At 44.0% G+C, this 115,343-nt stretch carries 93 protein-coding genes (1 of these 93 running past the window's edge); 18 read left to right on the top strand and 75 right to left on the bottom strand.

The genetic code is table 11. The annotated features are described in order from the left end of the window. The 4 genes from FFM77_RS01195 to FFM77_RS01180 form a co-directional block, all read right to left on the bottom strand. Positions 1-520 carry the start of an RNA-guided endonuclease InsQ/TnpB family protein gene (locus FFM77_RS01195; protein ID WP_137633925.1) on the bottom strand. It extends 632 nt beyond the left edge of the window, so the window shows 520 of its 1,152 coding nt (coding positions 1-520); the start codon lies at positions 518-520; its stop codon lies off the left edge, out of view. Between the two features lie 245 nt (positions 521-765). After that, positions 766-1,455 carry a DUF969 domain-containing protein gene (locus tag FFM77_RS01190; RefSeq protein ID WP_137633924.1) on the bottom strand — a complete coding sequence of 230 codons (690 nt, stop codon included), beginning with the start codon at positions 1,453-1,455 and terminating at the stop codon, positions 766-768. Positions 1,456-1,692: 237 nt separating this feature from the next. Beyond that, positions 1,693-3,645 carry a sugar MFS transporter gene (locus FFM77_RS01185; RefSeq protein ID WP_137633923.1) on the bottom strand — a complete coding sequence of 651 codons (1,953 nt, stop codon included), beginning with the start codon at positions 3,643-3,645 and terminating at the stop codon, positions 1,693-1,695. Positions 3,646-3,668: 23 nt separating this feature from the next. After that, positions 3,669-5,723, bottom strand: a complete 2,055-nt coding sequence (locus tag FFM77_RS01180) for a beta-galactosidase (RefSeq protein ID WP_137633922.1) — start codon at positions 5,721-5,723, stop codon at positions 3,669-3,671. A 276-nt stretch (positions 5,724-5,999) separates the two neighbouring features. Here FFM77_RS01180 and FFM77_RS01175 point away from each other — a divergent pair, with 276 nt between their 5' ends. Next, the gene (locus tag FFM77_RS01175; RefSeq protein ID WP_137633921.1) at positions 6,000-7,004 is read left to right on the top strand and encodes a LacI family DNA-binding transcriptional regulator; all 1,005 of its coding nucleotides are present in this window, start codon (positions 6,000-6,002) and stop codon (positions 7,002-7,004) included. A 126-nt stretch (positions 7,005-7,130) separates the two neighbouring features. Here the strand turns inward: FFM77_RS01175 and FFM77_RS01170 are convergent, their stop codons facing one another. From FFM77_RS01170 to FFM77_RS01120, 11 genes are all read right to left on the bottom strand, one after another. Continuing rightward, positions 7,131-10,592 (bottom strand): LamG-like jellyroll fold domain-containing protein, encoded by a 3,462-nt coding sequence (locus FFM77_RS01170; RefSeq protein ID WP_137633920.1) that lies wholly within the window; start codon positions 10,590-10,592, stop codon positions 7,131-7,133. Positions 10,593-10,825: 233 nt separating this feature from the next. Continuing rightward, positions 10,826-14,110: a LamG-like jellyroll fold domain-containing protein gene (locus FFM77_RS01165; RefSeq protein WP_137633919.1), complete on the bottom strand. Its 3,285-nt coding sequence runs from the start codon at positions 14,108-14,110 to the stop codon at positions 10,826-10,828. Between the two features lie 285 nt (positions 14,111-14,395). After that, complete coding sequence (locus FFM77_RS01160; protein ID WP_137633918.1) at positions 14,396-17,689, bottom strand: LamG-like jellyroll fold domain-containing protein; 3,294 nt, start codon at positions 17,687-17,689, stop codon at positions 14,396-14,398. 338 nt (positions 17,690-18,027) lie between these two features. Next, positions 18,028-19,797: an ABC transporter ATP-binding protein gene (locus tag FFM77_RS01155; protein ID WP_379893553.1), complete on the bottom strand. Its 1,770-nt coding sequence runs from the start codon at positions 19,795-19,797 to the stop codon at positions 18,028-18,030. Between the two features lie 27 nt (positions 19,798-19,824). Beyond that, positions 19,825-20,364: a MarR family winged helix-turn-helix transcriptional regulator gene (locus tag FFM77_RS01150; RefSeq protein WP_137633917.1), complete on the bottom strand. Its 540-nt coding sequence runs from the start codon at positions 20,362-20,364 to the stop codon at positions 19,825-19,827. A 139-nt stretch (positions 20,365-20,503) separates the two neighbouring features. Then, positions 20,504-21,445: a LacI family DNA-binding transcriptional regulator gene (locus FFM77_RS01145; RefSeq protein ID WP_137633916.1), complete on the bottom strand. Its 942-nt coding sequence runs from the start codon at positions 21,443-21,445 to the stop codon at positions 20,504-20,506. Between the two features lie 564 nt (positions 21,446-22,009). After that, complete coding sequence (locus FFM77_RS01140) at positions 22,010-23,185, bottom strand: pyridoxal phosphate-dependent aminotransferase (protein ID WP_137633915.1); 1,176 nt, start codon at positions 23,183-23,185, stop codon at positions 22,010-22,012. A 145-nt stretch (positions 23,186-23,330) separates the two neighbouring features. Further along, a complete protein-coding gene (locus FFM77_RS01135; RefSeq protein WP_137633914.1) occupies positions 23,331-23,987 on the bottom strand; it encodes a nitroreductase family protein in 657 nt (218 codons plus the stop codon). An 81-nt stretch (positions 23,988-24,068) separates the two neighbouring features. Continuing rightward, a complete protein-coding gene (locus tag FFM77_RS01130) occupies positions 24,069-24,425 on the bottom strand; it encodes a VOC family protein (protein WP_137633913.1) in 357 nt (118 codons plus the stop codon). Between the two features lie 137 nt (positions 24,426-24,562). After that, positions 24,563-24,889, bottom strand: coding sequence for a thioredoxin family protein (locus tag FFM77_RS01125; RefSeq protein ID WP_137633912.1), 327 nt, complete (start codon positions 24,887-24,889; stop codon positions 24,563-24,565). A gap of 19 nt (positions 24,890-24,908) precedes the next feature. Beyond that, positions 24,909-26,531, bottom strand: coding sequence for a peptide ABC transporter substrate-binding protein (locus FFM77_RS01120; protein WP_137633911.1), 1,623 nt, complete (start codon positions 26,529-26,531; stop codon positions 24,909-24,911). Positions 26,532-27,295: 764 nt separating this feature from the next. Between FFM77_RS01120 and FFM77_RS01115 the strand changes: the two genes are divergently transcribed. Genes FFM77_RS01115 through FFM77_RS01090 form a run of 6 tightly spaced genes read left to right on the top strand, consistent with a single transcriptional unit; the run spans position 27,296 to position 32,463 of the window. Then, positions 27,296-28,489, top strand: a complete 1,194-nt coding sequence (locus tag FFM77_RS01115) for an ABC transporter substrate-binding protein (RefSeq protein WP_137633910.1) — start codon at positions 27,296-27,298, stop codon at positions 28,487-28,489. Between the two features lie 22 nt (positions 28,490-28,511). After that, positions 28,512-29,390: a branched-chain amino acid ABC transporter permease gene (locus tag FFM77_RS01110; protein WP_137633909.1), complete on the top strand. Its 879-nt coding sequence runs from the start codon at positions 28,512-28,514 to the stop codon at positions 29,388-29,390. Between the two features lie 10 nt (positions 29,391-29,400). After that, on the top strand, positions 29,401-30,354 hold the full coding sequence (locus FFM77_RS01105) for a branched-chain amino acid ABC transporter permease (RefSeq protein WP_137633908.1): 954 nt from the start codon (positions 29,401-29,403) through the stop codon (positions 30,352-30,354). After that, entirely contained in the window at positions 30,347-31,135 is a 789-nt protein-coding gene (locus tag FFM77_RS01100) for an ABC transporter ATP-binding protein (protein WP_137633907.1), read from the top strand. Before FFM77_RS01105 ends, FFM77_RS01100 begins: the two co-directional genes overlap by 8 nt. Beyond that, positions 31,129-31,833, top strand: coding sequence for an ABC transporter ATP-binding protein (locus FFM77_RS01095; RefSeq protein ID WP_137633906.1), 705 nt, complete (start codon positions 31,129-31,131; stop codon positions 31,831-31,833). Before FFM77_RS01100 ends, FFM77_RS01095 begins: the two co-directional genes overlap by 7 nt. Before the next feature lie 3 nt (positions 31,834-31,836). Next, complete coding sequence (locus tag FFM77_RS01090) at positions 31,837-32,463, top strand: CBS and ACT domain-containing protein (protein WP_137633905.1); 627 nt, start codon at positions 31,837-31,839, stop codon at positions 32,461-32,463. A 451-nt stretch (positions 32,464-32,914) separates the two neighbouring features. Here FFM77_RS01090 and FFM77_RS01085 read toward each other — a convergent pair whose 3' ends face one another. After that, positions 32,915-33,565, bottom strand: coding sequence for an endonuclease III domain-containing protein (locus tag FFM77_RS01085; protein ID WP_137633904.1), 651 nt, complete (start codon positions 33,563-33,565; stop codon positions 32,915-32,917). 238 nt (positions 33,566-33,803) lie between these two features. Here FFM77_RS01085 and FFM77_RS01080 point away from each other — a divergent pair, with 238 nt between their 5' ends. Continuing rightward, a complete protein-coding gene (locus FFM77_RS01080; RefSeq protein WP_137633903.1) occupies positions 33,804-34,076 on the top strand; it encodes a hypothetical protein in 273 nt (90 codons plus the stop codon). A gap of 47 nt (positions 34,077-34,123) precedes the next feature. Here the strand turns inward: FFM77_RS01080 and FFM77_RS01075 are convergent, their stop codons facing one another. The 5 genes from FFM77_RS01075 to FFM77_RS01055 all read right to left on the bottom strand — a co-directional run bounded on the left by FFM77_RS01075 (position 34,124) and on the right by FFM77_RS01055 (position 40,959). Further along, positions 34,124-35,617: a hypothetical protein gene (locus FFM77_RS01075; protein ID WP_137633902.1), complete on the bottom strand. Its 1,494-nt coding sequence runs from the start codon at positions 35,615-35,617 to the stop codon at positions 34,124-34,126. Between the two features lie 3 nt (positions 35,618-35,620). Then, positions 35,621-36,019 (bottom strand): LPXTG cell wall anchor domain-containing protein, encoded by a 399-nt coding sequence (locus tag FFM77_RS01070; RefSeq protein ID WP_137633901.1) that lies wholly within the window; start codon positions 36,017-36,019, stop codon positions 35,621-35,623. Positions 36,020-36,034: 15 nt separating this feature from the next. Further along, positions 36,035-37,072: a WxLIP family cell surface protein gene (locus FFM77_RS01065; protein ID WP_137633931.1), complete on the bottom strand. Its 1,038-nt coding sequence runs from the start codon at positions 37,070-37,072 to the stop codon at positions 36,035-36,037. A gap of 426 nt (positions 37,073-37,498) precedes the next feature. Continuing rightward, the gene (locus FFM77_RS01060) at positions 37,499-38,233 is read right to left on the bottom strand and encodes a WxL domain-containing protein (protein WP_137633900.1); all 735 of its coding nucleotides are present in this window, start codon (positions 38,231-38,233) and stop codon (positions 37,499-37,501) included. 398 nt (positions 38,234-38,631) lie between these two features. After that, entirely contained in the window at positions 38,632-40,959 is a 2,328-nt protein-coding gene (locus FFM77_RS01055) for an ABC transporter ATP-binding protein/permease (protein ID WP_137633899.1), read from the bottom strand. A gap of 192 nt (positions 40,960-41,151) precedes the next feature. Here FFM77_RS01055 and FFM77_RS01050 point away from each other — a divergent pair, with 192 nt between their 5' ends. Then, positions 41,152-41,679: a TetR/AcrR family transcriptional regulator gene (locus FFM77_RS01050; protein WP_137633898.1), complete on the top strand. Its 528-nt coding sequence runs from the start codon at positions 41,152-41,154 to the stop codon at positions 41,677-41,679. A 260-nt stretch (positions 41,680-41,939) separates the two neighbouring features. Here the strand turns inward: FFM77_RS01050 and FFM77_RS01045 are convergent, their stop codons facing one another. From FFM77_RS01045 to FFM77_RS01010, 8 genes are all read right to left on the bottom strand, one after another. Further along, positions 41,940-42,467 (bottom strand): GtrA family protein, encoded by a 528-nt coding sequence (locus FFM77_RS01045; protein WP_223876740.1) that lies wholly within the window; start codon positions 42,465-42,467, stop codon positions 41,940-41,942. 169 nt (positions 42,468-42,636) lie between these two features. Further along, entirely contained in the window at positions 42,637-42,852 is a 216-nt protein-coding gene (locus FFM77_RS01040) for a P8 family protein (protein WP_137633897.1), read from the bottom strand. An 86-nt stretch (positions 42,853-42,938) separates the two neighbouring features. Further along, entirely contained in the window at positions 42,939-43,856 is a 918-nt protein-coding gene (locus FFM77_RS01035; protein WP_137633896.1) for a type II TA system antitoxin MqsA family protein, read from the bottom strand. Between the two features lie 12 nt (positions 43,857-43,868). Further along, a complete protein-coding gene (locus FFM77_RS01030) occupies positions 43,869-44,153 on the bottom strand; it encodes a type II toxin-antitoxin system MqsR family toxin (protein WP_137633895.1) in 285 nt (94 codons plus the stop codon). A gap of 138 nt (positions 44,154-44,291) precedes the next feature. After that, entirely contained in the window at positions 44,292-45,080 is a 789-nt protein-coding gene (locus tag FFM77_RS01025; protein WP_171001530.1) for a matrixin family metalloprotease, read from the bottom strand. 213 nt (positions 45,081-45,293) lie between these two features. Further along, positions 45,294-46,208 carry a metal ABC transporter solute-binding protein gene (locus FFM77_RS01020; RefSeq protein WP_171001529.1) on the bottom strand — a complete coding sequence of 305 codons (915 nt, stop codon included), beginning with the start codon at positions 46,206-46,208 and terminating at the stop codon, positions 45,294-45,296. Positions 46,209-46,367: 159 nt separating this feature from the next. Then, entirely contained in the window at positions 46,368-51,383 is a 5,016-nt protein-coding gene (locus FFM77_RS01015) for a BspA family leucine-rich repeat surface protein (RefSeq protein WP_171001528.1), read from the bottom strand. 470 nt (positions 51,384-51,853) lie between these two features. Further along, positions 51,854-52,228 (bottom strand): hypothetical protein, encoded by a 375-nt coding sequence (locus FFM77_RS01010; RefSeq protein WP_137633893.1) that lies wholly within the window; start codon positions 52,226-52,228, stop codon positions 51,854-51,856. Between the two features lie 321 nt (positions 52,229-52,549). Here FFM77_RS01010 and FFM77_RS01005 point away from each other — a divergent pair, with 321 nt between their 5' ends. After that, positions 52,550-53,077, top strand: coding sequence for a LysM peptidoglycan-binding domain-containing protein (locus FFM77_RS01005; RefSeq protein ID WP_137633892.1), 528 nt, complete (start codon positions 52,550-52,552; stop codon positions 53,075-53,077). Between the two features lie 88 nt (positions 53,078-53,165). Here FFM77_RS01005 and FFM77_RS01000 read toward each other — a convergent pair whose 3' ends face one another. From FFM77_RS01000 to FFM77_RS00970, 6 genes are all read right to left on the bottom strand, one after another. Then, positions 53,166-55,091 carry a copper-translocating P-type ATPase gene (locus FFM77_RS01000; protein WP_137633891.1) on the bottom strand — a complete coding sequence of 642 codons (1,926 nt, stop codon included), beginning with the start codon at positions 55,089-55,091 and terminating at the stop codon, positions 53,166-53,168. Then, positions 55,091-55,363: a cupredoxin domain-containing protein gene (locus tag FFM77_RS00995; protein WP_137633890.1), complete on the bottom strand. Its 273-nt coding sequence runs from the start codon at positions 55,361-55,363 to the stop codon at positions 55,091-55,093. The genes FFM77_RS01000 and FFM77_RS00995 overlap by 1 nt, the downstream gene beginning before the upstream one ends. A gap of 16 nt (positions 55,364-55,379) precedes the next feature. After that, on the bottom strand, positions 55,380-55,751 hold the full coding sequence (locus tag FFM77_RS00990) for a cupredoxin domain-containing protein (protein ID WP_137633889.1): 372 nt from the start codon (positions 55,749-55,751) through the stop codon (positions 55,380-55,382). 209 nt (positions 55,752-55,960) lie between these two features. Next, on the bottom strand, positions 55,961-56,269 hold the full coding sequence (locus tag FFM77_RS00980; RefSeq protein WP_171001527.1) for a hypothetical protein: 309 nt from the start codon (positions 56,267-56,269) through the stop codon (positions 55,961-55,963). 181 nt (positions 56,270-56,450) lie between these two features. Further along, a complete protein-coding gene (locus FFM77_RS00975) occupies positions 56,451-57,023 on the bottom strand; it encodes an NADPH-dependent F420 reductase (protein WP_137633886.1) in 573 nt (190 codons plus the stop codon). A gap of 83 nt (positions 57,024-57,106) precedes the next feature. Continuing rightward, positions 57,107-58,102, bottom strand: a complete 996-nt coding sequence (locus tag FFM77_RS00970) for a hypothetical protein (protein ID WP_137633885.1) — start codon at positions 58,100-58,102, stop codon at positions 57,107-57,109. A gap of 365 nt (positions 58,103-58,467) precedes the next feature. On the opposite strand from FFM77_RS00970, the gene FFM77_RS00965 reads away from it, so the two are divergent. Next, the gene (locus tag FFM77_RS00965; protein WP_137633884.1) at positions 58,468-58,956 is read left to right on the top strand and encodes a transglycosylase SLT domain-containing protein; all 489 of its coding nucleotides are present in this window, start codon (positions 58,468-58,470) and stop codon (positions 58,954-58,956) included. Between the two features lie 169 nt (positions 58,957-59,125). Here FFM77_RS00965 and FFM77_RS00960 read toward each other — a convergent pair whose 3' ends face one another. From FFM77_RS00960 to FFM77_RS00925, 8 genes are all read right to left on the bottom strand, one after another. Then, positions 59,126-59,668, bottom strand: a complete 543-nt coding sequence (locus FFM77_RS00960) for a WxL domain-containing protein (RefSeq protein ID WP_137633883.1) — start codon at positions 59,666-59,668, stop codon at positions 59,126-59,128. A 130-nt stretch (positions 59,669-59,798) separates the two neighbouring features. Further along, on the bottom strand, positions 59,799-60,827 hold the full coding sequence (locus tag FFM77_RS00955; RefSeq protein ID WP_137633882.1) for a WxLIP family cell surface protein: 1,029 nt from the start codon (positions 60,825-60,827) through the stop codon (positions 59,799-59,801). A 58-nt stretch (positions 60,828-60,885) separates the two neighbouring features. Further along, positions 60,886-61,470 (bottom strand): WxL domain-containing protein, encoded by a 585-nt coding sequence (locus tag FFM77_RS00950; RefSeq protein ID WP_137633881.1) that lies wholly within the window; start codon positions 61,468-61,470, stop codon positions 60,886-60,888. A 96-nt stretch (positions 61,471-61,566) separates the two neighbouring features. Then, positions 61,567-62,094: a WxL domain-containing protein gene (locus FFM77_RS00945; protein WP_137633880.1), complete on the bottom strand. Its 528-nt coding sequence runs from the start codon at positions 62,092-62,094 to the stop codon at positions 61,567-61,569. A gap of 17 nt (positions 62,095-62,111) precedes the next feature. Continuing rightward, on the bottom strand, positions 62,112-63,038 hold the full coding sequence (locus FFM77_RS00940) for a WxL domain-containing protein (protein ID WP_137633879.1): 927 nt from the start codon (positions 63,036-63,038) through the stop codon (positions 62,112-62,114). A gap of 850 nt (positions 63,039-63,888) precedes the next feature. Continuing rightward, positions 63,889-64,710, bottom strand: a complete 822-nt coding sequence (locus FFM77_RS00935) for a zinc ribbon domain-containing protein (protein WP_137633878.1) — start codon at positions 64,708-64,710, stop codon at positions 63,889-63,891. A gap of 239 nt (positions 64,711-64,949) precedes the next feature. Beyond that, complete coding sequence (locus FFM77_RS00930) at positions 64,950-66,281, bottom strand: dihydrolipoyl dehydrogenase family protein (RefSeq protein WP_137633877.1); 1,332 nt, start codon at positions 66,279-66,281, stop codon at positions 64,950-64,952. After that, complete coding sequence (locus tag FFM77_RS00925; RefSeq protein WP_137633876.1) at positions 66,282-67,487, bottom strand: cupin domain-containing protein; 1,206 nt, start codon at positions 67,485-67,487, stop codon at positions 66,282-66,284. Between the two features lie 738 nt (positions 67,488-68,225). Here FFM77_RS00925 and FFM77_RS00920 point away from each other — a divergent pair. Beyond that, a complete protein-coding gene (locus FFM77_RS00920; RefSeq protein ID WP_137633875.1) occupies positions 68,226-71,297 on the top strand; it encodes a hypothetical protein in 3,072 nt (1,023 codons plus the stop codon). 117 nt (positions 71,298-71,414) lie between these two features. On the opposite strand, the gene FFM77_RS00915 is transcribed toward FFM77_RS00920, so the two are convergent. From FFM77_RS00915 to FFM77_RS00850, 14 genes are all read right to left on the bottom strand, one after another. Further along, positions 71,415-72,989 carry a hypothetical protein gene (locus FFM77_RS00915; RefSeq protein WP_137633874.1) on the bottom strand — a complete coding sequence of 525 codons (1,575 nt, stop codon included), beginning with the start codon at positions 72,987-72,989 and terminating at the stop codon, positions 71,415-71,417. After that, the gene (locus FFM77_RS00910; protein ID WP_137633873.1) at positions 72,986-73,405 is read right to left on the bottom strand and encodes a hypothetical protein; all 420 of its coding nucleotides are present in this window, start codon (positions 73,403-73,405) and stop codon (positions 72,986-72,988) included. Before FFM77_RS00910 ends, FFM77_RS00915 begins: the two co-directional genes overlap by 4 nt. Positions 73,406-73,431: 26 nt before the next feature. Further along, positions 73,432-74,487 (bottom strand): WxLIP family cell surface protein, encoded by a 1,056-nt coding sequence (locus tag FFM77_RS00905; RefSeq protein ID WP_137633872.1) that lies wholly within the window; start codon positions 74,485-74,487, stop codon positions 73,432-73,434. A 90-nt stretch (positions 74,488-74,577) separates the two neighbouring features. Beyond that, a complete protein-coding gene (locus FFM77_RS00900; RefSeq protein ID WP_137633871.1) occupies positions 74,578-75,342 on the bottom strand; it encodes a WxL domain-containing protein in 765 nt (254 codons plus the stop codon). A gap of 724 nt (positions 75,343-76,066) precedes the next feature. After that, positions 76,067-78,469: a phosphoenolpyruvate synthase gene (gene ppsA, locus FFM77_RS00895; protein ID WP_137633870.1), complete on the bottom strand. Its 2,403-nt coding sequence runs from the start codon at positions 78,467-78,469 to the stop codon at positions 76,067-76,069. Between the two features lie 380 nt (positions 78,470-78,849). Continuing rightward, positions 78,850-79,182: a hypothetical protein gene (locus FFM77_RS00890; RefSeq protein WP_137633869.1), complete on the bottom strand. Its 333-nt coding sequence runs from the start codon at positions 79,180-79,182 to the stop codon at positions 78,850-78,852. Between the two features lie 686 nt (positions 79,183-79,868). Next, complete coding sequence (locus FFM77_RS00885; RefSeq protein ID WP_137633868.1) at positions 79,869-82,406, bottom strand: AAA family ATPase; 2,538 nt, start codon at positions 82,404-82,406, stop codon at positions 79,869-79,871. A 911-nt stretch (positions 82,407-83,317) separates the two neighbouring features. After that, entirely contained in the window at positions 83,318-84,778 is a 1,461-nt protein-coding gene (locus FFM77_RS00880) for an MDR family MFS transporter (RefSeq protein ID WP_137633867.1), read from the bottom strand. A gap of 270 nt (positions 84,779-85,048) precedes the next feature. Further along, positions 85,049-85,294 (bottom strand): hypothetical protein, encoded by a 246-nt coding sequence (locus FFM77_RS00875; protein WP_137633866.1) that lies wholly within the window; start codon positions 85,292-85,294, stop codon positions 85,049-85,051. Positions 85,295-85,423: 129 nt separating this feature from the next. Beyond that, positions 85,424-85,639, bottom strand: a complete 216-nt coding sequence (locus FFM77_RS00870; RefSeq protein WP_137633865.1) for a hypothetical protein — start codon at positions 85,637-85,639, stop codon at positions 85,424-85,426. A 201-nt stretch (positions 85,640-85,840) separates the two neighbouring features. Next, the gene (locus tag FFM77_RS00865; protein WP_137607661.1) at positions 85,841-86,533 is read right to left on the bottom strand and encodes a 2,3-diphosphoglycerate-dependent phosphoglycerate mutase; all 693 of its coding nucleotides are present in this window, start codon (positions 86,531-86,533) and stop codon (positions 85,841-85,843) included. A 75-nt stretch (positions 86,534-86,608) separates the two neighbouring features. Further along, positions 86,609-87,682: an AI-2E family transporter gene (locus tag FFM77_RS00860; protein ID WP_171001526.1), complete on the bottom strand. Its 1,074-nt coding sequence runs from the start codon at positions 87,680-87,682 to the stop codon at positions 86,609-86,611. Positions 87,683-88,316: 634 nt separating this feature from the next. Beyond that, a complete protein-coding gene (locus tag FFM77_RS00855) occupies positions 88,317-89,471 on the bottom strand; it encodes an ROK family protein (protein ID WP_137633863.1) in 1,155 nt (384 codons plus the stop codon). Between the two features lie 402 nt (positions 89,472-89,873). Beyond that, entirely contained in the window at positions 89,874-90,830 is a 957-nt protein-coding gene (locus tag FFM77_RS00850) for a cell surface protein (protein ID WP_137633862.1), read from the bottom strand. 268 nt (positions 90,831-91,098) lie between these two features. Here FFM77_RS00850 and FFM77_RS00845 point away from each other — a divergent pair, with 268 nt between their 5' ends. Further along, positions 91,099-92,292 carry an SAM-dependent methyltransferase gene (locus FFM77_RS00845; protein ID WP_137633861.1) on the top strand — a complete coding sequence of 398 codons (1,194 nt, stop codon included), beginning with the start codon at positions 91,099-91,101 and terminating at the stop codon, positions 92,290-92,292. A 265-nt stretch (positions 92,293-92,557) separates the two neighbouring features. Here FFM77_RS00845 and FFM77_RS00840 read toward each other — a convergent pair whose 3' ends face one another. The 16 genes from FFM77_RS00840 to FFM77_RS00765 form a co-directional block, all read right to left on the bottom strand. Then, positions 92,558-93,274 carry a sulfite exporter TauE/SafE family protein gene (locus tag FFM77_RS00840; protein WP_137633860.1) on the bottom strand — a complete coding sequence of 239 codons (717 nt, stop codon included), beginning with the start codon at positions 93,272-93,274 and terminating at the stop codon, positions 92,558-92,560. A 92-nt stretch (positions 93,275-93,366) separates the two neighbouring features. After that, the gene (locus FFM77_RS00835) at positions 93,367-93,717 is read right to left on the bottom strand and encodes an AzlD domain-containing protein (protein ID WP_137633859.1); all 351 of its coding nucleotides are present in this window, start codon (positions 93,715-93,717) and stop codon (positions 93,367-93,369) included. 20 nt (positions 93,718-93,737) lie between these two features. Beyond that, positions 93,738-94,523 carry an AzlC family ABC transporter permease gene (locus tag FFM77_RS00830; RefSeq protein ID WP_137633858.1) on the bottom strand — a complete coding sequence of 262 codons (786 nt, stop codon included), beginning with the start codon at positions 94,521-94,523 and terminating at the stop codon, positions 93,738-93,740. Positions 94,524-94,673: 150 nt separating this feature from the next. Beyond that, entirely contained in the window at positions 94,674-95,168 is a 495-nt protein-coding gene (locus FFM77_RS00825; RefSeq protein WP_137633857.1) for a GNAT family N-acetyltransferase, read from the bottom strand. 742 nt (positions 95,169-95,910) lie between these two features. Further along, complete coding sequence (locus tag FFM77_RS00820; protein WP_137633856.1) at positions 95,911-97,242, bottom strand: D-alanyl-D-alanine carboxypeptidase family protein; 1,332 nt, start codon at positions 97,240-97,242, stop codon at positions 95,911-95,913. Between the two features lie 64 nt (positions 97,243-97,306). After that, positions 97,307-98,467 carry a sensor histidine kinase gene (locus FFM77_RS00815; protein WP_137633855.1) on the bottom strand — a complete coding sequence of 387 codons (1,161 nt, stop codon included), beginning with the start codon at positions 98,465-98,467 and terminating at the stop codon, positions 97,307-97,309. 15 nt (positions 98,468-98,482) lie between these two features. Then, complete coding sequence (gene croR / locus FFM77_RS00810) at positions 98,483-99,172, bottom strand: response regulator transcription factor CroR (RefSeq protein ID WP_137607648.1); 690 nt, start codon at positions 99,170-99,172, stop codon at positions 98,483-98,485. Between the two features lie 192 nt (positions 99,173-99,364). Further along, entirely contained in the window at positions 99,365-100,516 is a 1,152-nt protein-coding gene (gene guaB, locus FFM77_RS00805; protein WP_137633854.1) for an IMP dehydrogenase, read from the bottom strand. 677 nt (positions 100,517-101,193) lie between these two features. Further along, positions 101,194-101,922 carry a DUF1129 domain-containing protein gene (locus FFM77_RS00800; RefSeq protein ID WP_223876739.1) on the bottom strand — a complete coding sequence of 243 codons (729 nt, stop codon included), beginning with the start codon at positions 101,920-101,922 and terminating at the stop codon, positions 101,194-101,196. Positions 101,923-101,942: 20 nt separating this feature from the next. Beyond that, a complete protein-coding gene (gene ychF / locus FFM77_RS00795) occupies positions 101,943-103,043 on the bottom strand; it encodes a redox-regulated ATPase YchF (RefSeq protein WP_137633852.1) in 1,101 nt (366 codons plus the stop codon). A 28-nt stretch (positions 103,044-103,071) separates the two neighbouring features. After that, the gene (locus FFM77_RS00790) at positions 103,072-103,260 is read right to left on the bottom strand and encodes a DUF951 domain-containing protein (protein WP_137633851.1); all 189 of its coding nucleotides are present in this window, start codon (positions 103,258-103,260) and stop codon (positions 103,072-103,074) included. 140 nt (positions 103,261-103,400) lie between these two features. After that, positions 103,401-104,288, bottom strand: coding sequence for a ParB/RepB/Spo0J family partition protein (locus FFM77_RS00785; protein WP_137633850.1), 888 nt, complete (start codon positions 104,286-104,288; stop codon positions 103,401-103,403). Then, positions 104,278-105,045: a ParA family protein gene (locus FFM77_RS00780; RefSeq protein ID WP_137633849.1), complete on the bottom strand. Its 768-nt coding sequence runs from the start codon at positions 105,043-105,045 to the stop codon at positions 104,278-104,280. The genes FFM77_RS00785 and FFM77_RS00780 overlap by 11 nt, the downstream gene beginning before the upstream one ends. A 2-nt stretch (positions 105,046-105,047) precedes the next feature. After that, the gene (gene noc / locus FFM77_RS00775; protein WP_137633848.1) at positions 105,048-105,899 is read right to left on the bottom strand and encodes a nucleoid occlusion protein; all 852 of its coding nucleotides are present in this window, start codon (positions 105,897-105,899) and stop codon (positions 105,048-105,050) included. A gap of 18 nt (positions 105,900-105,917) precedes the next feature. Then, positions 105,918-106,652, bottom strand: a complete 735-nt coding sequence (gene rsmG / locus FFM77_RS00770; RefSeq protein ID WP_137633847.1) for a 16S rRNA (guanine(527)-N(7))-methyltransferase RsmG — start codon at positions 106,650-106,652, stop codon at positions 105,918-105,920. 325 nt (positions 106,653-106,977) lie between these two features. Beyond that, positions 106,978-108,261 (bottom strand): NupC/NupG family nucleoside CNT transporter, encoded by a 1,284-nt coding sequence (locus FFM77_RS00765; protein ID WP_137633846.1) that lies wholly within the window; start codon positions 108,259-108,261, stop codon positions 106,978-106,980. 911 nt (positions 108,262-109,172) lie between these two features. Between FFM77_RS00765 and FFM77_RS00760 the strand changes: the two genes are divergently transcribed. Further along, positions 109,173-110,015, top strand: a complete 843-nt coding sequence (locus FFM77_RS00760) for an alpha/beta hydrolase (RefSeq protein WP_137633845.1) — start codon at positions 109,173-109,175, stop codon at positions 110,013-110,015. Between the two features lie 97 nt (positions 110,016-110,112). On the opposite strand, the gene FFM77_RS00755 is transcribed toward FFM77_RS00760, so the two are convergent. Next, positions 110,113-111,012, bottom strand: coding sequence for a LysR family transcriptional regulator (locus FFM77_RS00755; protein WP_137633844.1), 900 nt, complete (start codon positions 111,010-111,012; stop codon positions 110,113-110,115). A 135-nt stretch (positions 111,013-111,147) separates the two neighbouring features. Between FFM77_RS00755 and FFM77_RS00750 the strand changes: the two genes are divergently transcribed. From FFM77_RS00750 to FFM77_RS00735, 4 genes are all read left to right on the top strand, one after another. Next, complete coding sequence (locus tag FFM77_RS00750; protein WP_137633843.1) at positions 111,148-112,380, top strand: aminotransferase-like domain-containing protein; 1,233 nt, start codon at positions 111,148-111,150, stop codon at positions 112,378-112,380. Between the two features lie 341 nt (positions 112,381-112,721). Then, complete coding sequence (locus FFM77_RS00745; RefSeq protein WP_137633842.1) at positions 112,722-113,534, top strand: transporter substrate-binding domain-containing protein; 813 nt, start codon at positions 112,722-112,724, stop codon at positions 113,532-113,534. A 78-nt stretch (positions 113,535-113,612) separates the two neighbouring features. After that, positions 113,613-114,311, top strand: coding sequence for an amino acid ABC transporter permease (locus FFM77_RS00740; protein WP_171001532.1), 699 nt, complete (start codon positions 113,613-113,615; stop codon positions 114,309-114,311). Between the two features lie 11 nt (positions 114,312-114,322). Next, the gene (locus FFM77_RS00735; RefSeq protein ID WP_137633840.1) at positions 114,323-115,084 is read left to right on the top strand and encodes an amino acid ABC transporter ATP-binding protein; all 762 of its coding nucleotides are present in this window, start codon (positions 114,323-114,325) and stop codon (positions 115,082-115,084) included. Between the two features lie 76 nt (positions 115,085-115,160). Here FFM77_RS00735 and FFM77_RS14115 read toward each other — a convergent pair. Beyond that, positions 115,161-115,343: hypothetical protein (locus tag FFM77_RS14115; RefSeq protein ID WP_223876738.1), on the bottom strand; the 183-nt coding region annotated here is incomplete at its 5' end.

Below are 115,343 nucleotides of genomic sequence, written 5' to 3'. Positions count from 1 at the left end.
CTTCAAAATTCAAGCAAGCCCAATAAATACCATTCTCACAATAAATACTAACGGACTTTAAGATTCCACTTAAATCGACCTGCTTATTGAAGCGAATGTCGTACCAATCTTTGACACCATATGGCTTATCTAACCGTAACTTACCTGCGACTAACTTAGCACGGTCAGTTTTGAAGCCTTGGCGTGGTGCTCGCTTGGATTTGAGCTTTGGCCGTCCCCAATTAGGTTGAGCTTGATCAAAAAAGTTCTGCCAAGCAATTCCTAAATCAGCAACGGTTAATTGTAAGGTCCGAGCTGACAAGCCATATTGCCAGTCAGCTTTGTTTGCCACTAATTCATTGCGAACTAGCCATTGACTAGGTCTAGGATTATCGTCAGCGCTTAAGCAATGGGCTTCGTATAAATCGTTCCAGGTTGCTAGTGCGTTGTTCCAGCAATAGCGTCGATAATTACATAAATTACTGAGAGCTATCTGCATATGACTGTTAGGAGATAATCTGACCTTCTGGGTTCTAATCATGCTAATAAGCACCTCGACAGCGATAAAAGTTAGCGTAAACAATCATTCATTACGTTACTTAATCAATATAGCATAATAACTCAAAACTAATCCTGAATTTACACAATCAATACTTACTTTACAAGATTAATACAAAGGCGGTTTACCATTGTGGTAATAATTTTCATACTATCCAACTCCATGTTTGCTTTCTTTAGATAATATGATCATTTTTCTATAAGACACCATGTTTTACTACATTTTAGCTAACAGTTATCGTCCGCCTGCTTCTTATTGCGCTTAACATTAAATTGCCGGTCAAAACGTATATTGTAGATGGCCGTGATGATAAACGTGATCACCGCCATTGGAATCGAGTACAGGACAATACTGGTTGGCTCAACCGCATGGCCTAGCGACTTCATCGTACTGGCCATTAATAACACGCCCCCAGACGCCACGAATAGGTTCTGAGCGTAGAAGTTACCGAAATTATCGGTCGCTGCTGACCGCGCTTTGATCAAGTCAATCTGCTTCGGCGTTAACTTTTCCCGGGCCCCAGCCGCGGCTTGGACCATTGGACTAATTAGTGGCCGGACGAATTGAACTTGCCCGGATAACGTAATCCCAAAGGCACAAGCGACCTCACGGATCAGTAAATATAAATTCAAAATACGACCCGGTGTTAAATTCTTCAATTTTTTGATGGCGTTGACGGCGGCTTGTTTTAAACCGTGCCGTTCAATAACCCCAATCATCGGTAAGGTTAAGAAGAACAACGAGACGACGCGATTCTCCACAAAACTTTTACCTAGTAACGTTAATAAGTCCGGTACCGAGATACCAGCCACTAAGGCGGTCGCCACCGCCGAAATAATCACGACCGCGATTGTATCAAACTTGAATGCGAAGCCCAAGATGATAATGACGATCCCAATTAGCTTTAGATATTCCATATTACTGCCCCCATTTTAGCCGTCTAATTCATGATAATGATTACTTTTTTATCATTGTAAACGTTTTTAACAGATTAGCATGGCTTCGGACTGACCGTCAAATCCGGTTAAGGGCTGGTTGGTGACCTTAAGCGGTTTGAAAGTCGTTCGGTGACTGGCTTTACGAACATATTTGCGACATAAATAAAAATTATTTCAATATAAAAAAGCTAATCATTACGATTAGCTTTTTTAGTACTATTTAAGTGTGACTGACATCACCGCATCCCCATGTTTAACGGCATGTGGCACGATTGGCTGAACAGTCGTTAATCGACCAGGTTGCGTATAAAATGTAATCACGGCATCGTTGTACCCATGTTGCCGGATCAGATCCCGGTCGAAGGTCAATAACAAATCACCAGCATGGACCGTTTGTCCATCCTGATAATAAGTCGTAAAACCTTCCCCACGGAGATTAACCGTATCAATCCCAGCATGAATAATGGTTTCAAGGCCATTTTCAGAAATAATCCCAAATGTATGCTTCGTCGAGAAGGTGAACTTGATGGTCCCATCAAATGGCGCATAGATGCGGCCGTCGCTCGGTTGAATCGCAAAGCCAGTTCCTGGTAAGCCCGCTTGATCAACCCCATTGTTCACATCCGTTAACGCTAAGACGTCACCATCGACTGGTGCTAAGACCGTTGTCGTAGCTGCATCGGTAGCTGGCATTGCGTCCGTATCACTGATACTCATATCACCATCTGCCAACTTTGCTTGGAGTTCATCAACAATTTCAGCATGACTGGTTTCCGTAATCTTAACTTTGAACATGAAAACCAACAAGGACAGAATCGAGCAAGCTAATGGCAAGTAAAAAGCCAAGCCATTGAACACATTAATGTCATGCGTCGTCATATCTGCGGCGGTCGCACTCCCCGTCATCCCGGCAACTAAGGCAATCGCACCGACAATCCCGTTGGAGAACGCCCCGGTAATCTTGTCTAACATTGGGCGAACCGCTAAGACGACGGCTTCATTACGGTTACCATTCTTTAATTGCCCATATTCGATTGAATCGGTTAATGATAGCACCACAACTAATTGGGCAAAGGTAAAGTTAAATAAAATCAAGCCGATAATCAACAACGTCATATTCGTATGTGCCGTAATAAAGATTAAGTAAGATAAAATCATCGATACTTGACCGACCGCATATAAAACCTTCCGCGGAATGAACCGATTTAAGATTGGGTATAATGGGGCGGTCCCAAAACCAATAATCGTTGCCACGGCTCCGGCAATCCAGAACTCGCCCGGTTGCCCAACTACGAATTTGAAGAGGTAATATAAGACCCCATTTGTGACCACGTACGCCAAAGAATATAACAAGTACGCTAAACTAATCCATAAGATCTGATCATTCTTCGCAATCCCGACGAACACATCTTTAATAGAAGTCTTTTGCTTAGCGGCTTGGCGAATGACGTTGTTCTTTTCTTTCGTCCCAAAGGCCACACATAAAGCGGAAAAGATAGCGACAATCCCAACGATTATCGCAAAGGCTAACCAGCCTTGCGGACCTTGAGTGTGTTTACCAGTCGCCATAAACGTGAAATAAGTGGTGATTGGGACAACGACCATCGTCAAACCATTCCAACCGATTGACCCCGTGAAACTGCCTAACGAGGTGAAGATTCCCCGCGCATGACTATCTTCACTAATCGCCGGTACCATGCCCCAATATGAGACATCGGCTAGGGAGTAGAAAATATCCAACGTGATAAATAAAATGACGAATGCTACCGCGAACAGGACCCAGTTCACTTTCGCAAGTCCAAAGATTCCGGTAAAAATAATGACTAATAAAATCGAACTAACCACACTCCCGATGACTTGCCACGGTTTAAACTTGCCCCAGCGTGTTTCGGTATTATCAACGATATTCCCTAGAATCGGATCAACGACGACTTCTGCTAAACGAATGACGACGACTAACCCAGTAATTAACCCAATCAGCTTGTTGGCAATGCTAACAGGCAAGCCACTAAACATCCCACTCGTCACATACACAATAAAATACGTACTTAAAGCGCCATAAAACGCCGAATGTCCCAAATTACCTAACGCAAAGGCCACGCCCTCATTCACTTGATGCCAAGACAGTTTCTTTTTGGTCACAACTTGTTGATTTGCATTTTCTTCCATCAATTTCACCCCATTAAACTTGACTATTTCGTTGCTACAAAGACCCGCACACCATATGCACCAAGTGTCTGTTCGCCACTAACCGGCTGATTGGCGTTCAACGCATCGGCTAATGGCGCTGTAACGGTTACAGTCGCTGGTTCATGACTAAAGTTAATCACAAAGTAGTACTTGGCATGGTCATTCTCACGACTCTGAATACTAACCGCCGCCGTCGACTTTTGAATTGGCATCGCTGGTACTAAGTTTAAGTCCGCCACAACCCGTTGATAAAAGTCGGCTAAACCAGCATTATCCATCCGTGCCGCCAAATAATACGCGGTGCCTTTTCCTAACTGATGCTTGGTTAAAGCAGCCGTGCCAGCATAGAAATCTTGTTGATACGTGCCCAAGACTTCTGCTGTCTTGACCGTTACCAAGTCACTGTAATCATTGATCTGATACGTCTGTCCAAAAGCTTTGAGTTGGTTATGCTGTTCGGGGTAATACGTGTCCGTTTCCGTCACCGTAACGCCATATACCGCTTGTAAATCTGGTAACCAACCGCCTTGATAAGTTAAGAAATCTCGGTCAACGACACCGGTAATATACGTGCCGACCAGATGACCGCCTTGCGCCACATAAGCTTTTAACTTTGCAGCAAAAACCGTGGTCATCATGAAATGCATCGGATCAATCACGAGGTCAAACGCCGTTAAGTCCGCATCCGTGCCCACTAACTCAACCGGAATATCATGCTGCCAAAAATACTGATACTGGTTTTGAATCGTTTCCCAATAGTGTTTCGTCGCCCCGGCATAATTGCGAGCATCATTTAACGCCCACATATTGTCATAATCAAAGACAATCGCAACTTTAGCAGCCGTTCGGTGAGTATCATGCGCTGCCTGCAACCGTTGTAAGTCATTGCCAACCTGCGTCACATCTTTAAAAGCCCGCGTCTGATCACTCAAATTATTCGTAATCACTGCCCCATGGAACATCTCCGAAGCCCCACGCGATTGATGTAATTGGAAATACATCACTGAATCCGCACCATGCGCGATTTCCTGTAAACTGGCCATTTCATGCATGCCCGGTCGTTTGGCCCGATTGACTGGATGCCAATTGACTTGCGAGGGTGTGTTTTCCATAATTAAATAGTTATCATGCTTCAAACTACGCATCATGTCGTTCATCAAGGCCGTCTTCATCGCAAGATGCGCGGTACTTTCATAGCCGTTACTCCAGTTCGGGTAAGAGTCCCAGCTGACGATATCGACATGCTTAGCAAACTTTTGATAATCTAAATCGGTGAAAACTTCTGATTCTGGCGGATTACCGCCCATAAAGTTCGTGGTAATTGGGATGTTCGGTGTCAACTCGCGTAATGGCTTAATCTCAGCTTCATAAAAATCAATCGTCCGATCCGTGACAAACCGTTTCCAATCTAGGTTTAAGCCCATCACATCGACATCACTGTGTGGGGTTGGCGCCACGATCTGGTTCCAGTCCGTATAGGTATGCGCCCAAAAGCCACTCCAATAAGCGTGATTCAGCCGATCTAGGGTCTGATACTTAGCTTGTAGCCACCGCCGAAATTCGGTTTGGCAAAGGTCACAATAACATTGCCCACCATATTCATTGGAAATATGCCAGAGCACCAGGTTATCGCGATCACCATAACGTTCGGCTAACTTCCGGTTGATCTGTTGGACCTTTTCCCGATAAACTGGCGAAGTGTAACAATGATTATGGCGTTCACCATATTGGTTGCGTTGGCCATTCTCATCGACCCGTAAGACTTCCGGATATTTTTGCGCTAACCATTGAGGCCGTGACCCACTCGGGGTTGCTAAAACGACTTTGGTGTTTTGCGCCGCAGCTCGATCAAAAATATCATCTAACCAGCTAAAGTCGTAATGCCCTTCACTGGGTTCCAACTTGGCCCAAGAAAAAATGCCAAGTGTCACTGCGTTTAATTTAGCTTCTTTGAAGTAGTTAAAATCTTGATCAATAATTTCTGGATGATCAAGCCATTGGTCGGGATTGTAATCACCGCCATGGAGAAAACCATCAATCTTTAAAGGATTCGTCATTAGTAAAATCACTCGCTTTCGTTTTAGTCGCTTGTTTAACTTATTCGATGGCTTAATCATAATGGATTTACAGGCTTTATGAAAGCGGTTTAATAAATTAATTACTAAAAGGTGGTAAACAAGATTTAAACTTGTTTACCACCATTACATCGCTTTACATTCGCAAATGTAAGCGTATTATTTAATTAGGAAAACAATTCAATTTAGTGAATAACCATTTAACTGGCTAAAAAATCAGGATAATTTTAGTAAAACCATTAACTAGGAGGTGGTCGTATGGCAACCATTCGTGAAATTGCCGCTAAAGCTGGCTATTCACCGGCAACAGTCTCAAGATTGTTGAATAACGATCCAACCTTTTCCATTTCAGATACCGCCCGTAAACGAATTCTCAAAACCGCGCAAAGCCTTAATTATCAACAACCAAATGCGACTCGTGGCTTAGCCTATCAAGTCGCCGTCATCTTTGCCGTCCAACCGCAAAAAGAACTGGAAGACGTCTACTATAGTAATTTGCGCCAAAGTATTGTGACGCATGGTGACCAATCAAACCTGAAACTCAGCTTCTATCATAATATCGAAGCCGTCCCACCAGACATCGATGGCTTTATTGCCGTTGGTGAGTTTTCAAAAACAAGCTTACTCGCATTACGGCAATTATCTCCGCATCGGATCTTTGTGGATGCTAATCCTGATCCGCACCACTTCAGTTCGGTACAGCCTAACCTGGAAGCAATCACGGAACGTGCGATTGATTTGTTTAGACAAGGTGACATCGCTCCGATTGGCTTTATCGGTGGTGGCTTTTGGTCTGATAATCAGGCCGGCAGTGTTCATAAGGATGCCCGTCAGAAATACTTTGAAAGTTATTTGCGTGAACTAAATGGTTACGATGACCGTTTTGTCTTTATCGGCAAAGACTTCTCGGTTGCTAGCGGCAAAGCATTGGGTGAACAGATCGTCGCCTCTTTGCAAACTCAGCCATTACCTAAAGGCTTTTTAGTCGCCTCGGATCCATTGGCCGTTGGCGTGTTGCAGGCCTTTAATGAACATAAGATTACCGTACCGTTAGACACGACCATTATCAGTATCAACGATATCGATATTGCTCAATATGTGTCACCGCCACTAACAACCTTCCATATTGATACCGACGAGCTGGGACAGTTAGCGATTAACGCGCTGAAAGAATCCTTGATTTTTGATACTCGGGGCAAACGTAAGATTCTGTTAGATGCTGATTTAGTCTATCGGCAGAGTTTTCCTAAACCTACTGAATAAAACAAGGCGGCCATGCTAAACCGATTTTTCGATTTAGCATGGCCGCCTTTGTTGGACTCTAATCGAAAACGCCGACCAATTGGCCGACGTTTTCCAGAGGTTTATTCAATTAAAGTGGTTAAAAGCTTATTTATGGGCGAAGTAAGCGTGGATCATATGTTTATCAACAGTGATATATTTACCATTCTTCAATTGTAAACGTAACTTACCTTTACTCTTCACGAGTTTCCTAATCTTAAGCATCGTCCCACGTTTGTAGGTTGTGTGCTTACCTTTAAGCGTCTTGCTGTTGTAAGCTGACAAGCCTTTCGCATTGATTACTTTAACCTTGATTGGCTTCTTCGTGTAATCAGCGGAAGTAATATATTTACTGTTTGTGGTAATATACCCAGTCTTACCATACGTCTTAGACCCCTTGTTGATGTCCTTGACTTGGTAACGATTGCCCTTCTTCGTCACAATCTTGAACTGTGCCCACTTGCTTTGTGATTTTGCTGCAAAGAACTTGTAGCGATTCTTCTTGGTAAATTTGGCTTTCTTGTAGAAGCCAAGTTTCTTTTGAGCGTAGACAATCTTGCCTTTTAACTTGTTCTTTTTGGCTGGCTTTTCTTTGTGGGATTCAGATGTTGAGTTTGCAGAAATTGAATCACCAGCACTTGAAGATGTTTGTGCATTACCATTAGCAGATACACTGGGTGTGTTGGTTGAACTATTTGTATCTGGTTTTAGTGTTACTGTATTACCTGTACTTGGTTTATCTGGTTTTGGCGTTGCTGTATTACCTGTTCCTGGTTTATCTGGTTTTGGCGTTGCTGTACTACCTGTACCTGGTTTATCTGGTTTTGGCGTTGCTGTACTACCTGTACCTGGTTTATCTGGTTTTGGCGTTGCTGTACTACCTGTTCCCGGTTTATCTGGTTTTGGCGTTGCTGTACTACCTGTTCCCGGTTTGCTTGGTGCTGGCACTGTCGCATTACCAGTCTTAACATCATTAATTAAATCAGGTAAGATCTCCGTACCCTTATCTGTACCTAACATCGCTTGTTTAATAATTGTTTTAGCTACAGCTCTAGTTTTCCCTGCTTTAAGCATAACAGTTGCCACATTGGCAGTCGGTTGCCCATCGAAACTAAGCGTTAATTTCAAGATGCCGTTATCAACTGACTTTCGTAATACCTTAGTCCCTTCAGGAATCTTAATATCATCAAGACTTTGACCGGCCAAATCAATTTGTGCATCAAAAGTCCGAATTTGGCGATTTCCATTAGCTTTAAACTGTAAATCAAATCTATTTTGACCATTCTTTAAATTAATAGATTCAACTTGACGTTGCTTTTTAGCTAACTCGGTTTGACTGAGAAATGCTGACGGATCAAATACTTTACCAGTCATTGAAACAGGTTGTTGAACCTGTAACGCATTTAGAATCAATGAACTAATATCTGCGTTACTACCACCTTTAATCCGCCTACCTGCATCAACAGTCTCACCGCCAAGCGCTAGAAAGATATTATAATTTGATGGGTCATTTGAATATGGGCCACCATGGCGATGTAGCGCGCCACCATGATCAGCATTAGCAATCACTAGCGTGTCATGAATATGCCCAGTCGCTTCAAGTTTGTCCATCACAGTTTTAAATAACGAATCATACCTTGCATAATGGTTCCAATAGTTATCATTGTACCAACCATGAGCATGTGCTTCGATATCCATTTGATCACTTTGCATATAAACTACGGATGTATCTTTATACTGGTCACTACCAATATAGTCAGCAACATCATCAAAAGATTTGAAAGCACCTGAATGTTGTTTTTCAATAGCTGCATCTGGTTCCATAATACCGTTTAAAAACGGTGCCCATTCCGAAAATGCAGCCATATTCTGAGTAGGCGCAGCTTTTTGTAATACTTTAAATACTGATGGATACTTAGCTTGCTCTTTCCCAAAATCATTAAAGTACTCTAACCCTGCAGATGTATTTGTCATTTTATAATTTTCATCCATATCACCCCACGGGATTCCATGAATCATTGAAGAATAGTTCTGAGCAGAAATGGTTGGTCTAACCGCCTCTGCATCGGTACTCATCGCAAATTTATTTTTGAATAAGTCGATTGTATAAGTGTTCTTTCGCTTAGCTAAAATATCTTTGTCTTCAGTCCAAGTTGGGATTGTCTTATCATCCTTGGCATAATACATCCCTTTAGGATCCCATGGATTACCACCACCATCAGTGGTTAAAACAATCACATGTTTATATGGTTGGATTTTAGCTTCTGCCGCTACTGCCTGCTTGCGTTCTGTCGGTGCCAAGGCGATATCACCAGCCCCGACAATGCCATCACCATTGTAATCATTAATATTTTTAGCATGAATGGTCACATTTTGTTGACCGGCAATAGTCATTTTCGGATTACTAACATCTTTACCATCAACACTTGCTGACACATTTTTTACAGTTAATTTAGTCGTCTCATTCTGGTGACCATTTATTTTAGCCCGCAAATTAATACGTGCTAGCTTCGTTTGACTATATTTCCGCATCTCACTCTTAGAGAGAACCGCACTAGTTTTAACATGTAACACGCCGGCACTCGTCTGCGTCACGGTTGTATTGTTAGATCCTAATAACTGGTCAGCTGAAATAAAATCAAATTTATCTTGATCATATAAAACATCATACTCGAGGTTATTAATATCACCGGCTGTTTGCTGCCGAGTATGCACGTTTAAACTATACTTATGCCCAGCGACAACATCATCTGCCCCAACCAATTGAGTGTCAAATGCTTGAATGACTTCCTTTTCACTCGTTATATCTGCACGAGCAGCTGTACTTAGCTGCTGAACTTCAGCATCTGATAAAACATGATTATAAATTCGAGCAGTCTTAACCTCTCCAATCATGGCTGACTGAACATAGCTAGTATCTTTTCCACTATCCCCACCAATCATAAAATGATTAGCTGAATTGGCTCGTTTGAAGTTCCCACTATTAGTCACACTGCCTACTAACTTACCATTTAAATATAATTTAGTTTTATGATTCTTAAAATCAATAATCCCAACTGCGTGATTCCATTTACCCTGTTTAAAAGTTGAATTAGGCGTCTTGTAACCTTTACCATCATGAGCAAAAAATGTTAACTTACCGTTTTGAATCCCAAGTCCTAGACCACCGCCTTCTTGGTTTGAAAAAATATCTTTTTCACCACTAGTTGGTCCTTCATATTTGAAAAAAGCTTCGAGCGTGACACCATTTTTTATCTCCGTATAATTACTTTCTGTAAATGGTACTACATAACCAGAGTTACCATCAAAACTTGTAACTTTGCCCTTGATGGTTGGATCCGTCACGACTTGCGGTGTTCCTAGCGCAATAACCTCTGGGATTGTCTTTACCCCATCAATCGGATTAGCTTGCGATAAATCAATATCTACAAAAGGTTTTATCGTAGTTTTAGGGTTCGCTACCGAATGACTCTGATACTGTATTGCTGCTGCAAAAGCGGGTGTGGCAGTTGTTAGCAACGATAATGTTGCTGAACATAATGCGATGGTTGTCAACACTCGGGTCTTCAAAATATAATCACTCCGATTTAGTTTTTTATAGACTTACATCTATTGCAATTATTTTACTAAATCAATGTAAATTTTATGAAAAATCAATGTAAACATAAGATGTTATTTACAGCTATAAATATAAAGCTTATGTAAATAAATTACTAAGTGCCCCATCAACCCTATGATTGCACACTAAAAGGAGCCGACTAATTTTGTCGACTCCCTCAATTACAAATTAAAACTGTTATTCTTTACTTTGCAAAATAAGCGTGGATCATGTGTTTATCAACAGTAATATACTTACCGTTCTTCAATTGTAAACGTAGCTCGCCTTTGCTCTTCACAAGTTTCTTAATCTTAAGCATCGTCCCACGTTTATAGGTCTTATGCTTGCCCTTAAGTGTCTTATGACTGTAAGCTGACAGACCTTTGGTATTGATTACTTTAACTTTAATTGGCTTCTCGGTGTAATCTGCTGACGTGACATACTTACGGCTTGCAGTAATATAACCGGTCTTACCATACGTCTTAGACCCCTTGTTGATGTCCTTGACTTGGTAACGATTGCCCTTCTTCGTCACAATCTTGAACTGAGCCCACTTGTTTTGTAACTTAGCTGCGAAGAACTTGTATCGGTTTTTCTTGGTAAATTTGGCTTTCTTGTAGAAACCAACCTTTTTTTGAGCATAAACAATCTTGCCCTTAAGCTTGTTCTTTTTAGCTGGTTTCTTTTTATGAGATTCAGCTGCCACAGTATCTGTATTTGGCTTAGCAGGCTTTGCTGGTTTAATCGTTGCGCTATTACCAGGTGTTGCCGGCGCAGTTATGGCACCACCATTACCAGGAGTGCTTGGAGCTGGCTTGCCTGGTTCCGGTTTTGGTGCTGGCTTATTTGGTTCTGGTTGCTTGGCAGTGGCATCGGTTGTGACATCGGGCAATACTTCCGCCCCTTTATCAGTCCCAATCATTGCTTGCTTGATGGTAACCTTAGCAGCAGATCTAGCCTTACCAGCTTTGAGCGTGACAGTTGCCATATCAGTAGCTGGTTGCTTATCAAAGCTAAGCGTTAGTTTCAAAATGCCATTTTCAACATCTTGGCGTAAGACTTTAGCACCCGCTGGAACGGTTACTTTATCAACTGTCTGACCAGCTAAGTCAATCCGTGTCTCGATCGTTCGAATTTGGCGATTACCATTAGCCTTAAACTGTAAATCAAACTTATTTTGACTATTCTTCAAATTAATTGATTCAACTTGACGATGCTTTTTAACCAATTCAGTTTGGTCAAGGAAGGCTGAGGAGTCAAATACTTTTCCGACCATTGAAGCTGGCTGTTTGATTTGAAGAGCATTCAAAATCAGAGAGCTAATATCAGTATTACTACCACCCTTAAGTCGTCTCCCGGCATCAACCGTTTCACCGCCTAAAGCTAAAAAGATATTATAATTAGATGGGTCTTTTGTGTAAGGCCCACCATGACGTCGTAAAGCCCCACCATGATCCGCATTAGCAATGACTAACGTATCATGAATATGTCCAGTAGCCTCCAACTTGTCCATCAGGGTCTTAAACAATGAGTCATAACGTGCATAGTGGTCCCAATAGTTGTCATTATACCAACCACGAGCATGTCCCTCTATATCCATCTGGTCACTCTGCATGTAAACAAGTGATGTATCCTTAAATTGATCACTACCTACATAATCTGCAACATCATCAAATGACTTAAACGCTCCTGGATTTTCCTTTTCAATTGCAGCATCTGGTTCCATAATACCGTTTAAGAATGGTGCCCATTCAGAAAAAGCAGCTAAGTTTCGCATCGGCGCTTCTTTTTGAAGGACTTTAAATACCGAAGGATACTTAGCTTGTGCTTTACCAAAATCATCGAAGTAATACTGTTTAGCACTCGTATTCGTCATTTTATAACTTTCATCCATAGTTCCCCAAGGAATGCCATGAATCATTGATGAATAGTTTTGTGCAGAAATAGTTGGTTGAACAGCTTGAGCCGTGGTACTCATAGCAAACTGCTTATTAAATAAATCAATCGTATACTTATTTTTTCGCTTAGCTAAAATTTCTGGACTAGTTTCCCAAGTTGGTACTGTCTTTTCATCTTTTGCATAGTACATTCCTTTTGGATCCCATGGATTACCACCACCATCCGTTGTCAGTACAATCACGTGTTTATACGGATGAATCTCAGATTTTTTAGCAATTGCTGCTTTCTTATCAGCTGAAGCTAACGAAATATCGCCAACACCGATAAGTCCATCACGATTTAAATCAGCCGTATCTTTGGCTCTGATAGTTACATTCTGTTCTTGCTTGATATCAAAATCACTTTTAACAGGTTGATTTGCGAAAGTAGCTAACGCATTAGTTATAGCTATCTTTGCCTTAGTATCTTGACCATCGACGGCTTTTGCCCTTAACTTAATTCGCGCTAGTCGTGTTGCCCGATAATCACGCATTTCTTTAGTTGAAAATCTTGCCTTAGAGGTAACTCGCAACGTTGTCTTGCCTTTATCCTGAGCATTACTCATTTTTTGAACAGTTGTCGCATTACCACCTAATGTCTGATCAGCAGCTACAAAATCAAACTTGTTAGCATCAAAAGTGACATCATATTGAATTTGTTCAATATCGCCGGTTTTATCCTGATGCGTGTGTAGATTCAAGTTATAGATATGACCATCAACGGCATCCGTCGCCCCAACTAATTGAGTTGTGAATTTCTGTAACGTCAACTGCATACCCTTGTGTGCTAATATGCTGAGATTTTGTGCCTGTTCACTGGTAATAGCACTATCATAGAGACGGGCTGATTTAATTCTACCAACCATCCCTTTTTCCATGCTCTCATTCTTGGCACTATTTCCCCCAACAATAAAACGATCGTTGGTACCATTATCGCTAAACTTCAACTGACCATCATTCTTCTGCTCATCAACTAGTTGGCCATTAACATATAGACTAGTCGTCTTTTTGTCGGTATCTACCACACCGACGACATGCATCCATTTCCTACCACCCATGACACCTTTAGCAGTCACATTCTTAGTACCATCATGTGCCGTAAAAACAATATTAGCACCATTAAGGCTTAGCCCTAAGCCACCAGCCTCTGTAAGATTAGAAAAAATGGCGTGTTCACCAACAGCTGAGCCCTCATATTTGAACATTGCTTCAATTGAAATCTGCTTTTTGACCTTATTTTGAACTGACTTATCGAAGTTAAAACTATAGCCAGAAGTTCCATTTAATAATGCTTCTTTTCCATCAAAAACTGTTGAATCAACAATGCTAGGGCTGCCTACTGTGGTTAAACCTTTCGAACCATTATTAAAATCAAAACCTACCATAGATTTAGGTACTTCTGCTTTAAAAGTCTGATTAGTCACACTACGGTTACCATCACCCTTAACCTGAATACCAACATGAGGAGTCGCTGCAAGTGCAGGCGTAGCTGTCGTCAGTATAGTTAAAGCCACCGAACATAATGCGACTGTTGTTAATGCTTTAGAATTCAAAATATTTTCACTCCGTTTTCTGATTATCTATATTTACTCAACATTGATAAGTTTACTGAACCAATGTAAAAGCAATGAAAGTATTACGTAAAGGTTGTCTTTACTTTCAGAAAATGATTATATTTTTTGTGTAAAATTTTTAACATTCCATAAGTCTATTGATGGAATGCAAAGCCTTTTACGTCACCACATTAGTAATGCATAATAAAAAAGCCGCCTCTATTTCCTTTTTAAAAGGATTGAGGCGACTTCAATAAACTTTTCAGATGATACCTTTAGTGCTTATTACTTTGCAAAGTAAGCATGGATCATGTGCTTATCAACAGTAATATACTTACCATTCTTCAATTGTAACCTTAACTTGCCTTTGCTCTTAACAAGTTTCTTAATCTTAAGCATCGTCCCACGTTTGTAGGTCATATGCTTGCCTTTAAGTGTCTTACTGTTGTAAGCTGACAAGCCCTTAGCATTGATTACCTTAACCTTGATTGGTTTCTTAGTATAATCAGCAGATGTTACATACTTGCTACTTGAGGTGATATAACCAGTCTTACCATACGTCTTAGAACCTTTGTTGATGTCCTTAACTTGGTAACGATTACCCTTCTTTGTCAAAATCTTGAACTGAGCCCACTTATTTTGTGGCTTAGCTGCAAAGAACTTGTAGCGGTTCTTCTTAGTAAACTTAGCCTTCTTGTAGAAGCCAACCTTCTTTTGAGCACAAACAATCTTGCCCTTAAGTTTATTCTTTTTAGCTGGTTTTTCTTTATGTGATTCAGATACTGTTACATTAGTATCTGTATTTGGCTTAGTAGACTCTGTTGGTTTAGTCGTTGCACTACCATTATTACCAGAAGTGCTTGGAGCGGGCTTGTTTGGTTCTGGCTTTGGTGCTGGAGCTGGTTTGTTTGGCTCTGGTTTTGGTGCAGGCTGACCATTAGTTAAATCCGTAACTTTGTCAACTTGCTTAGTACTTAAGTCAGATAAGATTTCTTTCCCCTTATCAGTACCTAACATAGCTTCTTTAATGGCTACTTCAGTAGCTGCTTTAGCCTTAGCAGGCTTCATAGTGACAACTACCATCGTATCATCAGGCTGCTTATCAAAGCTTAAAGTTAATTTCAAGATGCCATTTTGAACTTCTTGACGGATAACTTTTGCACCAGCTGGCACATTGATTTTATCAATACTCCGACCGCCTAAATCAACTCGTGCATCAACTGTTCGAATCTGACGATTACCATTTGCTTTGAATTTCAAAGCAAACTTATTTTGATCCTTTTCTAAATTAACAGATTCAACTTGACGATTCTTTTTCGCCAATTCAGTTTGAGAAAGGAATGCTGAAGAATCAAAAACTTTTGCCGTCATTGACTTAGGCTGTTCAACTTGTAACGCCTTTAAAATCAATGCCGAAACGTCAGCGTTACTCCCACCTGAAAGACGACGACCAGCATCAATCGTTTCCCCGCCTAAAGCAAGATACGTATTGTAATTTGACGGATCTTTAGTACCAGGACCACCATGACCATAGCCACTACCACCATGATCAGAGTTAGCAATAACTAACGTATCATGAATATGGCCTGTTGCTTCCAACTTATCCATAACTTCCTTGAACAACGCATCATACTTAGAATACGTTGCCCAATAATCATCATTATACCAACCATGACCATGGCCTTGACCATCCATTTGGTCACTTTGCATATAAACTAATGACGTATCATTAAACTTGTCACTTCCAATATAGTTTGCGACATCATCAAATGATTTCCAAGAATTTGACCGTTGTTTTTCAACTGCGGCATCTGGTTCAGTGATACCACTAATAATTTGATGCCATTCAGCGAAGGCAGCAAGTCCTTGAGTTGGATTATTCTTTTGTAAAACTTTAAATACTGATGGATACTTCGGATCTTTCTTCCCAAAATCAGCAAAGTATTTCTGACCAGCTGTACTATTAGTCATCTGATATTCTTTATCCATTTGACCCCATGGTAACCCATGTAGCATGGACGAATAGTTTTGTGCCGAAATTGTTGGCTGTACCGCTTGAGCCGTTGTGCTCATTGCAAATTGTTTATTAAACAAGTTCATAGCATAGCTATTCTTACGTTTAGCTAACAGTGTTGGGCTGCTCGTCCATTGTGGGAGTTTACTATTATCATTTGTATAGTACATCCCGGTTGGGTCCCATGGGTTACCACCACCATCAGTCGTCAACACAATAACATGCTTATATGGTCGAATTTCAGCAGCTTTAGCAACTTCAGCTTTACGAGCTTCCGGTGCTAAGGCAACATCACCAGCACCAACAATGCCGTCACCGTTATAGTCATTAATATTTTTTGCATGAATAGTGATGTTTTGTTGCCCCACAATATCCATCTTCATATCAGTAACATTTTTGCCATCAACACTAGCTTTAGCGTTTTTTACAGATACAGTTGTTGTCGCATTTTGCTTACCTACCGGCTTGGCCTTCAATTGAACCCGTGCCAGACGCGTTACACCGTATTGATTAAAGTCAGCCTTAGATAAAGTTGCAGTCGATGAAATGTGTAAGGTATGATCATCAACCTTAGTAACAGCTGTTTGCTTGTCACCACCAAGTAAGAAGTCAGCACCTGTGAATTCAAACTTAGCTGGATCAAAGGTAACATCATATTCTACTTTATCAATATCGCCATAATCGGCTTGATTTGTATGCACATTTAAATTGTAAGTATGTCCCGAGACAACATCTGAAGGGCCCACTAATTCGGTCTTTAATTGTTGGCTGACATTTTTTTCATCATGAATATCATTTCTAGCGGCAACACTCAATTTTTGTACATCAGCATCAGTTAAAGCTTTATTATAGACTCGCGCTGTTTTAACTTTACCTTGCATGCCAAATTGTAAAGCATCATTTGAGCCACTATCGCCGCCAATAACAAAGTTTTGGGCACTAGAACTAGCAAACTTAATATTACCGCTATTATCAAGTTGACTAACCATTTTACCATTGACATATAGTTTGGTCTTTTTAGCTACCGTGTCAATAACACCAACCGCATGTACCCATTTACCAATCTTTACATCAGATTTCGGTTGCTTGTAACCATTACCATCATTTGCAAAGAAGTTTAGCTTTCCATCCACCATCCCTAATCCAAGGCCACCACTTTCTTGGTTAGAAAAAATGTCATGCTCACCGCTTGTACTACCTTCATACTTAAAGAGCGCTTCAACTGCAACACCATTTTTCATTGCATCATAGTTTTTTTGTGCCATTGGCAATAAATAAGCACTCGTACCGTCAAAAGAAGCAACCTTACCGTTCATATTTTCATCGGTTGTAACTTGAGGGGTTCCAACTGTTTTAATATTACTAATAGTTCCAGTAAGATCAGTTGGTGTTCCCTTTGAAAAGTCCATATCCACGTCAGACTTAGGCAGATTTGCCACAGCTTCAGCCCGGCTAATTCTTGGTTGATTGGCATTAGTAACTGCCGCGGCTGCTGGAGCCGCCGTTGTAATTAAAGTTAAAGTCGCTGAACACAACGCAATCGTCGTCAATACTCGAGGATTCAAATTATCTTCACTCCATTTTCTTTTGTCATATGTGTCTTCTCAACATAATTAGTTTACTGAACTAATGTAAATAAGCTGAAAGCACCGGGTAAAGGTTGTGTTTATTTTCAGAAAATAAATATATTATTTATGTAAATATTGCGTTTTTGCATGATTTTATTAACGGAAATAAAATTCTTTTACGTCAAAAGCTTCTCTCTCAAATACAAAAAATGCCTCAAACCAAGAATTGGCTTAAGACACTTTTCATAACTAACTATGATTTCTCATCATAGATTATCTTCAATCAATAACACCTGACAATTAATCCGCAAGAAGCTTTCTACTATTATAAGCAACTAAGCTTTAAACTGAATCTTCACATAATCCCGATACAACGGCAAACTCTCCATCAATTCTTGATGTGTCCCATGCCCACTAACATGACCCTGTTCGATGAAGTAAATCTGGTCAGCATCGACAATCGTACTCAAGCGATGCGCAATCACTAAGGTCGTCCGACCCTTCATCAATTCACCTAAAGCTTTTTGAACCATGGCTTCTGATTCAGAATCCAAGCTCGCCGTGGCTTCATCCAACATCAAGATTTTCGGATCACGCAAGAAGGCTCGCGCAATCGCTAAGCGTTGACGTTGACCGCCACTAACTTTAACACCGCGTTCACCCACTTGGGTATCCAAACCAGCTGACATCTCATGAACAAAGCCATCCGCTGACGCCAACTTCAAGGCCTGCCACAACTCATCATCGGTGAAGTTACGGGCAAACCCATACGTTAAATTATGCCGAATCGTGCCGGCCATAATGGCAGAGTCTTGACTCACATAACCAATTTGAGAACGCCAATCACTTAAATTCAAATCAGCCGCATTCTCATCACCAATCATCACTTGACCCGCAGTTGGTTGATAGTAACGTTCCAACAAACCAAAAATCGTTGATTTACCGCCACCGGATGGTCCGGCAAACGCCACGACCGTATTCGGTTTAGCTTCAAAGTTCACGTCATGTAACACGGGTTGGTCGTCATCGTCATACGCAAAGTCCACGTGTTGCATCGCTAACGTCTTAGCCGTCACTGATTTGGCAACACCCGTTTCCAATGCTTCTTCGGGTTCTTTAAGTAAGTCGCGTACCCGTTCCGTGGACCCGTTTGCTTTCGATAATTTATTAAAAAACTGAGCTAGTGTTCCAGCTGGTCCAATAATTTGGAACAGGTACATTAAGAATGACACTAATGTCCCCATCGTCATGGTACCATCCGCTACCCGAGCTGCCGCATAAACTAGCACGCCGACAAACAATGCCATCATGCCGGCCGTCATAATTGGGCCAGCGACTGAATCATAAATAGCTTCTTTTAAACCAATCTGATACAAGTCTTTGATTTGACCAAAGCCGGTCTTCGTTTCATAAGCTTCGGCATTGGACGACTTTACCAAGCGAATCTCACTCAACGTTTCATCCGTAGCTCCACTAAAAGTCGCTAAGGCATCTTGGCGTTGCCGACCGACTTTACTCGACAAATTCATAATTGGCATCATGATCAATAACAGTAACGGTACCGCTACAAACATGATCGCCGTCATCTTCCAATCCATTAATGACATAATCACTAAGGCCCCGAAAAGTTGCAACAACGACGTGACCATCTGTGGGAATGAATTAGCTAACAAATCCTTGATTTGGGTCGTATCGTTGACCAAACGCGAGGTCATCTCACCCGTCTTCACATCATCAAAATAACTGACGCGGAGCCGCACCAGTTTCTGCCATAACGTTGACCGTAAGTTAGCGACAACGTTTTCGCCAAAAATCCCCAGTAACGTTCCCGAAACCGCACTAATCACCGCACTGGCCACGAACAGGCCAATCACCCCTAATAAAAGCGGCCGGCTAATACCGTGACTAAAGCCATTAATCAACGTTTGGGCGAACTTCGGCACAATTAATTGCGCGCCAGTCGCCAACATACCGAGCAACAACCCAACCCATAACTGCCAATAACGCGGTTTCGTCTGCCGAATTAACTGCAAGAATCCGCGAAAATCAAACTTACCACTTGCTTTTTTGTGCGCCGTACGCGGCGCGGCCATTCTACGATCCATCTCAATGCCCCATGCTCTCTTAAAAGTTTAGAACCAGCGTCGACCCCAGCCCGGTTGATGGGGGAAGTTCATCCCATGACCGTGACCGCGCGGCATAAAGTCCCGTAAATCTAAATCTGTCATACTAGTACTTAATTTGGTTAACAGCTTTTCCAAAGTCGTCTTTTCATCATCGCTTAACCCGCTGAATAACTTCGTGGTTAAGTCATCAACCCGGTCAGCATGTTGATCAAACATCGCCCGACCGTCTGCGCTTAACCGCACAATGACGACCCGTTTATCAGTCTCGCTAGGGAGTCGTTCAACCAAACCGGCATCAACTAAGCGACTAATGGTGGCGCTGACGGAACTGGGACGGATATCCAGTAACTCCGCGATTTCGGCGTTCGTCAGGCCAGCCGGGGATTGTGATAACAATTGTAGGAGTCGCATCTGGCCGCGACCGCCCCCCATCATTCCGCCGTGCATGTCGCCGAGATCGCGCTGATGCATGACGGCCATCATAAAAGCCCGATTTTGCATTAATTTACCAAAACTATCGAATAACTCATGATTAAGATCTGTCATTTTAAATTTCCTCCTGTAGTTTGAATGTTTATTATATTAGTCTATTAGTTAGATTAATGCAACAAAAACTAACTAATTTGCTAACTATTTTCAACAAAAAAGCAGCAATCCCTTGATACCATTGAGATTACTGTCCTAATTATTGTTCGGTAATTAACCTTGAATTAATCGCAATCGTCTTTTTTTCACCACTAATCGCTAATTGTAGTGCGCGTTCACCAACCGTTTTAAAATAATGATCGATCGTTGGCAAATGAACCAATTCCCCCGACAACTGATGTTCCTGACCGATTAGAAACGGTACCGCCTCGCCAGCCGCCTGGTAACCGCGACTAACGCCAATCGCAATATCATCGCTATTAGCAAGAATCGCATCGAAATGTTGCCCACGCTTTAGATACGTTTTAGCGGCTCGCTCGCCATCCGCTAAAGTAATCACATCCGTCACACAAATTTCCGGGGCCGGTCGCTGACCAAAGACCATCTGATACGCATCCGCCGTCGCCTGACTCGTGGCACTAACCGCAATTGGTCGACTCATTAAGAGTCCAATCCGCTGATAACCATGCGTTTTCAAATATATTAAGGCATCGCGATAGGTTGTCCGGCGATGGGCATAGGCAGCGGGAATCCCACTGTCACGTGGATGTTCGCAAATCACAATTGACCCATATTGTCGATAATGAGCTAATTGGCTTAATGGCAGACCGTGCGACGTAAAGATCAAGGCATCATAGGCCTTGCGCCGCAACCCTTCTAAATATTGCAGCTCTAAGTCAGCATCGTAACGCGAGGATAACAAAACCACATGATATTTAGCCGCAAACGCCGCGGTAGTAATCCCATGAATGAGTTGTGTAAAGTACGGATGGTCCTCGTGGGGCAACACCACGCCCACATTAAACGTCTTGCCACGGCTTAAATCACGTGCCACATCGTTAGGCGCATAATCCAACTCATCAACAACTTTTTGAATCGCCGCGCGTGTTGCTGTGGAAACGTAATTCTGCTGATTAATCACGCGCGAGACCGTCGACACTGAGTAACCCGCAATTTTCGCCACATCCCGAATATTCGTCATCCTAACGCCTCCTGCAAAACTGTCGGTATAACTTGAGTATACCAGCTTGGCCGTCACTATCGAACATGTTCGATAACTTAAGTTTACGGTCTCGAACGCGTTCGAGGTCAAGAAAAAATAATCAAGGCTCATAAATACCCTGTATTTATAAAACATGCTATGATTAAGATACAAAAAAGAGTGCCAGCAAATGAGGCTGACACTCCACCTAAGTTGTTACTGTAATGGCTTAGTTTTAAATGTTGGAATAACCACCCGTAACTCTGCCAAAAGTTACATCGGGTGGTTATTTTTTGTTTTCGTTATCTTTGATGACTTCGTACGTGAAGCGGATGACCGCGAACACGAACCAGCACCAAGCTAACATGGCTGAAATTCTTTCCTAGTATGGGTACCCTATTTGGCATAAGCACCATCCCCAGTTTTCTAAACAGCCACCACCGTCACAACTTAGTGAATTAAGTATCCGGTAAAGGTTGGGTAATCGCCAATATTATGAAAACAAATTAATCAATTTTCAGTAACTAAAAAGTCCGACCACAACAGCCGAACTCGTCAAAACAATTAGTTATCAAATAAATGCAACTTCGCAATCCGTTCACAAGCTTCACTAAAGCGTGGTTCATCGATCAGCAAGCCCACCCGGACATAGCCTTCGCCACCTTCACCAAAACCATTCCCAGGCGCTACCGCAACGGCCGCTTTATCTAGCAACAAGTCGGCAAAGCTTTCACTGGTATACCCAGCTGGAACGGGCATCCAAGCATAAAATGACCCACCCGATTGATAAGGTTTCCAACCGATTTTGCGGGCAGCCGACCAGAATTGATTGCGCCGTTTTTCGTATAAAGCCACTAACGCCTGCACCGAACTTTGATCACTATTCAAGGCCGCAATCGCCGCATCTTGAATCGCGGGGAAGACACTCACGAATAAGTGATCTTGAATCAAATTCAACGCTTCAATCATATCGGCATTACCGGCCGCAAATCCCACGCGCCACCCAGCCATATTAAAGGATTTCGACAAAGTATACATTTCAATCCCAACGTCTTTGGCACCTGGCGTTTGCAAGAAGCTAACCGGCCGTTTGCCATCAAAACCAATCGCGCCGTATGCAAAGTCATGAACAATGCCAATCTGCTTTTCGTTCGCAAAATCAACCGTCTTTTGGAAGAACTCCGGCGTCGCAACTGCCCCAGTCGGGTTATTCGGATAGTTGAGATACAACAACTTGGCCGCCTCGGCTACTTGCGGATCAAGGTCGGCATAATCCGGTAAGAAGTCGTTCTTCGCCTTTAAACGCAACAGCTCCAGCTTAACTTGCGCTAGCGTAATCCCCGATAAATAATCTGGATAACCAGGATCTGGCAAGATCATCGTATCGCCAGGATTCAACAACGCAAAGGGTAACTCTACCAACCCGATCTTACTGCCGCCTAAAACGGCAATTTCGGTCTCAGGGTCTAGCTTCACACCATATTCTCGTTCATAAAAATCAGCGGCGGCTTGTTTAAACCGTGGTAATCCCCGAAACAACGAGTATTTATGGTCAGCGGGATCGGCGGTCGCTTGTTGCATCGCCTTCACAACAAAATCCGGCGTCGGCTGATCTGGATTACCTTGGCCTAAGTTAATAACATCAGCCCCAGTCGCAATCTTTGCGTTGACCTTTTTCACTAAATTAGCAAAGAACTGCTTTGGCAGCTGTTGTAAAATTTTCGATTCTTCAAATCTCACAGAATTAGTCCTCCTCTTGCGCAACGAGTACCCACGCACACGACTTTTCTCATAAGTTTAATTATGAGTTTTTGATTAGAAAATGTCAATAAAACTTAATAAAAAGACGCCAACGCAAGTCAACGTTGACGCCATCATAATGAACTTAAATAAATTCGGTTAAACTCGTCGCATCATAGCGATTAGAGTCAATCGGGGTCTCTTCAGCTTTACCAATAGCAACCGCCATCACTGGCACGAAGCGCTGCGGATCTAACCCAAAGGTCGTGGCCACTTTGTCGGCAGCATAACCAGCAATTGGGTTGGCTTCATAGCCATGTGCCCGCGCAACCAATAAGAGTTGCATCGCAGCCATACTACTGTCAATCGTGGCATCGCCGATTAAGAATTCACGGGTAGCGCTTTCATACATTGGCAGGAAAGTCTTGAAAATCTCATCCCGTTTTTCAGGGGTAATCTTGCCTTCATCACAAGCTTTGTTCCAAACATCGCGATAAACTTTATGGGATTGCGTGTCACCGAGGACAAAGACCATCGCTGAACACGAATCGATTTGTGGATAGTTGAATGGCATTAAGACCGACTTCGCCTTAGCTTTACCGGCGTCACTAGTCGCTACTACAAAGTGCCATGATTGTAAATTGCAAGCTGATGGTGCGCTAGTGGCTTCACTAATCATCGCTTGTAGTTCTTCAGCCGAGATCTTAACGTTGGCATCAAACTTCCGGACTGATTTCCGGCCAAACATAATGTCCTTAAAATCGTTATTCACTAATGCTTTATCTAAAGTTGCTTCACTCATAAAAAATACGCCCCTTTATATTGTAATCGTTTACAATACAATTATAACGCATTTTTATTGACTTGTATTTAGGGCCCAAAATTATTTTGCTTCCGCAACTACAAAATAATTACCTTCGGGATCAGCAAAGTTAAACGTTAAGGTGCCATTGTTATCAACAATCTCGCCAGCCGTTGTCAGCTGTTCATGTAGCGCCTTAAAATCCGAGCTAAAAAGCATTAATGATGGCGTGTTACCTAAGACTTCTGGTGAGTATTCTGCAATAAATGACTTCGGAAAGAATGATAACTCCACTTCTGGTGAGAGCGTTAAAACGATATTTTGCCAGTCTTTGGGTAATGAATTAATTTCACTGATCTTGGCATTGAAATTATCCTGCCAAAATTTGACTTGGGTCGTGACATTGTCGACATACAACATAATCCGGGTTTTCTGCATTGGTTTCACCTACCATAATTTAATTGAGTTAAGCTTAGCATGCCGACCAATTAACAGACAATTCAAAACACCGCTGGATTTTAAATTTCAAAAATCCCCACCGACAGGCACATCGGTAGGGATCTATTAAAAAACAGCTATTTAATTGGCAAACGACGAATCCAGTTTTCAATTTCTGGTTGCGTCTTCAAGTCGCCATTCACAAAGCGGCCACTTTCCTCGCCGTTATGAAAACCCACAAAGCTTGGTAATCCACGAACTTCCAAATCTAAACACAATTGTGTATTCTCATCACGATCGATTTTCAAGAATTTGTACGCTGGAAAATTGTGTTCAATCGTGGGTAACTTTGGCCGAATATATTGACATTCACGGCACCAGTCCGCCCCAAAATACAAAATATAGTTGCCTTGTGCTAACCTTGCCATTAAATCGGCCTTACTGGTCGCTGGTAATCGTTCCAAAATAACACCCTCCTCAATTTTATTCAAAGCTAGCCCGCGTATAATCGGCTTGCCCACCACTATGGTACTGGACGCCAGTCAACTTAGGGTTCACTAAATGTGATTCATTAACATAGTATAACGGAATAATCCCGGTTTGGGTCTGTAACCGCTCCTCAGCTTGACGCAAATAACGCCAATACGTCGTCTGATTATTCGACTGCTTGGCGGCATTGACCAACTTGTCAAAAGTGGCATCGCTGAAATGACCACTATTCATGGCATTACCGGTCTGCAAGACCCCCAGATAATTAACTGGATCAGCGAAATCGGCTAACCAGTACCACTGGCTTAACGAAAACTCACCCGCCGTTTTCAGTGATTGTAACCCCTTATCCGGGACATTCTTAATAGTCACGTTAACCCGTGGCAAATTTTGTTCAACTTGTTTTTGTACAAATTGTGCGACATTTTTCGTCACATCTTGGTCATCACCGACTAGTTGCAAATTGACCGTTCCCTTAATATTCGCCGCTTTTAAGCCGGCTGCCCACAACTTTTTAGCTTTCGCCAGATTAACGTTAGTGGCATAACTCGTTTCAGCACTAAAATCTTTACCGGTGGTTGGGTCAGTCGCCGTTCCTGGACTAACAAAACTTGAGGCTGGTTTTGACCCGTCCGCCAATACATTCTTAGTTAGCTGTTGGCGATTAATGACCAACGACAACGCTTGGCGTAACTTTTTATTTTTTAACGGCTGCCCCGAACGTTGGTTAACTTGTAAATAGTACGTCCAAGCCTTGCGAACATGTTTGATATCCTTATTGGTCTGCAAGCTCTTCGCTGTCACCCCAGAAATCGTCGCGTCATCTAGCTTTTTATCGGCAAATAAATTATGCGCCGTATTCGAATCTTTAACCGTTACATAGTTAATTTTATTCAATTTAATTGATTTTTGGTCATAATAATATTTATTACGTACCAAGGTATACGTGTCGTTAGTCCCACTCCACTTGGTTATCTTGAAAGCCCCGTTAGATACCGTATTGGTCGCATTAGTCCCATAGCGCTTAGTGCCGACTTTCGTCACGAATTTTTGATCTTGGGGCAAGAATACTGGCACCGTCACTAACTTATTGAAGTACGTCATTGGATGGTCCAAGGTAATCTTAAGCGTCCGTTTACCAGTCGCCGCAATGCCTAAACTTTGATAGGCCTTTTTCCCAGCATTAATCTGATCAGCATTTTTAATGCCGCTAAAAATATAAGTATAAACCGGTTTATTTGCCGGATTCATCGCGCGCTTCCAAGCATATTCGAAATCACTGGCCAACACTGGATCACCATTACTCCACTTGGCATCTTTCCGAATATGGAAGACATACTGCGTACCATTTCTAGTCGGTTTAACAACCTTAGTTGCCATCGCCGCAACTGGCTGATCTTTAGCATTTAACCGATACAACCCTTCAGTTGTATTCACTAAAGTGCTAAATTCTGGTAACGTGGCTTGATTGGTGCTATCCAACGTGGTTAAGTCTGACGTCTGCATCAGCTTTAACGTTTCTCTGGTACTTGTCTGCTGACGCGGTTGCGAACCACAACTGGCCAATACTGGTAATATGATTAAACTTACTGCCCCTAACTGCCAACCCTTTTTCATCGTCTAACTTCCTCTCTAAACAAAAAGCACCCGTCCTTAATTGAAAGGACGAGTGCCACCCGTGTTACCACCTTACTAACTAGCCCAGCTAGTCACTTGTGTAGCCAAATAACGTGGCTAACCGCAGATTCAGCTTGCACCAAATCTGACGCTCCGAGCTCATCTTCATCAACTGGCAACTGCCATGCTTACACTAGACCACGGTCGCTATTCTGTGCCAAGTCGACTACTCTTCTCATCAAAGCTTAATATCTATAATCAACATCATAAACGACTAGTTCATTTGACGCAACCAATTTATTCTAGTTTCAGTAGGATCTAGCACATTCAAAAAAATTTAGTCAGCGTCAAAGTCGCATTAATTCAGCTTTCTAATTAATTATTTTCATTCAAAAATTAAAAAAGCCCTTGACATCTAATCAATTTTTAATTATTCTGAGACACATCAACTAAACCAAACCAAATTTTGAAAGCGAGGGACCATTATGATGAAACTAACCACTAACCTAACCAACATTTTGGCACCCCTTGCTGTTCAAAATTTAGCCTTATTATTACTTAAGAAGGACCCGGTCACTTGACCATGAGCTAACAACTCAAAATTCAAGTGCTGAGCCCTTCTTTCCCATTGTGGTAATGAGGCTTCAGCACCTATTTTTTAGGGCCTCATTCACTACGGTGGATGAGGCCTTTTTGTTAGTCCAAAGGAGGATCGAGAATACCGTCACAGCCGTCACCTCAAAACAAGAAAGTGGGAATTACATATGAAAAAATGGGAACAAACAACGATCAAACTAACTGCCCTCGCTACTATCGCTATGACGCTAGCTGGTTGCAGCACCGCTAAGTCCAGCACCAGTCAGGGTAACAATCCGGGTAAGACGATTAAAATCGGGGTCAATATGGAACTCTCTGGCTCTGCCGCCGGATATGGCAACCAAGAAAAACAAGGTATTCAATTGGCCGTTAATCAAATTAACAAAAATGGCGGTATTAAAGTCGGTAGTACTAAGAAAAAAATTCAACTCGTCATTCGTGACAACAAGACCGCTAATACGACTGCCGCCTCGGTTGCCGCCCAACTCGTCAATAACGATAAAGTGGTGGCTGTCGTCGGTCCCGCGGCCACCAATGCTGGGACTGCCTCAATTCCCAATATGACTAAAGCCGCGGTCCCGTCAGTCAGTCCCTCCGCGACCGATCCCGGTTATACGTTGCAAAAGGGCGGCACCGTCCAGCCTTATATTTTTCGTGCTTGTTATCAGAACAACTTCCAAGGCTCATCAGCGGCCAAGTTCGTGACCAAGACGCTCAAAGCCAAACGGGTGGCCATCTTGACCGATAATTCCAGTGACTACGGTACTGGCTTGACGAAAGCCTTTAAGCAAGCCTACACCGGCACGGTTGCCAGCAGTCAAACGTTCCAAGAAGGCGACAAAGATTTCAACGCGATCTTGACGTCCTTGAAGCATAAAAAGGTTGATGCCATTTATGCGCCTGGCTACTATTCCGAACTTGGCTTGATTATCAAGCAAGCCCGCCAAGCTGGCATTAATGTGCCAATCATCGGTAGCGACGGCATGGCCGATGCTAAGTTGGCTAAGATCGCTGGTAACCACAATGCAACGAACGTGTATTACACAACACCATTTTCCACGAAGTCTGGTGCTACTAATCCTACTGCGGCCAACTTCTTGAAAGCCTTCCAAGCCAAGTATCAGACCACCGCACCGACCTTCTCAGCGTTGGCTTATGACTCGGTCTACATGATCAAGGCAGCGATTGAAAACGAAAAATCGGCGAACTCGGTTAAAATCGCTGACGGTCTCGCCAAGCTTAAGAACTTCAAGGGCGTCACTGGGACCATCACGATGAACAAAAAGCACAATCCTGAAAAGTCAATCGTGGTTGAAAAGTTGACCCAAGGGATCGTTAAACAAACTTACAACGTGCAATAGCCGTTAGAAAGGTGACCATCATATGCAGACAATCGGACAACAATTAATTAATGGCCTTTCATTAGGCAGTATCTACGCCTTATTAGCACTTGGCTATACGATGGTTTACGGCATTATCAAGCTGATTAACTTCGCGCATGGCGACATTTATATGCTCGGCGCCTTTTGGGGTTATTACGTGATCAATGTGTTGCATGTCAACTTCATTGTCGCGCTACTTTCAGCCATGGTATTTTGTGCCTTAGTTGGCGTGGTAATTGAAGCCATCGCCTATCGTCCCCTACGCCACTCGCCGCGGATCACCGCCTTGATTACCGCCATCGGGGTCTCCTTCTTGTTGGAAAATGGGATGTCTTACTTATTTACCGCTAACACCCGCAACTTTCCCCAAGTTATTAAGACCGTCACTTGGCACTTTGCCGGGATGCGGATTTCTAACATTCAAGTCTTGATTTTAGTAACAGCTTGCCTGTTGATGTTAATCCTGGAACTGATTATTAAAAAAACTAAAATGGGCAAAGCCATGCGGGCCGTCTCCGTTGACCCGACCGCCGCCCAACTTGTTGGCATTAATTTGAATCACACGATTTCATTTACCTTTGCTTTAGGCTCGGCGATGGCGGGCGCCGCGGGGGTGTTAATCGGCTTGTACTACAACTCGATTGATCCACTAATGGGGATGACACCGGGGATCAAAGCCTTCGTCGCCGCCGTCATTGGTGGGATTGGTTCCGTTCCGGGGGCTTCCTTAGGCGGGTTCATCATTGGCCTCTTGGAGACTGCCGTTCAAGCAATTGGCCTTTCTGCTTATAAAGACGCCGTCGTGTATGTCGTCTTAATCGTGATTTTACTCGTCTTGCCAGCCGGGATTTTTGGTAAAAATGTCAAAGAGAAAGTGTAGGTGATCAGTCATGAAAACAACGCTAAAAGCTAACGCCGTCTGGTTAGGGGTGATGATTTTAGGCTTTGTCGTCATCGATGCCGCTGAATTCGCCGGGTTAGTGAATACCTTTATTGAAAACATGTTGGTCACCATCGGGATTAACGTCATCTTAGCGACGGGCTTGAATCTGATTATCGGCTTTTCTGGTCAATTCTCACTGGGTCACGCGGGCTTTATGGCGATTGGGGCTTATGCGACTGGCATTATCACCCAGAGTATCGCCACACCGTTGGGCTTTTATCTTTCGATGATTGTTGGTATCTTCGTCGCCATTATCGCCGCTCTAATCGTTGGCATTCCTACCCTGAGATTACGTGGGGACTACCTCGCTATCGCCACTATGGGTGCCGCCGAAATCATTCGGATTCTGATCAATAATTTAAAAATTACCAACGGCGCGGCCGGCTTGTTCAATATCCCAGCCTTAGCATCTTGGGCGACCGTCTACACCATAATGTGTGTCACCACAATTGTGACCGTCAACTTCATCCACAGTCGCGGCGGTCGCGCGGTCATGTCCGTTCGCGAAGATGAAATTGCCGCCGAAGCAATGGGGATCAACACCACTCGTTGGAAACTCGCCGCTTTCGTCTTTGGTGCCGCCACGGCCGCAATTGGCGGTTCGTTGCACGCAGCTTATATCCAAACGATTGCCCCCAGTGACTTCAACATTATGGCCTCCATCGCTATTCTGATTATCGTTGTCTTGGGCGGGGTTGGCAGTATCACTGGTACATTTGTCGCCGCCATTGTCCTAGGGGCACTCGATACGATTTTGCAAAACTTCGGGACGCTACGGATGATTATTTATTCACTCGCCCTAATTCTGATTATGATTTTCAAACCCACTGGTCTCCTCGGCAACTGGGAACTCTCATTCAAACGGCTCAATCATCACAAGGAGGTGTCGGCCCATGAGTAATCGTTTATTAGATGCACAACACCTCGTTAAAAATTTCGGTGGCTTAACGGCGGTTTCGGACGTGTCCGTTCACTTTGATCAAAATGAATTGGTTGGCCTGATTGGCCCCAATGGTGCTGGTAAGACAACATTGTTCAACTTACTGACCGGGGTCACCCCGATTAGTTCCGGCGCCATTACCTTAGCGACCGACCAAGGCGTCCAAACACTTAACGGCCAGCGCCCCGCCCAAATTGCCCAAGCTGGGTTATCTCGGACATTTCAAAATATTCGGTTGTTCAAAGACTTGACGGTCTTGGATAACGTTCGGATTGCCATGACTAACCATTATCACGAAACCTTTTTTGGCAGTATCTTTCGCACCCCAGCCTTTTATCGAACTGAAGCGGCGATGACTACGGCTGCCCAAAATTTATTAGGCATTTTCGATTTAACCACCGTGGCGGATCAGCCAGCTAAGAACCTCCCCTATGGGATTCAACGTCGCTTGGAAATCGTCCGGGCCTTAGCAACTAAGCCCAAATTACTCTTTCTAGATGAACCCGCCGCTGGGATGAATCCCGAGGAAACTGCCGATTTAACGCGACTCATTCGCCAGATTCAACATGACTTCCACATTACCATCGTCTTAATTGAACATGATATGTCGCTAGTTATGACGGTCGTTGAACGGCTCTACGTTCTAGAACACGGGGCCTTGCTCGCAGCAGGGACCCCCGCTGAAATCCAAAAAAATCCGGCCGTTATTAAGGCCTACCTGGGAGATGAAACGACATGTTAAACGTAACCGATCTAGTCGTCAATTACGGCGCCATTCAAGCGGTTAAAAAAGTCAGCTTTGAGATTCATACTGGCGAGATTGTCACCCTGATTGGCGCTAATGGGGCTGGTAAATCAACGATTCTCCAAACGATTTCAGGGATCATGCGACCTAAAAGCGGCCAAATGACCTATTTGGGCCAACCAATTCAAAAAACGTCAGCGCCGAAAATTGTCCAAGCCGGTATCTCCCAAGTTCCAGAAGGCCGCCATATTTTCCCAGGCTTATCCGTACAAGAAAACTTACAGATGGGGGCCTTTCTCCGTAAGGATCGGTCAGCCATTAAGCAAGCTTACGCTGATGTTTACCAGTACTTTCCCGTCCTCAAACAGCGCCGTCACCAAGACGCCGCCACCCTATCCGGCGGGGAGCAACAAATGTTGGCAATGGGCCGGGCTTTAATGGCTGCGCCTAAATTAATGCTATTAGATGAACCCTCGATGGGGCTAGCGCCAATCTTTATCAATGAAATTTTCGAGATTATCAAGGCCATCAACGCTGCCGGAACCACGGTTTTATTAATTGAACAAAATGCTAAAAAAGCCTTGTCCATCGCAGATCGCGGCTATGTGTTAGCTAGTGGTCACATCAAGCTCAGCGGTACCGGTCAAGACCTATTAGCCAATCAAGCCGTTCAACAAGCTTACCTAGGAGGATAATTTATGAGTGTAGCAGATTATATGACCCCAAAATTAATTGTCGCCAATCCCACGACGACGGTCAGCGCCGCCATTGAATTGATGAAACAAGCCAATATTCATCGACTGCCAGTTATGGATGGCAATACCTTGGTCGGCTTAGTGACCCAAGGTATTATCGCCCGTAACTTGCCCTCGCAAGCGACTAGCTTATCCGTTTATGAAACCAACTATTTACTCACAAAAACCACTGTCGCCAGCATCATGGCTAAAACGGTGCAGACGATTACGGCCAAAGCCCAATTAGAGGACGCCATTTACCAAATGCGACGCCACAAAATTGGCGTACTGCCCGTCACTGAAGATGATCAAGTCGTTGGTATTATCACTAATAACGATATTTTGGATGCCTTCTTAAATATCACCGGTTATGGTGAACCGGGCGTGGTTTGTCGGGTGGTCATTCACCACGATCAGACTGGCGTGATTTTCAAAATCGGCCAAGTCCTCGCCGAACATGATTTGAGTATTCAAACACTCATGGTCGTGCGCCGGCAAGCCGATCGCATTATTGAGTTACATGTTAATAGCGAAACTCGTAAGGCAGTCAATCAAGTCTTAACTACTGCTGGTTTTGAGGTTGAAGCTTAGTCAAAAAGTTCAGGGTCAATGTCGTTTAATGACATTGACCCTGAACTTTTTTAGGTTGTGATTGCGTGAAACCACACAGTTATTAACCATCACCATTTTTTAATCCCCGTTAGTTAACGGCGGGCGGGCCAGAATTGGCTCAGTGGTGTCGTTTATCTTAGTCGGTGCTTTTCCGACTTAGATAAAGCCCGGCTTTCGAGACCGTTCTGTGGCTCGAAAACGCGGCCACCACGTTCCAGCCGATTCTGGACCAACCAGAGTGGCAATTTAAACCAACTAGCACCAAGCGTAATTGGTCAAATAAAAGTAACATTTAAAAACAGCCGATTTTTGAATGTTACTTCAATATAGTTGTCGCAACATTCAAAAAATAGCCATTTTTTGAATGTTCAATTCCCTAAATCTAGGCAACATCTAAAAAACGTCACTTTTTTGACTATTTCCCAACAACCTATAGTCCCGATTCGTTTTCCTCATTCAACTTATCGCAATCAATAATCAGCTGACAAACCTCTTTCTCCGGCGCCAACTTCATTGAATATTTACGTCCATATTCAATCATCGTATGATGCGCCTGATGTAACTCTTCTGGCTGCAAGGCGCCAACAATCTTCGTTTCCACCTGCAAAGGCGTCGCTGATTGTGGCACGAAATGCAGCCGTTTGGAAATGGCCGAGACATGTGTATCAACCGCAAATGTAGGTTGTTCAAAGACATCACTTAAGACAACATTCGCTGTCTTGCGACCTGCCCCTGGTAATGCCATAATCCCTTTGCGATCCGTTGGCACCACATCATGCAAGTCTTCATGGACAATGCGCGCGGTTTTAATAATGTTCTTTGCTTTGTTATGAAATAAGCCCACACTTTTGATGATTTGCTCTACATCAGTCACATCCGCGATCATTAAATCTTTCGGCTCCGGATAGCGGTCAAACAGGATTGGGGTGACCTTATTGACTGACACATCAGTCGCTTGGGCACTTAAAATAACGGAGACTAAATATTGAAATGGCGTCCGCGAATCTAGTGATGGCCCCACTGGCCCAATATCTGCTTCCATTTGATGAATCGCCCAGACAATCTGTTCGTCTTTTAACATTGATTTCCAACTCACTTTCAACTAACTATGATTCAGTTTTAACTTAAAAAGCTTCTATAAAATATTGCTAATCTTCCTAAAATTATTATACTAGTTACGCCCAGCTTTAGGGGATCAGACTGCTTATCTATTATTACCCTTTTTAGCATTCGGATTTTAGGCAGTCCTAAATATTTTGAATCACACTACAAAAGAACTATAATGGACGCGGTTCAGCAAGTGAAGGGAGTCATTTTTAATGAGCCCAAATATGTTAGTACACTATTTACAAACCATCAACGTTTTACCACAACAAGCCTTTCATTGGGAAATCTTTGAAAGCACCGCGCTGTGTGTCGATGTCGATGGTCAGCGGACCGTCTATCAATTAGACCTCGCTGACCACGCCATCAAAGTCTATCAAGCCTCCACGCAGACAGAAATGTCCGGCGACTTTCACTTTGACAAGACCATTCCATTAACCAACCAACAGCTGGCGGCGTTACCAAAACAAACGCCACTCGCTAGTTAGACACAAAAAAGTTCCAAGTCGATTTGACTTAGAACTTTTTTAATGAGCTATTCAGTTGGCGTCGATTGTAAGCTCCAGTTCACTTTACCTTGATAGCTATCGGCGTACACACTCGGTTGGACATCTAAGAAGATACCCTTTGTACTCGACCAATCACTTGTCACGGCGGTCGTATTAGTGGTGCCCCGCGACCCACTCGCCACCAGCGTTGATTGATTCGTCAACACTGATTGATTAGAACCATCTTGGTAGATCAAATTTCCTTTTAATTTATGACTGTCTGATTCTAATTCCGTCGCACTCGCATAAACATACCATTTTGATCCCGTCGCGCGGGTATCACTGATATTAACATCCCATTTGCTGCTCGGTTGATAAATCGCTTCCTTCGTTGGAATCGCTAACGTCCCAAAACCGATACTGCCACTGATGGTGCCAAAACTTAACGTCCCAGCGGTCTTTTTAATCGTAATCGTTTGCGAACTAGACTTGGTGCTTCCATCCTGTGCATAGACATCGACCGTCATGCTGTCACCGCTAGCTAAAGCCGCAATTTTAGCAGCCAGCCCAGTCGCATCACTCGTATAAGTCACATCAGCAGTACTACTGCCATCCGAATATGTTGCACTCAAACCCGCTTGCTTCGTTATCCAAGCTAAAACGTCACTGTTACTCATGCTACTGGTAATATCATTAGGCCCAGTCGCTAATGAGGTTTCTTTATTATCAAGGGTTAGGGTCTTTTGCGCCACATCCTTAGAGACTGTCCCAGAATCACCAGCATCATTACTTTCGGTGACAACCACCGTTTTTTGACCAGCTAAACTCTTACTTAACTTGAGGGAATAGCTTAAATCAGCACCGACCGTGGTGGAGACAGAGGGATCAGCATCGACTGTAATCTTGTCGCCGACAATCGTCCCTTTACCCTCAATGACCGTTGTACTTTGCGTTAAATCAGTGGTGATCGTTGGCGTTAAGACTTTGGGCTCGACAATGCTGTCTTTGGAAATATAGGCAAGAGCCCGGCCTGATTCATCACCTAACTGATTCGTATAGCGAAGTCCAATCGATAAAGCCGTCCCATTCCAAACCGACCAATCCAAACCAACTGTTTGTGTCGCATTCGAGGAACTAAACGTAAACGTTTTGACTAATGATCCTGGAATTAGATTAGTACTATTTATCAACCCAGCAACATTACTATCAGCATTAAAGGCCGAAGCGTATAAGTTTTTAACCGTATCCCTAGAGTTCTTGGTCGTTAATGTTCCTGAATACGTAATCGACAATACAGTCGTTCGATTGGTTAATTTGCCGTTTTCAACGTTATTAGCCAATATTTGCGTAACTGCTGGTGCGGAACTAAGTGAGGTATCCCCACCATAAAGTGAATCCCCCGTAATACTGGTAGCTTTTGTGAATGACACGGCTGTCATGGTATCCGCGGCCTGACTGACTAGCGACTGACTCCAGCCCATCGCGATCAAGCTGCCTAATAATAAACCGATTGGCGCTAATAATCGTCTGAATCGTCGCATCATCTACACCCGCTTTCGTAATTGCCGCCATTGCCGCCAGATAATCAACAATAACCCGCTAATCACTAACAACAAACATCCGATGAACCCCAGATAAACCCCTTGGTACTCACTCGTTTGTGGCAATTGGCCATGCCGAACCGCCTGAATCCAAGCGCCAAAATGACCCGTACTAGTCGCAGTCTTAGAATGCCGCGCAATCGTCGTTGGTTGCGCCGTTATGCGATAGGCAGTCCGTCCATCTGGAATGCCAGGATTTAGCTTGGCGCCACTAACGGTAGTTGGATCATCATAAAACGACACTGACAGTTCAGTCTGCGAGGATTGTGCCGCCCAGACAGAAGGGCTTAAGCCTAGCACTAATAACAATCCGATTAGACCAATTAAACTCATTCTGCGCATGAACGGACCCTCCTTTTATTGTGCTTTTGACTGACGCCGTTTCCGTAACCAGAAGAATAACCATAATCCTAGCAACATCAAGACAAACATTCCTAAGGCGCCAAGAATGACAAACCAAATAACATTAATCCCACTGTTATCAACTGAACGTTGATTGTATTTCTTCGCATCAGCGTTATTAATCTTAAAGTCACGGTCAAAGACCCAACGATGACTCGCATTCTTAACGACCATGTGTAAATGATAATTGCCTGCTTGTAGCTTAGTCTTCCCTAATAACATCGGATAATCAAAAGTTGAATTAGGGGCCATCTGAACATTCGCCTTTTTAGCTGAAGTCACAACTCTCCCACTATTCTTACTTGTAATGATCGTCTTCATCGTTAAGTTGGGAATAATGACAGCGGCGGTATTACGCAGCTCAGGGAAAATGCCACGGTGATAGTTCCGCATTCCAGCGGTCACTTTAGTCAACTTCAAGCTGGGTTCAGGGATGGTCCCTTCTGTGTATTTCAAGCCAATCACATACGAATATTGATTACTAATATTCATCGACCCTTTAACTGTCCCGGTGACTTTTTGATCAACACGTTTAAAGTACCAGCCACCTAAAATGACCCCGTTAACTTTGGCACTTGGCATTTTGACGGTGGCTGTCACAACTTTTGAGCCGTTCGCCGGTACCGTGACCGTTTTGACGCCATTAAGCTTCGTCAACTGACTCATTTGATAATCAAGCGAGGCATCTAATTTTTTGGTTGGCGTGACATATTCAATAACACCGTTACTGTTGGTATAGGCCGTATGAATCGCCGTCTTCACCTTAATATCTCGATTCGTGACGTTATAAATAACCGTCTTTAACGTCTGGGTCTTCCCCGGCGTCATCTTCAAGTCAAAAAATGAATTTTTCGCATGTATTTGATTCTTAGGAATCTTAGCGGCCACGCTAAACCCAATCTCATTGCTTTGAGTCGTCTTCGCCGCTTGGGCCGTCATACTAAAGCTCATGAAAGCCACAAACAACGCGCCTCCCCAAGCCAACTTCTTCATCCACTGCATCAAATTATTTACTCCTCTCAAAATTAGGTTTTATATTTTTACGCCGATTGGGCTAGAACTGGCATTAATGAACAGGTCTTTATAACTTAATAAAATCTGCTTTCATCCTAGCCAATAGATTACTTGGAACCAAAAGGTCTTTTATATGTTGATTAACGCCGGGCGGACCAGAATTGGCTCAGTGGTGTCGTTTATCTTAGTCGTGGGTTTCGACTTAGATAAAGCCCGGCTTTCGAGACCGCCCTGCGGCTCGAAAACGCGGCCACCACGTTCCAGCCGATTCCGGGCCAACCAAAGTGGCAAGCCAAGCCAACTAAGCATATGTTGATTGCTACTGCAGATTAGTTACATTGGTTCCTCTATGTAAGTAAAAGGTCGCCCCGTTTACACAGTGCCACCCTTTACGTTTATTAATGTTTAGCTTGCTGGGGTATCGCTTAAGTTCCAAGTTAATTTAGTGGTGTAACCTTGTGCCTTCGCTTGGTTAGCCGGAACTGTCAACTTGATATCACTAGGATTCAATTGGTCAGTCGTGATCCCGGCACCGTTATCTTTACCAGCAGTTAGGACTTGGGCCGCGGCGGTATCCAACGCGTTGGTAACCGCAACACTCTGCGTCCCATTACTACTGCTACCAGTATTAGCTAACGTCCCAGTTGGTAAAACCAAGGTTGCGCCTTTCAAGGTCGTGCCATCAGTACCAGTTAAAGCTGTCCCAGAAACCGTTAAGTTCCAGCCAGCGTTCGTCCCACGCACATCGGAAACTTCAACAACGGCTTTGTTATTCCAAAGACTGCTGACATCGGCACTCTTGGTCGTATCAGAATCAGTGTAATTAGCGGCGTAAGTCTGGTCGTTCGAAACGTCAATTTCGTGTGACCCGAAATCTAATTTGTTCGTGACGTAAATTAACGAAAGATCGCCACCAGCTGCGGCACCGTTACCCTTGTCACCACTATTATCAGACGTCCCAGGATTGTCAGGGTTAACTGGATTTACGGTTTGTGTACTCTTTTCAAAAGTCGCACTAACGTCAGTTGACCCACTACCATTCCCAATATCACTTGATGTATCCGCGCTAGCTGCCAATGGTGCGGCAACTGCTAACAATAATGCACTGCTCATTAATAACGTCTTAAGACTTTTTTTCATAATTAGTTATCCCCTTTTCAATTGACCTGCTAGCATAGTTTACCACGTTAATTTTTAATATCAATATTTTTATCACTATTAATTCATAAAACAGTCGTACATTTAATAGTTATAATATAATAAGTGGTAAAATATTCAGTACTATCAATGGTTTTGCCGCTGATCTAGGCCAATTGTGGGTGAAAAAGTTTTTTTAGCCCTTTTATTAGCCGCGTTTTCCCTGATGCCATCAGTTAATGGCTGATATTCTTTCATATTCAAAATTAATGTCTTTTATTCAGCTGATTTTTGCCGTAGCTTAACTAATTTTATCCCAGCGTACTACTGGAATGAATTGGTTGTTAAGGTAAAAAAAAACGCCCAACCAATTAAGGTTAGACGTTTTTTAAATCATCCTGTTATTCTGAACGCAAAGCAGTCGCAGCATCTTTCTTTGCGGCCATCCGTGCGGGAATGTGACCACCTAAGACCGTCAAGACGGTACTAATGATGACCAACACAATCGCATGGACTGGATTTAACTGGGCGACATTACCCAAGCCCGTAATGTTACTTAAAATGGCATTGGTTGGGAACGTAATGGCCCACGCAATCAGCACGCCGAGCACCCCAGAAGCAACCCCGAGAATCACAGTTTCGGCATCGAACACCCGGGTGATATCCTTCTTCCGTGCCCCCAAAGCCTTTAGAATCCCGATTTCTTTGGTCCGTTCCAAGACGGAAGTGTATGTGATAATCGCAATCATAATCATACTCGTGACTAACGAAATCCCAGCAAAGGCAATCAAGACGTACGTAATCGCGTCCATCAAGCCACCCGTTAAGGTCGAAACCGTCCCAGCTAAGTCGGTATAAATGACCTTGTTGGCTTTCGATTTACCCTTATTATACTTATCCAAGTATTTCAAGACTTTATCCTTGTTCTTGAAGCTATTCGGATAGATTAGGATGCTAGCTGGCGTTGATGACCCACCAAGATAACTGATCAAGCTCGTCTTGGTATCACTATCAACTTTAGCCCCGGTCATGACGTTAGTATCACTCTTCTTTTGTGCTTTAACAATCTTAGAATCCTTGTTGGCTTGAATAATGTTCTTCGATAATTGGTCACTGTAAGCAATCCCAGTTGCCAACACATTTTCGGAATCCTTATTCTTCGCCTTTAAGATACCAACCACTTTAATTGTCTGATTAGCTGACTTATTGTACATCGACTTGGTCAACTTATTCGGCAAGTAGTTGCCAGTTGGTAATTCTTGATAGTAATCATTGTTGGTAACAACTTTGATCGTCGTTCCGACTAACTTGCTGTAACTCAAGTTTTGATTTGATTTCACATCGTAACCTAAGTTCTTTAGCGCATTGATGTTGGTTGTCTTCTTGCGATCCGTAATCAAGACGACTTCATTAGCTTTCGTTGGATACTTACCGGCTAAGACACTGTAATGCTTCTTGAGTAAGCTATTCTTACCTTGGTTCGCACTCGGGTAAACGGAGGTCCCAACCCCGGTCGCACTAGCCATCGCAGCAGACGCACTGCCCGCGGAGCCATTCTTACTATTTTGATTAGAGAATGAGACAGACTTGGTCTTACCGTCAACTTGGCGAATCAAGTTCATCCCCGTCGAATACGTATACGTGACGTTTTTGCTTAAATCTGGATTCAAATCCTTAATATACGTTAAGTAACGCTTCGTTAACTTATTTGTATGGGTCGCTTGGTCAGCTTGACTTGTCTTAGCTTTGACTGCGCCTGACTTGGCGGCTTTGGTCGTAGCTTTAGGCGTCCCCGTTTGACTAGAAACGACTTGTGAGATCGTAATCGGCATTTGTGCCAGTGTGTTACTCTGTGTTTTATCAATCTGCTTCTGGAACCCATTAGATAGCGCTAAGACAATCGCAATCCCAATAATCCCGATACTGGAGGCAAATGCAGTTAAGGCGGTCCGTCCTTTTTTCGTCTTAATATTGGTGAACGATAACTTTAAGGCCGTCCAGAACGTCATCTTAGTCTTCTTCAGAGCAAACGTCTCATCGGCTTCGGTCTCGTTAAAGGGATTAGAATCATGCTGAATCTTTCCATCAGCGAATTCGATAATCCGGTTCGCGTACTCTTTCGCTAATTCCGGATTATGGGTAACCATGATCACGAGGCGTTCCGCTGAAAGTTCTTTGATTAAGTCCATAATCTGAACACTGGTCTCAGTATCCAAGGCCCCAGTTGGTTCATCACAAAGTAAGATTTCGGGGTCATTGGCAATCGCCCGCGCAATCGCAACTCGCTGCATCTGACCACCAGAGAGTTGGTTCGGCCGTTTGTTCATGTGTGGCCCTAAGCCAACCCGTTCTAGAGCCTTTTTAGCTTTAGCCTTCTTTTCAGCGTTACCAACACCACTTAGGGTCATCCCCATCTCAACGTTATCGAGAATACTTAAATGACCAATAATGTTGTAACTCTGGAAGATAAAGCCCACGGAATTATTCCGGTAAGCATCCCAATCACTATCTTTGAAATCCTTCGTTGATTTGCCTTTAATGACTAAATCCCCGGAATCATAGACATCCAACCCGCCAATACCGTTCAGCATGGTGGTCTTCCCGGAACCACTTGGGCCTAAGATGGCGACGAATTCTCGCTTACGAAACGCGACCGACACATCATCGAGCGCTTTGGTGACCGAATCACCAACGTGGTAATACTTCTTAATGTGAGTTAATTCAAGCATTTAAGTTAAGTCCTTCCCAATCTTTAATGACGATATTTATCCCAAACAATTGACTTTCTGTTACTATATCATTAATGCAACATCGTGTCTCAAATAATAAATTAAATGTTTTAAACTGACAACCGTCAATTAGCAGCAGTTTGTTGTGAACACTACAGTTTACCCTAATCTGTTGCAGTCATGGAGGATTTTATGGTCGCAACGCCCAATAATCGCCGGGCTCAATACACCCAGCAAGTCATTGAAGATACCGTGTTACAGTTATTAGAAACCAAACCAGTTGAAAGTATCTCAGTCACTGAAGTCTGCCAACTAGCCGACGTCAACCGGACGACCTTTTATCGCCATTATACTGATATCTTCCAATGCTTAGATCAGATTGAACAAACCTTTTTAGCCTCATATTCTTTCGATAAAAGCGCTCGGCCAACGGTTAATGTTGAGCGCATGTTAGATGCCTTTTATCAGCAGCGGCGCCTAAGTAATCTGGTCTTTGTGGGGAGTAAGACGAAACTGCTAGACCGGATGCAAGCAACAATCCCGGCTGATGTGCCGTTCGCCAATACTTACCAAATGACTTATATTTGGAGTGGCGTCAAAGCCATTATCCAGCAATGGGTTAAAGCCGAGATGCCTGAGACCCCACATGAGCTGACCAAGATTATCTTTCGCAGTGTCTTGGCTCAAGATTTACCGCCGATTGATCCTGAAAAGCTCTAAACTTGCCGCTTCGGTTGGTCTGGACTGATGCTGGAACGTGGTGGCCACGTTTGTGAGCCAAAGAACGTCTCACAAGCCGGGCTTTATCTAAGCCGAAAAACCATCGGCAAAGATAAACGACACCACTGAGCATCATCCAGCCCGTCCTACGCTAACAAACAGGAAATATTTTAAACTGATACCATTTATTAAATGATTTGTTGGCTTAAACGTAAAAAGGTGATGGTCAGTGTTCAATAGCTGATCATCACCTTTACTAATTATTCTTTAGTTGCTTTTCGAAAAACGACTAGCTTCGAAAAGAAGAAGTTCCCCACAATTGCCAATCCTTGACCAATGATTTTTGTCCACGTCCCAGGAATTCCTAATAATGAAATACCGACCCAGAGGACCAAACTTTCGACTAAATAGGTCGCAATCCGGGTGACGTAAAACTTTCCCATCTCGTGAAATGGACGGGCAGATTTATGTTTGAAGACCAAGACACGATCAACCCAAAACGCGCACTGTACCCCGAGTGCCCAGGCAATTAGATTGGCAACTTGATATTCAATTCCTAGTAGCCGATACCCGACGTAAAAAGCACCTAAGTTCACAAATACACTAATTAAGCCCCACAGTAAATACCGCACTGCTTGTTGGCGCGCTAACTTGGCGCCCGCCGAATGTTCCCCGGCTTCAGTCACGATCGGCTCAATCACCTCAATAGGCGTGACGACTTCTTCAACTTCAGCGGTCGCTAGTTCTTCTGACGACTGCTGCGACGATGGTTCATTTTTCATACTCATTTATCTGCGACCTCTCTATGTAATTTGACGTCATCCATTAATAACGGTCCAGTTTCCCATGTTAACAATTTAATTATATTGGGTTCGCTTACATTTTGCCAAGAAAAAGCACCTACCAGTTAACTGATAGGTGCTGGAATTGTTTAATTAGTTGAAATTAAGCTGTTCTTTAGGCCTTTAAGAGCTTTTCGGCGTTAGTCTTAACGTCGTCATCACTCATGTCCATGTATTTTGCGACTTCTGCGGAAGTTTTGTCCGTATCATGATTGTTACCATCCATGAAATGATCCCATAATGCATCCCGAACAGGCATCTTGGAATCGCTCCATTCGAACACATCACACATCTTCTCGTCCAATACTTTAGTCTTTTCAACAGTAGCCATACTAAAACAACTTCCTTTCTTAAGGTTCAACACCTATTATAGTCGTTATTTTGAAAGTAGTTCAGATTTTGCTTATGACTTTTCATTTAACGTTCAACGTGTTTTTTAAACGTCGCTTGAATTAACGCTGGTTCAATCACTTGATTCGTTGACGTCAAGGACCACGGTGAACCAGGCTGATGTGTAATCCGACTCAAACTAGCCGCCGTCTGATCACCATAATCACATTGAATACTGCTTAAAAGATCAGTGATTTCTTGATCCGCTTGGACATGATTATAGTCATCAAATGCCACATCATTCAGCTGACCACTCACAATACCCCGGTGACCGTTGTATTGTTGATGAACGGTTTGAATAACGGGCCCATACGGCATGGCAATAATTGGTGACTTAAACAATCGCTGACCCGTCAGTGCCAAATATCGACCATAAGCAAAATAAAGCAATTTGACGACTTTCATTTGGGTCAATTCCTCAACATTAGGATCTAACTCAGCATCAAAATAATTACGCACTCGATACCAGTTCGTTAATTGGATTGCCGTATACGCCGATGCAATTGATGGGGTCGACTCCTGATGCAAATAAGCGGTTATCTTTTTCGTGACCGTGGTTGCCAGAACGGCCTCATCTTGAATACTAAACGCTGCCAGAAAATGTGCATCACTAATCAAAGCTTTTAACAATTTGTTATTCGCTTTCGACGGCAACGCACCAGTTTCATATAAAGCCACTGTATTGGGACTCCAACCAAGTAATTCTGCAAATTCACGTTGCGATAACCCAATTTTGGTCCGATATTTTTTAATTTCCGCTGGCGTAACCACTTGAAATTCTTGCCGATACTGATCATTAGCTATTTCAACCGCAGCATCGTCCAACTCAGCATCTGGCACTAATTGATTAGTAACAGCATCAAAACGGGCTGGCGCTGTCACCGAATATTCATGCCCACGAATCAAAAAGGTATTCGTATAATCTTTAACAACTGTCTTCGTCATATTAGCACCCCGCTAGTTTGATAGATGAAAACTAATAAATTTAACTGATTTATCAAGAAACTTGAACTTAAGATAATAAGTATCCCCATATTCTGTTTTAAACACCCAAAGATATGTTCCTGGACGATCACGATCTAACTCATATTTTTTGAAATCTTCTACCTGCAATTGTTGCACGATGATTTTCGCCATAGACCTCGTAACGGCAGTAGCTTGCATGGATCGACGCGTAACCATTGTAAATTGATTTACCGACACTAAATATTTTAGTCGAGCTAGTGCTTCATATTTGTTCACACTATCGATCCTCAGATGTCTTTTAATTTGTTAACCTATTATAACTGATTATCGGTTCTCTTGATACTGATTAGTATCGTCAAAGTTAAAATACAGATACTAAAAAAGAGCCAACTACACATTAGCTCTTCCATAACTCTATGACTGTTGATAAATTAACTTCAAACTCGCTAAGTCGGCAGTTGATAACGCCGTTTTACCTTGACTAATCGGATACATCACCGAGCTCTTCTTTGAACTGTGATCCATCCCTAGCGCATGGCCTAACTCATGAACAGCCACCGCATCACTGTATGACCGTGAGTACGAGCCATTCAGGCTAGCAGTCGCTTGGTTCTGGTACTCAGTCCCGTACCAGCTAATCCGCTCGATAATTTTTGGACCACCATGTCCCAATTCAATGCTCGTTGAAAAGTGCTGCATCTTTTTATGGTACACATTAAACGTAATCTGGTTGCCACCCGTGGGCGCCTGGCCCGCAACCAACTTCACAATTCCGGTCTGATTGTATGTTGCCACAGCGTCTTTAAAGACTTGGCGTCCAGATGGTGATAGATCATCATCAAATTGATAATAATACTTATTTGATAACTTAATCCCTTGCACGATTGATTCTACCGGTGTGGCAGCTTTTGTACTGACCCTAGCAGCTTGCTGACTTGTCTTTTTACTGGTACTTGTCGCGGTTCTGCTGGAACTATTTTTAGTAGTTGTCGATGACCCACTGCTACTTTCAGTCTCCGATGCTTGATCATCAGCATCTAGCAGACTGCTGCCCAGATTACCTGATAAGGCATCGGTAAGTTTTGTCTGATAAAATGCTACGGCAGACGTGATCTTTGGCCCGACCGTGGCGCGATTTTGATAACCCCAAATAATGCCGATGATCAGTATGACTGACCATAGTAACCGACCAATTTTTCTCACTTGTGATTTGCCCCTTTGTCAATTGACAATGTTCAAACGGACACTGACTTAACAACTTTTTTTGCTTGGAATCTATTTATACCATATCTCCAGTTAGCACGCGGGTTTAACGCTCAAATGTAACAAATCTTTACAACTTTAATTACGTTAAAGCACCTCTTAGCCTGTTAAATTGAAGTCAATCGCAGTTATTTCAATTGAAACTAAAGCCGCTTAGTCTAAAATTCGCCCCAATGTCCGATACCGTGACAGCATCCATTGGCGATAATTCTGCTTGGCCGGCATCGTTTCCGTCACTTGCAAGACCGGCACACGGTGTTGCTTAGCTAATTTGACCATATTCGTCACTAGTGCATCACTGACTTGTTTGTTCTGCACAAAGAAAGCGACACGCTGGTGTTTCAACCCGCTTTGCATCGTTTTAATTACTTTCGGTGACGGATCCGTCCCTTTTTCAACCGCCTTTTCAAAATTAACATTTCCAACGTTAAACCCCATCGCCGTCAACGCATAGTCAAAGACCGGTTCGCTGACAAAGACTTGCTTGGTTTTGCTAGTCTGCGCTTTCTTTTTCAAGGCCGTTAACTCAGTTTGAATCGGCTTTAACGACGCTACATACTTTTTCGCATTAGCTTTAAAGTAAGCTCGGGATTGCGGTTGTTGCTTACCCAATTGAGTCGCTAAATACGTTGCTAACTTTGGCATAGTCTGTGGATCATACCACAGATGAGCATTCGCCCCAGTCTGCTTACCCATCACGTCTTCCCCAACTTGAATCATCTGCGCTTGTGGCGCATTTTTCGCTAACTTTGATAGCCAGCTATCGTAACCCAAACCATTCGCCACCACAACATCCGCTTTAGCAACGGTCGCCGCAACTTTGCTCGTTGGGTCAAAGTCATGCGGATCAACAGACGGCTGATTAATGATCGATGTCACGTGTACCCGTTTGCCACCCACCGCACGCGCTAGTTCACCATAAAAATTCGTCGAGGTAACGACTGTTAACTTGTGCGATTTGACCGGTTGAACAGTTGACTTCCGACATCCTGCTAGTAAGCTCCCGCCAATCAATAAACTTAACCCTAACATACCAATAACTTTCAGATAGTGCACTTTAAACATCATGAACCCTCCACTTTTCAAATCGTAATAATTACGCTTTATAGATTAGCAATAATCATTACTCTTGTAAATAGTAATGATTACGCTTTACTGCAATTTAAAAAGAATGGCTCAAAGCAGTGACACCTGCTTCAAACCATTCTTATTTAGAGGGTTAGTCCTTTATTTATCTTCTCGCCGTGCTTTTCCAAGACTAGCAACTACACTGCTCAACCCTAACAACATCAAGCCCATCAAGGTCGTTGGCGTTGTCGTGGCTTCTTCTGTCTGTGGCAACCTCGTAGTTGGTTTAACAGCTGGTTGCGATGGCGTTCCGGCTTTCACAGTTGCGTCAGTCGTTGCAACTGTGGTCGTCGTCTGCACATGTGCCTTAGCCATTGCCAAGTTAGTTGGTTGAACCGTTGACTTAGCTGGTTGCGCATTGATATGATCGCCATCCCAATCGGCACTAGCTACGGCTTTTGTCGTTTTAGCAGTCGCTGGTTTGACCGGATTAGTCGTGTTCCCGGGGTCAATCGTATCAGCTTGCCCAGCATCCGTTGGGGTTGAAACTGTTGGGACATCTGGAGTTGGCGCAACATCATTCGTATTAGTATCGGGATCAATTGTCGCACCCGCACTTGCATCCGTATCTGGACTAGTTGGCGTCGTAATGGTGCCCGTACCAGTGCCACCATTATTATCCGTATCAGGCGTTGTGACCGTACCAGTCGTCCCACCGTTGTGATCATCTGGTTTCGTAACCGCGGCTTTAGCTTTGACGGTCACCGTAATCGTCTTGGTAATAACATTGCCATACCCATCCGTATAACTGTAAGTGACGGCATAAGTCCCTGGTACCGCGACATTAACTTTGTCAGCATCGGTCACGGTCATCGCATCCAAACCTAGCGCTTGACCAGCCGCATCCGTGGCACTGACAAAATTATCCGCGGCGGTCCATTGATCACCTTGCGTTAACGTACTGTCTTTGACGTTAACACTCGCCGCCGTAGCAGCCACTGTCACCGTAATCGTGGTCGTAGCGGTATTTTGATAAGCATCGGTCATGGTATACGTCACTTGATACTGACCTGGTGTCTTCGTATCGACATCGCCAGTCACTGTGACATCATCAAGCGCGACCACATTCCCATCAGCATCAGTTGCGTCATCTAAACCAAGCATGGCATCCCAGGCTTGACCTTGTGTTAAATTGACATCGTGGGCTTTAACACTCACTTGACTAGCCGCAATTGTGACCGTCACTGTTTTGCTCAAAGGATTGCCATTAGCATCAGTGTAACTGTAAGTGACTTGATAAACTTTGCCCGCTTGACGCGTATCCACTTTATCAGCACCAGTTACCGTAACATCACTCAAGGTCACTGGTTTGCCAGTAGCATCGGCTGCACTGACAAAGTTGTCAGCTGCCGTCCACTTGGCACCTTTAGTAACCGTTACCCCTTGTACGTCTAACGTCATCTGACTTGGCACAACCGTAACCGTCGCGGTCGCTGTTGTCCCATTGGCTGCCTTGTAAGTGACAGTTTGCTTACCTGGTTTGGTTAAATCCACATCACTAACAACAGTGACATCCGCCACCGTAATTGCTTGACCCATCTCATCAGTCGCACTAGTGAAGTTATCCGCCGCTGTCCAAGTTGCGTTGTGGGTCTGGTCAACCGTCGTGTCATGAACCGCCAACGTGGTCTTGTCGACTTGCCATGTATAAGTATCCGCCACTGCCGTATCGGTACCGTTGTATAACGCCATCAATTCAGCAGAAGTGAATAATTGGCCTTCCGTATTGATCCAGTGACCGAGGTAGCCATCAGTGGTTGGGACGTCAGGAATTTCAGCGGTCACGCCATCTTTAGACAACACGTTCTTGGTACCCAAAGTTAAGGTTTTAACACCGGAACCTTTAAGCAACGTATCAAAAGGATTCAAGGCCGTCATATCAAGATTCGATAAATCTAAATCCGTTAAACTAGTCGTATCAAAGAACATATTCCGCATCGCCGTAATATTGCTCGTATCAATTTTGCCCAAATTAACGGCAGCTAAGTCGTAATCGCGATTAAACATCCCAACTAACGAGGTCATCTTGCTAGTATCCCAGTTAGATAGGTTAATCGACTTTAAGGTCAACATTTGATTAAAGGCACCGTGCGCATCAGTCATATTTTGAGTATTCCAGTTATCAACCGCAATCGCCGTTAAAGCAGCATCTTGATAAAACATGCAGGCCGCGTTCTGCACATTACCCATATCCCACTTGGAAACATCTAATTCCGCTAACGCTTTATCACCGTAGAACATATTTTGAGTACTCGTCACCTGACTCATATTCCAGTTAGCAACATCTAAGGCAGTTAATGCTGAATCGCCAAAGAACATTTGCGTGGTGTCATTCAAACTACTCAAATTCCACTTACCAGTATCAAGACTGGTGAGGCTGCTCATCCCATAAAACATACTGTAAGCAGATTGAAGGTTGCTTAAATTCCAGTTACCCACTGGCAATGATGCCAAGTTAGTCGCGCCATAAAACATTTGCGTCGCATCTCTTAAATTGCCTAAATTCCAATTAGTTGTATCCAGGCTGGTCAACCCACTAGTACCTTCAAACATACTAAAGGCAGACTGGAGTTGACTCAAATTCCAGTTACCCACCGGTAATGACTTCAAACCCGTATCGTCACAAAACATCTGCGTAGCATACTTCAAACTACTTAAATCCCAATTAGTCGTATCTAAACTAGTCAGTCCGCTCGCACCATAAAACATGCTATAAGCATTAACTAAGTTACCAAGTTGCCAATTAGCAACCGCCAAGTTGGTTAACCCGCTAGCGCCATAAAACATTTGATAAGCTGTTGTTAAACTATTCAAGCCCCAATTGCTCGTATCTAACTTAGTCAACCCACTATCATTGTAAAACATGCTATAACCAGTTTGAAGTTTGCTTAAATCCCAGTTAGTCGTGTCTAGGCCATCTAATTGACTATCGCCAGCAAACATTTGTTGGGCATTGGTTAAACTACTCAAACCCCAGTTGCTCGTATCTAGAGTCGTTAGGGCATGATTATCACAGAACATCCCAAAAGCATTAGTGACATTATTCAAATTCCAGTTACTCGTATCAAGGCCGTTCAATGCATTGTCGCCCCAGAACATATAACTGGCATTAACCAAGTTGCTTAAACCCCAGTTACTTGTATCCAAAGTTGTCAACTTGGCATCATCCGAAAACATATCGTCGGCCATTGATAAATTATCTAAGTGCCAAGATGGTGAGTCAATTGTCGTTAAGTTCGGATTGTTCGCAAACATGGTCGTTGCAGTTTCTAGTACTGGGAAATCCATATCTGGCATCTTAATCGTCTCAAGATTGGCATTATCAATAAACATGTTCCAAGCTTGCTTATCGTTAGTCAGTGTCCAGCCCGTTAGATCTAAGCTGGTTAATTTAGGATCGTCACTAAAAGTTGAGAAAGTAGTCGTGACGTTGCCAACATTCCAGCCAGCGACTTTTAATGACGTTAAATTCTTATTACCAGAAAATGCCAAGCCCATATCCGTAACTTTACTCGTGTCCCAACCGGTCAAATCAAGGCTAGCTAAACCGGTGCCATTAAACATACTATCCATATCAGTTAAATTTTCAGTATGCCAGTTACTGGGATCAAAGGTCGTTAACTGATTGTCACCCGCGAACATGGAGGACATCGAGGTAACCTTGCTCGTATCCCAACTGCTAGTATTGAACGTTGTTAAGCCATGGTCGCTCATAAAGGCCGCCGTCATATCAGTAACATGACTCGTATCCCAACCATTTAAATCCAGGCTAGTTAACTTTTCAGCTTGAGCAAACGCATAGCACATGTTCGTCAGGCTACTAGTATTCCAATTACTGATTTCCAAGTCTTGCAAATGACTTTGATAGCCATTTTCAGTAGCAAATGTTTCATAAAGTGACTTCAAGTTGTGCGTATCCCATTTATTCAAATCAAGACTCGTTAAGTTATTCGCTACAAAAAAGGTATATTTCATTGATTCGATTTTACCAGTGTTCCAGTCACCGATTTGTAAATCGACTAGACTCGTATCCCATGCAAACATTGAACCAATATCCGTGACATTGCTCATATCCCAACTATTCAAGTTCAAGCTGGTCAGACTAGAATCACTAGCAAACGCGCTAACCATCCGTGTCGCAGAACTCGTATCAAACATTTCTGGGTTGGTAATCGTCGTTAGATTCTTTAACCCACTAAAGACTAGGCTTGAATCTGATGCGGCCGTGACTTTACCATCGAACGTAATCGTTTTGATTAATGTCCCGTACTTCGACCAGGTGCCACCAAGATTAACAAACGTCCCAGCGCCGATATGTAACACACCATCTGCATCAATCCGCCAGTCACTGGTCCCAAACGTTCCGCTGCCAAGATCCGTACTTGTAGCTGTCGGCGCAACGGCCATCCGCATTAAGTTAGCCCGGTTAAGATTAGCCCCGGTCGCAACTTTTGAGTCAGCTAATGAAAACGTCTTAGTATCAACCGTCGAATCATCGGCTGGCAGGTCATTAGTGTCTGAATCGGTCTTATCCGGTGCAGTCACTGTGGTTGATTGAACTGTCGTGGTTGGCTCAGTTGACGTGTCCTTATTCGTAGTAACGGTTTGTTGCTTAGTATCCCTTGTCGATGTTACTGGGTCAGTCGTTGGTGTTTTCACATCAGTGGTTGACGCCGGTGTTTTGCTAGTAGGATCCGTTGTTGCTGAATCGCTTGTATCAGCAGTCGTTGAACTGTCAGTTTTAGTGACTGGTGTTGGATCAGTCGTTGATTTTTTAGTCGTATCAGTAGGTGTTGAATCGGTGGTTTTGGTTGCGTCAGCCGTCGTTGTGGCCGTGCTGGTCTGCTTCGTTTGGTCATTAGACTTAGTATCAGTGCTATTACTGCTGCTAGACAACGTCACCGTCTTATCCGTTGAGCTGCTAGTTGCTGTGGTTACCGAACTGTTGTCTGAACTAGTTGCTGATTCCGCAGTTGTATCGGCTTGTGCCAAGGTACTCCCCTGCCAGACGGTCATCGCGAGGACGCCAGCAAAGAGCCAAACCCGGCCCTTTTTATACATCTTATAATGTTCTTTTTCGTTCATTACGGTTGTCGTGTTCATCTTCGTACTCATCTGTGCCGTCCCCTTTATTGATGTCCTTAACTCGATATGCATTATTTATTTTTATCCGCTTAAATCTTCATCTACACTGATAGTGTACCCCCTCAACGTGTACAATTCAACCAGCTACTGCACTTATAAACGTTGATATATCGCCATTTACATTCTTTCATCCGTGTTTGTCAGCTGGTAAAGGTTGGTTCCGGATAAGTTGGACGCCAATATTTCATTAATCACACTATAACTATTACTTATTACCCATTGTTAGCTTGAAACCACCCGACACCTTTTCTTTAACTAACCAACGATTTTTATCATTAACTTTACTTATATTGCTATTTTCCCCAAAGCTGAATTAATTCTTCCTATATTAGTTGAACTGCTAAATTAATTTAAACTGATAAATAAATCAAAAAAATTTCATAAAAACAAAAAAATCAACTTAACTAACATCACCAAAAGACGCTAGTTAAGCTGATTTTTCAATTTTCAGGATCTTTAACGAGTTGATACCCATTCGCAATTAATTGATTACGGAACCAAGTTTCAAACATCAACCCATACCAAACATCACCGATTAAGCTCACAATCAACGCAACGTTCTCGACAAAGAATAGGCGCATGATCATATTGACAAGTAGCATTGCCAGAAACGGAACCGCTGACTTAATTGCGAAAAATTTGGTTTGACAACGAGGGCTTAAGACGGCGTAAAACCAGGTGAACAATAGCGCCCACCAATTGAACGACCCATAGACTTTTTTCGTCTGGCGTTCGCCGTTAACTTCTTTTTCGAATACTTGATCGTGTTTAACCCGTTGTTTCAAGTTAAACCATTCTGCGAACGTAAAGTTCATGTTGGGTCCTCCTACTTTTAGGCTTTAGCTGCATTATAGCGGGCATCACCCACTACCGTCAAACGGTGCTGTAATATACCGTTACCCTAACGAACTCGGTCACGTCCCCGATATCAGTCTATTTTCAGCCACTGACTCATACTGGCCAAGATTACAAGTATGACAAGTCGCCTTCAATCAGCCGTTTTTGCCTTAGTTTCTTAACGCGACTGACATTTACCCGTAACATTCCCGGCGTACACTCTGGTCATCAGCTTGAGCAACACGCTTGTTCAAGTCTTTGTCCGCAACTAATCGATCGACACGAGAAGGAGAACTAACTTGAAAAAACTAATTCGTACCATCTTATCTACCACTGCTGTTGTCGCTGGCTTCATCATGGCCGGCGCCGTTTCCGCTAATGCGGCCACCACTTACACCGTAAAAGCTGGCGATTCAGCTTGGGCGATTGCCAAAGATCATCAAACCACGGTCGCTAAGTTAGAAGCCACTAACCACATTCAAAACCACTTAATCTTACCTGGCCAAGAATTAACGATTCCTGGGACTAGTCAAGCAACGGCCACGACACCTGCCAAAACAACCGAAACTAGTGCCACGACTTACACCGGTAGCAACTTACGCGACTATGTGTTAAGTCAAATGGCTAGCCGGACGGGTGTTTCCGCGGCCACTTGGAATATGATTATCACGCGTGAATCCAACTGGCAACCATACGTCCGCAACAGTTCTAGCGGCGCTTACGGCTTATTCCAGAACATGCATATCCACAGCGGTTCCGTTGAAGCCCAAGTTGACGCGGCTGTCGCCTTGTATCACGCCCAAGGTATGGCTGCTTGGGCCCTTTAAACCTCGATCCCTCAATACCTAACTAATTGAAATGGCACTCAACCTGTTATCGGTTTGAGTGCCATTTTTGTCTATCTAACTAGATTGGTTATGCTGCCTGAACTTTCGACGTAATCTTCGCTTTATTCAACAAGACTGAACTTGTGACGACAGACAATGAGCTAAAAGCCATGGCCAAACCAGCCAATTCAGGACTAAGCGTCAAGCCAATGGCGAAGAAAATTCCGGCGGCAACTGGAATACCTAAGATATTGTAGATAAAGGCCCAGAACAAGTTCAACTTGATACGGTTGAAGGTCTTCTTACTCAACGCTAGGGCCCGATCAACATCCCGCAAGTCATTCTTAACGAGCACAATCCCACCAGCATCGATGGCGATATCTGTCCCAGAACCCATCGCGATGCCAACATCAGCGGTTGTCAAAGCTGGCGCATCGTTAATTCCATCACCAACAAAGGCTACTTTGCCAGTTGCTTGCAGAGCTTGCACCTGTTCGGCTTTATCACCTGGCAAGACATCCGCAATCACATCGTCAATGCCGACTTGATCCGCTACCGCTTGGGCAACGCGTTGGTTATCACCGGTCAACATCACTGTCTTTAAGCCTCGTGACTTCAAGGCCGCAATCGCTGCCTTGGACGTGGACTTCGGCATATCTTGAATCGCAATCAAACCGATAATCTCATCGGCGACGCCGACAACGACCACCGTTTTAGCTTCATTTTGCAGCTTAACTGCCTGTTGTTCGAGGTCATCGCTGAGCTTGGCCGTCGTTAATAACTTCGTGTTACCAACAAAGCCAGTCTGACCATCAATCGTGGCGGAGACGCCTTTACCTTCGATTGCTTTAAAGTCATCGACCGGCAAAGCCGTAATCGCTGCCGCTTTGGCCCGGGCCAAAATCGCGGTGGCTAACGGGTGTTCAGACGACTCTTCTAAGCTAGCGGCAATCTGTAAGACTTGTTGCTGATCACCCACGATATCCGTGACTTGGGGCTTGCCAACCGTAATCGTCCCAGTCTTATCAAAGACCACTGTCTTCACATCGTTCACGGCTTCTAAGACTTCACCGTTTTTAATCAAGATCCCCATCTTAGCGCCCCGGCCAGTGCCGACCATTAGCGCGGTTGGGGTAGCCAAACCGAGCGCACATGGACAAGCAATCACAACGACTGAAACTGCGAAGATCAAGGCGCGGGCGATACTGGCATCGAGAAAGACATACCAAGTTAAGAACGTTAAAATCGCTAAAATCAACACAACGGGCACGAAAACATCTGAAACTTTATCAGTCAACTTTTGAATTGGCGCATGACTATTTTGCGCCTTCTTTACGAGATCCACGATTTGGGACAGCATCGTCTGGTCACCAACCTTGTTGGCTTTAAACAGGAAAGTCCCGGTACTGTTCATCGTCGACCCAATCACGGCGTCATCAACACTTTTTTCGACGGGCATACTTTCACCAGTCACCATCGACTCGTCTAAGGTCGAACTGCCTTTTACAATTACCCCATCAACCGGAACTTTTTGCCCGGGTTTAACCCGAACGACATCGTTTAGCTCGACTTCGGCTAAGGGAATCTTAACAAACTCGTCACCCCGTAACACTTCGGCGTCTTTCGCTTGCAAATTAACTAACTTTTCAACCGCGTTAGACGCGTTATTGCGCATCCGTTCTTCGAAGACTTGGCCTAATAGGACGAACGTCGTCACAAAAGCGGCACTTTCAAAGAAAACCGGCTGCTGCGTTGCCATTGCGTAAATACTATAAAGATACGCAGTTGCCGTCCCAATCGCCACTAATGTATCCATATTCGCATGGTGCTTCTTAAATGACGCCCACGCACTCTGCACAAACGGTCCCGTAGCGACTAACATGATAACGGTCGTTAACGCTAGCTGTGTCCAGTCACCACCGGGCAACATCCAGCCAAATGGCATGAGGATCATATTCGCCAACATCGGCAACGAGAAGATCAGCGAGATCCAAAACCGTTTCGTAATCGTCATCACTTAATCACCACTTTTCCTTGAAACATATCCATCCCGCAACTATAGGTGAATTCACCGGCAACGTCGGTGGGGATTGTCATCGTCTGGGGCTGATTCAATGGTAAGTCACGGTTGAATTTCAAATCCGTCGACTGTACCACATCCAAACAACCTTGCGAACTAGTGCGGGTAAACGTTAACTGAGCAGGAACCCCTTGTTTTAAAGTCACAACAGCCGGATCGTAACCACCAGCGACCATAATCGTTTGATTTTGTTGTTTATTTGTCATGATGACAACCTCCGTTTTATTTAATGATTAACTTGCCATGAAACATGTCCATCCCACAAGCCCATTCGTATTCGCCCGGCTTGCTGGTATCAATCTGAATCGGCTCCGCTTGATTTTGTGGTAACGCCTGGTTAATCCCAAAATCACTGAAGACTACGTGATCCAAACAACTGGAGGCATCCTTACGCGTAAAGTTCAATACCGCGGGCACCCCTTGCTTCAAGACAATATTTTCTGGTGAATACCCTCCGCTGACTTCAATATCCACACTTTGTTGATGATCGGTTACGGTCGCGTCGGCACTAGCCACAGCATGCTTGCCGAAAAACCACCAAAGAATGAACCCGATAATCGCTAACCCAACAATCAGCACTAAAATTTTTGTCATTTGAAACCAACCTCTCTCTTAACTCTGCTTATTTATTTTATGATTACACTCGTAAACCTCAAAAACTAGTTTAGTCTCATCGTTTACATTTGTCAACGATAAAATTCAAGCCAAATTAAAAGTGCCCACCCGCAGATGGACACTCATGAGTTATTAATGACGCCGGCGATACACGAAGCCACCGACTAATGCGGATAACCACAGCCCAATTACCGGTAACCAATGACTCGGTTGTAACTGGTCACCTTGTCCCACCATTGCCGTTTCAATTGGTACGGTAGCAGTTGGCTTGATGGTAGCACTTGACTCGCTTCATTCGCGAACATCGACGTGGCTTCAGCCGGCTTTGCTGTTTCCGCCACTACCGCCACGGATTCGTCAGTCATCGTCGCCGCTTCCGCTTGAAACGTTAAGCCACCAAACACTAACGCCGATGACAGCAAGCCTAATGTTAACTGTTTCTTTTCAGTATTATACATACAACAATAATTTTTAAAACGATTAACTTTTAACACCATTTTCTCCCCCAAAGTACTTTTTGCTTAAATAGCTTTCCCCAAGACTAATTTACGTAATTAACGTCTTCATTATAAAATTACCGTGCAAAAATCACTAGCCCCCAAACGACATTATTTGTCGTCAAAAAATACCGATCGACATGAGTCTCCCCATGGCAATCGGTATTGATTCAGTCCTAATTTACTTCATCACGCCAAAGCCACCAGTCCAACCAATCTTTTCTTTGGTAGCTAATGTCATCTGTAAGAAGCCTAAGCTTTCCAATTCACGTGCCCGCTTCAATGAGCCAGCATCAACAAAGGCAACGCCACTATCAGTTAAAGCATCGGCCAAAACAGCTTTAGCATCGTCCGCATCACTAGCAGCCATCACTGTTGTTTGGGCATCACCGACCTTACGACTTTGTAAGGTGGCGGCAAAAGTCGTGTTGAATGCCTTAACCACTTTTGATTCTGGTAATAAAGCGGCAATTTCAGCGGCGGCTGAGCTATCAGCTGGCACCACTAAGGCATCCCAAGTGTCAAAGTTTAATGGATTGGTAATATCCACGACGACCTTGTGGGCTAATGCGGCTTGGTTGGCTTTGGCAATGCTGATTGCAGCGGGATAAGGGACCGCTAGCACGACAATATCACCGAGATCAGCGACCGGATCGCCATGGCCTAGATAAGTGACTTGGTTACCGCCCTGCTTGAAGACATCACCAATTGCTTGACCCATGTTACCTTTACCGAAAATCGTTACTGCTGCCATCTGACAGACCCCCTGATTAATAAATTTATTTATAGTGTTACTTTCAACATACGGGTTTTAGTTAAAAAGGTCAACTAATTAGCTTAGAAGGACCAAACTTTTCCTGGATGCATCTTTTTAATGACATATTGATAGTTCTTCTGCGTCATAAAAGCGGTCGTCAACTGACCGAGCTTCACTTTAGTCTGATAGTACGGTGTATAGGCTGGCACCAAGCCATGCAAAGCGGTCTTGTCGCCAGTCGGATCGTTGAACCGATAGAGTTGAATCTGATGGGACGTACTTTCTCTGACTAAGTAATAAAAGCTAACGCCGTCATCCTCAGAATCCTGCATCAACACGTACCACGTCGCCGCTTGATCGTGAATCACATGATACGTGTAAGTACTATCCGTATCTAAGTCATAGTTGGTGATATCGTTATAATACATTGAAAAAAGCGTCATCTTCGCCCGTGACGAAAGCCGTTGCGACCCCACCGCCAAGCGTTGAATCTGCCGCACATTTTGATTGGCCGCAGAAACTTTGGTAACAACCTTCGTCTGTTGGATCGCCTCGTTATCCTGAACCAGACCAAACATTAAGACGGCCCCAAGAATCGCCGCAACCAAAAACAAGCCATTCAAGACTTTAAAGTACCGCAACTCTTGATCCGCAAAATGTTTCGGTGTAACAGATAAAGATGTGGTCGCCGGTCGGTCTGGGACCACGGTCGTTGCCAAAAGTTGTCGATTCAGCAACATGTTGCAACTGACAAAAATGATACTCCCCACTAACAATCCAACCATGCCCACAATCACCACCGGCGTTGGGGCAGGCGTCACGATCCACGGTAACCCGACACTAATCACGACCGCGATTAAACCGATTTGTTCTAACCGCATCAGCCAGCGTAACCGCGGCGACTGCTTAATTTCAGTCCGATAAAAGAAACGCCGACTAGCCCGAATTTGTTGTGGCGACATTGTACGGTGATAGTGTTGTCGATCACTAATAATTTGTTGCTTCAATCGCGCGAACCGCCACACTAAACCCAATCCAACCAGCACGACGAGGATTAATCCAATCTTTATACCCACGATTTGACCTCCCATAACTTGCTTAATAGCCTAAGTTTACGGCTTTTACGACTAACACACAAACGACCTTTACTCTTTCTTAACCCCACTTTCAAATGTACAGCTAAGCTAGTTTTGTCATATTTCCATCACCCAACGCTTTCATCGACACCGCTCTCCAGCAACGCATTTCAGCGATTCTCCCATTACCGCCAACAATGATGATAACCCCCCACTCGTCATCAAGCTGCCATCTAGGCCAGAACTTTTTAACGAGTTTGACACACGGTTGTAACCTAGCCGCGCTAAACTCAGTTCCAATCGATTAACCAAAAACTCGAGTGAATTTAACTCAGACACAGAATCATAGAATAGGAGTTCTTCCATTGAAAAAATTATTACGCAATCTCTTAACCACCTCCGCTATCGCCACCGGCTTAGTTGTCGTCAGTGGGCTATCCGCTAACGCTGATACCACGACCGCCCCTAGCCAACCGACTTATGCGACACATCAATCTCAGCGGTATGGTTATCGTCAAGCACCAACAACTAGCTATGCGGCAACGTCATCAACAACCGCCACGACTAATACAAGTTCAACTAGCAATACCAGTTCATCATCAAGTTACACCGGTACAAACCTAAAGAGCTACGTCTTAAGTCAGATGGCGTCACGGACTGGTGTTTCAGAAGCAACTTGGAATACCATTATTACCCGTGAATCTAACTGGGAACCTTACGTTGTAAATAGTTCTAGTGGTGCTTATGGCTTGTTCCAGAATATGCATATTAGTAGTGGCTCCGTGGAAGCACAAGTTGATGCCGCCGTTAGTTTGTATGAGGCGCAAGGGATGAGTGCTTGGGCGACTAATTAAATTGTTCACTTACTCTGCTTAACACTTTTATGTAGTTACTACCCAAAATTTAAAATGGTTACTAGTGATTTGAACATCTTTCATAATCACTAGTAACCATTTTCGTATGTAAATTAATCAATGGTCCCAGACGCAAAAAAAGCGACTACATCGCCTTTTTTGCGTTCCATTACTTAACACTAGAACGTAACGCCCATGTTAAGTTAGCCGTGTATTGATCTGCCGGTCCCCATTCTGGAATCTTTAATTCAAAATGTTCCTTTCCATAATGGTGGCGGAAGTGACCAACATTACCAGCTTTCGATGACATTACCACGCTATTTTTAGGAGATTTAGCTTCACTTATTTCGGGTAATTCCGCATAGTTACTAGACTTAGATGAAGTCCCTTCCAAAGCATTCAACTTCGCGTCTCTTAAGATAACGCCATGGTTGGAGCCCACCAAGTCTCCAGCGGTCAACTGAACCTCCCAATTAGCAGGTGTTCGCGTATTCAATACTTCTAATTTACCTTTAACAGTTTTCGCCGTCAATTCTTGCTTTTTATGGTTTGCCGTTGTGCCAAAGTCAACATGTGGGGCTTCGGTAATCATGGTTACTCGGGGAAAAGGATCCCTTAACTGAACAGTCGCTTTGGTTTTAGCAGCTTGACCAGCAACCGGTAGTAATAACAAGGTCAATCCAAACATGGATAATCCTAATCGTGCTTTCATGTTGTCCCCTCCTCATTGTAGGGTTGGGTGGCAGCAGTTACTTATCAGATAATTCACTTTCAGAGTCAATGACTACTAATCGTCTAGACCTAATTTACTTTAAAACAACCCAATGATCACTTTTATGACTTTAATTAGCTGAACGCCGTTTTTGATAGATGACCCATGCTAATGCGCTTGTTAAGGCTACAATTACCGCAACTAGGCTACCAATCAACCACCAGTTAGTCGTCTTAATCGTATCTGGCTTGTAAATCGTACTTTCACTCAACGCTTTAACTCGAGCCGGACTGACCGTGAAGTCTTTAGTGAAATTCCACTTATACTTGCCCTTTTCAGAGTCAGCTTTTAAATGGACGGTGTACTTACCAGCTTCCAACGTTTTAGTACCATCACCTAAAGCAAAGTTGAAGTTACTATTAGGTGCCATCCGCATCTCTTTTTTAGTAGTTTGTAATAATCGTTTATCACTCCCTTTTTTAGTCACATAACCTGTAACTTTCAGTTCATTCATAATCACAGCCCGTGGATTCTGTAATTGTGCAATAACATAATTTTGGTAATTCACTTGCTCTGCACCAACTTTTAGCAAGTTCATTTTCGGTTTGACCGTTATCTTATTTTGTTCCCGTAATTTAATCGCAATAGTATAGGCGAATTGATTTTGAATCGCGATGCCACTGCTTTTCTTACGGTTAGCTAGCGGTCGTTGAACAACGTTGATACCACCGAGAGCAAGTCCTTCCAGATGATGATCCGGCATTTTTAACTTAATCGGTACCCGTTTAGTGGTCTTAGCTGCGACGACCACTTTTTTAGTATTAGTCGTTGCGGCCCCAATATTGAACGCTAGTGACTCATCAATCTTAGGATCATTGTTACTGTAATCAAGAGTCCCATTGTCAGCAGTCGTAGCTAAATTTGTATTAACATCATAGGTTCGTTCAACTTTACCGTTGTTGTTAATCTTGATATACAATGTTTGTTCTTGATTAGGCTTTACCTTTAAGTCAAAGTACCCGGCACTTTTATCAATTTGGTTCGCCGGTAACTCCGGTTGTACAGAGTAGTAATTTTTTTCAGCACTGGCCGGGGTTGCGGCGCCCAGCCAAGTTAAGCTAATGGCCAATCCTAGCATCCAACTAAGTTTTTTAAGCATAATGTGTCCTCCATTGGGTGTTTTAATGTTGAATAAACTTATCAATCAATATTTGTCACTACCGAGCTTTTTGGATATCACCGGGACCATCAACTGTTTGTCTTAACGTCCAAGTCACTTTAGATTCGTATTCACCAGCCGCTTGCCTCTTTGGAACATCAATGGAAACAGCACCAAAAGTCTGTGTAAATTTGCCAAGATTACCACTACCCGCGCTGACCATGACTTTGGAAGCACCTGTCCAGTCTGTAATATCGCTTATCGCTGGACTTTGACCAGGTCCGTCACTTTCTACGCTTCCTTGGCCTAAATGTAAATTACTGTATACAAGTTTCTTGTCATGCTCTTTATTCATAAAGTCAGACGCATTAACAGTTACTTCCCAATCATTCTTAGTTGCCGTGTTTTCAACTACTAATTGACCCGTAACGTTACCTGTAGTATTAACATTATCAGTAGCGTTTTTTAATCCAGTAAACGTAATTTGAGGGGCTGCATGCAATACTGCTCCTGCATCTGACGCATCCTCAATCGTTACGGTTGCATTTTGTTCTCCTGGCTCAGCCGCATAACCAACAATAGGTGCAGCTAGACACAATGCCATAGTCATACCTAACGTTAATAATCCTAATTGCTTTTTCATGGTGTTATCCTCCTTTAATTCTTAAGTGACTAGCGCCATGGATCAGTAATTGACAATTGCATTCTCAATAATCACCACCTTTAATATTTAGCCTACTCACTCTTCCGTCATATTCCAGGTCAGCTTATTAGTATAGGTTCCTGCCGGTGTTGTATCAGGAAACTCCAATTTAATCTGATCGTTTGTAAATGGAAGTAAAAATGTACCCACCGCACCAGTTTCTCCGTTCATTACTTCTATATTTACTCCAGTGCCACCTAAAGACACTTCATTACCATATGCTTCTCCGATTGCTTCAAACGAGTTGACTTGGTTCGAGTAAAATCCAAGTTTAGCTCCAATTAGTTTTCGCCCTTCACTTTGAAATCCTTCTTCACTAACTGTTACTTTCCAGGCCTTACCAGTGTTACTAAAAACCTTTAGATTAGTTTCTGCTAAATTATTAACTGTTCCAGGTCCACTATCCTTAGTCTGACTGCCAAAATCAATTTTTGGAACTTCTTTTAACTCATATGTGTTACCACCTGTAATTTCAAAATTAGCAGTTTCTTCTCGTGCATTCGCAGTCAGTGGTGCTAAAAACAGTAGCAACGGCATTACTATCATCGCTGAACGTAATTTCACAATATCGCTCCTTTCTCTTAAGGTTGATTCCCAGAGTGAACAGTCCAAGTAATAGCAGCTTCATACTGACCTGGTAATGAGTTAGCTGGAATTTCTAACATAATGTTGTGTATGTTTACTTTAGTTAGACCCTTTCGACCCTTTGAGCTACCCAATACATTCTTGGCTACGTTATCAGTATTTGTAAAGCTTGGCGCTGATGCTATAAGTTGGTGTGGGTCGTCAGGGGATTCAGTTTTTGTACTTGAAGATACGTGAATTTGGTATCCTGTCCAAGGCATAGTATGCTGATTTATTTTAAGGACAAAAGGGTCAATCTTCATTGTAATCTGCCACGAGTTATTATCCATACCATTGTATACAGAAAGAGTTTCATTCTCCAAATTAACTCTTCCTGCCGTGGTAGTATATTCTTTACTACCAAAATTAAAATTAGGAACTTCTTCAATTACAACAGTTCCAGAGTTTTCCTTTCCAACCAAGTCTTTTTCTACCTTCGAATTCTCGTCAGTGCTTGCCTGATTCATTGATACACTTTTTTTACCCTCAGGCAATTCCGTTAAAATTTCTTCATTATCGTTAATATCTTCATTCTTAGCCTCGGCTTCTTCTGAAACATTACCTGCTGACTCGTCAGCACTTTCTTTAATAGGCTCGTTTTTCTGATCAACTTTTTTCTTTTCTTCAGTTTCTTTTTCTTCCTGTTCCTTATGTTCTTGCTCGGCTTTTTCCTGTCGTTCTTTTTCTTCGCGCTCTTTTCGTTCCTGCCCTTCTTTTTTCTTTTTTCTCTTTTTCTTCCTGTTCCTTACGTTCTTGCTTGGCTTTTTCCTGCCATTCTTTTTCTTCGCGCTCTTTTCGTTCCTGCCCTTCTTTTTTCTTTTTCTCTTTTTCTTCCTGTTCCTTACGTTCTTGCTCGGCTTTTTCCTGCCGTTCTTTTTCTTCACGCTCTTTTCGTTCCTGCGCTTCTTTTTCCTTTTGGGCTTGTTCCTCCTGTTCCTTACGTTCTTGCTCTTCTCTTTCCTGTCGTTCTTTTTCCTCACGTTCTTTTCGTTCTTGCTCCTCTTTTTCCTTTTTGGCTTTTTCTTCTTGTTCCTTGCGTTCCTGCTCTTGCTTTTCGGCCACTCGTGCATCGGTATCTGCCTGTGCTTGCACGCTAGTCGTTGCTTCGACTCGTGGTGTTTTCACTCGCTCAGTCACGGGCGCTACCGACAACGTGATCGCACTTAGCGCGGCGATGATTAGCTGTCTTTTCATCAGGGCTGCCTCCTCATTGGGGGTTGTCCAACATTACAGTGTCATTTTCTGGTCAATTTTCCAGTTACAATTATCTTGTTCATAATTTAACTTAGCGTCTTACCGCCTCCTGTTCACATTAGTCATCAGAATGTAATAACTTAAATCTAATTGACTCAATAACTTTGTTCCGTGTAATAAATTTAACAAATTGACATCAAGCTGACAAAAGATACGCTCACGATTTTTTATTTATTGGGGTCATCTTGATCAAAATTGCGCTAAAAAGCGGTTTAAGCCGGCATTTTAGTTTAATAAAAAAATATTGGCCTAGCTCAATATTTGAGTAAGGTCAATATTGAGTCAAGTATCGTTTTAGACCCGGTCAGACTTTTACAACGCTTCACCGATTGGCTTCAATTTAGCTTAATACTCATAATTATCTTAATTTCTTGACTCAAGCTATAAAGAAATCACCTAGCGATTAACGTCATTGACAACAAAAAGGCCTGCCAACATAACATTGACAGACCAAGACGTTCTAAAAAAATAGCTTAATTTCTATAATGAACTAAGAATACCAATTCCCACACTTAAAATAACAAAGATAACAATCAAATCAATAAACGATAGAATAAACCCAGTAATGGCTAAGCCCCGTGGCCGTTTGAACATCCCGATAAATGAGAATAACATCCCTAAGAACCAAACGACAAAGCTAACCCCAGGAATCCAAGAGAATAAGAATGAGAGTAAGGCTAAGATAAACCCAGCCGTTCCCATCCCATTGCTTTGTGGTGCGGCTTGGACGTAAATGTTATTACTACCAGTGGCTTGGGTCGTATCTTGAATTGGATCAGTAGTTGCTTGGCTCGCGGTCGGTTGTGCTTGCGTCGTAGTTGCATCGGCATGAGCTTGCGTAGATGTCTTGACCGCATCGACACCACTCTTCGTGACATGCCGCAATTGTTGTTCCATACTCGTTGGCTCAACGCCGTTAGTCCACGCATAGCTATATAGCCAGACAACCGCCGCAATCACGGCGATCCAACCTAATGAAGCGTGGTAGAACAAGACCCGCATCAGAAATGAGAAGACGAAAATGCCAACAACAATAACCACAGTCGTGGCCCAGTTCGCCGTAATCCACTTCATCATCGCATCTAACCGGGCATTAAAGTCACTGCCAGACCCCGTTGATTGATTAGTCGTATTAGCGGTCGTCCGCGTCGTCGCTGTCTTAGTGGTTTCCTCCGTTGCCGTCGTTGCTTGCGGCTTCGAGGTGGCCTCGTCACTTGTCAGCTTAAACCCACACTTCGGGCAAAACTTCACCGTTGCCCCGACTTTAGTCCCACAATGAGGACAAAACTTTGTTTCTTCCATTTAACTGCCTCTTCCCTTTAACCATAATGATTACCCCCGATTAACCTGACCTCAGCTAGTCGCTTTCACATCGCCAAGAGCACATCAATCTTTTATGCAACTATTATTATAGCGTAACCTTGGTAATTTGCAGTACTTTATTCTTTTTTTCTGAAAGCAATGGTCATCACTGATTGCTTTCATTGTCCGGTGGGCAACAAAAAGGCATCGCTAATCTCGAAAATTAGCAATGCCTTTTACTAAACCCAAATCCCATATAAATCCGTTGCCACACTTGGATAAGCTAAAAACAAGTCATGCAAGCGTGCCACTGAAACACGCTGCTGGATCAGAATCGCCAATTCATTAATCAACTCATCGGCCGTGGCACTATAGACCTCCGCGCCCACCACAAGCTGATTTTGCCGATTGATAATCAGTTTTAACCGGGCTTGATCATCATGTTGACGCTGGTAATTCAGCCAATGCGCCAATGACTTTTCCTTGATCTGATACTTATCAGGCTCAGCTTGGGCTTGCAGAACCGTGACACCGGCTTGTGCCAACCGTGGCAGACTAAAGACAGCCGTGACTGGCATCGGATATTTAATTGGAAAGCCTACTGGTGCCACCAAGCTATCGCCCACGTATTTCCCTTGATAGATGGCATAGTTCGCCAGCTTCGGTACCCCAGCCGCCGCACAATCCCCAATTGCGTAAATTGAAGATTGTGTCGTTTGCAACTGCTCCTCCACCTGAATCCCTTGTGACGTATAAATGACGCCAGCTTGTTCCAAATGCAAGTCCGCCACATTTGCGGTCCGGCCTAATGCCGTATAGACCGCGTCAGTTTCAAACGTGGCGTTTGTTCGGGTGGTAACTTGTAAGCCATGGTTGGTTTGCGCAAGTGCCGCCACTTCATCATTAAAGCGAAAGATAACGCCACGTTGTTTTAAGTCGGCCACCAATCGTGCGACCAACTCCGGATCATACCCGCGCAACGCGACTGCATCGTGCTGGACCACCGTAACGTTGGCGCCGGCTTCATTAGCAATACTGGCTATCGCCATGGCAATAATTCCTGCGCCTAAGATCGTCAGGCGCACTGGTAACTGTTCACTACGGAAGAAACTCCCAGAATGTTGGACCCACTGACTGCCAGGAAATGACAATTCAAACGGATGGGCCCCGGTTGCAATCACGATTTTATCAGCTTGTAATAACTGCCCGTTAACCCTCACATGGTGCGAATCTGTAAATTCAGCGTGACCTTCATAAGTTGTCACGCCAGTTGCTTGAAACCGCGCTTTAAAGTTAACGGCTGTCTGGGTCACCACCGTGTCGCGATACGCGGCGAGCTTCGCCCAATCAATCGCCGGCGTTGTGGCCGCAAACGTCGTCAACCGGAATTGTCGATGTGCTTCAGCCGCCGCCAACAAGATTTTTTTCGGGGTACTGCCCCGATTAACGGTCGTGCCGCCCCAGTCACGTTGCTCGATGACCGCAACTTTTAAGCCATGTGCTTGGGCTTTCAAGGCTACCCCCGCACCACCGACACCGCCGCCAATTACAATTACATCAAAAGCTGACATTTAACTAAACGCATCGTTGGCATCATCGACATGCCCCGGCGTGGTTGCCGTTACGTCCTGATTAGGATTGTCATACCAGACAACCGCCGCTTCTTCACTCGGTAATTGCGCCACCGTTTGCTTAGTGATATTCAAATGATCGGCCACAATTTGCGTTGGCGTTGTGGCCAGCCACTTATTCAATGAAATATCTGAGTAGACCGGATTCTTGAATAACTCGATAAAAATCAACGGTTCATCACCAATATTTTGAATATAATGTCCAGCTTCTTTCGGAATGACGCCAACATCGCCCGCTTGATAATCAAAGGTTCGCGCTAACGTATTGGAATTAAAGACACCGACTTTCGCCCGCCCTTGCATGAAGTAATCCCATTCTTCAGACTTCGGATGCCAATGGAGCTCGCGCATCCCGCCTGGTTGGACTTCCACAATTGCCGCCGAGATCGTCTTGGCCGCTGGAAAGACAGCTTGATCAACAATCCAGACTTTGCCGGCTTCAAATTGTTTCGCTGGCACATCCGCCATATGCAAGGTTAACGGTGTTGCCATCGGTGTTCCTGGCCGTTTAACTTGGTCGATTGGGCCCGGCACTGCCCCATCAAAAATATACTTTTCATGAGTCGGCAAGTTCGCTAAGGCCGCTTCATCCAACTTAAAGTTAGCCGCAACTATATCTTTAGGCGTATGCGCTAACCAATCTGTTAATAGGAAGGTATTATTTTCCGAGAAGTCGGGTTCACTGAAGACTAACAAGAATTCACAGCCTTGGTCCAAAGCTTGGATAGAATGCGGGATTCCGGCTTCAAAGTCCCATAAATCGCCAGCTTTAATGTCATCAATAAAGCTTTCGCCGTTTTCATTCAACGCCGTGACCCGCGCGTTGCCTTTGAGCATCATGGCCCATTCAGCTTCCTTATGCCAATGTAATTCTCGATAAGCACCCGGCTTTAAGCACATATTGACCCCGGCCATGTCGTGCGATGCTGGCAGTTCACGATTGGTGACCTCCCGTGCCCAGCCGCCTTCTTCCAAGCGCATATGCGCATCCGAGAAACTAAACCGCAAGTTCGTAATGGTGCCATGATCAGTTGTCGGTGGCACTAAAACATCTGGGTTCTGTAAATCACGCTCCTGATTACGAGGCCCCTGATCTAACCACCCCGTCTGATCTGCTGAGCGAATTGGTTCGTTTTGCTTTGTCATGCAAGCCATCCCTTTCGTCATTAATTGCCTTTATGGTAAATTAAATGAACTAATCAAACAAGCGGTTACACTTCATTTAGTAACCTATGTTTAATGTTAGTTAGATTAAACTTGCCACTCTGGTTGGACCAGATTCGGCTGAAAAGTGGTGGCCACGTTTGGAAGCCAAAATGCGGTCTCGAAAGCCGGGGGTTATCTAAGTCGGAAAACCACCGCCTAAGATAAACGACACCACTAAGCCAATTCTGGGCCGCCCGCCGTTAACTAACAGGATTTAAAAAACATTAGCATCAGTTCGGTCATTTAGCCGAGAGGTTGGTTCCTAAAATGCACAGCCGTGTCGTTGGCCTTAGTGCGAGTGGTCTGCTCGGACTTAGGCCAAGGTCAGCTTTGAAGACTGGTTTTTGGCTTCAAAATGGCCCATGGCGTTCCAGCGTTTTAGGAACCAACCGGCAGGCGGTAATTTCAACTAACACCAAGGTATTAAAATAGTTAATTTTTAAAATAACCATTTTAAACCAAGCCTAGTCAAAAACCATCATCACTCACAACGTTAACAATCCCCCACTAATTAATGATTTATATCCACTAATCGTTACCCCCAAAATCACCAGTTTGCAAGCTATCCAAATAATCCCTCATCGACTTAACCGTCCGCGACCCGTGCTAGATTAAAGTTACTAAGTGCACGAACTGCGCTTAGGGTTAGACAATCGGCATTGATTGGAGGGAGTAACGATGCGGAAGTTTTGGCAATACCTTTTGTTAGCGGTTACGGGTCTAATCATCATGATTTTAAGTCCACCACTGATTAGTCAAGCCAAAGAAGTGGCGGCTTCTGGTCTGGATGCCAATAGCTGTGTCATCAAGGACGCTCGCGGTAGAGTCGTCTCACACAGCGCCACGCTATCGCCAGATAAGGAATATACAATTAACTATAACTGGAAGATTTCAAATACCATTCGGATTCAAAGCGGTGATACCGTCCACTTCTACGTACCAGCTAATGTGGAAGTCGTGGGTGATCGTTCCTTTGATCTCGCGGGTTCCGGCAATATCGGCGTCTGCGGGGTCACGAGTATCAAGTCCGGGTCACATGTGGGGCTGATTACGTTAAATAGTCGGCTACAAAGTATGTCACAACGTAGCGGCTTCATTCGGATTGGCGTCATTGGGGCTGCCCCTGAGACCCCACCAGAACCAACGCCGACCCCAACGCCCACGAAACCCATTTCCATGACTAAAGGTGTCAGCTGGGTCGATCCAACTAATCCAACTAAACTAAATTGGACGATTCGGGTCAACGCTAACGGTAATACGTTAGATAATCCAGTTATCGACGACCAGCTCAGCGATAACCAAAGCTTCGTGCCACAAAGCACGCGGGCGACCGATTCACTTGGGCAGACGTTACCGGTGGCGACCGTGAACAACGGTTCCAGCCTCTCGTTTCATCTGCGGACCACCGTCAAGCGTAGTTTTAAGATCACCTATCAAACGACGCCCAGCACGCCGTACCCAGCACGATCGCGTAGCTTAGAAACCTTTACGAATGCGGCCGTTTATCATGACGACAACGGCCACAATGCTTCCGCGAACGCTAGCATCGATCGTACGCTGAAAGAACCTGAACCCACCCCAACGGAACCGATTACCATGCAGAAATCCGTTGCGTGGGCTGATCCTGGGACATTCACTAAGATCAACTGGGCATTGGCGATTTCAGCGAACAAGCATAAATTAGTCAATCCGGTCATTGTTGATAAGCTAAGCGCCAACCAGAGTTACGTTGATGGCAGTGTTCGTGTCACCGACAGCGCTGGCAAAGCTGCAACAGTCAGCGCTTCGACTAACGGGACCGAAGTCGAGTTCAAGGTCACTGGAACGTTTGATTCTGACCTACACGTCACGTATCAGACGGAAAGTGATCAGCCAAGCGGCACCGAAACCTTTGATAACGTCGCCTACTACAGTGACGACAATCAGAATTCCGCCACCGCGCAGGCTGAAATCGACCGGACCACTGAACCGACCGAACCCGAAAAGCCGGGCGCAACCGAACCCATTGACATGACAAAGACCGCCACTTGGGCTGATCCTGGTAAATTCACTAAGATTGACTGGCACTTAGTCGTTGAACCTAACGACCAAAAGCTGGCCAATCCCGTCATTGTCGACACGTTAAGTCCCAACCATAGCTATCTCAGCGGCAGTGCTAAGATCACCGATACGACGGGGACCGCGGTACCATTCACCGTTGAGACCAATGGCAAAGTCGTCACGTTCAAAGTCACGGGTACTTATACTACGGCTTTAAAAGTCAGCTATCAGACCACGACCGACAATGCGACGGGTGATGAAACGTTTGAAAACAGTGCCGTTTACCACGACGACAATGGCAATACGGCCACAGCACAAGCGGCCCTCGATCGTGAAGGCCCAGTTGATGAACCCAATGGTCCTGACGAAACCGTCAAGCCGATTGCGATGACAAAGCTCGCCGCTTGGACTGACCCAAACGATCAGACCAAGATCAATTGGGGCCTGGAAGTAGCGGCCAATGGGAATAAGCTCGTTAACCCGGAGATTATTGATGAATTTACCAATAATCAAACGTTTGTTGACGGCAGTGCTAAGGCATCCACTGCCAGCGGAACCAGTATTCCACTGACGGTTACCGTGAAGGGCTCCGAGCTGACCTTTAAGTTAAGCGGCACGTTTACGGAAAACTTGCATTTGACCTATCAAACGCAAACGACCAAACCAACGGGTGCCACTATCTTTGACAACGCCGCCATCTATCAAGACGAAGCTGACAACAATGCGTCAGCGGAAGCCTCGATTGACCGCGATGAGTTGCCAGTTGAACCCGAACAACCAGTTACCAAAGATATTGGGATGACCAAAAATGCCACTTGGGCTGATCCGGGCACTTTCACCAAGATTGACTGGACAATCAAGATTGCCGCCAATGGCAACGACTTGCTGAATCCTAAGATCACTGATGACAGTAGCGCGGACTTAACTTATGTCGACGGCAGTGCCAAGGTGATAGACAGCACCGGCAAAATATTGCCCGTTAAAGTGACGGTCGTGGGTCACCAGCTCGTCTTTACGATTACTGGCAAGCTTACTCATGACTTCACGTTAACCTATCAGACGTTAGCCGCCAGCGGCAATGACAGCTTCGCTAACGCGGCCATCTATGAAGATGACAACGGTAACGGCGGTTCAGCGCATGCCACGGTTGATCGTGACGAAAGCGACGAAGTGCCTAGCGAACCAGGGACAACTGAACCAGGTACACCTAGCCAGCCGCAACCAGGAACCCCACAGCCAGAACAACCTAGCGTTCCGGCACCGGAAACTCCTGGCAAGCCTGAACCTGAACATCCAGCAACAACCACCCCAACTCATCCGGCCACACCAGATAAAAAACCTAGTGTCACCAAACCGAATAAGCCGAGCGTGACTAAGCCCAGTCGGCCAAGTGCTGCTAAACCAGTTAAGCCAAGTGCTGAGAAGCCAGCCGTCGCACCATTTAAGCCAAGCATCGCAACACCAACGACACCGATTCCAGCAACGGCGACACCCGTCACTAGCCAGCCAAGTTCACAAACGGCGCCAACTGTGACGAATGATACCACGACCAATGCACCAGCTGCTACTGGCACACCGGCCAACGCGATTCCTAGCAATCGGTTGCCACAAACTAACGACCATCCAGCCATTGATTTAGTGATGATTGGCCTCGTTAGCTTCTTGCTTTGCTTGTTGTTAGGCAGTTACAGCTTCCATCGACACGCTTAAAACTGCTTCATTAATGGAAGGTAAACGAAACAGCTCCTCATTTAGCAGATTTTAAACCTGCTAAATTAGGAGCTGTTTTATGCTTATCAGCACACTTTAGCGCTAAATAATTTCAAGTTAAGGTGCATCGATCAGTCCCCAAGTCACCGTGCCACTGTAGCTAGCAGCGCCACTACCAGTGTAAATATTTGGTTTAGCTTGAAGGTAAATACCCGTTTTACCAACACCAGATGGCTTATCGGCCTGTGTTTCCCAGCCGTCAGTGACATTGACCTTATCGCCACCCTTTGCCCGGGTACCGGTCGCAACCGTCTGACTAGTTGCTAAGGACTTGGCTTGACCACTGGCATCAACGTACATCAGTTGCCCGCTTAAGGTATGCTTGGCATCTGCCGTATCAACTGGAATATCTGCCGAAGCGGTGACCCGCCACGGCGATCCAGCCATCCGCGTATCTGAGATTTCAACATCTGGGGCACTCGTTGGGGCGAATAAAGTCGTCGTATTTGGCACCTGTAAATCACCGTAACTCAACTTATCACTGACCGTAGTGAATTTAAGTTCACCGGCCCCTTTGGTAATCTTGATTGACAAGTCTGTCGGTGCTTTAACACCGTTGCTGGTTGCGCCGACATCAATCGTGGTACTATCACCACTGGCTAAAGCTGTTAATTTTTGAGCTAAATCGCTATCCGTTGAACTATAGGTCGCTTTGTCATCAGTAACAGCCGTCGACGAGTCCTTAACTTCTATCCCCGCTTTATCGACAATCCATTTCAAGACGTCATCATCTGAGCTTAAGTTTTCAGCATCGGCTGGCGTAATCGTCAACTCTTTTGAAGTTGCATCCAACACGGGTACCGATTTGAGCACTTTGGCCGTTGCTGTCTTCGTATCACCCATATCATTACCTTCATAGACGGTTATCGAGTCCGGGTTTCCTAGTAAGGACAACGGCAAGCCTAAAGATAAGGTATATTTACCATCAGTATCCGCTGTCGCTTCAAATGATTTGCCGTTCAAGCTAACTGACACACGGGCACCCGGATCAGCCGTACCAGTAATCGTTTGATCATTGATCTGAACGGGCTCATTAATAGTGACATCTTTCATGTTATTAGTAGTTACATCATCTTTTTTGAATTCACCAAACCCATATGCCATCCACATAGGATCACCTGTAATTGTTGAATTTTTCGGGGTAAACGAAGCCCCGACAAAGATTGGTGCTTTCAAATCAGCCGTCCCTAATTTGGAAAGGTCAACCTTTAAGACTTGTGTCGTTGGCGTAAACGTCGCAATCATGCCAGAAATCTTAGCGGCAGTACTAGTAGACGATAACAACGAATTACCCTGTGCATCAAGAACATCCAAATGGGCTTGACCAAGGTCATAATTTGAACCGCCCATTTGATTAGCACCGGAACTCAGCGTCACTGTAATTTGAGTCGTATATCTAGTCAGTCGGTTATTTTGAACATTATTAGCTGTCACCTTACTAATGCCAAGATATGGCCCCACCGTGTAACCATCATAAGCTTTAAGCCGAGTACCAGTCGGACTAGGTGTAAAGTTCGCGGTACCAGTTGTACCAGACGCTGCGGCAGTTGCGACTTGAGCATGCCCCCAAACAACACCTAATAAGATGGCCAGTAGTAAAATTAACCGACGCCAAATTAACTGATGTGTCATTGATTGTCACGCTCCTCTCGTGATTGTCGCCGTTGCCAGACAATGGCTAACCCCAATAGCCAACAGATTAGCAGCAAGCCGCCTAACATGACCATTAACCCCGCACTCACTTCAGCCGTTTGTGGTAACCGGCCTTGGCGCAAGTTAACGGCAGCGGCTTGAACGGCTTTCGACCAATTTACCGGCTTAGACGCCTGGCTATAAGTTCCGATTGTATCTGCCGCTGACTGATTTTGTGTGCCACTAGGGATCTGATGATTACTTTGCTGCAATTGATCGGCGTCAGCATCGGATTTGGTAATCGTTACCCCAACTTGAGTCTGCTGAGTAGTCACGGCACGGACCATTTTAGTCGGTCCCACAACACCTAACATCAAAACTAAAATGAATCCCCACCATTTTAAACGGTTCCTCAAAGTTAACGCCCCCCCTTTTTGTTTAACTAAGCCTCCGCTTCATCGGCATGACGCCGCCGTTTAACCAGGTAAATAATCAGCCAAATTAGCAAGACTAATAGCAACATGCCTAACGCTCCTAAAGCGACTAATAACCAAACATTCATGTTTTGGCGGTCACCAGCGGCCATATTGGCTTGTTTGGCAGCGGCTTTGGTAACGGTAAAGTCCCGGTCAAAGACCCAACGATGCGCACTATTCTTAACCACCATATGCAGATGATAACGACCCGGTTGTAACTTGGTTTCACCCACTAGCATCGGATAATGAAAGACGGTATTGGGCGCCATCTGAACATCACTTTGCTTTAGATGTTTCACAACTTTGCCATCGCTTTGCGTCGTAACGGTTGTATCCATCTTCAAATTCGGGATAATCACCGCCATTGGGTTACGCAGATTAACAATAATGCCACGATGATAGTTATAAGTCCCAGCATTCACTTTGCCCAACACCAAGTTAGGCGCTGGTACTTTGCCAACGGTGTACTTCATCCCGATGACATACGCATAGGTACTGCGAATATTATTCGCATCCTTAACCGCACTCGTGACTTTGTGGTCGACCCGTTTGAAGAACCAGCCACCTAAGATAACACCATTGGACACTGATTCCGGAACCTTAACTTTCGTCGTCACAATCCGCTTACTGTCGGCTGCCACCGTAATTGTCTTAGCGCCTTGTAACTGACTAATCTTGCTCATCGGCGTCTGTAAAGAAGCGTCAAATGACTTTGGAACGTTCGTATAATCAATCGTCCCAGCTGAATTGGTCCATGCCGTATGAATTGCCATTCGTACGCGGATATCGCGATTCGTTGAATTATAGATAGTCGCTTTCAACGTTTCCGTTTGCCCCGGCTTCAGCTTCAAATCGTAAAATGAATTTTTCTTATTAAGCTGATTCTTCGGTAACTTAGCGGCCACACTAAACCCAACGTTGTTTGTCACATTGGCTGCTTGACCGACTAAGTGTCCCCAACCACTTAGTAACCCAGCCAGTAAAACTAACCCAAATACTGATAATCGTTTAACTAAACGCATTTTGAACTCCCCCTTGAACAACCTATTTTTACTATGTAGCGCGAAAAAGGCGCTCATTTTAGCGATGATCACCTTTTTTCACGAAATGACTTATTCAACTGGCGTGTCATTTAAAGTCCAAGTCAAAGTGCCTTCATAAGTCCCGGTTTTGGCATTGGCTTCAATCCCAGTCATGGTAATGTTATCTGGTGAAAGCTGGAAGGCAGTCTGGCCAGCCCCAGCATCTTTGGCAGCGGTATAAATCGTGGCCGCATTACCATCTTTAGTCGATAGCGCCGCATCTTGACCATCAATCCCGGTTGGATCGCCCGAGTTATTAACCGTATTCTTAGCGGTATCATTCGCACCTAAGTTAATCGTGGCACCTTTCAAAACATCTGTGGCACCCTTTAGTGTTAATGGCGTGCTGCTGACTTGAACATTCCAGCCAACATTAGTCCCACGGGTATCTGAAACTTCAGTGACCAAGTTAGTATTAGCATCTGTCCCATTGAATTTTTGTGACGTAACTTTAATTTGACCTGGTTTATCCGCATTAGTAATATCCTGCGTGTTGCTTGAAACCGCTTTTTGGCTCCCGAAACTGATTGCTGGTGAGACATATAAGAAAGATAATGGCCCAGTTGGATCGACAGTCGCACCACCAGGATCCTTGGTACCATCCGGATCAGTCACCGTTGTACCTGGATTATTCGGATCAACCGGATTAACGACATTTTCTGGCGCTTCAAAAGTAACGTCACTAGTAGTTTCACCACTCGTTGCGGTTACTTTCTCTGCATGCGCCGTTAATGGTAGCACGCTCCCCAATGCCAATGCCCCGACTAACACTAAACTACTTACGCTTTTATTCATGATACAAAACACTCCTTTGCTTTAAATCCCCAAATTTTCGGCAACGTTGCCAGTTAAGTAAGTAGGCGAACCGCTACTAGTTACATTGCCTTACAACATCAAAAACAGTCGTCCATAATTGCTACCAGTCTTGTTCTGTTGCCTAGGTCAACCATTTACGACACTCATTGTAGCATGATTTTTATATTTATATATAATTATAGTTATGTAAGAATAACGAATTTACTAACTGTCAATAAGTAAAGTTATCAGGTTATAATAATTGTCAACAATTCGTTTTAGGACCGGTATTGCTGTAAAATCAGCGATTATAAAACAGATAAATATAATTAGTTTTATTTAAATATTATTTATTCGACTGTTTTTAACGGATTTAACCATTTTTATTTATTAGTTAGTCAGCTGAAATTACTAATTGAATATCAAATAAATGCTTATCATTTAAAACTTCTGAGTAAGTAGCGTTGGCGTGGCATATTGCCATCTAATTGTCGCTTTATTGCGCCATTAACCGCTAATTGGTTCAAATCAAAAAAAGTTGCCTAAAATGAGTGACTTCACCCACTTTAGACAACTTTATTAACTTTTATTGATAGCCAATCCAGGAATAGATGAGATTAAAAATGCTCGATTAAAGCTTAACAAGCAACAAAAAGTGGCTCCCATCAGATTCAAGTTTAGAATCTTGACAGGAGCCGCTTTTTAGTTAGTTATAATCTTACTTTTATTTCCAATCATAATCAGTCGGATCTTGCAGTCCGCGGCCCGTCGCCTTGTCCAACATAATCCGTTGTTCAAAGTGAGCGACGTTACGTTTCGTAGCTTTGACCATATCAGGGTTAACCGAAACATAGTCAATTCCGCTTTGAATCAAGAAGTTCGTGAAGTCAGGGAACTCAGATGGTGCTTGCCCACAGATTGAGACGGTCTTACCATCTTTATGCGCGGTCTTGATCAAGTGGCGAATGGCCCGTTTAACAGCTAAGTTCCGTTCGTCAAAGAGACTAGCAACTTGATCATTATTCCGATCACAGCCCAAGAGTAACATCGTCAAGTCGTTAGACCCGATTGAGTACCCATCGATGAACTGGTTGAACTTGTCGGCCAAAATGATATTCGATGGAATTTCGGCCATCATGTAAACTTTGAAGTCGGCATTCCGAACTAAGCCTTCACCGGCCATAATGTCGGTGACCCGTTGTGCTTCAGCGACCGTCCGTACAAATGGAATCATGACGTTCAGGTTCTTCAAGCCGTATTCGTTCCGAACCTTCTTAACGGCGCCCAATTCGAGCTTGAACGCATTAATATACTTCGGATCGTAGTAACGGGACGCCCCCCGCCAACCTAATAAGTCCGCGGATTCGTGCGGTTCATACTTTTCGCCGCCTTTAAGCTTCCGATATTCACTCGACTTAAAGTCTGACAACCGTAAGACGACTGGCCGTGGCGCCATCGCCCGGGCAACCTTCGAGATACCTTCAGCCAACATATTAACGACTTTTTCAGGATGACCTTGCTCGATCAAGTAGAGTGGATGTTCGTGAATGTACGTGGTCCAAAGGAATTCTTCACGCATCAGCCCAATCCCATCAGCCGGCAAAGTCGAATACTTTTCCGCTAACTCAGGATCGCCTAAATTCATCATCACACCAGTAGCTGTTGGCGCAAAGGTTTCAGCCGCGACAACTTGACCAGCCGTAGCAGTTGCTGGGGCGTTCTTCTTCAAGAGGCTTTCAACCTTGCCTTGATAGACAACCCCATTCTTCGCATCGACCGTAACCACATCGCCAGTCTTCAAAACTTCGGTTGCCGCCACGTGCCGACTTTCCGTCCCAACGATACATGGAATCTGCATTTCCCGTGAGACAATCGCCGCGTGACACGTCATCCCACCATTATTGGTGACAATGGCGGCGGCTTTCTTCATCGCCGGTACCCAGTCTGGTGACGTCATTAAGGTAACTAAGACTTCACCCTTCTTGAATTGATCGATGTCTTTCGGATTATCAATGACATGAACCACGCCACTAGCTAAACCAGGACTAGCTGGTAACCCACGAACCACAACTTTAGCATCTGCTTCAGCGACCACGTTATCATCTCCAGTTGTGCTGGTCTTCGCTTTATTACGCTGTGACCAAACAGTTTCTGGACGTGCTTGCACGATCCAAAGCCGGTTTGTGTTCACATCCAAGGCGTATTCCATATCCATGTAACAGCCATAATGTTTTTCGATTTCTTTAGCGTAACCGGCTAACTCTAACACTTGGCTATCGGTCAAGACCGGTTTTTCTTGTAATTCAGCAGGAACCGCTTGCTCTTTCGTCCCGCCGTTAGCAACCCGCATCAATTCAACCGGTTGTTTCACAATATTACGTTCAACAATTTGCATCGAACCTTTGTCAATCACAAAGTGGTTCGGTGTCACTTTACCTAAAACGATGTATTCGCCTAAACCACGAATGCCATCGATCACAATCTTGGTGTCATCCCCATTGGCAACGTTAACGGAGAACATAATCCCCGATGCCTTAGAGAAGACCATCATTTGAACCGCAGCCGATAACGCGACTTTTTCATATGGGAACTGTTGCTTATGGCGATAGTACGTTGCCCGATCCGTAAACAGCGATGAATAGCACTGTTGTACCCGGTTAACCACGTCAGCGGCACCCTTAATGTTGAGATAGGATTCCTGTTGACCGGCAAACGAAGCGTTCGGTAGATCTTCCGCCGTGGCTGAAGACCGAATGGCAACGAATGGATTGGACTGTCCCATCTTATCAGCTAAGTCTACATAGGCTTTTTGAATATCATTCGCGAGATCCGTTGGCATCGTGGCACCAACGATCAAGTTCCGAATCTGTTCACAAGTGGTATGTAGTTCATCTGAATCTTCGTAGTCCTTAATGCCTTGTAGTAAAGCATTAACTTTATCGTTTAAGCCCGTAGCTTTCATAAAGTACCGATAAGCCCGCGCAGTGGTGGCAAAGCCATAAGGCACTGGCACCTTCATTGAAGACGTCATTTCCCCTAATGATGACGACTTTCCACCAACTAAATTAACATCTTCACGATGTAAATCTTTAAACCATAACACATTTGCTGTATCGCGACTACTCATGATATTACCTCCCTGTAACTGTTAACATCAACTTCAGGTCAAGTTAAGCTGTTCCAAAAAGTGAAAGCGTTTTCATTTACAACTTCATTGTAGTTCAATGATGCACAAAGTGTAAAGCTGATTTCACCATTTTTGTTTAAATTATTCTAAAGCCTCATGGAACCGTGACAGGACCTTAGCGGGTGTTTACAAAGACACTTTATTATCTTGAATTGCCGGTATCATCCAGAAGCCAGTAGCTTAGTTATGGCAACCCAACAAAAAAAGAGATAGCTTTAACTATCCCTTCTAATCTAAATTCGTATTTTGGTGCCGTTACTCATGCCAACCAATCGCAATTGAAAATCAGCAATTTTTGTTATGAAAAGTGATTAACCCAGCTAGTCGTCAACGGTGTTTAGTAAGGTTTTTAAATCCGCTTGCTTATTTAACACCGTCACTAATTGTTGCCCGGCCTTTTCGTAAGTCATCGATTCAAAAACGTTAACTAGCGTTTGAGCATCATTAGTCGCACTCATCTGTAGCGCTGCCAGCTTGGCAAACACGTTGACACTAGGATTCACATCAAAGATTGCGGCCACGTCTGGCAACATCTCGCCTAGTGGCAGCTTGTTTGTATAGTTACCGCTACTGAAATAAGCGTGCAAACAGAACATTAAAATCGCCCGTTCGTACATTGACAATGCGGCTAACTGTTTCTTTACTTCTGACATTTTTACTTTACCATCCTAAATTTTGACTTCTTAAGTATCATAGCACACTGCTGCCGGGTTCTTAAAAAGTCCGACTACTTTTACTAGCTACTAAAGGCAATTCAAGCATTCCACAAAATGCTAGTTTCAAAAATCATGACTCATTTACATACGCGATAATTCAAAAAAGAGATAGCAAAAACTATCCCTTTGTACTTATGCTATTCACTAAGAACTAATACGCTTGGTGCTAGTTGGTTTAAATTGCCACTCTGGTTGGTCCAGAATCGGCTGGAACCGTGGTGGCCGCGTTTTCGAGCCACAATACGGTCTCGAAAGCCGGGCTTTATCTAAGTCGGAAAATCACCGACCAAGATAAACGATACCACTGAGCCAATTCTGGCCCGCCCGCCGTTAACTAACGGCTATTAAAAAGTTAACGATTGATTATTTTCAGTTCGGCCATTTATGGTTCCTAAAATGCTCAGCCGTGTCGTTGGCCTTAGTGCGAGTGGTCTGCTCGGACTTAGGCCAAGGCCAGTTTTGAAGACCACACTTTGGCTTCAAACTGGCCCATGGCGTTCCAGCGTTTTAGGAACCAACCGGCAGGCGACAAGTTTAACTAGCACCAAGCGTTTCCAATATATAATCCACGACTAAAAGACCAGCAACCACTATTGGGGTCACTGGTCCTTTTCTTGAACATTCTATACTAAATCAAACTTCTGGAAATGCGCCTTCAAGTAATCCAACGTCAAACTTTTAGCGGTTTTAATCAATTGCTGAGGTTCACCACTAGCCATTAATTGCCCACCGGCTTGACCGCCTTTAGGTCCCAAGTCGATTAAGTAATCGGCATTGGTCATCAAGTCCAGATCATGGGTGATAATAATGATTGTGGCGCCTTTTGCCTTCAAACTATTGATCACACCCAACAAGGTTTGGACATCTTGGGGGTGCAAGCCAACAGAAGGTTCATCAAAAATAAATAGCGTTTTGTTTTGACGTTTATTCAGATGACTCATCAGCTTTAACCGTTGGGCTTCGCCACCAGACAAGCTCGGCGTGCTTTCACCTAAATGCAAATAGCCGAGCCCCATCTCATCCAGCAATTGTAACTGTTTCTCAATCTTAGGCACCGTTTCAAAAACAGCTAACGCCTCACGAACGGATAAGTTCAATAAATCAACAATGTTATAGCCATGCCAGCGAATCTGCTGAATCTCATCTTTATAACGCGCCCCATGACAGTAAGGGCAGACTTCTTCCATATCTGGCAAATATTGAATATCCAACGTAATCGTCCCGAGCCCGCCGCATTGCTCACAGGCGCCTTGCTTATTATTGTACGAAAAATAGGCCAGACTGTACTTTTTAGCTTTGGCGGCTGGTAAGCTCGCAAATAACCGCCGTAAATTATCCATGATTGTCGTGTAAGTTGCAATCGTTGACCGCGTGTTTTTACCAATGGGCTTAGCATCGACGGAAACCACATCGGTTAAATGGGTTTTTAGCCGCTTCACTTGTTTAGGCAAAGCCGCCTTTTCGTTAACCGCTTTGATCGCGGGTACTAGACTGTCTAAGATTAGACTCGTCTTCCCGGCACCGGAAAAACCGGTCACCGCCGTGATTTCATTACCTGGAATTGAAACAGCAACATCGTGCAAATTAAAGTAATCTTGCACTTCAAACTCAGTCGTCAACTCACTGGCCTTTTTAGCAGTTGGCACCTTTTCGTGCATAATTGACGCTTGGCCTGAAATATATGGGCCAATCAACGACTTGGGATTACCGACTAACGATTGCGGCGTGCCTTCAGCAATCACATTTCCACCAGCATCGCCAGAACCCGGACCAATCTCAATCACCCAATCGGCGGCTTCAATGATGTCGACTTCATGATCAACGACCACTAACGAATTTCCTTGGGCAATCAATTCTCTAAAGATCCGAATCAAGCCTTTGACGTTGTCAGGATGTAACCCAATTGACGGTTCATCTAAAACATACAACACGCCAGTTGTCTCTGTCCGAATCGTCTTGGCTAGTTGGAGTCGTTGTAATTCACCAGTCGACAAGGTATTTCCATTACGCGCTAACGTTAAGTAATCAAGACCTAGCTCAAGTAGTGGCCGCAACGTATCCGTTAAGTTTTTAAATAAAACGGTCGCCATCGCGGTCATTTCTTGTGGCAAGTCTTTTTGGGCTTCAGCTTGCCAATCAGTCAAGGTTCCAAGCGTCAGATCCGCAACTTCGGCAATATTCTTACTGCCAACTAATTGGGTTAATAATTCTGGATTCAAGCGGGTTCCATGACAAGTCGGGCAAACTGAAAAGTGGAAGAATTGGTTCACTTTGTTAATCGCGCGTTCACTTTTAACCGTTTTAAGTGAGTCATAGACCGCTGCATGGGCATTTTCATACAATGTTTTATCCGTATGGAAGACCCGACCTGTCGAAGTTCGAAAGTCAACCGGATATTGTTTCTTCGCGCCATTCAACACAATGTCTTTTTCATGATCAGTTAAATCTTTATAAGGAACATTGATGCGCACGCCCAGGGTTTCCGCTACAGTTGGCATAAAGTTCCGGCCAGGTAAATGCCACGATGCTACGACTCCTTCAGCCAGGCTCAAGTTTTCATCGCCAATTAACTTAGCTTCATCTAATTCCTGAACTTTCCCGGTCCCATGACATTCTGGACAAGCGCCACCAGAATTGAAGGCAAAGTCTTCCGCAGACTTCGCCATAAATTCAACGCCACATTCTGGACACGTCACATAGCCCATCTTGCTGTCAGCCCCACCGGGTAAATCCATCGATTGCGCCACTTTGAGACTAGGCGCCAGGCGATGCCCGTTGGGACAAACCATTGAGCCTAACCGTGAAAAGATCAGTCGCACCACGTTGAACAATTCACTCATTGACCCCACGGTTGAGCGTTCTGACGGAACACTCGGCCGTTGACGCAAGGCAATCGCGGACGGAATATGTTTGACCTCCTGGACTTGCGACCGTTTACTTTGACCGATGCGCCGGCGCGTATAGGTTGAGAGTGCCTCTAGATAACGCCGCGATCCTTCTGCATACAAAATGCCCATCGCTAACGAGCTTTTACCTGATCCCGAAGGCCCTGAAATGGCCACAAACCGGTTCAGTGGAATATCAACATTAATATTTTTTAAGTTATGGACGTTACCGCCCCGTACACTAATATGTTCAATTTGCTTTTCATTTGTTACCATAATTAGCCACCTTTAATTTCAATCCTAACCTAATCTAGATTATTTTGAAAACAAACCTACATTAAGTTCAACTCTAATCATAAACTGTCCCGTTTGGTTACAGTCAATAGGAATGGCAAAATTTATTTACAGAAGTTGCCTAGAAAACGCCGTCACCAAGACCGTTAACAACTAGTCCCCATATATGTAATCGCAAAAAAAGAGCCTTTGAATTTTGCAATCCAAAGACTCCATTACCTCATAACGTAAATTATCAGGATTTTCGAACATACCCGACCATGGGTACGCCTACGCGTTTAATCATACCATGACTGAGTGCCGTTTAAAAGCCTAATATCATTATTATCATAATTAACACTTTATAAGTCGCTCAGATGCTCGATTATTTTGCATCGGTCGCAACCACTTACTGTTGAAACACAAACTGGAAGATAAGAAATGGCATCAACTTGATTAGAAGTACACGGACTTATTTGGTTTCAAAATGACCCATGGCGTTCCAGCATTTTAGGAACCAACCGGCAGGCGGCAAGTTCACCTAGCACCAGGCGTATATTAAGTTTATTTTTTAGTATACCAGCTTTTAAATACTATATATGTACCAAAAAAGAGACAGCCACGGCTATCCCTTCAATTAGTTCTATTCACTTAGCTACCTCATGATTTTCATCCAACGTATATTGAAATTCAATCATCCCGGCTAGAACATGTCATACATTGTCTGCTGCACAATCAGTGCCATCAAAATAGTTGTTTCAAAAATAGTGCTGACCCGACCAAATTTATATAACTGTTTTTTCATCGCAGCTGCTTCCTCCAATGACCAAGAACCTGTCTTACCAAAGTACTGACAATCATATTAACAGCCCACTATCTTTTGCAGCAAAAGCTGTTGTCCCAATATCACACATCTAATCAAGTTGCCAATCATGGTGATCTAAATAATTAATCAAGAAAGCCAGTAATACAAAGATAATCCCAATCACATAGACCCAGTGTAAGCCGTTATATAAGACTTGCCGCAAAGTCGGTAATAGCTTTGCGGGTAATTGGTTTGCTGTCTTCGGATTGATCAATTTATTCATCATACTCATCGTAACACCCGCATGTTGGCTTAACCCATTTTGCATGCCAACATTTAAAACAATTCCAAAGATCGATACCATCAAAGTTTGACCAATTGTCCGGCTCAACGTATTAAATGATGTCGCGACCCCAACAGCCTCTTCCGGCACCAAATGTTGTGACGTTACCGTGGTCGTTGTCATCGTAATTCCGAAGCCAAAACCACCGATTGCAGTAATCATAAAGAACCAGCCAAAACTGGTCGTCATTGGCAGTAGCGCAAACCAGACACCAGCAGCCAAAATAAAACACAAACTAAAATACAGTATCCGTCGCGGGGTCCATTTGACTAACAAATAGCTTGTCACCACTGACCCGATAACCCAAAATACAGAATTCGGTGTCAAGGCAAAACCAGCGTATGATGCCGAAACACCTAACAGGCCTTGCGCCCAAGTTGGAACATAAACGCTGATCGCCATTAAATACCCATTGATCAGTCCCGCAATTAAATTTTGGCCAATGAACGGGCGGTTTTTAAATAGGTCCAGTGAAATAACCGGATCAGCAGCGCGACCTTCTTGACGAATGAACAACCAAAGACTGATACCACTCACAAGCCATTCAGAAAGAACCACACCCCACTTGATTGGATGACCACCTAAACTCTGAAAACTGAGCATCAAGCTTAACAAACTAAGCATCAGCCAAAAACTGCCCCAGTAATCAATCTGTTCATGTTGCGCGTGCTTAGGCTCATGTAAAAACAGCTGAAATAAGATCATGGTAATGAGACCGATTGGCACATTAATAAAGAAGATCCAGTGCCAACTGAGTTTATCAATAATCACCCCACCGATTAAAGGCGCCAATACCGCGGCAATGCCCCAAGCTGAATTATTAATACCCAGAACTTGAGCGCGTTTCTCATAAGAATAAATATCCGCAATAATTGTCATCGAAACTGGCAATAACGCACCGGCACCGATACCCTGAATCGCGCGCCAGAAAATCAAGACGGGCATCGTGCTAGCGAGCCCACTCATCGTCGAGCCAATAATAAAAATACCTAGTCCAACTTGCATCACTGGCTTCCGACCAAGCAAATCAGCTAATTTTCCATAAATCGGCGTAACCATCGCAGTCGTTAATAAGTAGATCGAAAAGACCCAGTTCATTAAACTAACCCCGCGGAGATCCCCCACGATGGTCGGTAAAGCCGTCGAAACAACAGTACCTTCGACCGCGCTAATAAAAGTAGCAACGTAGATGGCAATGGTGACTGCCAAAACATTTGTTTTTTTCATGTGATTCAATTTTCCCGCTCCCTGATTCTGTCTGATAAAAACGACATAATAATGTTAACACAATTAGCTAACAGACGTTGCAGCCAGCCATGTCGTCAAGGAGTGAATAAAAAATCGCCGTAGCTGTCAGAATGTTAGGATTACCAACAGTGAGTTCGTAAGTACTGCTTACCTGGCTAAATTACTTAATTATTTATCTCTTAAATAACAAAAGCGTCAATCACCAATAAAGGTAATTGACACTTCTTTATAAAACCATTTTTAACCTGATTACTTAGCTACTTCATGATTTTCATCCAACATATATTGGAATTCAATCGTCCCAGCTAACAAGTCGGCTTTAAACAAGCCCTGCGTCCCGTTGTTTTCATCAGACATCACAACAAAGTAACTAGCTCCTTCATCAACGACGTGTTGAAAACTGACGTATTCGCCTTTAAAACCGTTCTTGCGGAACAACCCAATAATCCGGATCATTTCGCGTTGTGTCACTTCGTTTGCTGCTGTTTCACTCATGTATTCAAATACCCCTATCAATTTCTCTTCGTCTTAACCAATCAAATCTTATACTTTACACCTATACGGGTGCCACGGGAATTACGGGGAGCTTTTTCACTCCACTCACAATCCGCTAAATCTTAATTGCTAGTGACCACTATCTGCTTTCAACTCAGCCAACTTGTCTTCAATTAACTGATTCGCAATACCAAAAGCTTTCAGTCGGCGCTTGGCGAGTGTTAATTGCGACTTATACCGTGATGGATTTTCCTTAACCTCAAGAGTCTTTACAACTTCACGAATCTTATGCAAGGTTGAATCAATTTGCCGTTTGGCTTCTACTAATTCTGCTTCATCATACATGTAAAGTCCCCCTTGATTTTTAGAAAACGTATCAACTAACTTGAAAGTGGCAGTGTCCATTTAGCGTCCACTAGCGGCCGTTTATTGTCATTAATTGTCAAACTCATCCTAAGTTATCTCAACTTAGCCGGTTTTAGCGCCATAAAAAAGCGCCCCCCACTAAGCGGGCGCTTCTTGAAAATCTAGTAAATAATCAGCTGATTATTTGCCTAACTTTTCTTTGCCTAAGACGTTCAACTTTTCGTCGAAGTCATAAACAACTGGTTCACCAGTAGCCATTTCAAGGTTCATGATGTCATCATCACTGATTTGTTCGATGTACTTTGAAAGGGCACGTAATGAGTTACCATGGGCTGCGATGATGACGTTCTTGCCATCAAGCAACTTAGGGGCGATTTGGTCTTCCCAGAAAGGCATAACCCGTTCCAAGGTAACCTTCAAGTTTTCGCCACCAGGGACGATGTTAGGGTCTAAGTCAGCATAACGACGATCGTTAACAGCTGAACCTTCATCATCAGCACTCAATAATGGAGGTAAAACGTCGTATGAACGACGCCAGATATGAACTTGGTCGTCACCGTATTTTTCAGCGGTTTCCTTCTTGTTCAAACCTTGTAAAGCGCCATAATGACGTTCGTTTAAGCGCCAAGTCTTGGTTTCAGGAATCCAAAGTTGGTCAGATTCTTCCAAAACGTAGTGCAATGTCTTGATGGCACGAGTCAAAACTGAAGTGAAGGCGTAATCGAACTTCAAGCCGGCTTCGGCAACTTTCTTACCAGCAGCCTTAGCTTCTTCAACACCCTTTTCACTTAAATCAACGTCAACCCAACCCGTAAATTGGTTTGACAGGTTCCATTCACTTTGACCGTGACGAATCAATACTAATTTTGCCATAGCAGTTAATGACCTCTTTCATTTATTATTTACTTCATTCATTTTACACTGAAACGCTGAAAAATCAAAATATTATCAGGGTTTATTTGCAGAATCATGGTGTGAATTTAAACTTTTTTTCAAATGTAATTGCGGTTTTAATCCGTGAACCGGTTTCACGCCGATAATGTCTAAAATGAAGTTAAAAATCGGCACCCCGACAATTAATCCCCAAACACCAAAGAGTCGTTCACTGACCAATAAAACAACAAACGTATAAAAGACGGGAATTTCCGTCCGGCTTGCCATGAACTTCGGATTCAATACGTATGCTTCCAACATATGCACGACCGCGATCATGATCACCATGTAAACGACATACTTCAAGCCACCAACGGAATACGCAATTAAGCTCAATGGAATTAGCGAAATAATCACCCCAGCCACCGGAATTAGGCTCAGTAGAAAAATCATCAAGCCTAAGCTAATTAACTGTGGCATATGCAAAAATGCCATAAAAATCAGTGTAATCACGGTGTTAACCAGCGCAATCATAAACTGGGCTTCTAGGACAACCCCAAAACTATTCACGAACTTCTTAGCGAAGAAATAAACGTCCTGAAAGAACCAGCCGAAAGTACTCGTTAAAAAGCGTTGCGAGAACCGGTGCATCTGTTGATCTTCAACGGTGAAGAAGAAGCTCAAAACTAGTGACAAGAAGAAGGTGACCCCCATATTACCAATATTAGTAATATACTTAAACACCACTGAAATCCCCGTTTTCACTTGCTTAATGATATCGGATTCCTGAAAATATGAGGTCACCCAACGTAATAATTCATTCGTATCATTCGAAGGATTCTGATAAAACTCGTAGACCGATTGAAAGGTCATGAGTGTCTGCTTAATCAACTGCGGCAAATAAGCCGTCACCGCAAAGTACATCCCCAGCACCACTAACGCGTACACGGTGATCACAATTAACACGCTCGGTACCGGCACATGCTTTTGAATCCAGCGCACCAACCGCGTCACCAAGAAAGTGAAAATAAACGTTAACAAAATGATACTCATCATGCTAGCTGCGAAATACAAAATCACCACAATTAAAGCCAACACACTGGCCCGCCGCAACCGGACGTTATGAACAAAGTGTGACCAAAGTTCCAAAACATTCAACTCCCTTTAAAGCGCTCCCTTTCATTGTAACTGAAAACGGTTTAAAAAAATATGAAACTGTGATGCTTATTTTGACTTTCTATTGGTTTGTTTTCATGAAAGCTGGTGGAAGTTACCACTCTGGTTGGGTCAGAATTGTCTGGAACGTGGTGGCCGCGTTTTTGAGCCACAAGGCGGTCTCAAAAGCCGGGCTTTGACTAAGCCGGAAAATCACCGACTAAGTCAAACGACACCACTGAGCCAATTCTGACCCGCCCGGCGTTAACTTGCTTATGTATATTTTTAGCTAGACATTTAATTTCTAAAACACCCAGCTCTATTGAAGACTAAGTTAATTTCAAAATTAACCCATGTCGTCCTGCCTAGCTCATCCAACTAATCGTTAACCCAGTCGGAGCTGGCCAGAAATTAACGCCGTGACGAGCCACTAAGCCGGTGCTTTTCCCGGTTTAGTGGCTGGGCCTCGGGTTCTAGGCTTAAAGGCGCCTGACAGACCGCACTGTGGCTGTCAGGTCCGCCCCACCGCGTTAAATTTCTGGTCAGCGGAGACGACACAACAAAAACGTGTCAGTAACAATGGGTCAACCCAAAGTTACCGACACGTTAGTTTTCATACTTTAACTATTTAGGAAAAATGCATCTTCAAGCTTTCGAGACCCAATGCTTGATGAATGATTTCCGAAGCCCCACCTAACAACGCCGCTGATTGCACGTTCTTAGTGGCAATGATTGGCACTTGCCGGCTTGGTGAGGACACCTTAGCCGTCATGTTGCGGATATCCGTCAACAGTTGTGGCAAGATTTCCAGCACGCTGGTGTTCAAGACAACCACATCCGGTGCAAAGGCCGTTGACACGTTCGCAACTACCTTTGACAAGTAGTAAACGAAATCGTCAAAGACTTGGGTGACTTCGGGATTGTGGTTGATATAATCATGCTTAACCGCTGTCAAATCTAACCGGTCGACATGTTTAATCGCCTTTAATTTCGCCCAGAGCGCTTTTTCAGACGCATAGTCGTTGGCAGATTCCATATGATTTTCGAGCTTCCGGTCTTCCAGTAAAGCCGTCCCAACTTCACCAGCTTCACCTTCATGCCCGGAGTACAACCGTGAATCTGCCACAATTCCGGCGTGAATCTCGTCACGAACAACTACCGAGACCACATTATCGAAGATCTCATTGTCGTGGAAATCCCGTTCGAAGACGGCCGTTAAGTTGGCCTTTTTCTCCAACATAACTGGTATCCGCAGTTTGTCACGTAAATACTTTGCCAAATCAAAATGTGCTAAACATTTAATTGGCGTCTTTAAAATTTTATTTTCATAAATGATACCGTCCAAGGCAATTGCGACCCCCATCAAGCCGTGAACCGTGCCATAATCGTCAACGTTGCGTAACTGATCTTCAATCAAATCAATCACATCGGTCAGCGTCATATCCGCCGTCTTAAAGCTTTGGAAATGCAGAATCTTGCCATTGAAACGTGAATACATTAGTTTGACAGCCGTTTCCGATAAATCAATGCTAGCCACAAAGCCGTAATTGACGTTTAATTCCGCCATGACTGGCTTACGGCCACCATTCTTGGTACTAACACCACAACCAATTTCCTTGATATACTGTGCCCGCAGCAGTTGATTGTAAATATCAGAAACCGTCACTTTATTCAAACTTAAGTTACGTGAAATTTGACTACGACTAATTGGACCTTCATTAATCACTTGTTGAAGGACCTGTTTCTCGTTGGTACTGCGCATGACATGTTTATTAATAATCATACTTACATTTCGGTGTCCACCTAAGTTTTATTGAATAGCCCTTTTAAATGCCGAAGTCCATGTTACTCAAAAGTCCTTCTGGCGCTGCCATGCATCCAATAAGACTTACGTTCACCTTAACCCCCTAGTCTGTTAATATTCTAAAGCATCAAACTGAAATAGTACACAAAATAGTCATATTTATACCCGTTTTGACATTTGATCGTGTAAAAAAATGCCCCAATTCGCGATACAAATTCTGACTGCCCCCATTTTGTTCCGCTACACGCAAGAAATGAACTTATTCACTCTTACTCATATATTTATAACAGTTTTTATAAAAAAATCACCGATTCGCACTTAAAATTAAGCGTTTTCTCGATGATTGTAAAGTCAACTGCCATACCAGCGGTCAATTTTAAATTATTTAAATAATTTTTTTGCAGCTTGAACTGGTGACGTATGGTCGCTAGCCGCCGTCTGTAGCACGGTCCGAACATCTTGGTCACTTAATGCATCCGCATCAATACCTGCTTCCTTCAACTCAGAACGTGTTGACTTGATCTGGCTGCTAGTCACAGCAGAGCCATTAACCGCCTGCTGTGAGCTCGTCACGGTGTATTCATTGCTACCAGAATAATTATTAGCCGCACTTTGCTCCGCGCTGGTCAAGCCAGAACTACTGCTATTAGCCTTACTTTTAGCCGTACTGCTACTCGATGAATTGCGATTATCTGATTGACTACTCTCGCTATCAGTCGTTGAACTACTACTTTGCGAACTCCCATTAGCGATGACTGGTGTCGAACCCGTCAAGGATTTCAACGCCGCGTTATTTTGTTTCCTTAATGCGCGGGCTTTTTTGTAAATATCCTTGTAATAAGACTGACTAAAGGTTTTACTTTGGAAAAGCACCGTCAGCACACCATTAGAATCCGTAAATTCATTGGATTGATTTAATTCCAACGCCTTTTGATACTCACTCGCATAGGTCTGCCGTTTTTTCAAGACTTGCTTAATCAGCTTCAATTCGGTCTTCGCCCGGGTAACTAACACGCTTGACCCGTTTTTCGTCTTTGAAACGGTGGTGAAGCTCGTCTTGGCATCTGAAAATTGCCGTTCTTTGATAGCATTAGCCCCATCAACATACGTTTGCGTCTGTTCTAAATAACGTTGTGCGGTCGCATCGTTGGCTTTCGTCCGTGAAGCACGACTGAAGAACGATTCCGCTTGTGTGTAATTTTTATCTTGAATGGCTTCTTTACCATAACGCATCGCCGTTGTATAAGCAGTCGTTTGTTCGCGGTGCTTTGAATAGGTATAACCGCTGACACCAATCACAATGACTGCTGCGACAATCACCCACATCCACTTTTTCAAAAATGACACCCCCATTAGTTGGTTTCCATAAATTAGAACCTAAGCCTATTATACATTGTTATGCCGATTTTTTAAGGTTGAATCTCCTTGAACTTCCATCACTTTCCCGAATATCCTGAAATTTAATAAATTATTAACTGACGAACCGCGGCCCAGCATCTAGTTAACCGGTTGCAAGTGAACCTCCTGAAACCAAGTGCTTACATTCCCATTTTCATTGGCGTATAATATATTCTGTATTTTTAATCGAGAAAGGATCCTTATTGTAATGCTAGAAAAGACTTTTTATCGCACCTTGTTGAGCCACTCCTTCAACATTCCAGTTCAAGTCAACTACTGGGATGGCAGTAGCGAAAACTACGGTGGCGATGGCACTCCTGAAGTTACGGTAACGTTTAAGGAAGCCATTCCTATGCGTGATATCACCAAAAATGCGTCAATTGCGCTTGGCGAAGCTTACATGGATGGTAAAATTGAAATCGATGGCAGTATTCAAAAGTTGATTCGATCAGCTTACGAATCTGCTGAAAGCTTCTTTAATAACTCCAAATTCAAGAAGTTCATGCCCAAACAATCCCATTCTGAAAAGAAGAGCCAACAAGATATTCAGAGTCATTATGATGTTGGTAATGACTTTTACGAGATGTGGTTAGACCCCACGTTGACTTATTCTTGTGCCTACTTCCAAAATGAAGATGACACGTTGGAACAAGCACAAATCAACAAAGTTCACCACATCATTCAAAAGTTAAACCCTGAACCTGGCAAGACCTTGCTAGATATCGGTTGTGGCTGGGGAACCTTGATGTTGACGGCCGCCAAAGAATACGGCTTAAAAGTAGTTGGGATCACGTTATCCCAAGAACAATACAACTTAGTTGCTAAGCGGATCGAAGACGAAGGGTTAAGTGATGTTGCTGAAGTTCGGTTAGAAGATTACCGTGAACTTGGCGACGAAACTTACGACTACATCACCAGTGTTGGGATGTTCGAACACGTTGGGAAAGCCAACTTGGAAATGTACTTCGAACGAGTTAACCATTACTTGAAACCAGAAGGCGTGGCTTTATTGCACGGGATTACCCGGCAACAAGGCGGTGCTACTAATGGTTGGTTAGACAAGTACATCTTCCCCGGTGGCTACGTTCCTGGGATGACCGAAAACTTACAACACATCGTTGACTGTGGCTTACAAGTCGATGACGTTGAAACCTTACGTCGGCATTACCAAAAGACGACCGAACTCTGGGACGTCAACTTCAATGCCGCACGCGAAGCCATCGAAGATAAGATGGGCGTCCGCTTTACACGGATGTGGGATTTATATCTCCAAGCTTGTGCCGCTTCATTTGAATCTGGGAACATCGATGTGATGCAATACCTTGTCTCAAAGGGACCTTCTTCACGGAACTTACCAATGACGCGGGAATATATGTATGACGATAACACCGTTAATGCTTAACGATTAACAAAAAAATGCGCTTAGTCAGCTGACTAGGCGCATTTTTTTGTGTTATCAGATTGAACTTGCCACTCTGGTTGGGTCAGAATCGGCTGGAACGTGGTGGCCGCGTTTATGAGCCATAGTACGGTCTCATAAGCCGGGCTTTATCTAAGACGGAAAATCACCGTCTAAGATAAACGACACCACTGAGCCAATTCTGGCCCGCCCGTCGTTAGCTAACATTTAAAAAATTATTCATACCCAAGTAACACATTGCAATCGACTAAAACAACAAATAATATAGACCACTAATGCCAATAAATACGTAAATACCTCGTCGAACTAGTTGGATATTCATATGTGGTAATAACCGCGCGGCGATGGCGGTGCCGATAAATGCGCCTAGCATACCGATTAAAATCACTGGGATGACCTTGACCGTTAAAATGCCATTAACGACCCGAATACTGGTGATGTAAATGACATCGATTAAGAAAAAGGTCTGCATATTAGCCGTATAGTCGGCGGTTGACTCTGATAGCGATAAAAAATACAACGCCATCAACGGTCCGCCAATTCCGAATAAGCCATTGAAGAAACCGGAAATAATCATAAAGCTACCGGCAATATAAAACGGATACCGTTGCGTCCCTGCTTGCTTGGATAACGTAAAATAGATAGCCAAACCGACTAACAAGCCACCTAGTAATAGCCGTAATAATTTCAAATCCAAAACTTGTCCCAAGTGAACAGACCATGCGGCGACACTGGCATAGACAATAAACGGGATAATGATTCGTTTAAGCTTCACCGCTTGGCGATAACGCCAAACTAACATGGCCACGCTGGCTGACATAATTAAGCCGGCCACCCCGGCACTTTGATCGATGGGTAACAACGCTGGTAGAAAGATCATCATAATGATGGCGGCGCCAAAACCCGTTAACCCCTGGACCAGACCCGCCAAGATAGCTGGTAAAATGATTAATAATTGCGACATTTTTTCAAGCTCCTTAGTTTACTGGCTGAACCATCGTCACAGGTTACAAAAAAAGACCGGTTTCCCAGTCTTTATACCCTTAAATTCAATCGTTAAATATGCAGGACAAGTACAAATATCATGACCGCGCCTAAGCCAATCACCACTGACAACGTCATCGAACGCGTTCGATAAGCCACGAAGCCCACTAAAATTGCCGAAATAATCAGACCTAGATTACCGGAAGTCATAATATTGTACTTACTGTCAACGAAGACACTCTTGACCACTAACGCTGTGAACAGCGATACCGGAACAAAGCGCATCCATTCGTTAAACCATTCGGGAATTTGCCGCTTCGTGAAGAACAGCAACGGCAAAAAACGTGGAAGAAACGCCACGATTGCACAAAAGATAATCAACCAAAAATGGTCCATACTAGTCATTGAACTAACTGATTGCATAATCAAAACTCCTCGGTGCCCTACTTGTCAGATTCTTCCATCGCCGTTTGGCTAGTTGGATCGTGAACCTTGTATAACAGATGACTTTCCGGCTTATGTGCTAATAAATGGCGCTCGATAAAATAGCCGGTCAACGATGCGATCAACGTTGCCACTACTAAGCCTAACGTACTCTTCATCAAAACCAAGAAGAAAATCGTTAAGACGCCTGATAACGCACAGACTAAAATTGTTAAACGACTCTTTGTTTGCATAACTGCCATATAAATAAATAACGCCGTCAAAGCAAAATCAACCACGCTCAAGTTGATGGTCAACGCACTCCCAATCAAACTGCCGATAATATTGCTGACAGTCCAAAAAAGTAAGGAATAGTGTTCAACCAACAGGGCTTGGGTTGGTTTCCAATGTTTATCCGTGGCAAACTTCAAATAGTTGACCGCATAATTTTCATCATTCATCGAAAAAGCGAACGCAAAAATAAACGGTAACGGCTGGCCCTTAAGGTAACGGGATAAACTCGACCCTAACAGCGCATACCGTAGTTCTAGGAAAAACATCATCAAAATAATTGTCGTCATTGGTGCATTGATGGTCAACATCGATGCAATCAAAAATTGGGCACCACCGGAAAAGACCAACACTGAAATTAACGCTGTCAGTAGATGGTTGAACCCGGCTGCATGCAATAAGACCCCACAAGCTAAACCAATGGGGATATAGCTAAGCCCAAGTGGCATTACTGTCCGTAATACCACTAACCAATTTGGCTCGTTCTTTTTCACCAAGAATGCCTCCAGTACCATACCAGTAAAGAATTCTAGCAACATTGTGTGATGTCTATTTGTTTAGACATTCGGGTTTAATTTTAACATGTTTCAAGCTGCAATCCTACCTTTTCACCGATATTGTTCGGTTTAAGCCCATATGTAATCGTTTCCTTACACCTGACGTCTCTAAAAATGTTTCCCCAAAATCACTAAATCATTCGGTCGTTGATCCAATTCAGCAACTGCCGGCAAAAATCCCCATTGTTCAAAGCCAAATTTTTTAAAAAGTTTGATACTTGGCAGATTACTTGAAAAGATATAGGCCACTAACGTTGTTAACCCGACCGTGGTCATCTGAGTCGGAATTAAAGCTAAGACTTGACTCCCAACGCCTTGCCCCTGAACACTTCGATCCAAATAAATCGAAATCTCCGCCGTCTTAGCATAGGCCGCCCGACCATAAAACGGTGAAAAGCTCATCCAACCAACGACTTGATCACTGGCTTGAACAACCCATAGCGGGTAATGATTGGCCGAATGGGCTAAGAACCACGGCCGCCGCTGATCTACCGTCACCGGTTTGAGATCCGCCGTCACTTGATGGCCCGGAATCGTTTGGTTATAAATATCCACAATCAATGGTAAGTCCGACATGGTCGCCATTCGCAGCGTCACATCCATGTTATCAACATCCTTTCGAAAGCTCTTACATTTTCGACCTAATTCCATTATACATTTTTATGCAGTTAGATGATATTCCTTTTTCAATCAGTTTATATCACTATTTAAGCTAGTATATCATCGCTATGTCTAAGCATTGGTTTGCCGCTCCGGGTGGTCTGGCTTGATGCTGGAACGTGGTGGCCGCGTTTGGAAGCCATAGTACGGTCTTCCAAGCCGGGCTTTTACTAGGCCGAGAAAATCACTCGACCAAGTAAAATTTCACCACTGAGCATCATCCAGCCCGCCCTGCGCTGATTAAGCGACCAATTATTTAGTTGGTTAAAGACAAAACCAATTAAGTTCAACAGAAAGTCAGCTTTAGTCATCGTACTCAGTCAATTCATCTTGAAAATCATATGTTAACAATAACTCTCCCCCACTGAAACATACTGGCTACTTGACACAATGACATCGTTTAACTACTAACTAATCAACTAAATTTGACCAAGTTGTTTATCTTATTAGTAGCCAGTTAATTAACGCCGGGCGGGTCAGCATTGGCTCAGTGGTGTCGTTTTACTTAATCGGCGATTTTCCGATTTAGTAAAAGCCCGGCTTATGCGACCGCCCTATGGCTCATAAACGCGGCCACCACGTTCCAGCCAATGCTGACCCAACCAGAGTGGCAAGTTTAATCTGGAACCACAAAAAAACGAGACCAGAATTAACTTCCAGTCTCGTCACAATAAATTTCAACCTATTAGAACCAGCTCTTAATACCACGCCACATTCTGACGAAGATATTAGCCTTTTCAACTGATTTAGTTGGGGTTAAGTTAACTTGCATTGGCTTGCTCTTAGTTCCATTAACGACTGAAATTGCTGTCTTACCAAGGCTCAAATTAGCCGTACCAACCGTTTTGCCTTTGGTTAATGGTGCCTGCAACTTATTATTAGTCGTTGCCGCTTTGTTCAAGCTGGCAGTCCCTCTAACGGCTGATGCATCGGTTCCAGTTGGCAAATAAATCTTAGTACTATCACTATTTGAAACTAGCTTCGTCGTCAAGGCTTTCCCATCTTGAACGGCCACTGCTTCGACGCCATTGATGGCCTTGTATTTATCTAAGGTCGTGGTCGTATAATTGTGATAAACATATGACATAATTTGCGCCGTTTGAGTGAAGCGTTCGGTTCCATTATCACTAGCGGAACCAGCATGCATGACAACGGTAATAATCCGATTGCCATTACTGAACTTGACGGTCCCGGTAAAGGCATTCCCGGCTTTAGCTGAAGTCCCGGTCTTTAACCCATCAACAGGTAATGCTGAATAATGCTTGACTAACCCTTTCAACATAAAGTTACGGTTATCCATCTTAGTTTCAGAACTCGTCCCCTTGGCAAACCAAGCGTGCGCAATGCTAGACGTCTTTAAAACTTCTGGATATTTTGATAATAACTTTTGGGCAACGGTCGCGATATCTTGAGCCGACATTTCATTTTCTGCATTAGCAGCTTCACTGCTATACCCGATTTCACTACCGACTTCTTTATTGGTCAACCCACTAGCATTGATAATCGTCGCATCAGTGATGCCAAATGATTTGGCCGTTTGCCGCATTAATTGGACGAACTTATGTGGTGTTCCGGCGACCGCATCACCTAACGCCGTAATGGCCGCGTTGGCCGAATAAATTTCAGTAGCGTTATATAATTGCCGCACGGAATAAGTCTTCGTTGATAATAATGGCACATTCGCATAATCTTTGTTCTGACTCATCTTCGCAACGGCCTTGCTAACACTGATCTTCTGATTCCAAGACAACTTACCTTCATGAATCGCCTTCAAAACTAGATACGTACTCAACATCTTCGTCATTGAGGCAATCGCCATGGGTTTGCTACTATTCTTGTTATACAAGATCTGACCGGTTGACGCGTCCACCGCAATCGCCGCCTTAGCGGAAATTTTTGGGGTGGTAGCAGCTTGGGCAGTCACGCCGGTCGCCATAATGCCTAGCCCAGTCGAAGCCAACGTCACGGCCGCGACCAGACTAATCATGATTTTCTTAAACTTTCCTGCAACTCTCATTTCTCAATTATCCCTTTCCTGAATGCTATCTATAAGTTTAAATAATGCAGCGGTTGGAAACAAGTTAATTCGCAATTTTCTGTTCTTTTTTCGTCAATGGATGATCATGTTTAACCGGCAGATGAATCACAAAGCTGGTCAACGCATCGTCACTTTGCGCATAAATATAGCCCCCATGATGCTGGACAATACTTTGCGCAATCGCGAGGCCTAAGCCGGAACCACCAGTCGCCTTAGAACGCGATTCTTCCACTCGATAAAACCGTTCAAACAACATGCCTAGTGAATCAGCCGGAATTCGCTGACCATCATTGGCCACTCGAATCACGACTTCTTCCCCACGCTGTTCAGCTTGCAGAATCACCTTATGCGCGCCAGTTCCGTATTTAAAGGCATTGGTAATCAGGTTATTGAAGACCCGGCCTAACTTTTCGGCATCAGCTTCCAAGTAAATCGGCGCCGTCCCTGTTTCAACTTCAATCTTTAAATGCTTCTTATTCGCTTCCAACTCAAAACTAGCTGCCAGTTGTTCCATCATCGCCGTCACATTTAAACGACTGATTGTCAATGGTGTCTCAGTCTGGCGCACCTTGGTATATTCAAATAAATCTTCGACTAACGACTTCATCTGTGTCGCCTTGTTATAAGCGATATGCGTATACTTAACGAGGTCGTCTTCTGACTGATACTGATGGTTTTCAATCAGACCTAAATACCCAATAATTGACGTCAGTGGTGTCCGAATATCATGACTAACGTTCGTAATCAACGCATCTTTCGACCGCTCAATCTCCCGTTCTTCATCCATCGAGTGAATCGCCGAATCAACTAACGCATTGACACTTTCAACGACACGTTGGGTATCGCCCGTCAAACTGAAACCAATCCGATGATCAAAGTGTCCGGCCGCAATATAATGCAACTCACTAATGATATGTCGCAACTGCATCTGCTTATAGCGCCGAATGAGTCGCCAATATAAGACAAAGCCATCCGCAATCAGCATTAACGCGACAAATAAATTCTCGTAACTCCATAATTGATAGTCCGTTGGTCCCAGCTTGATCGACCGTTTGATCTCAAAAATACCGTTCTGTAAGCCTGGATTATGGGCAATGGCTTGATTAATTAAGACCACGATAGACAAGTTCAAAAGGAGTAGCAAAATCACCGTTACTACTCCTTCAAAGAATAATTCACTTTTTTCACGTCCAGTTAATTTCAAAAGTAACCCTCACTCTTAGCGTGATTCGATCTTGTAACCAACGCCCCAGACGGTTTGGATCACCTTTTCACCATCAGTCGCTTCTTCGATCTTATCGCGCAGGTGACTGACATGAACCATGACCGTCTTAGCTGAGACAATGCTTTCTTGTTGCCAAACCCGTTCAAAAATATCATCAGCTGAAAAGACCCGGTTCGGATGGCTGGCTAATAAGTACAAAATACCAAATTCCAAAGCGGTTAATTGAATATCCTTACCAGTCAACGTCTTAACTTCATGTGAATCTTTATTGATAGTCAATGGGCCGATATCCAAGACGTCCGGTTCCGTGGTCGTGACGTTATTTTCTGACCGCCGCAATAGCGACTTAACCCGCGCCATAATTTCCAATGGATTAAATGGCTTGGTGACATAGTCATCGGCCCCAGTGATCAAGCCTTGGATCTTATCCATATCGCCAGTCTTAGCTGATAAGACCAAGATTGGTAATTGAGAATCTTTACGGACTTCTTTAATAACTTCAATCCCGTCCATTTCCGGCATCATGATATCCAAAATCATCAAGGCAATATCGGGGTTTGTATTTAATTTCGTTAAGGCTTCCTTACCGTTGTAAGCACTAATCGGCTCGTAGCCTTCGTTTTTAATATAAATTTCTAATAATTGTGCAATCTCTTTGTCGTCATCGACTACTAAAATTTTCATATTTAAATTTCTCCTTAAGTAATTCTGTTTCCATTCTACCAAAAACTACTGTCAACATGGCGCCCAAAGGCCTTTTTTAGAGAAAACGCAAAGATTAGCTAGTCTGGTCAGTTTGAGCAACTTAATTCAGCGTACCAAAAAAGCCGAGGAACTAGATTCCCCGACTTATTAGGTACCATTTATTTTATTAGCCTACCCGTTAACCGAATAGTTAGGGGCATTCTTGGTGATTTGAATTTCATGTGGATGTGATTCACGTAAACCAGCACCCGAAATTTCAACAAACTGCGCATCATTACTGAGCGCCGTTAAATCTTTGGCCCCAACGTAGCCCATCCCAGAACGTAAGCCACCAAGCATTTGGAAGATAATGTCATCAACACTACCTTTGAATGGCACGCGGCCTTCAACACCTTCTGGTACTAACTTGTTGGCTTCATTGACGCCGCCTTGGAAGTAACGATCAGATGAGCCATGGGCTTGTGACATCGCGCCAACTGAACCCATACCACGATAGAACTTGTATTGACGACCGTCATCAAAGACGATTTCGCCAGGTGCTTCAGTGGTCCCAGCTAACATACTCCCAAGCATAACGGCGTTACCACCGGCGGCTAAGGCTTTAACAATGTCACCAGAATACTTGATCCCGCCATCAGCAATGATTGGCTTGCCATATTCACGCGCAACACTGGCAGCATCATAAACGGCTGTCAATTGTGGCACACCGACACCGGCAACGATCCGTGTCGTACAGATTGAACCAGGACCAATCCCAACTTTAACCACATCGACCCCGGCTTCAAATAACGCCCGCGTTCCTTCAGCAGTAGCGACGTTCCCAGCAATCAACGTTTCCTTAGGGAAGTGTTCGCGAATTTCTTTGATCTTGCGTAAAACCCCTGCGGAATGACCATGCGCCGTATCAATCACGATTGCATCAGCACCAGCCGTAAATAAGGCTTCTGCCCGATCAAAGGTATCACTTGTGACGCCAACAGCAGCGACAGCTAACAAATGATTGTTAGCGTCAACGGCTGCATGCGGATGATCGGCGTCTTTTTCAACAGCTTTCACTTTGCTAACTTCAGCGGCTTGAGCGTCAATACTCAAGTTCTTATGAATAACCGCTAACCCACCTTGGTTCGCCATCGCGATGCCCATCGCAGATTCAGAAACGGTATCCATGCCCGCACTAATAATTGGAATATTAAGTTGCAAATTATCAGCAAGCTTGACACCTAGATGAACTTCATTCGGTAAAACATGACTTTCGGCCGGAATTAATAGTACATCATCAAACGTATAACCCTTTTTTCCAAACTTTGTATCCCAATTAGACATTGAACGTTAGCTCCTTGTGATTTTATTTTATCTGTAAAGGTAACAAAACATCCTGATAAATGCAAGCGTATCCGCGCATTTTCAGTGATTTTTCATTTTAAGTAATGTGCCAAGCTCAGACAACTGTGTCTGCCAGTTGGACCGTTTTCACTAGCCCGCCCTCACTTTTAATTATGCACTACATTTTAGATTAGTTCAAAGTTCCTGGCAGATAGATCCTCTAATTTGCCACTCTGGTTGGGCCAGAATCGGCTGGAACGTGGTGGCCGCGGTTATGAGCCACAGGACGGTCTCATAAGCCGGGCTTTGACTAACCCGGAAAAACCACCGGCTAAGTCAAACGACACCATTGAGCCAATTCTGACCCGCCCGGCGTTAATTAGCGATATATTTACAAATTTCACTTTAATCAACGAAGACGGTTAAAAACAACAGTCACTCTTAATGCAATGATGCCATCTAACACCCGCTTCAAAAAAATTTCACCCATGAAATGAGAGGAATCATCTACACTATAGTCGCAGTGACCAGCCGGTTCGCCGTGCAGACCACCCTTTGGCTGCAGGGCTGCCCCACCGCAAACCGGCTAGTCAACGAAGACGGCCAACTCACGGTTAACGCCAAACCTAGCGTAAATTAAAACACTTATTCCACAGTAGAATAAGTGTTTAATAACGTTAAAACATGCTGTTAGCAATATTAAAGCGACGTTTGAGCCATAAACGAATCCCAAAGACGATGGCAGCAAGTACTAGATAAACAATTCCATTCAAGCTTGGATTCATGCCCTTTGGCAAAGCGGCTGTTAGTGTAAAGACCATCATCCACACAATAACAGCTAAGATTGACCAGAAAATTTTGCGCCACATTGGTACTTTTTTCTTGCCTTTTGCTGGTTGTAAGTATTGGAACAACTTAGCAACTCCGAGTCCACCAACGATTGAGGTAACCAAAATGGCTGTAATCCCATTGGCACCGTTCTGACTTCCATAAGCATGTGGACCTTTGTTAAAGAGAGCAATAGCCCCATACATCAAGCAGAAGATCATGAATAACATCAGCCCATTATCTAAGGCGGTGACCCAGTAGTTCGCTTGTGCTTGTTGGGCTGGGTCCTTTTTAGGGCCTTCGATAATCGCTTGAACGCGCTCTTGAACTGTCCCGTATAATTGACGAGCAGTCGTCCCTTTATGCTGTTCAGCCAAAAGCGTCGTCATCATTTCATCTAACGCCGCTTTTTTCTTATCACCAGTGAGGTCCGTCGCGTTTAAAGCTTTGCGCATCTGGCGCATGTACTCATCATTACGCTTAGTTAACTCACTGGCATCCCGTAATGGGTGTTCGGCCGCTTGGATCTGTTTGGCCCCCGCTTGGGCATTGCGCGGCTGTTTCGGTGCTTCACTCACGAGCAGTTCCTCCTTTATGATTAAACGTTGAACCGGAATTCAACGATATCCCCGTCTTGCATGACATAATCTTTACCTTCAAGACGTAACTTCCCATTTTCCTTAACTTTAGCTTCATTACCGGCTTCATTTAAGGCATCATAAGACATGACTTCAGCCCGGATAAACCCGCGTTCAAAATCAGAATGGATAATCCCGGCAGCTTGAGGCGCCTTAGTTCCACGTTTAAAGGTCCAGGCCTTAGTTTCCTTGCCACCAGCTGTAAAGAAGGTTTCGAGGCCTAAGAGCTTGTAAGAAGCCCGAATTAGCTTATTCAAGCCAGGTTCTTCAACGCCTTCAGCAGCTAAGAAATCAGCTTTATCGTCATCATCTAATTCAGCGATTTCTTCTTCCGTTTCAGCAGCGACCCCAATTGCTTGAGCGCCTTCTTTTTTCGCATAGTCGGCTACGACTTGATAATACTTCGAGTTTTCAGGATCAGCCATATCATCTTCAGCGATGTTCGCAACGTACAAGACTGGCTTAGAAGTTAACAAGAATAACCCGCGCACGATGGCTTGATCATCTTCGTTAAAGTCTAACGACCGGACTGGTTTTCCAGCTTCCAAAGCTGGTTTGATTTTTTCAAGTACCGCTAATTCCGCCTTGGCTTCTTTATCGCTCCCCTTAGCAGCCCGTTGTACTTTCGCTAAACGTTTATCAACGGCTTCAAGGTCAGCTAAGCTCAATTCCAAGTTGATGGTTTCGATATCATCTTGTGGGTCGACTTTCCCAGTCACATGGGTAATATTATCATCATCAAATGCCCGGACAACGTGGACAATGGCATCAACTTGACGAATATTTTCCAAGAATTTGTTACCAAGGCCTTCACCTTTGCTGGCACCTTTAACGATCCCGGCAATATCAGTAAATTCAAACGTCGTTGGGACGACTTTCTTAGCTGGAATAATTTCTTGAATCCGGTCTAAACGTTTGTCCGGAACTTCGACCATCCCAACGTTCGGGTCGATTGTTGCAAATGGATAGTTTGCCATTTCGGCGCCGGCCTTTGTGATTGCGTTGAACAATGTTGATTTACCAACGTTGGGCAAGCCAACGATACCTGCTGTAAGTGCCATATCAGTTATTCACTCTTCCTTTTAATAATTAAGCTTCGGCTTTTTTAACTAAAACTTTTTTTAACTTCTTATCAAATTCGCGGCGCGTCAGCATGACAATGTGATCACAACCCGTACATTTGATCTTAATATCAGCGCCCATCCGGGTAATCTCCCAACGGTTAACCCCACACGGATGCGCTTTCTTCATTTCGACAATATCACCTAAATCATACATGCGCAACGCCCCTTCATCAATTAATTTATTTTTTTGCTAGTTTGGTTTAACTTGCCACTCTGGTTGGGCCAGAATCGGCTGGCATTAATTACCAGATATATTTTAACCAGTTGCCAACAATACCACTAGCACCTAGTCCTTTAATTTAAATCGATTTTCAAAATTTCTAAGATCCGGGTTAAATCGTCATTCGATAAGTATGGAATCTCGATTTTACCCTGATCTTTTTTGCTAGCTTTGGTTTGAATCGAAACGGCCGTGCCGAACTTTTCTTGTAGCTGTTCTTCACTCGCCCGGATATATGGCGACTTTTTAACCGCAGCTTTCTTAGCGGGTTTCGCCGCATCTCCATTATAACGCGCGACGATTTGTTCGAGTTGCCGCACTGTTAAATTATCTTTGACGGCTTTTTTCGCTAATGGTGCTAATTTTGATTTGTCTTTTAATGACAACAGTGTCCGCGCTTGGCCCATCGACAACTTGCCGCCTTGAATCAACTGTTTGACGCCCGTTGGCAAGCCCAACAAGCGTAAATAGTTCGCGATATAGGGCCGACTCTTACCAAGCCGTTTGGAAACTTCCGCTTGCGTGAGCTTCAACTTCTTCATCAAAGACTCATAGGCTTCCGCTTCTTCCAATGGCGTTAAGTCTTCCCGTTGCAGGTTTTCTAACACCGCAACTTCCATCATTTGTTCTTCGGTAACATCGCGCACGATTGCTGGAATCGTGGTCTGTTTGGCAAGCTTGGAGGCCCGGAAACGCCGCTCGCCAGCGATCAATTCATACTTCTTGATCTCGGCATCTGGTTGCCGCACGATAATCGGCTGGAAGACGCCGGACTTTTCAATCGAGCTAGCGAGTTCTTTTAAGGCCGCCTGATCGAACTTATGCCGTGGCTGATACGGGTTCGCCCGAATATCAGTTAACGCTAAGTCGACCACTGCCGCTTCACTGGTTGGTTCATCAGCATCAGCAAACAAGGCATCAATGCCTCGGCCCAATGCTTTATTTTGATCTTTACTTGCCATGCGCAGCCAACACTTCCTTTGCTAATGCTAAATAAACTTGAGCACCCTTGGACCGAATATCGTAATCGATAATCGACAAGCCGTGACTCGGCGCTTCTGACAACCGGACGTTCCGAGGAATAATCGTTTGATAGACAGCATCCTTGAAAAACTTCCGAACCTCGGCATTAACTTGTTGGCCAAGGTTCGTCCGAGCGTCGTACATAGTTAACAGCACGCCTTCAATTTTCAATTGACGATTGAAATGCTTTTGAACCAACTTAATCGTATTTAATAACTGGCTTAGCCCTTCCAACGCATAGTATTCACTTTGCACTGGAATTAAGATCGAGTCACAAGCGGTAAACGCATTGATCGTCAATAACCCTAGCGAAGGTGGACAGTCGATCAGAATAAAGTCGTAATCACCACGAACATCATCGATGGCGTCGCGTAAACGCGTTTCCCGGGCCATCATTGGGGTCAGTTCGATTTCAGCACCCGACAATTGAATCGTCGCTGGCACGATATCTAAACCCTGGTGAGTCGTCGGGATAATCGTTTCTTTAATCGGGGTATCATTAATCAAAACATCATAAATTTCATGTTCGATTGCTGACTTTTGAATGCCCAGACCACTCGTGGCATTGCCTTGAGCATCCGTATCAATCAATAGTACTTTTTGGCCTTGATCGACCAGCGCCGCACCTAGATTGATGCTCGTGGTCGTCTTGCCAACGCCACCTTTTTGGTTAGCGAGTGCAATAACGGTTCCCATAATTACTTACCACCCCTTGATTTATTTTTCGGAATTTCAATCGTGATCCGATAGCCATCCTCAGTGTCTTCCTCATGGGTTTTCACTGATAAACCAGCATCGGTCACCATTTTAATCGATTGTTTAATCGTATTGACCGCGATCCGGGTATCGCCCGTTAACCCTCGTGGTCGTTTACGTTTTGGTTTAGGCGGATTGCTTAGCTTTTGAACCAATTGTTCCGTCGCTTTGACCGTTAAATCATGCGCTAAGATTTGTTGTAACACAGCTAGTTGCTGTTCAGTCGTCAAGGTCAATAAGGCTCGACCATGTCGTTCACTAATCTGTCGCTGCAGCAACGCTTGTTGGACCGGTTGTGCTAACTTCAATAACCGTAACTTATTGGCGACAAATGACTGACTTTTACCGAGTTCGCTCGCCATCGCAGCCTGGGTCAAGTGATTTAACTTCATTAACTCTTGGTAGGCAGTGGCCTCTTCAATGACCGTCAAATCTTGGCGCTGCAAGTTTTCAATCAACGCCATTGACGCCGTTTCGCCATCATCCATTTTCTGGATAATCGCTGGAACATCCGCCCAATGCAAGGATGTGACGGCCCGGAAACGGCGTTCGCCAGCAATAATCTCATATTTCTTATCTGCATATTCGCGTAACACGATTGGCTGCAACAACCCGTGTTCCGCAATCGTAGCCGCTAATTCCGCAATCCCCGCTTCATCAAAGACTTGGCGCGGTTGAAAACGGTTCGGAATAATGGCGGTAACCGGCACGCGAATGATTTGTTGATGCTGCGTTGCCGCTTCCGTATCCTTATTACGCTTATCGCGATTCGAGCCAAATAAGGAGAATGCCATTTGAATTACCTCCCAACATTATTCAGGCGCTGTTAACGGCTGTTTCGCCGGCGTCCCAGGTTTACGCGGATAGCGCTTTGGTGATGGTCGCTTCTTATCGATCACCACGATGTGCCGGGCATCGCCTGTTTGGGGCAATGTAAAGGCCTCATCGGCACTTAATTGACCACCTAATTGTTGTACCGCATAGTCGCCTTCTGCCGTTTCAGTCCGCGCATTGGCAGCCTTTAAAGCCACCATCTGCCCGCCGACTTTAACCAATGGTAAACAAAGTTCGCTTAGCACAGACAGCCGAGCAACAGCTCTAGCAGTCACTAAATCATAGCTTTCACGATGAACAGACTTCTTACCGGCAAAGGTTTCAGCCCGATCATGGAACGTCTGAACCCCAGTTAAGCCTAACGCGGTAATCAATTCGTTCAAGAAATTGATCCGTTTATTCAACGAATCAACAATCGTGACTTGCAACTTGGGAAAAGCGATCTTCAATGGTAACGATGGAAATCCGGCTCCCGCCCCAACGTCACAAATAGTCAATGGTTGCTCCCGTAACGCGGCCACGTAAAAAGCTGGTGTAATCGAGTCATAGAAATGCTTCAAATAAACATCCGCTTCATTGGTAATCGTTGTTAAATTAAATTGCCGGTTAGTCTCGATCAACAACCGGTAGTAAGTTGCAAACTGGGCCATTTGGTGGTCATCAAGGGCAATCCCTTTAGCCGCCAAAGCCTGTTTAAATTCTTCTGGATTCATTTAAAACTCCTTAAATTAAGGTTCTCAGATCCTGACAGTTGTGAAACAACGCTAATGTTTCACGTCACCTCATAACTTTAACTTAAAATTGGGCTAAAATCAATGCTGATACCCGCATTATTAACCGCGGTTAACCCTTGAAAATGCTAGGTTTTCAGTCAGCTAACGTGGGCGACATAAACACTAGTTAGCTAGCACTTACCACTCTGGTTGGTCCAGCATTTTAGCAACCAACCGGCAGGCGGCAATGCTTACTCCAAAAAAATACGGCAATCCGAGATAACTACCTCGAATTGCCGTACCACTAATTTTTAATATTTAAAGCTTACCAAACGAATAGGCCAACAACCCCGGATGATAAGAGGGAGACTAAGATCCCAGATAATAACATGTAACCAACATTCCGTGAAATCAAGTCGTTCTTTTCACGATTAACAATCCCTTTGAAAGCCCCGATGATCATACCGACCGTTGAGAAGTTCGCAAAGGAGGTTAAGAAGACCGTCAAGACAGCCTTGAAATGGGGTTCAAAACCACTAACTTTGCTAGTGACTTCCCCCATGACAACGAATTCGTTCGTCACTAACTTGGTTCCCATGTAAGAAGCCATTTGGAAGGCATCATGGGCGTTGAAACCTAATAACCAAGCGAATGGGAACATCACAATCCCAAAGATATTTTCAAGTGATAAGTTTGAGTTGATCAAACCTAATAATTTATCGATTAATTTGGCTAAAGCCACGAAGGCAATAACATTAGCGGCGATAATTAAAATTAACTTACCAGCCCCAAGAATTGAGTCACCTAAGAAAGAGAAGAATGGTTCGCGTGCTGGCTTAGCAGCTTTGACTTGTTCGTCAGCTAATTCTTCAGAACCGCTAGTTTCAGTCGTTGCGGTGTTTTCTTCAACCGCATTGCTACCACCGATTTTAGCAATCGTATCTTCTTCCGGTTTAACTTCAACTGGATTCAAGATAGCCGCAATAATGGCCGCATTCAAGACGTTCATTGGTACCGCCGTCAAAATAAATTGACCAGGCATCATTTGGATATAAGCCCCTAAAATGGAAGCCGTGACACAACTCATTGACATCATCGCAATCGTCAAGTTCCGTTGTGCTTTCATTTGCTTCAATTGTAATTGGGAAACGGCCAAAGCTTCGGTGTTTCCTAAGAACATCATTTCAACGACGAAGAATGATTCGAATTTTGGTTGACCAGTGATATAAGCTAACCCCCGGCCGACCCATTTAATGATCCATGGCAAAACGCCGATGTACGTTAAAATATCGAATAATGGCACAATCAACAAAATTGGTAATAATGAACTGGTAACAAAGTCCATCTGTTTAACGTTAACCCAACTAGCCAACGCAAAGCCAATCCCGTCATACGATACGTCCACGAGCCAAGTAAACCCGTCAGCCGCCGCTTTAACCGCGTCGACCCCAACTTGTGAACCGGTTAGGAACCATGCTAAGATAACTTCCAAAACTAACATGATACCAACTGAACGCCAATGAATGGCGTGCTTTTGCTTGGAGAATAAGTAGGCGATTGCGATAAAGACCACAATCCCAATAATATTAACTACCAAGTTAAAGACCATGTGAATAATCCCTCTTCCCTATAAACGTTAGCAACCCAATAAAATATTAAGAAAAAACTACCTTTATTAAGATACCATAAATAATTAACGGGAGGGAGCCTTCCTAAATAAAAACTGACTCGTTTCATTAAAAAACGAATTAAGCCCGGTTAGATCAAAATAAAGGACCGGTTAACTTATAAAAGTCAACCGGTCCAATTAAAGCTCGTGGCGTCATTAAGACTCCCGCGCCCCTGCCAAGGAACGTTATTATAGCACGTTTCATCGGTTACCGAACTAATTAATTGACCCAACTGGCAAACCAGTGTAAGCTACAGACAATTAATGAAAGGGGGTGATGCTTTTTGAGTACCATATCTAATCTTAAAGCATCAGTCTCTGCCCTGTACGGAGCAGTCGACTGATTGCCTTTAAGGAGACCCGGCCAAATCTTTTGGTCGGGTCTTTTGCTGTCTTCAGAACTAAAACCAGAATTTGTTTAATCAGCCAGCCTGGCTTCGTTAATTAAAACAAAAGGCTTAGTCTACGCTTGGTGTTAGTTGGCGTAAATTGCCACTCTGGTTGGTCCAGAATCGGCTGGAACGTGGTGGCCGCTGAGCCAATTCTGGCCCGCCCGGCGTTAATCAACGGGAATTAATGATTGTCTATTGTCGACCACAAACTCAACCAGCAGGCGGCAAGTTCAACTAGCGCTAAGCATTTATTCTGATTAATAATCATATGATCTACCAATATCGACTACAGTCACAAGTTGCAACTAACACCCAATTAAGCTAAATTTAAAGTAAGTTTCATCCTAATGTTAGTTAAAGTCGCCACGTTCCAGCCAACTCCGGCTTAACCAGAACAACAAGCCCAAGCTAATTAGCATTAAAAAGTCTACATATTTGGAAACGAGGTAACCGAGCACGATGAAGACGACCACAAAGCAAGCCCTGATTACGGCCGGCTGGTTCACAATCCTAATCGCTGTCATTGGTGGTACGTTGCTCTGGCAACGACAAGTGCGCAAACCGAAGCAGCCCGTCAACGCAGTCACCGTTACATCAACAAATCGCGTACCGACTGTTTTGTTATTAGGTAACCACGTCAGTCCCGCCAATAGTCGTCAATTAGTGGCGGGACTACAACAGAATAATGGCAGTCAATCCATCATTCAGATTCAGGTCACTAAAACTGATCATGTCACCTTCCATGGTCAGTTGCAACCTCATGATAATCGGCCCTACTTACAGCTCAACTTGCCAACGGGGACTGCTACCCAACAGGCCCATTGGATGACGACCATTATAACGACCGCCAAACAACAGCTGGCTTTTAAGCACTACAATTTACTAGCATACGGCGATGGCGGCTTAATGGCGACCAACTACCTCGCTCGCACGACCGCTAGCTTGTCGCCACTAAACTTTGTCGCCATCGCGACCCCGTTCAATGGAACCAGCTTAAAACAAAATAACGATACGGCAACGGCGGTTCACGCAACTAAGCAAACAGCCACCTTAAAACAGCTCATTGCCCAACGAAAAAACATTCACTCAGCCATCAACGTAACGCTAATTGCTGGAAATGCTAAAGGGATCAAACATGGCGATGGCGTCGTGCCGGTTCAGAGTGCACTAGCTGGTCAAGCAATCTTCAAAAATCAAGTCAATCGCTATCAACATCGGATTCTGCATACTTGGCGGGCCAGTCACGCGCGATTATTCAGTAGCTGGCGCTTAGCCAACCTCATTCAAGATTCGATTAACTAGCACCAAACATAACTTAATCTATCAAGCCTAAAAATAAAGATTCAGAAATCAATTGCGACTTTCTGAATCCTTATTTTTACACTCACAACCTCAAGCCCTACGCTTGCCAAAGCATCTCGTCACCATACTCGTCAACTAAGAACTGCTTAATCGAGCGAATCATCATCGCCGTCGATGGTGCGGTTGATTGCGTTTTATTCGCCACTAGCGCTATCTCACGGTTATAAGGTTCCGCAAATGGATACGTGTTGACATCCCCGGTTAGTTTCTTTAAAGCGAGTTTCGGCAAAATACCCATCCCTAAACCAGATTCCACCATCGAAATAATCGACTGATCATCAATTGAGAAACGTAAGAAGTTATTCGTGACATGATAATGATCCAACGCTAACTTCGTATCCCGATCGTAGTCACTTTGTTGCAAGATAAAGTTTTGATCAGCGACATCATCAATCGTAATGTATTCGCCATTTTCAGGGACAAAACCGGCTGGGGTCACACAATAGATGGGATCGTTAATCAGTGAATGTACTAATAAATTCTCATTGACGGGCATGGCAGTAAACCCAATGTCAATCGTCCCAATCTTGGCCCATTTCGTAATTTCATTAAAATTCCCCTGAACGACTGAAATCTCAATATCAGGATATTCATGATTGAAGCGTCGAATAATCCGTGGCAACCAATTGATACAGACACTACTAAAGCCCCCAATCCGGACTGACCCAGAATGCAAGCCTTGGATATTATCCGCAACTTGGCGTAAGTTACTCTCCGTATTCAAAATCTCTTGCACATATGGTAAGACTTGGCGGCCGTCACTGGTTAGTTCAACGCCCGAACGGTTTCGAATAAATAACGGGAACCCTAAATCTTTTTCTAATTGGTTCACCGAGTGACTGACTGCACTGGGCGTGACATTCAAGGTCGCTGCCGCTTGATAGAAGGTTTTCTGGGCAACCACCGTGGCAAATACTTCATACGCAAAATTGGCCATCGTCGTCTTTACTCCTTAGATGAATGAATTTCATTTATAATTGAAAAAGTTGAGCTTTACTAAATCTACCCTCCATCATATCATATGGTCATCAAGAAATTAATTAGGATTTAACAGAATGTGGGGGCATTAATTATGAAAGAATTATTTGCAAACCGGGTATTAGCTAACGATACATCCGACTTAGATGAAATTTTCAAGAATAGTGTAAATCCAGAAAACATTTCCTTTGCGGGCGGTTTCCCTGATAGTCGTCGTTTTCCAGATGCAGACTTAAAACAAGCTTATCAAACCGCTATCGATCAACAAGGACCCGCAATCTTCCAATATTCAGCAACGGAAGGCCCACAAAACTTACGGCAAAAGTTAGCTGACCGTATGCAATCACATGCCGGCGTCACGGCGACTGCTGATAACATCATGTTGACGCAAGGCGGCCAACAAGCAATTGATCTGGTAGCTAAATTATTATTGAATCACGGTGACGCGATGGTCGTAGAAGGACCAACTTACATGGGGGCGCTCGCCGCTTTTGACACCTACGAACCGACTTATTATGAAGTTCCCGTTGATCAAAATGGGATGAATATCCGGGCTTTGCGTAAAACCTTACAGGCTCATCCAGAGATCAAACTCATTTATACGATTCCAGATTTCCATAATCCAACTGGCACTACGTTATCTGCGAAACGCCGGCAAGCAATGGTCGCCTTGGCCAACCAATATGATGTGATTATTTTGGAAGACAGTCCCTATCGTGATCTCCGTTATAGTGGTAAATCAGTCCCAGCGATTAAACACTACGATACTGAGGGCCGGGTCATCTTTATTTCTAGCTTCTCAAAGATTTTATCACCCGCTTTGCGGACCGGCTGGATTGTGGCTGACCAACCAATCATGTCAGAATTAATCGGCTTAAAATCAGCGATTGATGTGCAATCACCAAACGTCACCTTGCAAGCAATCAATAGTTATTTGGATCAACACGATATCGACGCGCATATTGCTACGATCAACGCCGCCTATCGCCTCAAACGCGATGCCATGTTAGCTGCCTTGGATCGGTACTTCCCAAAAAACATCACGTATACGCGACCAGCTGGTGGCTTCTTCATTTGGGTGACTTTGCCTAGCGATATCGACGCTAAACAATTATTAGAAACTAAAGTACTCCCGCAAGCACACGTGGCTTATGTCCCGGCCGCTTGCCAATTCGCAAGCCGTACGGTTAAAAACGGCTTCCGCTTGAACTTTACCAGCTTAGACCCCGTCACCATTACTGCCGGGATCAAGCGGCTCGGTGCCTTACTACAAGCTAACCAAGCCGTAGCACCAGCCCTACCATTAAAAACAGCGATCCAATTCTAAAACGTCTTTAATCAGAGTTTGGCCTAATTGCCAAACTCTTTTTTGTGCCTAACCATTGGCAAAAGTTATTAGCTAGCATTGCGGTCACTGGCTAGCTCCGATAAAATAGACTTAATTTGTGATTAGCGTTAGTTGGATTAAACTTGCCACTCTGGTTGACTTCTAAAATAGCCCACAGCGAGCATTTTAGCAGCCAACCGGTAGACGGCAATTTTGACTAGCACCAAGCGGCCCAATTAATAACTAGAAAACCATCAATATAAGCACTTATTTTTTGTCAGTTAGTGACTTTTCATTTATGATAGGTAGGTGTCAAAAAAATTAGGGAGTGTTCTTACGCTATGAAACGTTTAGTTAAAAAATTAAGTCTTGCGTTATTCGGGGTCGCACTAGCTGTGGTCTTAACAGCTTGCGGGAATAACTCAAGCAGTAAAAGTAGTGCCGCTGGGTCTAATTTAGACTTACAGACTTCCGGCACGTTAACGGTCGGTTTGGAAGGGACTTTCCAGCCTTACAGTTACCGTAAAGATGGCAAATTAACTGGGTTTGAAGTTGATTTAGCCCGTGATGTCGCTAAAAAGATGGGCTTAAAAGTTAAGTTCGTCCCAACAAAGTTCGATTCCTTAATCGCTGGTTTGGATGTCAATAAATACGATGTTGTGTTCAACAATATTGCAGAAAATAAGGCCCGGAAACAAAAATATCTATTCTCAACGCCTTACATCTATTCTAAATCACAATTAGCGGTTAAGAAATCTAACAAAACCATCAAAAAGATTACCGATATCAAGGGCAAGAAAGTCGCCGAAGCTACGACGACGAACAATGCCAAGGATGCCAAGCGTTTAGGCGCAACGATTACCCCAACGGATGGTTTCCAACAATCCATTGATCTCGTTAATCAAGGCCGCGTTGATGGCACGATTAACTCACGTGAAGCATTCTATGCTTACTTAAAACAAAAGCCCAATGCCAGCATCAAGTTAATTGACAGTGGTGATGCCATTGCCAGTCAAAAGATTGGCGCCATCGTCACTAAAAAACATGCTAAATTACAAAAGCAGATTACCAAAGCCATTAATGAATTGAAAAAAGATGGTACTTTGACGAAGCTATCGAAGCAATACTTCGGTGGTGATGTCACTAAAGAGTAATTTTTCCCCGTCAATTTGACGGGCTACATAGGTTGACCCATTACGCGTTATAGGAGGCGCTTTACACTTATGAATTCTATCTGGCATATCATTGTCACAGCGACCCCGCAAATCGCTCTAGCGGGGCTTAAATACACGATTCCCATTGCAATCGTGTCCTTTATCATCGGTTTAATCTTAGCGGTTTTGACGGCTCTAGTGAAATTGTCACCACGCCATGGCTGGTTCTCAATTCTCAAAGCAGTTGCTTATTTCTATGTTTGGCTGTTCCGCAGTACCCCGTTACTAGTCCAATTGTTCATCGTCTATTTTGGCTTGCCGTATCTCAAAATCAAAGGGGTCTTCCCCAACGGGATCCAATTAGACCCCTGGACCGCTGGAATCATGACTTTCTCACTTAACACCGGAGCGTATTGTGCTGAAACCATTCGGGCTTCGATTCTATCGATTCCCGAAGGTCAGTGGGAAGCGGCTTACTCGATTGGTATGACGAAGCCGCAAGTGTTACGACGCATCATCTTGCCCCAAGCCGCACGAGTCTCGTTACCGCCGTTATCCAACAGCTTTATCAGTTTAGTGAAAGATACCTCTTTGGCCGCCTCGATTACGATCATCGAAATGTTTGAAGTCAGTCAACAGATTGCGGCTGAAAACTACCAGCCGCTAGTGATGTATACGTTGGTCGCAGCACTATATGCGATCCTCTGCTCAATTCTCAGTTGGCTGCAAGGCTACTTAGAGAAACGGAGCTCGCGTTACATTAAGACGGCCAATTAGGAGGAGTTCCCGTGATTAAATTAGAACACGTTAATAAAACTTTCGGCGACCATCAAGCGTTAATTGATATCAATGCCGAATTTAAAGAACAACAAACCACGGTCATTGTGGGGCCTTCTGGTTCTGGTAAATCGACCTTATTACGCTCACTTAATTTATTAGAGCGGCCTGAAAGTGGCCGTTATACCTTTAACGACCAACTTATCGATTTTACAAAGCCATTAAGTAGTAAAAACATCTTAACGTTACGTCGTAAAACGGGGATGGTCTTTCAAGGCTACAACCTCTTCCCACATTTAACAGTTGTTAAAAACGTGATGGAGGGTCCAGTTCAAGTCTTAAAGCAAACTCCCGCTGCCGCTAAAAAGACGGCGTTGGAACTCTTAACTAAAGTTGGCTTAGCCGATAAAGCTGAAGCTTATCCTAGCCAACTTTCCGGTGGCCAGCAGCAACGTGTGGCCATTGCTAGATCACTAGCGATGAATCCAGAATATATCTTGTTAGACGAACCTACTAGCGCTCTAGATCCCGAGTTAGAAGCGGGGGTCCTACGCGTTTTACTAGAACTCGCCCAGGAAAAAGATTCGATGATTATCGTGACACATAACTTAGAGTTCGCCCGTGCCGTCGCTGATAAGATTTTATTTGTTGAAGCCGGCAAGATCTTATTCAATGGCACACCGGCTGAGTTCTTCAAACAGCCGACCCAGCGGATTGCTGACTTCTTAGCCGCGATGACATTCACCACCATCTCTGACAAAGCTAATAACTAACCCACAACGCTCACCTATTTGGTGGGCGTTTTTTTGGTCCGATTACCATTTTGAAGCCAATAACGATCCTCAAGATTTAAAAATAATCAACCATTAATTTACGCTTAGCGCCAGTTGAAATTGCCGCCTGCCGGTTGGTTCCTAAAACGCTGGAACGCCATGGACCATTTTGAAGCCAAAGCTGAGGTGTACCCCAAAAGTTGGAACACAATCTGAGGTGTTCTGATAATGGATAAAATGAGCGTAGATACCCAGCTCC

Source organism: Lactiplantibacillus songbeiensis (assembly GCF_005405125.1).
Classification (GTDB): Bacteria; Bacillota; Bacilli; order Lactobacillales; family Lactobacillaceae; genus Lactiplantibacillus; species Lactiplantibacillus songbeiensis.
Note: the sequence above shows the minus strand (reverse complement) of the source record. Positions and strands in the feature narration are given on the sequence as shown.

Excerpts from the sequence above, each read along its gene's own strand:
- FFM77_RS00990 (WP_137633889.1), bottom strand. The coding sequence starts at position 55,751 with ATGACAAAAATTTTAGTGCTGATTGTTGGGTTAGCGATTATCGGGTTC.
- FFM77_RS00750 (WP_137633843.1), top strand. The coding sequence starts at position 111,148 with ATGAAAGAATTATTTGCAAACCGGGTATTAGCTAACGATACATCCGAC.
- FFM77_RS00780 (WP_137633849.1), bottom strand. The coding sequence starts at position 105,045 with ATGGGAACCGTTATTGCACTCGCTAACCAAAAAGGTGGCGTTGGCAAG.
- FFM77_RS01080 (WP_137633903.1), top strand. The coding sequence starts at position 33,804 with ATGAGCCCAAATATGTTAGTACACTATTTACAAACCATCAACGTTTTA.
- FFM77_RS01100 (WP_137633907.1), top strand. The coding sequence starts at position 30,347 with ATGAGTAATCGTTTATTAGATGCACAACACCTCGTTAAAAATTTCGGT.
- FFM77_RS01050 (WP_137633898.1), top strand. The coding sequence starts at position 41,152 with ATGGTCGCAACGCCCAATAATCGCCGGGCTCAATACACCCAGCAAGTC.
- FFM77_RS00760 (WP_137633845.1), top strand. The coding sequence starts at position 109,173 with ATGAAGACGACCACAAAGCAAGCCCTGATTACGGCCGGCTGGTTCACA.
- FFM77_RS00865 (WP_137607661.1), bottom strand. The coding sequence starts at position 86,533 with ATGGCAAAATTAGTATTGATTCGTCACGGTCAAAGTGAATGGAACCTG.
- ppsA (WP_137633870.1), bottom strand. The coding sequence starts at position 78,469 with ATGAGTAGTCGCGATACAGCAAATGTGTTATGGTTTAAAGATTTACAT.
- FFM77_RS00955 (WP_137633882.1), bottom strand. The coding sequence starts at position 60,827 with ATGCTTAAAAAACTTAGTTGGATGCTAGGATTGGCCATTAGCTTAACT.
- FFM77_RS01155 (WP_379893553.1), bottom strand. The coding sequence starts at position 19,797 with ATGGATCGTAGAATGGCCGCGCCGCGTACGGCGCACAAAAAAGCAAGT.
- FFM77_RS01135 (WP_137633914.1), bottom strand. The coding sequence starts at position 23,987 with ATGAGTGAAGCAACTTTAGATAAAGCATTAGTGAATAACGATTTTAAG.
- FFM77_RS00835 (WP_137633859.1), bottom strand. The coding sequence starts at position 93,717 with ATGCAATCAGTTAGTTCAATGACTAGTATGGACCATTTTTGGTTGATT.
- FFM77_RS01180 (WP_137633922.1), bottom strand. The coding sequence starts at position 5,723 with ATGACGAATCCTTTAAAGATTGATGGTTTTCTCCATGGCGGTGATTAC.
- FFM77_RS00995 (WP_137633890.1), bottom strand. The coding sequence starts at position 55,363 with ATGACAAATAAACAACAAAATCAAACGATTATGGTCGCTGGTGGTTAC.
- FFM77_RS00950 (WP_137633881.1), bottom strand. The coding sequence starts at position 61,470 with ATGAAAAAGCAATTAGGATTATTAACGTTAGGTATGACTATGGCATTG.
- rsmG (WP_137633847.1), bottom strand. The coding sequence starts at position 106,652 with ATGAATCCAGAAGAATTTAAACAGGCTTTGGCGGCTAAAGGGATTGCC.
- FFM77_RS01070 (WP_137633901.1), bottom strand. The coding sequence starts at position 36,019 with ATGCGCAGAATGAGTTTAATTGGTCTAATCGGATTGTTATTAGTGCTA.
- FFM77_RS00875 (WP_137633866.1), bottom strand. The coding sequence starts at position 85,294 with ATGAGTGAAACAGCAGCAAACGAAGTGACACAACGCGAAATGATCCGG.
- FFM77_RS01120 (WP_137633911.1), bottom strand. The coding sequence starts at position 26,531 with ATGAAAAAGGGTTGGCAGTTAGGGGCAGTAAGTTTAATCATATTACCA.
- FFM77_RS00960 (WP_137633883.1), bottom strand. The coding sequence starts at position 59,668 with ATGAAAGCACGATTAGGATTATCCATGTTTGGATTGACCTTGTTATTA.
- FFM77_RS00855 (WP_137633863.1), bottom strand. The coding sequence starts at position 89,471 with ATGATTATTAATAAACATGTCATGCGCAGTACCAACGAGAAACAGGTC.
- FFM77_RS00880 (WP_137633867.1), bottom strand. The coding sequence starts at position 84,778 with ATGAAAAAAACAAATGTTTTGGCAGTCACCATTGCCATCTACGTTGCT.
- FFM77_RS00840 (WP_137633860.1), bottom strand. The coding sequence starts at position 93,274 with ATGTCGCAATTATTAATCATTTTACCAGCTATCTTGGCGGGTCTGGTC.
- FFM77_RS00980 (WP_171001527.1), bottom strand. The coding sequence starts at position 56,269 with ATGGTGTTAAAAGTTAATCGTTTTAAAAATTATTGTTGTATGTATAAT.
- FFM77_RS01060 (WP_137633900.1), bottom strand. The coding sequence starts at position 38,233 with ATGAAAAAAAGTCTTAAGACGTTATTAATGAGCAGTGCATTATTGTTA.
- FFM77_RS01020 (WP_171001529.1), bottom strand. The coding sequence starts at position 46,208 with ATGATGTTTAAAGTGCACTATCTGAAAGTTATTGGTATGTTAGGGTTA.
- FFM77_RS01105 (WP_137633908.1), top strand. The coding sequence starts at position 29,401 with ATGAAAACAACGCTAAAAGCTAACGCCGTCTGGTTAGGGGTGATGATT.
- FFM77_RS00975 (WP_137633886.1), bottom strand. The coding sequence starts at position 57,023 with ATGGCAGCAGTAACGATTTTCGGTAAAGGTAACATGGGTCAAGCAATT.
- noc (WP_137633848.1), bottom strand. The coding sequence starts at position 105,899 with ATGGCATTCTCCTTATTTGGCTCGAATCGCGATAAGCGTAATAAGGAT.
- FFM77_RS00825 (WP_137633857.1), bottom strand. The coding sequence starts at position 95,168 with ATGGATGTGACGCTGCGAATGGCGACCATGTCGGACTTACCATTGATT.
- guaB (WP_137633854.1), bottom strand. The coding sequence starts at position 100,516 with ATGTCTAATTGGGATACAAAGTTTGGAAAAAAGGGTTATACGTTTGAT.
- croR (WP_137607648.1), bottom strand. The coding sequence starts at position 99,172 with ATGAAAATTTTAGTAGTCGATGACGACAAAGAGATTGCACAATTATTA.
- FFM77_RS00755 (WP_137633844.1), bottom strand. The coding sequence starts at position 111,012 with ATGGCCAATTTTGCGTATGAAGTATTTGCCACGGTGGTTGCCCAGAAA.
- FFM77_RS00915 (WP_137633874.1), bottom strand. The coding sequence starts at position 72,989 with ATGACACATCAGTTAATTTGGCGTCGGTTAATTTTACTACTGGCCATC.
- FFM77_RS00785 (WP_137633850.1), bottom strand. The coding sequence starts at position 104,288 with ATGGCAAGTAAAGATCAAAATAAAGCATTGGGCCGAGGCATTGATGCC.
- FFM77_RS01045 (WP_223876740.1), bottom strand. The coding sequence starts at position 42,467 with ATGAGTATGAAAAATGAACCATCGTCGCAGCAGTCGTCAGAAGAACTA.
- FFM77_RS00830 (WP_137633858.1), bottom strand. The coding sequence starts at position 94,523 with ATGGTACTGGAGGCATTCTTGGTGAAAAAGAACGAGCCAAATTGGTTA.
- FFM77_RS01190 (WP_137633924.1), bottom strand. The coding sequence starts at position 1,455 with ATGGAATATCTAAAGCTAATTGGGATCGTCATTATCATCTTGGGCTTC.
- FFM77_RS01145 (WP_137633916.1), bottom strand. The coding sequence starts at position 21,445 with ATGACGAATATTCGGGATGTGGCGAAAATTGCGGGTTACTCAGTGTCG.
- FFM77_RS01115 (WP_137633910.1), top strand. The coding sequence starts at position 27,296 with ATGAAAAAATGGGAACAAACAACGATCAAACTAACTGCCCTCGCTACT.
- FFM77_RS00845 (WP_137633861.1), top strand. The coding sequence starts at position 91,099 with ATGCTAGAAAAGACTTTTTATCGCACCTTGTTGAGCCACTCCTTCAAC.
- FFM77_RS00920 (WP_137633875.1), top strand. The coding sequence starts at position 68,226 with ATGCGGAAGTTTTGGCAATACCTTTTGTTAGCGGTTACGGGTCTAATC.
- FFM77_RS00765 (WP_137633846.1), bottom strand. The coding sequence starts at position 108,261 with ATGGTCTTTAACTTGGTAGTTAATATTATTGGGATTGTGGTCTTTATC.
- FFM77_RS01150 (WP_137633917.1), bottom strand. The coding sequence starts at position 20,364 with ATGACAGATCTTAATCATGAGTTATTCGATAGTTTTGGTAAATTAATG.
- FFM77_RS01040 (WP_137633897.1), bottom strand. The coding sequence starts at position 42,852 with ATGGCTACTGTTGAAAAGACTAAAGTATTGGACGAGAAGATGTGTGAT.
- FFM77_RS00900 (WP_137633871.1), bottom strand. The coding sequence starts at position 75,342 with ATGAATAAAAGCGTAAGTAGTTTAGTGTTAGTCGGGGCATTGGCATTG.
- FFM77_RS01000 (WP_137633891.1), bottom strand. The coding sequence starts at position 55,091 with ATGACGATTACGAAACGGTTTTGGATCTCGCTGATCTTCTCGTTGCCG.
- FFM77_RS01095 (WP_137633906.1), top strand. The coding sequence starts at position 31,129 with ATGTTAAACGTAACCGATCTAGTCGTCAATTACGGCGCCATTCAAGCG.
- FFM77_RS01010 (WP_137633893.1), bottom strand. The coding sequence starts at position 52,228 with ATGAACTTTACGTTCGCAGAATGGTTTAACTTGAAACAACGGGTTAAA.
- FFM77_RS01175 (WP_137633921.1), top strand. The coding sequence starts at position 6,000 with ATGGCAACCATTCGTGAAATTGCCGCTAAAGCTGGCTATTCACCGGCA.
- FFM77_RS00905 (WP_137633872.1), bottom strand. The coding sequence starts at position 74,487 with ATGCGTTTAGTTAAACGATTATCAGTATTTGGGTTAGTTTTACTGGCT.
- FFM77_RS00790 (WP_137633851.1), bottom strand. The coding sequence starts at position 103,260 with ATGTATGATTTAGGTGATATTGTCGAAATGAAGAAAGCGCATCCGTGT.
- FFM77_RS01065 (WP_137633931.1), bottom strand. The coding sequence starts at position 37,072 with ATGAAGAAGTTGGCTTGGGGAGGCGCGTTGTTTGTGGCTTTCATGAGC.
- FFM77_RS00885 (WP_137633868.1), bottom strand. The coding sequence starts at position 82,406 with ATGGTAACAAATGAAAAGCAAATTGAACATATTAGTGTACGGGGCGGT.
- FFM77_RS00870 (WP_137633865.1), bottom strand. The coding sequence starts at position 85,639 with ATGTATGATGAAGCAGAATTAGTAGAAGCCAAACGGCAAATTGATTCA.
- ychF (WP_137633852.1), bottom strand. The coding sequence starts at position 103,043 with ATGGCACTTACAGCAGGTATCGTTGGCTTGCCCAACGTTGGTAAATCA.
- FFM77_RS01090 (WP_137633905.1), top strand. The coding sequence starts at position 31,837 with ATGAGTGTAGCAGATTATATGACCCCAAAATTAATTGTCGCCAATCCC.
- FFM77_RS01075 (WP_137633902.1), bottom strand. The coding sequence starts at position 35,617 with ATGCGACGATTCAGACGATTATTAGCGCCAATCGGTTTATTATTAGGC.
- FFM77_RS01130 (WP_137633913.1), bottom strand. The coding sequence starts at position 24,425 with ATGCAGAAAACCCGGATTATGTTGTATGTCGACAATGTCACGACCCAA.
- FFM77_RS00925 (WP_137633876.1), bottom strand. The coding sequence starts at position 67,487 with ATGACAAAGCAAAACGAACCAATTCGCTCAGCAGATCAGACGGGGTGG.
- FFM77_RS01035 (WP_137633896.1), bottom strand. The coding sequence starts at position 43,856 with ATGACGAAGACAGTTGTTAAAGATTATACGAATACCTTTTTGATTCGT.
- FFM77_RS00820 (WP_137633856.1), bottom strand. The coding sequence starts at position 97,242 with ATGAGAGTTGCAGGAAAGTTTAAGAAAATCATGATTAGTCTGGTCGCG.
- FFM77_RS00890 (WP_137633869.1), bottom strand. The coding sequence starts at position 79,182 with ATGTCAGAAGTAAAGAAACAGTTAGCCGCATTGTCAATGTACGAACGG.
- FFM77_RS01110 (WP_137633909.1), top strand. The coding sequence starts at position 28,512 with ATGCAGACAATCGGACAACAATTAATTAATGGCCTTTCATTAGGCAGT.
- FFM77_RS00935 (WP_137633878.1), bottom strand. The coding sequence starts at position 64,710 with ATGGAAGAAACAAAGTTTTGTCCTCATTGTGGGACTAAAGTCGGGGCA.
- FFM77_RS00930 (WP_137633877.1), bottom strand. The coding sequence starts at position 66,281 with ATGTCAGCTTTTGATGTAATTGTAATTGGCGGCGGTGTCGGTGGTGCG.
- FFM77_RS01185 (WP_137633923.1), bottom strand. The coding sequence starts at position 3,645 with ATGGAAGAAAATGCAAATCAACAAGTTGTGACCAAAAAGAAACTGTCT.
- FFM77_RS01085 (WP_137633904.1), bottom strand. The coding sequence starts at position 33,565 with ATGTTAAAAGACGAACAGATTGTCTGGGCGATTCATCAAATGGAAGCA.
- FFM77_RS00745 (WP_137633842.1), top strand. The coding sequence starts at position 112,722 with ATGAAACGTTTAGTTAAAAAATTAAGTCTTGCGTTATTCGGGGTCGCA.
- FFM77_RS01055 (WP_137633899.1), bottom strand. The coding sequence starts at position 40,959 with ATGCTTGAATTAACTCACATTAAGAAGTATTACCACGTTGGTGATTCG.
- FFM77_RS01015 (WP_171001528.1), bottom strand. The coding sequence starts at position 51,383 with ATGAGTACGAAGATGAACACGACAACCGTAATGAACGAAAAAGAACAT.